The 115,343-nt window shown below is 67.8% G+C and carries 98 protein-coding genes and 1 tRNA gene; 47 read left to right on the top strand and 52 right to left on the bottom strand.

Annotated elements, in window-relative coordinates:
• Window positions 1-65: 65 nt before the first annotated feature.
• Window positions 66-641, top strand: a complete 576-nt coding sequence (locus tag HUW53_RS09500) for an HdeD family acid-resistance protein (RefSeq protein WP_237345508.1) — start codon at window positions 66-68, stop codon at window positions 639-641.
• 189 nt (window positions 642-830) lie between these two features.
• On the opposite strand, the gene HUW53_RS09495 is transcribed toward HUW53_RS09500, so the two are convergent.
• The 7 genes from HUW53_RS09495 to HUW53_RS09465 form a co-directional block, all read right to left on the bottom strand.
• The gene (locus HUW53_RS09495; RefSeq protein WP_237345554.1) at window positions 831-3,887 is read right to left on the bottom strand and encodes an efflux RND transporter permease subunit; all 3,057 of its coding nucleotides are present in this window, start codon (window positions 3,885-3,887) and stop codon (window positions 831-833) included.
• A gap of 110 nt (window positions 3,888-3,997) precedes the next feature.
• Window positions 3,998-5,197: an efflux RND transporter periplasmic adaptor subunit gene (locus tag HUW53_RS09490; RefSeq protein ID WP_237345507.1), complete on the bottom strand. Its 1,200-nt coding sequence runs from the start codon at window positions 5,195-5,197 to the stop codon at window positions 3,998-4,000.
• Window positions 5,198-5,296: 99 nt separating this feature from the next.
• Window positions 5,297-5,911 carry a TetR/AcrR family transcriptional regulator gene (locus tag HUW53_RS09485; RefSeq protein WP_237345506.1) on the bottom strand — a complete coding sequence of 205 codons (615 nt, stop codon included), beginning with the start codon at window positions 5,909-5,911 and terminating at the stop codon, window positions 5,297-5,299.
• A gap of 113 nt (window positions 5,912-6,024) precedes the next feature.
• Entirely contained in the window at window positions 6,025-7,533 is a 1,509-nt protein-coding gene (locus HUW53_RS09480) for an ABC transporter substrate-binding protein/permease (RefSeq protein WP_237345505.1), read from the bottom strand.
• A gap of 170 nt (window positions 7,534-7,703) precedes the next feature.
• On the bottom strand, window positions 7,704-8,474 hold the full coding sequence (locus tag HUW53_RS09475) for an amino acid ABC transporter ATP-binding protein (RefSeq protein WP_272904160.1): 771 nt from the start codon (window positions 8,472-8,474) through the stop codon (window positions 7,704-7,706).
• A 146-nt stretch (window positions 8,475-8,620) separates the two neighbouring features.
• On the bottom strand, window positions 8,621-9,607 hold the full coding sequence (locus tag HUW53_RS09470) for a phosphoglycerate dehydrogenase (RefSeq protein WP_237345504.1): 987 nt from the start codon (window positions 9,605-9,607) through the stop codon (window positions 8,621-8,623).
• Between the two features lie 157 nt (window positions 9,608-9,764).
• Window positions 9,765-10,244, bottom strand: a complete 480-nt coding sequence (locus tag HUW53_RS09465; protein ID WP_237345503.1) for an Hsp20 family protein — start codon at window positions 10,242-10,244, stop codon at window positions 9,765-9,767.
• Between the two features lie 281 nt (window positions 10,245-10,525).
• Here HUW53_RS09465 and HUW53_RS09460 point away from each other — a divergent pair, with 281 nt between their 5' ends.
• Window positions 10,526-11,470 carry an alpha/beta fold hydrolase gene (locus HUW53_RS09460; protein ID WP_237345502.1) on the top strand — a complete coding sequence of 315 codons (945 nt, stop codon included), beginning with the start codon at window positions 10,526-10,528 and terminating at the stop codon, window positions 11,468-11,470.
• A gap of 15 nt (window positions 11,471-11,485) precedes the next feature.
• Here HUW53_RS09460 and hisN read toward each other — a convergent pair whose 3' ends face one another.
• Together hisN and HUW53_RS09450 are read right to left on the bottom strand one after the other, a co-directional pair.
• Complete coding sequence (gene hisN, locus HUW53_RS09455) at window positions 11,486-12,268, bottom strand: histidinol-phosphatase (protein ID WP_237345501.1); 783 nt, start codon at window positions 12,266-12,268, stop codon at window positions 11,486-11,488.
• A gap of 1,299 nt (window positions 12,269-13,567) precedes the next feature.
• Window positions 13,568-14,455: an N-formylglutamate amidohydrolase gene (locus HUW53_RS09450; protein WP_237345500.1), complete on the bottom strand. Its 888-nt coding sequence runs from the start codon at window positions 14,453-14,455 to the stop codon at window positions 13,568-13,570.
• 186 nt (window positions 14,456-14,641) lie between these two features.
• Here HUW53_RS09450 and cpdR point away from each other — a divergent pair, with 186 nt between their 5' ends.
• The 3 genes from cpdR (at window position 14,642) to hemH (ending at window position 16,462) form a co-directional block, all read left to right on the top strand.
• The gene (cpdR, locus tag HUW53_RS09445; protein WP_336885712.1) at window positions 14,642-15,004 is read left to right on the top strand and encodes a cell cycle two-component system response regulator CpdR; all 363 of its coding nucleotides are present in this window, start codon (window positions 14,642-14,644) and stop codon (window positions 15,002-15,004) included.
• Between the two features lie 164 nt (window positions 15,005-15,168).
• Window positions 15,169-15,243: transfer RNA gene (locus tag HUW53_RS09440), tRNA-Val, on the top strand.
• A gap of 166 nt (window positions 15,244-15,409) precedes the next feature.
• Complete coding sequence (hemH, locus tag HUW53_RS09435; protein WP_237345499.1) at window positions 15,410-16,462, top strand: ferrochelatase; 1,053 nt, start codon at window positions 15,410-15,412, stop codon at window positions 16,460-16,462.
• A 24-nt stretch (window positions 16,463-16,486) separates the two neighbouring features.
• Here hemH and HUW53_RS09430 read toward each other — a convergent pair whose 3' ends face one another.
• The 7 genes from HUW53_RS09430 to HUW53_RS09400 form a co-directional block, all read right to left on the bottom strand.
• Window positions 16,487-17,731 carry a phenylacetate--CoA ligase family protein gene (locus HUW53_RS09430; RefSeq protein WP_237345498.1) on the bottom strand — a complete coding sequence of 415 codons (1,245 nt, stop codon included), beginning with the start codon at window positions 17,729-17,731 and terminating at the stop codon, window positions 16,487-16,489.
• A 40-nt stretch (window positions 17,732-17,771) separates the two neighbouring features.
• Complete coding sequence (locus HUW53_RS09425; protein WP_237345497.1) at window positions 17,772-18,611, bottom strand: ABC transporter ATP-binding protein; 840 nt, start codon at window positions 18,609-18,611, stop codon at window positions 17,772-17,774.
• Between the two features lie 64 nt (window positions 18,612-18,675).
• On the bottom strand, window positions 18,676-19,965 hold the full coding sequence (locus tag HUW53_RS09420) for an ABC transporter substrate-binding protein (protein WP_237345496.1): 1,290 nt from the start codon (window positions 19,963-19,965) through the stop codon (window positions 18,676-18,678).
• A 60-nt stretch (window positions 19,966-20,025) separates the two neighbouring features.
• Window positions 20,026-21,096, bottom strand: coding sequence for a branched-chain amino acid ABC transporter permease (locus HUW53_RS09415; protein ID WP_237345495.1), 1,071 nt, complete (start codon window positions 21,094-21,096; stop codon window positions 20,026-20,028).
• Between the two features lie 4 nt (window positions 21,097-21,100).
• Window positions 21,101-21,994 (bottom strand): branched-chain amino acid ABC transporter permease, encoded by an 894-nt coding sequence (locus HUW53_RS09410; protein ID WP_237345494.1) that lies wholly within the window; start codon window positions 21,992-21,994, stop codon window positions 21,101-21,103.
• A gap of 217 nt (window positions 21,995-22,211) precedes the next feature.
• A complete protein-coding gene (locus HUW53_RS09405; RefSeq protein ID WP_237345493.1) occupies window positions 22,212-24,167 on the bottom strand; it encodes a long-chain fatty acid--CoA ligase in 1,956 nt (651 codons plus the stop codon).
• A gap of 56 nt (window positions 24,168-24,223) precedes the next feature.
• Window positions 24,224-25,036 carry an ABC transporter ATP-binding protein gene (locus HUW53_RS09400; protein ID WP_370877815.1) on the bottom strand — a complete coding sequence of 271 codons (813 nt, stop codon included), beginning with the start codon at window positions 25,034-25,036 and terminating at the stop codon, window positions 24,224-24,226.
• Window positions 25,037-25,393: 357 nt separating this feature from the next.
• Between HUW53_RS09400 and HUW53_RS09395 the strand changes: the two genes are divergently transcribed.
• The 5 genes from HUW53_RS09395 (at window position 25,394) to HUW53_RS09375 (ending at window position 31,926) form a co-directional block, all read left to right on the top strand.
• Window positions 25,394-26,248, top strand: a complete 855-nt coding sequence (locus HUW53_RS09395; RefSeq protein ID WP_237345492.1) for a TetR/AcrR family transcriptional regulator — start codon at window positions 25,394-25,396, stop codon at window positions 26,246-26,248.
• A gap of 330 nt (window positions 26,249-26,578) precedes the next feature.
• Window positions 26,579-28,186 carry a carboxyl transferase domain-containing protein gene (locus HUW53_RS09390; RefSeq protein WP_237345491.1) on the top strand — a complete coding sequence of 536 codons (1,608 nt, stop codon included), beginning with the start codon at window positions 26,579-26,581 and terminating at the stop codon, window positions 28,184-28,186.
• A 31-nt stretch (window positions 28,187-28,217) separates the two neighbouring features.
• Window positions 28,218-29,003 carry an enoyl-CoA hydratase-related protein gene (locus HUW53_RS09385; protein ID WP_237345490.1) on the top strand — a complete coding sequence of 262 codons (786 nt, stop codon included), beginning with the start codon at window positions 28,218-28,220 and terminating at the stop codon, window positions 29,001-29,003.
• Entirely contained in the window at window positions 29,000-31,006 is a 2,007-nt protein-coding gene (locus HUW53_RS09380; protein ID WP_237345489.1) for an acetyl/propionyl/methylcrotonyl-CoA carboxylase subunit alpha, read from the top strand. The genes HUW53_RS09385 and HUW53_RS09380 overlap by 4 nt, the downstream gene beginning before the upstream one ends.
• Complete coding sequence (locus HUW53_RS09375; protein ID WP_237345488.1) at window positions 31,006-31,926, top strand: hydroxymethylglutaryl-CoA lyase; 921 nt, start codon at window positions 31,006-31,008, stop codon at window positions 31,924-31,926. The genes HUW53_RS09380 and HUW53_RS09375 overlap by 1 nt, the downstream gene beginning before the upstream one ends.
• 95 nt (window positions 31,927-32,021) lie before the next feature.
• Here the strand turns inward: HUW53_RS09375 and HUW53_RS09370 are convergent, their stop codons facing one another.
• Together HUW53_RS09370 and arsC are read right to left on the bottom strand one after the other, a co-directional pair.
• Window positions 32,022-34,310, bottom strand: a complete 2,289-nt coding sequence (locus tag HUW53_RS09370; protein ID WP_237345487.1) for a capsular polysaccharide export protein, LipB/KpsS family — start codon at window positions 34,308-34,310, stop codon at window positions 32,022-32,024.
• A gap of 167 nt (window positions 34,311-34,477) precedes the next feature.
• Window positions 34,478-34,840, bottom strand: a complete 363-nt coding sequence (gene arsC / locus HUW53_RS09365; protein WP_237345486.1) for an arsenate reductase (glutaredoxin) — start codon at window positions 34,838-34,840, stop codon at window positions 34,478-34,480.
• A 282-nt stretch (window positions 34,841-35,122) separates the two neighbouring features.
• Between arsC and atpD the strand changes: the two genes are divergently transcribed.
• From atpD to HUW53_RS09320, 9 genes are read left to right on the top strand one after another with little or no spacing between them, the layout of a single operon-like run.
• On the top strand, window positions 35,123-36,568 hold the full coding sequence (gene atpD, locus HUW53_RS09360; protein WP_237345485.1) for a F0F1 ATP synthase subunit beta: 1,446 nt from the start codon (window positions 35,123-35,125) through the stop codon (window positions 36,566-36,568).
• Window positions 36,565-37,035 (top strand): F0F1 ATP synthase subunit epsilon, encoded by a 471-nt coding sequence (locus HUW53_RS09355; protein WP_237345484.1) that lies wholly within the window; start codon window positions 36,565-36,567, stop codon window positions 37,033-37,035. Before atpD ends, HUW53_RS09355 begins: the two co-directional genes overlap by 4 nt.
• Window positions 37,035-37,361, top strand: a complete 327-nt coding sequence (locus HUW53_RS09350) for an AtpZ/AtpI family protein (RefSeq protein WP_237345483.1) — start codon at window positions 37,035-37,037, stop codon at window positions 37,359-37,361. The genes HUW53_RS09355 and HUW53_RS09350 overlap by 1 nt, the downstream gene beginning before the upstream one ends.
• Before the next feature lie 2 nt (window positions 37,362-37,363).
• The gene (locus HUW53_RS09345; protein ID WP_237345482.1) at window positions 37,364-37,681 is read left to right on the top strand and encodes an N-ATPase subunit AtpR; all 318 of its coding nucleotides are present in this window, start codon (window positions 37,364-37,366) and stop codon (window positions 37,679-37,681) included.
• Window positions 37,681-38,382: a F0F1 ATP synthase subunit A gene (locus HUW53_RS09340; RefSeq protein ID WP_237345481.1), complete on the top strand. Its 702-nt coding sequence runs from the start codon at window positions 37,681-37,683 to the stop codon at window positions 38,380-38,382. The genes HUW53_RS09345 and HUW53_RS09340 overlap by 1 nt, the downstream gene beginning before the upstream one ends.
• Window positions 38,383-38,387: 5 nt before the next feature.
• Window positions 38,388-38,636: a F0F1 ATP synthase subunit C gene (locus HUW53_RS09335; protein WP_237345480.1), complete on the top strand. Its 249-nt coding sequence runs from the start codon at window positions 38,388-38,390 to the stop codon at window positions 38,634-38,636.
• 6 nt (window positions 38,637-38,642) lie between these two features.
• On the top strand, window positions 38,643-39,395 hold the full coding sequence (locus tag HUW53_RS09330; RefSeq protein ID WP_237345479.1) for a F0F1 ATP synthase subunit B family protein: 753 nt from the start codon (window positions 38,643-38,645) through the stop codon (window positions 39,393-39,395).
• On the top strand, window positions 39,385-40,953 hold the full coding sequence (locus tag HUW53_RS09325) for a F0F1 ATP synthase subunit alpha (RefSeq protein WP_237345478.1): 1,569 nt from the start codon (window positions 39,385-39,387) through the stop codon (window positions 40,951-40,953). Before HUW53_RS09330 ends, HUW53_RS09325 begins: the two co-directional genes overlap by 11 nt.
• On the top strand, window positions 40,950-41,810 hold the full coding sequence (locus HUW53_RS09320) for a F0F1 ATP synthase subunit gamma (RefSeq protein WP_237345477.1): 861 nt from the start codon (window positions 40,950-40,952) through the stop codon (window positions 41,808-41,810). Before HUW53_RS09325 ends, HUW53_RS09320 begins: the two co-directional genes overlap by 4 nt.
• A gap of 100 nt (window positions 41,811-41,910) precedes the next feature.
• On the opposite strand, the gene HUW53_RS09315 is transcribed toward HUW53_RS09320, so the two are convergent.
• Window positions 41,911-43,149 (bottom strand): MFS transporter, encoded by a 1,239-nt coding sequence (locus HUW53_RS09315; protein WP_237345476.1) that lies wholly within the window; start codon window positions 43,147-43,149, stop codon window positions 41,911-41,913.
• 342 nt (window positions 43,150-43,491) lie between these two features.
• On the opposite strand from HUW53_RS09315, the gene lptM reads away from it, so the two are divergent.
• Together lptM and lysA are read left to right on the top strand one after the other, a co-directional pair.
• The gene (lptM, locus tag HUW53_RS09310; protein WP_237345475.1) at window positions 43,492-43,803 is read left to right on the top strand and encodes an LPS translocon maturation chaperone LptM; all 312 of its coding nucleotides are present in this window, start codon (window positions 43,492-43,494) and stop codon (window positions 43,801-43,803) included.
• Between the two features lie 54 nt (window positions 43,804-43,857).
• Window positions 43,858-45,126, top strand: coding sequence for a diaminopimelate decarboxylase (lysA, locus tag HUW53_RS09305; RefSeq protein WP_237345550.1), 1,269 nt, complete (start codon window positions 43,858-43,860; stop codon window positions 45,124-45,126).
• 63 nt (window positions 45,127-45,189) lie between these two features.
• On the opposite strand, the gene HUW53_RS09300 is transcribed toward lysA, so the two are convergent.
• The 5 genes from HUW53_RS09300 to HUW53_RS09280 form a co-directional block, all read right to left on the bottom strand.
• Window positions 45,190-46,530, bottom strand: coding sequence for a putative bifunctional diguanylate cyclase/phosphodiesterase (locus HUW53_RS09300; protein ID WP_237345474.1), 1,341 nt, complete (start codon window positions 46,528-46,530; stop codon window positions 45,190-45,192).
• Between the two features lie 205 nt (window positions 46,531-46,735).
• On the bottom strand, window positions 46,736-49,402 hold the full coding sequence (locus HUW53_RS09295; protein ID WP_237345473.1) for a bifunctional acetate--CoA ligase family protein/GNAT family N-acetyltransferase: 2,667 nt from the start codon (window positions 49,400-49,402) through the stop codon (window positions 46,736-46,738).
• Window positions 49,403-49,711: 309 nt separating this feature from the next.
• Window positions 49,712-50,278, bottom strand: coding sequence for a response regulator transcription factor (locus tag HUW53_RS09290; protein WP_237345472.1), 567 nt, complete (start codon window positions 50,276-50,278; stop codon window positions 49,712-49,714).
• 97 nt (window positions 50,279-50,375) lie between these two features.
• Window positions 50,376-51,008 carry a response regulator FixJ gene (gene fixJ / locus HUW53_RS09285; protein WP_237345471.1) on the bottom strand — a complete coding sequence of 211 codons (633 nt, stop codon included), beginning with the start codon at window positions 51,006-51,008 and terminating at the stop codon, window positions 50,376-50,378.
• A complete protein-coding gene (locus HUW53_RS09280) occupies window positions 51,001-52,506 on the bottom strand; it encodes a PAS domain-containing sensor histidine kinase (protein ID WP_419836124.1) in 1,506 nt (501 codons plus the stop codon). Before HUW53_RS09280 ends, fixJ begins: the two co-directional genes overlap by 8 nt.
• A 276-nt stretch (window positions 52,507-52,782) precedes the next feature.
• On the opposite strand from HUW53_RS09280, the gene HUW53_RS09275 reads away from it, so the two are divergent.
• The gene (locus HUW53_RS09275) at window positions 52,783-53,460 is read left to right on the top strand and encodes a helix-turn-helix domain-containing protein (protein ID WP_237345470.1); all 678 of its coding nucleotides are present in this window, start codon (window positions 52,783-52,785) and stop codon (window positions 53,458-53,460) included.
• 82 nt (window positions 53,461-53,542) lie between these two features.
• Here HUW53_RS09275 and hemN read toward each other — a convergent pair whose 3' ends face one another.
• From hemN to HUW53_RS09245, 6 genes are all read right to left on the bottom strand, one after another.
• The gene (gene hemN / locus HUW53_RS09270) at window positions 53,543-54,973 is read right to left on the bottom strand and encodes an oxygen-independent coproporphyrinogen III oxidase (RefSeq protein ID WP_237345469.1); all 1,431 of its coding nucleotides are present in this window, start codon (window positions 54,971-54,973) and stop codon (window positions 53,543-53,545) included.
• Window positions 54,974-55,252: 279 nt separating this feature from the next.
• Complete coding sequence (locus tag HUW53_RS09265; RefSeq protein ID WP_237345468.1) at window positions 55,253-58,882, bottom strand: bacteriophage N4 adsorption protein A; 3,630 nt, start codon at window positions 58,880-58,882, stop codon at window positions 55,253-55,255.
• Between the two features lie 296 nt (window positions 58,883-59,178).
• Window positions 59,179-60,192 (bottom strand): alginate O-acetyltransferase AlgX-related protein, encoded by a 1,014-nt coding sequence (locus tag HUW53_RS09260; protein WP_237345467.1) that lies wholly within the window; start codon window positions 60,190-60,192, stop codon window positions 59,179-59,181.
• Window positions 60,189-61,265, bottom strand: coding sequence for an alginate O-acetyltransferase AlgX-related protein (locus tag HUW53_RS09255; RefSeq protein ID WP_237345466.1), 1,077 nt, complete (start codon window positions 61,263-61,265; stop codon window positions 60,189-60,191). Before HUW53_RS09255 ends, HUW53_RS09260 begins: the two co-directional genes overlap by 4 nt.
• An 8-nt stretch (window positions 61,266-61,273) precedes the next feature.
• Window positions 61,274-62,659 (bottom strand): MBOAT family O-acyltransferase, encoded by a 1,386-nt coding sequence (locus HUW53_RS09250; RefSeq protein ID WP_237345465.1) that lies wholly within the window; start codon window positions 62,657-62,659, stop codon window positions 61,274-61,276.
• 9 nt (window positions 62,660-62,668) lie between these two features.
• Window positions 62,669-63,346: an alginate O-acetyltransferase AlgF gene (locus tag HUW53_RS09245; protein ID WP_237345464.1), complete on the bottom strand. Its 678-nt coding sequence runs from the start codon at window positions 63,344-63,346 to the stop codon at window positions 62,669-62,671.
• Between the two features lie 262 nt (window positions 63,347-63,608).
• Between HUW53_RS09245 and HUW53_RS09240 the strand changes: the two genes are divergently transcribed.
• The 10 genes from HUW53_RS09240 to HUW53_RS09195 all read left to right on the top strand — a co-directional run bounded on the left by HUW53_RS09240 (window position 63,609) and on the right by HUW53_RS09195 (window position 77,658).
• Window positions 63,609-67,205 carry a response regulator gene (locus HUW53_RS09240; protein WP_237345463.1) on the top strand — a complete coding sequence of 1,199 codons (3,597 nt, stop codon included), beginning with the start codon at window positions 63,609-63,611 and terminating at the stop codon, window positions 67,203-67,205.
• Window positions 67,202-68,044 carry a CheR family methyltransferase gene (locus HUW53_RS09235; RefSeq protein WP_237345462.1) on the top strand — a complete coding sequence of 281 codons (843 nt, stop codon included), beginning with the start codon at window positions 67,202-67,204 and terminating at the stop codon, window positions 68,042-68,044. The genes HUW53_RS09240 and HUW53_RS09235 overlap by 4 nt, the downstream gene beginning before the upstream one ends.
• An 83-nt stretch (window positions 68,045-68,127) precedes the next feature.
• The gene (locus HUW53_RS09230; RefSeq protein ID WP_237345461.1) at window positions 68,128-68,679 is read left to right on the top strand and encodes a chemotaxis protein CheB; all 552 of its coding nucleotides are present in this window, start codon (window positions 68,128-68,130) and stop codon (window positions 68,677-68,679) included.
• Entirely contained in the window at window positions 68,676-69,728 is a 1,053-nt protein-coding gene (locus HUW53_RS09225) for a two-component system response regulator (RefSeq protein WP_237345460.1), read from the top strand. Before HUW53_RS09230 ends, HUW53_RS09225 begins: the two co-directional genes overlap by 4 nt.
• Before the next feature lie 81 nt (window positions 69,729-69,809).
• Window positions 69,810-70,763 (top strand): NUDIX hydrolase, encoded by a 954-nt coding sequence (locus tag HUW53_RS09220; protein WP_237345459.1) that lies wholly within the window; start codon window positions 69,810-69,812, stop codon window positions 70,761-70,763.
• Between the two features lie 83 nt (window positions 70,764-70,846).
• Window positions 70,847-71,830 (top strand): quinolinate synthase NadA, encoded by a 984-nt coding sequence (gene nadA / locus HUW53_RS09215; protein ID WP_370877816.1) that lies wholly within the window; start codon window positions 70,847-70,849, stop codon window positions 71,828-71,830.
• Complete coding sequence (locus HUW53_RS09210) at window positions 71,827-73,374, top strand: L-aspartate oxidase (protein ID WP_237345457.1); 1,548 nt, start codon at window positions 71,827-71,829, stop codon at window positions 73,372-73,374. The genes nadA and HUW53_RS09210 overlap by 4 nt, the downstream gene beginning before the upstream one ends.
• Window positions 73,375-73,890: 516 nt before the next feature.
• Entirely contained in the window at window positions 73,891-75,033 is a 1,143-nt protein-coding gene (locus tag HUW53_RS09205) for a cytochrome-c peroxidase (RefSeq protein WP_237345456.1), read from the top strand.
• A gap of 166 nt (window positions 75,034-75,199) precedes the next feature.
• Window positions 75,200-75,685, top strand: coding sequence for a MarR family winged helix-turn-helix transcriptional regulator (locus tag HUW53_RS09200; RefSeq protein WP_237345455.1), 486 nt, complete (start codon window positions 75,200-75,202; stop codon window positions 75,683-75,685).
• Window positions 75,685-77,658 (top strand): FUSC family protein, encoded by a 1,974-nt coding sequence (locus tag HUW53_RS09195; RefSeq protein ID WP_237345454.1) that lies wholly within the window; start codon window positions 75,685-75,687, stop codon window positions 77,656-77,658. The genes HUW53_RS09200 and HUW53_RS09195 overlap by 1 nt, the downstream gene beginning before the upstream one ends.
• A gap of 19 nt (window positions 77,659-77,677) precedes the next feature.
• Here HUW53_RS09195 and recR read toward each other — a convergent pair whose 3' ends face one another.
• Window positions 77,678-78,283, bottom strand: a complete 606-nt coding sequence (gene recR, locus HUW53_RS09190; RefSeq protein WP_237345453.1) for a recombination mediator RecR — start codon at window positions 78,281-78,283, stop codon at window positions 77,678-77,680.
• A 673-nt stretch (window positions 78,284-78,956) separates the two neighbouring features.
• Here recR and HUW53_RS09185 point away from each other — a divergent pair.
• Window positions 78,957-79,424, top strand: a complete 468-nt coding sequence (locus HUW53_RS09185) for a Ros/MucR family transcriptional regulator (RefSeq protein WP_237345452.1) — start codon at window positions 78,957-78,959, stop codon at window positions 79,422-79,424.
• A gap of 267 nt (window positions 79,425-79,691) precedes the next feature.
• Here HUW53_RS09185 and HUW53_RS09180 read toward each other — a convergent pair whose 3' ends face one another.
• From HUW53_RS09180 to HUW53_RS09135, 10 genes are all read right to left on the bottom strand, one after another.
• On the bottom strand, window positions 79,692-80,585 hold the full coding sequence (locus HUW53_RS09180) for a ParB/RepB/Spo0J family partition protein (RefSeq protein WP_237345451.1): 894 nt from the start codon (window positions 80,583-80,585) through the stop codon (window positions 79,692-79,694).
• 33 nt (window positions 80,586-80,618) lie between these two features.
• On the bottom strand, window positions 80,619-81,464 hold the full coding sequence (locus tag HUW53_RS09175) for a ParA family protein (RefSeq protein ID WP_237345450.1): 846 nt from the start codon (window positions 81,462-81,464) through the stop codon (window positions 80,619-80,621).
• Window positions 81,465-81,519: 55 nt separating this feature from the next.
• Window positions 81,520-82,230: a 16S rRNA (guanine(527)-N(7))-methyltransferase RsmG gene (gene rsmG, locus HUW53_RS09170; protein WP_237345449.1), complete on the bottom strand. Its 711-nt coding sequence runs from the start codon at window positions 82,228-82,230 to the stop codon at window positions 81,520-81,522.
• 52 nt (window positions 82,231-82,282) lie between these two features.
• A complete protein-coding gene (gene mnmG, locus HUW53_RS09165) occupies window positions 82,283-84,202 on the bottom strand; it encodes a tRNA uridine-5-carboxymethylaminomethyl(34) synthesis enzyme MnmG (RefSeq protein ID WP_237345448.1) in 1,920 nt (639 codons plus the stop codon).
• Window positions 84,203-84,304: 102 nt separating this feature from the next.
• Window positions 84,305-85,603, bottom strand: coding sequence for a tRNA uridine-5-carboxymethylaminomethyl(34) synthesis GTPase MnmE (gene mnmE, locus HUW53_RS09160; RefSeq protein ID WP_237345447.1), 1,299 nt, complete (start codon window positions 85,601-85,603; stop codon window positions 84,305-84,307).
• A gap of 379 nt (window positions 85,604-85,982) precedes the next feature.
• A complete protein-coding gene (dnaQ, locus tag HUW53_RS09155) occupies window positions 85,983-86,705 on the bottom strand; it encodes a DNA polymerase III subunit epsilon (protein WP_237345446.1) in 723 nt (240 codons plus the stop codon).
• Window positions 86,705-87,325, bottom strand: a complete 621-nt coding sequence (coaE, locus tag HUW53_RS09150) for a dephospho-CoA kinase (protein WP_237345445.1) — start codon at window positions 87,323-87,325, stop codon at window positions 86,705-86,707. The genes dnaQ and coaE overlap by 1 nt, the downstream gene beginning before the upstream one ends.
• Before the next feature lie 4 nt (window positions 87,326-87,329).
• Entirely contained in the window at window positions 87,330-88,178 is an 849-nt protein-coding gene (locus HUW53_RS09145; protein WP_237345444.1) for a shikimate dehydrogenase, read from the bottom strand.
• Complete coding sequence (locus tag HUW53_RS09140) at window positions 88,175-88,789, bottom strand: Maf family protein (RefSeq protein ID WP_237345443.1); 615 nt, start codon at window positions 88,787-88,789, stop codon at window positions 88,175-88,177. The genes HUW53_RS09145 and HUW53_RS09140 overlap by 4 nt, the downstream gene beginning before the upstream one ends.
• A 4-nt stretch (window positions 88,790-88,793) precedes the next feature.
• Window positions 88,794-89,648, bottom strand: a complete 855-nt coding sequence (locus HUW53_RS09135) for a pyruvate, water dikinase regulatory protein (protein WP_237345442.1) — start codon at window positions 89,646-89,648, stop codon at window positions 88,794-88,796.
• Between the two features lie 335 nt (window positions 89,649-89,983).
• Here HUW53_RS09135 and hemE point away from each other — a divergent pair, with 335 nt between their 5' ends.
• The 9 genes from hemE (at window position 89,984) to HUW53_RS09090 (ending at window position 97,450) form a co-directional block, all read left to right on the top strand.
• Window positions 89,984-91,030 (top strand): uroporphyrinogen decarboxylase, encoded by a 1,047-nt coding sequence (gene hemE / locus HUW53_RS09130; protein ID WP_272904156.1) that lies wholly within the window; start codon window positions 89,984-89,986, stop codon window positions 91,028-91,030.
• 26 nt (window positions 91,031-91,056) lie between these two features.
• Complete coding sequence (gene hemJ, locus HUW53_RS09125) at window positions 91,057-91,482, top strand: protoporphyrinogen oxidase HemJ (RefSeq protein ID WP_307500325.1); 426 nt, start codon at window positions 91,057-91,059, stop codon at window positions 91,480-91,482.
• A gap of 258 nt (window positions 91,483-91,740) precedes the next feature.
• Window positions 91,741-93,012 carry a transcription termination factor Rho gene (rho, locus tag HUW53_RS09120; protein WP_237345441.1) on the top strand — a complete coding sequence of 424 codons (1,272 nt, stop codon included), beginning with the start codon at window positions 91,741-91,743 and terminating at the stop codon, window positions 93,010-93,012.
• Between the two features lie 156 nt (window positions 93,013-93,168).
• The gene (locus HUW53_RS09115) at window positions 93,169-93,732 is read left to right on the top strand and encodes a NifU family protein (protein ID WP_237345440.1); all 564 of its coding nucleotides are present in this window, start codon (window positions 93,169-93,171) and stop codon (window positions 93,730-93,732) included.
• A gap of 164 nt (window positions 93,733-93,896) precedes the next feature.
• The gene (tsaB, locus tag HUW53_RS09110) at window positions 93,897-94,580 is read left to right on the top strand and encodes a tRNA (adenosine(37)-N6)-threonylcarbamoyltransferase complex dimerization subunit type 1 TsaB (RefSeq protein WP_237345546.1); all 684 of its coding nucleotides are present in this window, start codon (window positions 93,897-93,899) and stop codon (window positions 94,578-94,580) included.
• On the top strand, window positions 94,580-95,050 hold the full coding sequence (gene rimI / locus HUW53_RS09105) for a ribosomal protein S18-alanine N-acetyltransferase (RefSeq protein ID WP_237345439.1): 471 nt from the start codon (window positions 94,580-94,582) through the stop codon (window positions 95,048-95,050). The genes tsaB and rimI overlap by 1 nt, the downstream gene beginning before the upstream one ends.
• A 114-nt stretch (window positions 95,051-95,164) precedes the next feature.
• Complete coding sequence (locus HUW53_RS09100) at window positions 95,165-95,581, top strand: Fur family transcriptional regulator (RefSeq protein ID WP_237345438.1); 417 nt, start codon at window positions 95,165-95,167, stop codon at window positions 95,579-95,581.
• Between the two features lie 58 nt (window positions 95,582-95,639).
• Window positions 95,640-96,533, top strand: coding sequence for a lyso-ornithine lipid O-acyltransferase (olsA, locus tag HUW53_RS09095; protein WP_237345437.1), 894 nt, complete (start codon window positions 95,640-95,642; stop codon window positions 96,531-96,533).
• A 44-nt stretch (window positions 96,534-96,577) separates the two neighbouring features.
• A complete protein-coding gene (locus tag HUW53_RS09090) occupies window positions 96,578-97,450 on the top strand; it encodes a Rossmann-fold NAD(P)-binding domain-containing protein (RefSeq protein ID WP_237345436.1) in 873 nt (290 codons plus the stop codon).
• Window positions 97,451-97,487: 37 nt separating this feature from the next.
• Here the strand turns inward: HUW53_RS09090 and trmB are convergent, their stop codons facing one another.
• From trmB to HUW53_RS09035, 11 genes are all read right to left on the bottom strand, one after another.
• On the bottom strand, window positions 97,488-98,198 hold the full coding sequence (trmB, locus tag HUW53_RS09085; RefSeq protein ID WP_370877817.1) for a tRNA (guanine(46)-N(7))-methyltransferase TrmB: 711 nt from the start codon (window positions 98,196-98,198) through the stop codon (window positions 97,488-97,490).
• 343 nt (window positions 98,199-98,541) lie between these two features.
• Window positions 98,542-99,735 carry a methionine adenosyltransferase gene (metK, locus tag HUW53_RS09080; protein ID WP_237345435.1) on the bottom strand — a complete coding sequence of 398 codons (1,194 nt, stop codon included), beginning with the start codon at window positions 99,733-99,735 and terminating at the stop codon, window positions 98,542-98,544.
• Window positions 99,736-99,840: 105 nt separating this feature from the next.
• A complete protein-coding gene (locus HUW53_RS09075) occupies window positions 99,841-100,254 on the bottom strand; it encodes a helix-turn-helix domain-containing protein (protein WP_237345434.1) in 414 nt (137 codons plus the stop codon).
• A gap of 98 nt (window positions 100,255-100,352) precedes the next feature.
• The gene (lnt, locus tag HUW53_RS09070) at window positions 100,353-102,011 is read right to left on the bottom strand and encodes an apolipoprotein N-acyltransferase (protein ID WP_237345433.1); all 1,659 of its coding nucleotides are present in this window, start codon (window positions 102,009-102,011) and stop codon (window positions 100,353-100,355) included.
• 100 nt (window positions 102,012-102,111) lie between these two features.
• Window positions 102,112-103,086 (bottom strand): hemolysin family protein, encoded by a 975-nt coding sequence (locus tag HUW53_RS09065; RefSeq protein ID WP_237345432.1) that lies wholly within the window; start codon window positions 103,084-103,086, stop codon window positions 102,112-102,114.
• A 15-nt stretch (window positions 103,087-103,101) separates the two neighbouring features.
• The gene (ybeY, locus tag HUW53_RS09060; protein WP_237345431.1) at window positions 103,102-103,623 is read right to left on the bottom strand and encodes an rRNA maturation RNase YbeY; all 522 of its coding nucleotides are present in this window, start codon (window positions 103,621-103,623) and stop codon (window positions 103,102-103,104) included.
• Window positions 103,624-103,626: 3 nt separating this feature from the next.
• Window positions 103,627-104,646 (bottom strand): PhoH family protein, encoded by a 1,020-nt coding sequence (locus HUW53_RS09055; protein WP_237345544.1) that lies wholly within the window; start codon window positions 104,644-104,646, stop codon window positions 103,627-103,629.
• Window positions 104,647-104,709: 63 nt separating this feature from the next.
• The gene (gene miaB, locus HUW53_RS09050; RefSeq protein WP_237345430.1) at window positions 104,710-106,113 is read right to left on the bottom strand and encodes a tRNA (N6-isopentenyl adenosine(37)-C2)-methylthiotransferase MiaB; all 1,404 of its coding nucleotides are present in this window, start codon (window positions 106,111-106,113) and stop codon (window positions 104,710-104,712) included.
• Between the two features lie 167 nt (window positions 106,114-106,280).
• On the bottom strand, window positions 106,281-107,306 hold the full coding sequence (gene cobT, locus HUW53_RS09045) for a nicotinate-nucleotide--dimethylbenzimidazole phosphoribosyltransferase (RefSeq protein WP_237345429.1): 1,026 nt from the start codon (window positions 107,304-107,306) through the stop codon (window positions 106,281-106,283).
• A 151-nt stretch (window positions 107,307-107,457) separates the two neighbouring features.
• Window positions 107,458-108,012: a PadR family transcriptional regulator gene (locus HUW53_RS09040; protein WP_237345428.1), complete on the bottom strand. Its 555-nt coding sequence runs from the start codon at window positions 108,010-108,012 to the stop codon at window positions 107,458-107,460.
• A 387-nt stretch (window positions 108,013-108,399) separates the two neighbouring features.
• Window positions 108,400-109,464: a DUF2778 domain-containing protein gene (locus tag HUW53_RS09035; RefSeq protein ID WP_237345427.1), complete on the bottom strand. Its 1,065-nt coding sequence runs from the start codon at window positions 109,462-109,464 to the stop codon at window positions 108,400-108,402.
• A 959-nt stretch (window positions 109,465-110,423) separates the two neighbouring features.
• On the opposite strand from HUW53_RS09035, the gene HUW53_RS09030 reads away from it, so the two are divergent.
• The 5 genes from HUW53_RS09030 to HUW53_RS09010 all read left to right on the top strand — a co-directional run.
• Entirely contained in the window at window positions 110,424-111,344 is a 921-nt protein-coding gene (locus tag HUW53_RS09030) for an AAA family ATPase (protein WP_237345543.1), read from the top strand.
• A gap of 10 nt (window positions 111,345-111,354) precedes the next feature.
• Window positions 111,355-112,317 carry a DUF58 domain-containing protein gene (locus HUW53_RS09025; RefSeq protein ID WP_237345426.1) on the top strand — a complete coding sequence of 321 codons (963 nt, stop codon included), beginning with the start codon at window positions 111,355-111,357 and terminating at the stop codon, window positions 112,315-112,317.
• Window positions 112,317-112,826, top strand: coding sequence for a DUF4381 domain-containing protein (locus HUW53_RS09020; protein WP_237345425.1), 510 nt, complete (start codon window positions 112,317-112,319; stop codon window positions 112,824-112,826). The genes HUW53_RS09025 and HUW53_RS09020 overlap by 1 nt, the downstream gene beginning before the upstream one ends.
• Window positions 112,823-113,848, top strand: a complete 1,026-nt coding sequence (locus HUW53_RS09015) for a vWA domain-containing protein (protein WP_237345424.1) — start codon at window positions 112,823-112,825, stop codon at window positions 113,846-113,848. The genes HUW53_RS09020 and HUW53_RS09015 overlap by 4 nt, the downstream gene beginning before the upstream one ends.
• Window positions 113,845-115,343: VWA domain-containing protein (locus HUW53_RS09010; protein ID WP_237345423.1), on the top strand; the 1,499-nt coding region annotated here is incomplete at its 3' end. The genes HUW53_RS09015 and HUW53_RS09010, both read left to right, overlap by 4 nt.

Below are 115,343 nucleotides of genomic sequence, written 5' to 3'. Positions count from 1 at the left end.
AGGGCGTCCCCGCGGCTTCGGTAGCCCGGCGCGCCGCGCCGATCTTCAACGTCGGAGACGACACCATGACATTCCCCGCCGCGGCATCCCCTTCCATTCTCAGCGACAAGCTCAATGCCATTCGCGCCAATTGGGGGTGGTTCGTCGCCCTCGGCATCGCCTTCGTGGTGCTGGGCCTCATCGCCCTCGCTCATGTGCTGATCTCCACCATCGCCACCGCGCTGTATGTGGGCGCGCTGATCGTGGTGGGCGGCGTGGTGCAGGTCATCCACGCCTTCCGGGTCCAGGGCTGGGGTCATTTCTTCTATTGGCTGCTGGCCGGCGTGCTCTATGTCGTCGCCGGCGCGCTCATCATGTACAACCCGTTGCTGGGCGCTGGCGTCATCACCCTGCTCATCGGCGTGGCGCTGGCGGTCGAAGGCATCTTCCGCATCGCCGCCGGCATCGGCTCGCGTCCGGGCAGCGGCTGGGGCTGGATCGTCTTTTCCGGCTTCATCACCCTTCTGCTCGGCGCCATCATCATCGCCCAATGGCCGGTGAACTCGGTCTACATCCTCGGCCTGTTCCTGGGCATCGACCTCATCGTCAACGGGGTCGGCACCTTCTTCTTCGGCCTTGCCCTGCGCCAGAAGGCGGTCTGACACCATCGGTCGCGGTCTTTGACCCGCGACGAGTGGTGCGCAGGCTTGGCCAACGGCCCCTGAGTCAAACTCTTGGGCCTTTGGCATGGGCCGCAAGACACTCCGAAAAGCTCACGGCCCCGGTCTTCCGACCGGGGCCGCTTCGCAGAGGAACCTGGCGCCCGCGGGGGCGATGCAGGCGCGGGTCCCTCATTCCGCCGGATGCGGCAACCCGGCGGCTGCAACACCGCCCGTCACCTTCACCCGGAACCAGGTGGCATAGAGCGCCGGCACCACCAGAAGCGTGAGCGCGGTCGCCACCAGCAGGCCGCCCATGATGGTGATGGCCATGGGCCCCCAGAACACGCTCTCCGCCAGCGGGATCATGCCCAGCACCGCCGCCAGCGCGGTCAGCACCACCGGCCGCGCCCGGCGCAGGGTGGCCTCGACGATGGCCTGATGGGGCGTCGCCCCGGCGGCGATGTCGTGATCGATCTGGTCCACCAGGATCACCGTGTTGCGCATGATCATGCCGGCCAGGGCAATGAGGCCGAGCAGCGCCACGAAGCCGAATGGCTGGTGCGTCACCAGCAGCGCCACCGACGCCCCGATGAGGCCGAGCGGCGCCGTCGCCATCACCAACGCGAGGCGCGAGAAGCTCTGCAACTGGATCATCAGGATGGTGAGCATCACGATGGCCATGACCGGAAACACCGCCGCCAGGGACGCATTGGCCTTGGCGCTCTCCTCGATCGAGCCGCCGGTCTCGATGCGGTAGCCCGCCGGCAGCGCCGCCTTGAGCGCGGCAAGCTTCGGCAGCAGGCGCAGGGTGACATCCGGCGGCTGGACCCCGTCGGTCACGTCGCCGCGCACGGTGAGCACCAGGTCCCGGTCGCGCCGCCACAGGATCGGCTCCTCGCTGGCATAGGCGATGCGCGCCACCTGCCCCAGCGGCACTGCCACGCCATTGCGGTTGGTGACGGTGAGGGCGCCGAGCCGCTCCAGGTCCACCCGCTCCTCGGGCACGGCGCGGGCCACCACGCCGATCAGCAGGTTGCCGTCGCGATACTGGGTCACGGTGTAGCCGGACAGCAGGGTCTGGAGCGTTTCCGCCAGATCGCGCGGCGTGGTGCCGAGCGCCCGCGCCCGATCCTGGTCCACCGAGAGGGTGATGGACTTGACCTGCTCGCCCCAGTTCAGGTGCGGCTCGATGATGGCGGGATCGGATGCCATCACCCGGCGCACCTTTTCCGCGATGTCGCGCACCATGAGCGGGTCCGGCCCCACCACGCGGAACTGCACCGGGAAGCCCACCGGCGGACCGAACACAAACCGGTCCACGCGCACCCGCGCGGCGGCGAGGCCGCCATCGGCCACCGCCTTCTCCAGCCGCGCCTTGATCCGCTCGCGCGCCGCGAGATCCTTGGTCACAATCACGATCTGCGCGAAATTGGGATTGGGCAGCACGGGATTGAGGCCGAGCCAGAAGCGCGGCGCGCCTTGCCCGATGTAGGTGGTGGCGGACAGAATGCCCTCATCCTCGCCCACCAGGGCCTCGGCCGTCTTCGCGGTCGCCTGGGTCGCCTCGATGGAGGTGCCCTCCGGCAGACGCATTTCCAGGAACAGTTCGGTCCGGGTGGAGGTGGGGAAGAATTGCTGCGACACGAAGCCGAAGCCCACCACCGCCAGGACGAACAGCGAGACCGTGGTGCCGATCACCATGAGGCGATGTCGGAGGCAGCCTTCCAGCATCACCCGCAGCAGGCGATAGAGACGCCCGTCGCGCAGCTCGTCGCCGGTGTGCTTGCCCTTCATTTCCGGCAGAAGAGCTGTACCCAGATAAGGCGTGAACAGCACCGCCACGAACCAGGACGCCACCAGCGCGAACCCCACCACCCAGAAGATGCCGCCGGCATACTCGCCGGACGAGGAGCGCGCGAACCCTACCGGCAGGAAGCCGGCCGCCGTCACCAGGGTGCCGGTGAGCATGGGAAAAGCGGTTGAGGTCCAGGCAAAGCTGGCGGCGGACAGGCGGTCCCAGCCCTCTTCCATCTTCACCACCATCATCTCGATGGCGATGATGGCGTCGTCCACCAGGAGACCCAGAGCGATGATGAGGGCGCCGAGCGTGATGCGGTGCAGGTCCATGCCGGTGGCGAACATCACCAGGAACACGATGGCCAGCACCAGCGGCACCGACAGCGCCACCACGATGCCCGAGCGGAAGCCCAGCGACAGGAAGCTCACCACCAGCACGATCACGAGCGCTTCCGCGAAGGTCTTCAGGAACTCGCCCACGGATTCGCCCACGATGTGGGGCTGATCGGCCACCTGCACCACATCGATGCCCACCGGCAGCTCGCTCACGGCGTCCGCCATGGCGGCCTTGAGATCCGCGCCGAGGTGCAAGATGTTGGCGCCCTGAGCCATGGACACGCCGATGCCCAGAGCCGGCCGCCCATGCTGGCGGATAAGATAGGTGGGCGGGTCCTCATAGCCGCGCTTCACGGTGGCGATGTCGCCGAGCCGCACCAAGGCGCCGCCGGCGTTGATCGGCACCTCGGCGATGGCCTCGGCCCCCATGAAGGCGCCGGTGAGGCGCAGGTTGATGCGATCGGCCTTGGTGTCCACCGCGCCGCCGGCCACCACCGCGTTCTGCCGCGCCACGCTGTCGAAGATCTGGGTCGGGGTGATGCCGAGGGTGGCGAGCCGGGCATGGGAGAACTCGATATAGATGCGCTCCGGCCGCTCGCCGATGAGGTCCACCTTCTCCACATCGGGCACGCGCAGCAGACGTTGGCGGATCAGCTCCGCCTGCCGCTTCAGCTCGGCCGGGGTGGCGCCATCCCCGCTCAGCATGTAGAGGGCGGAATAGACGTCGCCATATTCGTCGTCGAAGCCGGGACCGACGACGCCCTGGGGCAGATCGCCCTTGATGTCCCCCACCTTCTTGCGCACCTGATACCACAGGTCCTTCACGGCCGAAGCCGGCGTGGAATCGGCCAGATACACTTGCACGAAGCTGACGCCGGGACGCGAATAGCTCTCCACCCGGTCGAGATGCGGCAGGGTCTGCAGCTTTTTCTCGATGGGATCAGCCACCTGGGACTGCATCTCCGAGGCGGTGGCGCCAGGCCAGGCGGCGGAAATCACCATCACCTTGATGGTGAAGGAAGGGTCCTCCGCCCGCCCGAGGTTCAGGTAGGAATAGAAGCCCGCCGCGCCGAGCAGGATGATGGCGAACAGGGTCAAGGCCCGGTGGGTGATGGCGAAGCGCGAGAGATTGAAGGGGCTTTCGAGCGCCTTCTGCTCCTCCGGCGTGGGGCCGTGGGGGTTGGCGCCGTCGGGAGCGCGGTGTTCGTTGGCGGAACCTGCGCTCACGGCTTCACCTCCCCGCTGATGGAGGCGGTGGCGGTCGCGGTCGCGCCCTTGGCCGGCACGGTGCGCACGCTCTGACCCGGCTCCAGGGTCTGGACGCCCAGGGTGACGACCTTGTCGCCCTCGCTCACGCCCTTGGCGATCAAGGCGGAATCGTCGGTGAAGCCGGCCAGCTCCACGGGCTTGGCGACCAGCGTATGGGTTGCCTCCTCCACCACGAACACATGAGGGCCATGGCCCTTGTCGAACACCGCGGACAGCGGCAGCCGCGCCACGGCGGCGCCGTCCTTCGGCGTCAGCACCACCGTGGCGGTCATGCCCAGGGCGACGGTTTCGTCGGCCCCGTCCAGGGTGAAGCGCGCGGCGTAGGTGCGCGAGGCCGGATCGGCTTGTGGCGACAATTCCCGAAGATGCGCGGCGATCCGCCGGTTGGGATCGGCCCACAAGGTCACGCCGGCCGCGGCGCTGCGGGCGGCGGCAAGGGCCGTCTCCGGCAGGGCGACCAGGGCCTCCTTCTCGTCGAGGCGCGCCACCCGCACGATGGTCTGGCCGGACGAGACCACCTGCCCCGGCTCGGCGGACGTGGATACCACCACGCCGGCCGTGTCCGACATGAGGTCGGCATAGGAGAGGCGATTTTCAGCCAGCTCAAGGGCGCGCTTCGCCCGCTCCAGGCGGCCAATGGCCTCGTCCTTGGCGAGCGACTTGCGGTCCAGCTCCGCGTTGGAGGCCGCCCCCTTGGCGGTCAGCGAGCGATAGCGGCCGTCCTCGGCCGAGGTCTGGGCCAGGTTGGCGGTGGCGGCGGCCAGTTCCGCGCGAGCGCTTTCCAGCTCCAGCTTCAGGTCTTCGGGATCGATGCGGGCGATGAGGTCGCCCGGCACCACCCGGTCGCCCACCTCGACCTTGCGCTGCACCACCTTGCCGCCGACGCGGAAGGCAAGGTCGATCTCGCGCCGCGCCCGCACCACGCCCACGAAAGTCTTTTCCGGCTCCCGCGGACGCAGGTGCGCGCTGGTGACCTGCACCGGACGGGCCGGAGCCGCCGAGGTTTGCGCCGGCGCCTGCTCGCCGCAGCCGCTCAGCGCGAGCGCCGCACCCAGCGCCAGCGCCGCGGCCGGCCATGTCCGGCGCAGGCCGCGCGCGGCGGATCTGCCCCCCGAAGGGCCCGGCGCCGACGGACGGGGAAGAAAGATGGCCATGGCACCGATCCTGTTGAATGAGGAACTACGGTTCAACACTGATAATTTTTAATAGTCATCACAAAACGGGCGCGAAGCCCCCGCCAGCGGCCCTTACACCTACCCCAGCGGCGTGCGCGTCACCTCGATGCTGCGCAGAAGAAAGGCGATCGTGGCTTCGACTCCGGCTTCCAGATCGTCATCGATATGCTGGGCCACCAGCACCGGATGACAATAAAGCACCATGGCGCCCAGGATGAGCCGGCTGACCACCTGGGGATCATGGGGCACGAACACGCCGTCTTTCAAACCGTCCTTCAGCACCCCCGCCACCAGAACACGAATGTGCTCCTTGTGACCTTCGATGGTGTCCCAATTGTTCTCGATAGCCACCTGCACCATGTCGTGCACGCGCCGCTCGGCGAGGAAATTGGCCTTGTGATAGCGCAGGATCGCCAGATAGATGCCGGCGATGCGCTGTTGCGGCGTGCCGGGGGCGCCCGCGATCTGCGCCGCCTGCTGGCCCATCTCGCCGAGGCTGCGCTGGCAGATGGTGGCGACGATGGCGGTCTTGGACGGGAAGAAGCGGTAGACATTGGCCGGTGACATGCCGAGCTCGGCGGCGATATCCGCCACCGCCGTCTTGGCGAAGCCCATGCGGCGGAAGAGGTCTTCCGCCACCCGCGCGATGCGCTCGCGGGTCTCTTCCGCTGTTTCACGAACCCTGACGTTCACACTCGCCTCCGAAACTCTGACGATTTTCATAATTCATCAGGCATCAGGATGCAAGTCTTTCCATCAGCTCAGCCGCCGGGGCGGGGCGCCCCCACGGTGAAACCCAATGGCGATCAATGGGCCGAGCGGTTCATACCCCGGCTCACATGCTTCTCCGCCCAGTGGGCGAGGCGCACGAACGGCAGGCCGAGCAGCAGATAGATGGCCGCCACCAGGATGCCGGTGCCGAAATAATCGTAATAGGTGGTGGAAATCTGCTCATAGGTCTTGGTGAGCTCCACCAGGGAGATCACCGAGACCAGGGACGAATCCTTGATGAGCGAGATGAAGTCGTTGGTGGTAGGCGGCAGCACCATGCGCGCCGCCTGGGGGATAATGACGTTCTTCAGCGCCTGCCGCTCCGTCATGTTGAGAGCTACGGCCGCCTCCATCTGGTGGCGGGGCACGGCCAGCAGGCCGGCGCGGTAGTTCTCGGCCTCATAGGCCGCATAGTTCAGCCCCAGCGCCAGCACGCCGGCCACGAACGGATCGAGCTGCACACCGATCTTCGGCAGGCCGTAATAGATGAACAGCACTTGGATCAGCAGCGGGGTGCCGCGCACCACCTCGATATAGACCTGAGCCAGACGGTCGAGCAGAGTGCCGCCATAGACCCGCGCCAGCGCCAGCGCCGCGCCCAGGCCCACCGCCAGCACCATGGAAAGGATCGAGATTTCCATGGTCATCAGCGCCGCCCAGCCGAGCTGCGGCAGGAAGCGCAGATAGCGGTCGAGCTGGGCCCGCCAGCCGGAAGGCTGGGTCGCCTCCACGAAGCGCACGTAATTCACGGGCTGCGCGGTCATGGGCGTAGCATCACCGGTCACCTGCGCCATCACCGGCGACCATAGGGCCCAGGAATCCAGGATGGCATGCAGGCTGCCATCTGCCGACATCTGCGAGAGCGCGGTGTTGATCTGCGCCAGCAGCTCGGGATGAGCCCCCTTCTTCAGGGCGATGCCATAGGCGATGCGACCGATGGGCGGGCCGGTGAACTGCAACGCGCGATCGGGCTGGGCGTAATAAACCGCGATCGGGAAATCCATCACCGTCGCGTCGATGCGCTTCAGCTTGAGGTCGGAATAGGCGTCGATCTCCTCGTCATAGGAGCGCACGTCGATGCCGCCGGCCTGCTTCAGCACATATTCCATCTGGCTGGATTTCAGGGTGCCGACGCTCTTGCCCTTGAGGTCGGCGAGCCCGTCCACCGGCGTGTCGCCGCGGCGGATCACGATCTGCCCGAAGGTGGTGTAGTAGGGAATCGAGAAGTCCGCCGCCGCCTGGTGCGCGGGCGAGATCTCCAGCCCGCTCACCGCCGCCTCGTAGAGGCCGTTGTCGAGGCCGGGGATCAGGTTGCTCCAGTCGTTCTGGACGAACACCACCGGCCGGCCGAGATGACGGCCGATCCCGTCCATGATGTCCACTTCGAAGCCGATGATGTGCTTGGGATCGGCAGGATCGGCAAAGACATAGGGCGCGCCCGAGGTACCGTCGCCGCCATAGCGCAAGGGCGGTCCGGAGGGCTTGGCGGGGACCGCCGGTGCGGCGGATGCCGAGGGCGCGGCCGGCGTTTCGGCGCGCGCCACGGCCGCGCTGAGGCCCAAGACCCACAGGGTGAGGACGAGCGCGGCCGCAAGGCCGGCGACACGCGAGACACACGGGCGCGAAGACTGAGGGCGCGAAGACTGAGGACGCATGGCGAACCCCGGACGGGAGCAAAGGGCAAGAGCGGCGGGGAGGGCAAAAGCGGCGCGCATCACAGGAACCGGTGCAGGAACTGCCGGGTGCGCGGGTCCTTGGGGTTCGTGAACATCTCGTCTTCATCCGAGATTTCGACGATTTCCCCCTTCTCCATGTAGATGATGTAATCGGAGGCATCGCGGGCGAAGCGCATCTCGTGGGTCACCACGATCTGGGTCATGCCTTCGCGGTCCAGCTCCTTCATCACGTCCAGCACCTCGTCCACAAGGCCGGGGTCGAGCGCTGATGTCGGCTCGTCGTAGAGCATCACCTTCGGAGCCATGGCGAGGGCGCGGGCGATGGCGCCGCGCTGCTGCTGGCCGCCGGAGAGGTCGATGGGATAGTGCTCCAGCCTCTCGCCAAGGCCCACCTTGTTGAGCAGGCGCTCGGCATTGGCCTCGGCTTCCGCCTTGGACGTGCCCTTCACCACCATGGGCGCGAGCATCACGTTTTCCAGCAACGTCTTGTGCGGGAACAGGTTGAAGCTCTGGAACACCATCCCGACATTCTTGCGCAGCAGATGGGCGGCATGGGCAAGGTCGGTCGGCCCGTTCGCGGCCGGCTTGGCGCCGGGCGTGCGCTTGAGCGCCACGCCACAGATGTCGATCACCCCCGAATCGAGGCTTTCCAGGCCGTTCAGGCACCGCAGCAGGGTCGATTTCCCGCAGCCGGACGGGCCGATGATGGAGACAAGGTCCCCTTCCTCGATCTGGAAGCTCACCCCCTTGAGGATATCTATGGCGCCATAGGACTTCCGCACGTCGTCGACGCGCACGATCGGCTCCATCCCTGCCCCCCACCGGCTTTTGCCCCTGAAGTCACCGGGGTAAAGACGGTCGGTGACATGGCCATGACCGCGGGCGCCCCACACCTTCGGAGCGCGGCAACCAACGGATCAGCCCGCCATCACATGCACGCCGCGGCGCGACCGCTTCAGCGCCCGTCCACCACCAGGCAGCCGGCGGGCATCTCCTCCCCCAGCAGGGCCGCGATCACGCAATGGGCCGAGATCATGTTGCCCCGGGCCAGGGCCTCGCGGCTGGAGCCGGCCGCGTGGGCGCTCGCCACCACGTCGGGGCGGGCGACGAGCGCTTCCGCCACCGGGCGCAGGGCGGGGTCGGTCTCGGCCTCGAACACGTCGAGCCCGGCGCCGCCGAGCCGGCCCGCCGCCAGCGCCACGAGCAGCGCGGCATCGTCGATGAGCCCGCCGCGCGCGGTGTTCACCACCACCGCGCCGGGCTTCATCCGGCCCAGGGTCTCGCCGTTGAGCAGATGCAGGGTGGTCGGGCCGAGGGGGGCATGCAGGCTCACCACGTCGCTGCTGGCGAGCAGTTCCGGCAGGGTGACATAAGTCACGCCCGCCGCCGCGAAATCCGGCCGCGGCGTTTCCACCAGCACCCGCACGTCGAAGCCGTGCAGCCGGCGCGCCACCTGCCGCGCGATGCGGCCGAAGCCCACCAGCCCCACGGTCTTGCCGTAGAGGTCGCTGCCGCTGACGACCCGCCAGTCGCCGGCGGCAAGGGCGGCCGCGCTCTCGCGCAGGCGCCGCAACACCGCCAGCATCAGCGCCAGGGTGTGGTCGGCCACCGCCGCATCGTTGGCGCCGGCGGCGATGGTCACCACTCGGCCCAGATCCTCGGCCGCCGCCACATCGACCCGATCATAGCCGACTCCGCGCCGGGCGATGACCTTCAGACCCGGATGGCGGGCGAGCACCGCGCGCGTGACGGCGCGCTGCCCCACGATCCAGCCGGCGGCGCCATCGAGGAGCCGGTCGAGGTCGGCGTCGGAAATGTCGGTGTCGAGGGCGTCGGGCGCGAGGCCGGACGGCACCACCGTGCATCCGCGCGCGACGAGGTGGTGCGTGGCGGCGTCATCGAACAGGCGAGTGGTGACGAGAACCTTGGGCGAAGGGGCCACGGTGACAGATCCTTGCGGCGGCGGACGGATGCCCCTTCCTCGGCTCTTCCGCCGCGCCAATCAAGAGGGCGTAGCGCGCGCGTTCACATCCGCCTCGCACCAACGAAAACGGCGGCGCAGGGTGCGCCGCCGTGAGCTGGAACCGGTCAGGCCGCGATCACGCCGCCTTGGAGGTCTCCACCGCGCCCTCAAGGGTCTTCGGGGCCGCGGCGTCGGTGTTAATGGGGATGATGCGGGGCTTCTTGGCCTCGGGAATGGCGCGCACCAGATCGACGTGCAGCAGCCCATTCTCCAGCACCGCGCCCTTCACCTCCACATGGTCGGCGAGCTGGAAGCGACGCTCGAAGGCGCGCGCGGCAATGCCGCGATAGAGCACCTTGGCGCTGTCGGCCTCGGTGCAGGCTTTCTTTTCGCCCTTCAGGGTCAGCGTGTTTTCCTTCACCTCGATGCCGAGTTCGTCACCGGTGAAACCCGCCACGGCAACCGTGATGCGATAGGCATTTTCGCCTGTGCGCTCAATGTTGTAGGGGGGATAGGTCGGGGTCGCATCAACGCCGCCCACCGAATCGAGCAGCGAGAACAGACGGTCAAAGCCGACAGTATTGCGATACAGCGGAGACAGATCAAACGTACGCATGGCATATCCTCCTTTGAAGCGACATGCAGGGTCCGCCGAAGCCGGACCCGAGTTGCGGCGCCGTCATCATGACCAGCGCCATCCTGGATGTGGGAAGGCCGCCCCGAGCCGTCAAGGCCCCCTTCACGGGCCGCCGAGCCCCGCCGGAAGGGCGGCGGGACCGGGCCGACGACGGCACCGTCGCGGTCTTCGGATGCGGGTGATTGTCGCGACGCGGGCCAGCGTGTAACCCTGATGGGCCGCCGCGCCGGGGCGCGACCGGCCCAGCCGATCGAGAGCCGATGAGCCTGTTCGCCATTCCGAGCAACCCCGTCCCCGAGGGCGCCGTCAGCGGCGAGATCACCACCGCCGATGGGGTGCGCCTGCGCTATGCGCGCTGGATGCCCGACACCGGCCTGAAGGGCACCGTCGCCCTGTTTCAGGGGCGTGCGGAATTCATCGAGAAATATTTCGAGGTGATCGGGGAATTGCGCGCGCGGGGGTTCGCGGTGGCTATCCTCGACTGGCGGGGCCAAGGCGGATCGCAGCGCCTGTTGCGCAACCCGCGCAAGGGCCATGTGCGCCGCTTCCAGGATTATCAGCTCGATCTGGAGGCGTTCGCCCGCGAGGTGCTGCTGCCGGATTGCCCGGCTCCCCACTTCGCCCTCGGCCATTCCATGGGCGGCACCGTCCTGCTCCAATCGGTGCTGGCGGGGCGGCGATGGTTCGACCGCATGGTGCTGGTGGCGCCCATGCTGCACCTCGACGTGATCCCGGCGCTGCCGCTGGTGCGCGCCCTCGTTACCGTGCTCGCCTATTCCGGCTTCGCCCGAACCCTGGTGCCGGGCGGGCGCAGCCGCCCCATCACGGAGGTGCCGTTTGCCCGCAACCCGGTCAATTCTGATCCCGAGCGCTATGCGCGGGCGGCGGAAGTGGTGCGGGCGTTCCCCGAGCTCGGCATCGGCGCGCCGACCAACGGCTGGCTTTATGCGGCCTTCCGCGCCATGGACATGCTGGCCGATCCCGAACAGGTGCGCGAGATCCGCCAGCCGCTGCTGATGGTGGCCGCCGGCGGCGAGCGGCTGGTGTCCAATGCCGCCATCGAGCATCTGGCGTCGCGGCTTATTGCCGGCGCCCAGGTGGTGGTGCCGGCGGCGCAGCACGAGATCCTGATGGAGCGCGATTTCTTCCGCGCCCAGTTCTGGGCCGCCTTCGACGCCTTCATCCCCGGCACGCCGCCGGTGTGACGGCCCGCTGAGGGGTCAGCCGTTCAGGATTTCAAGAGCCTGCGCATGCACGGCGCGGCTACCGGCCGCCACCACGCGGCCCCCCTTGGCCGGCGAGCCGCCGTCCCAGGTGGTGACGATGCCGCCGGCCCCCTCGATGATGGGAATCAGCGCCACGATGTCATGGTCCTTGAGCTCGGTCTCGATGACGAGATCCACCAGCCCCGCCGCCAGCATGCAATAGACGTAGCAATCCCCGCCATAGCGGGACAGGCGCGCCTTGTCCTCCACCTTGGCGAAGGCGGCCCGGTCGTCCGCATTCATGAGTCGCGGGCTGGTGGTGAAGAGAATGGCTTCCTCCACCCCCTTGCAGTCACGCACGGCCAACGCCCGCTCGCCCGCCGGCCCGCGATAACGGGCGCTGGCGCCGTCGCCATAGAAGCGCTCCTTGATGAAGGGCTGGTGCATCAGGCCATAGACCGGGTCGCCCTCCTTCAGAAGGCCGATGAGGGTGCCCCAGGCGGGCAGGCCGGCGATGAAGGATTTGGTGCCGTCGATGGGATCGAGCGCCCACACATAGGGAGCGTCGGTGGCCACATTACCGAATTCCTCGCCGATGATGCCGTGGCCGGGAAAGGTCTCGCGGATCAGGCTGCGCATCACCTGCTCGGCGGCGCGGTCGGCCTCGGTCACAGGGTCGAACGCCTTGCCGCGGCTCTTGTCCTCGACCCCGAGCGAGGTGCGGAAGAAGGGCAGGATCGCCTCCCCCGACACGGTCGCGAGCTTGTGGACAAAGTCGTCGATGGCCACCGCGGTCATGGGTTCCACACTCCGAAGGCGCGCGCATCCGCCAAGGATGCGCCGAAACAAGGGCCGCCATGCCCAACGCACCGTGACCCCGCCTCAGGACATGCAGCGGAACACGAGCGGGATCAAGCCCGTTCGGACCGCGACCGCTTCCGCGCCACTGGCTTGTTTGCGTGCACACAGGCGCGCCCGTCGGATCAAGGAATAGGCAGCGCTGTCAAAGGGGTGCGGCAACAGTATTTTTCGAGCCCGTAGGTGCCTAAACAATCTGCGATCGCATGGCTTGATGGAAATGCCCGATACTCGCATATTGATGCAGCGCGGCATTGCCTATCGCGATGCCGCTGCCCTCCTTGGGCGTTTCCTCCCTAGACTTGGGCCGCTCCCTTCGGGTGAGCGGCCCCTTTCCTTTTTGGCGACCCCATTGGGCGGGCTCGCATTTTGGGCGGCCCTTTGAGACGCCGCCGCACCGATCCATCATCCACTTCCGCCCACGGTCCGCGACGCCCCGCAGCACACAGCTGCCGCCTGGGCGACCATCCCATGCGGCCACGGCATCCCACACCATAGAGGCCTCAACGCGAGAACAGGGCGCAGAGAACGGGGCGCACCACCGCGCGACGTTCGCCGCGCCGGCTACGCCCGCCATGATTTGCGATTCGGATGTGGATGCCCTCAGCTCCCGCCCGAACCTGGGTGGGCACCGCGTCCAGCGGTCCGCAAACGATCAAAAAACTCCAATATTTTCAATATGATACACAAAATTACGCAGATGCGACAAACGGGCACTTGATTTTTGGCGCCGCACTCGGCTATTTGTGCAGTGCGACATGGCGATTGGCGTCGCTGTGTCGCTGCCCTCCTTGGGCGTTTCCTCCCTAGACTTGGGCCGTTCGCCTACGCGGACGGCCCCTTTCTTTTTTGGTGCCCAGAACATTTTGTCTGGTCACAGGCGGCGGAAACATCCGCGCCAAAACTCCTCCGCACAAGGCCGTTGACGTTGCCCGCGCCGGGTTCTCCGCCCTTCGCGCCGAGCCTTCGACCCCCCGACCCATCCTCGCCACCCAGGTGCGCGACGGATCACGCGCAGTCCGCATGGCAGACCCGTCACGCCATCGCTGTCGGGATTCTTCTGTACACCGAGATGGCAGCGAACGATCGTCCGTGCAACCGAACGTCTTGGCCGCGTCAAATTCGTATATCTGCCATTCAAAAAACGCAAGGCACGTTTTGCGGATTTGCGCAGCTTGTCACGCGGACGTCGCCAATAGGGACCTGGGCAGGACCTGGGCGGAGCTTTCCGCGCGCGGCCTATTCCGCCGCGGCGCGCGGTGCATCCAGCGCCCCGAGCACATGCGCGACCATGCGGGACATGGCTTCGCGGACATCGGCCCGCAACCGATCGAAGCCCGCGCCCCGCAGATAGAGGGCCTCTTCCATGTAGAGACCGCGGTTCACTTCGATCTGCACCGCATGCAGACCGGCGGCGGGGTTGCCATAATGCTCAGTGATGTAGCCGCCGGCATAGGGCTTGTTGCGCAGCACCCGATAGCCGGCCGCCGACAGCTCCCGCTCCAGGGCCGCCGTGATGATGCCCGAGCAACTTGTGCCGTACCGGTCGCCGAGCACGAAATCCGCCCGCATGCTCTCATCGCGGGTGGAGGTCGAAGGCATGGAATGACAGTCCACCAGCACCGCCAGGCCGAACCGCCGCTGGGTGCTGGCGATCAGCCGCCGCAGCGCCTGATGATACGGCTTGTAATAGGTCTCGATGCGCTCCAACCCCTCGGCCACGGTGAGCCGGCGCGGATAGATCTCCTGCGCGTCGCCCACCACGCGGGCGATGGTGCCAAGCCCGCCCGCCACCCGCACCGAGCGGGTGTTGGCATAGGGCGGCAGCCGTCCCTCGAACATGCGCGGGTCGAGCTCATAGGGCTCGCGGTTGAGGTCAAGGAAGGAGCGCGGGAACAGGGCCCGCATCAGCGGCGCCCCGGCGTTCACCACGTCCTCGAATAATTCATCCACGAAGCTGTCTTCCGACCGGCGTAACGTGGCAAAGTCCAATCGCGTCTGCGCAACGAAGCTCGTGGGGTAGACGCGGCCCGAATGGGGGGAGTTGAAGATGAACGGCCCGGTGGCGGCCTCGAGCCCCAGGATCTCAAAAGCGGGATCTATGGTTTCGGCGAGGCAGGCGGTCATCGGGCGCGGTGAAACTCCGGAAGGATTCTAAATGCTTGTTCCGTCTTCATGATGCCCGCCGGAGGGGGGGCTTGTGAAGGGGGCGCGGCACTTTCACTCCGAATTTACCCGATTGGGCGAGACACTCGCATGGGTTCCGGCCGTGACGGCGGGACTTCCGGCCTACGATTGATCAGGGGAAACGGCGTGTCCAAGATCCTGCTCGCCGAAGACGACAATGACATGCGGCGCTTCCTCGTGAAGGCGCTGCAGAATGCCGGCTATTCGGTAGCTTCCTACGACAATGGCAAATCCGCCTATGAGCGGATGCGCGAGGAGCCGTTCGAGCTCCTCCTTACCGACATCGTCATGCCGGAGATGGACGGCATCGAGCTGGCGCGCCGCGCCACCGAGCTCGATCCCGACCTCAAGGTGATGTTCATCACCGGCTTCGCCGCCGTCGCGCTGAATGCCGACGGCGACGCGCCGGCCGAGGCCAAGGTGCTCTCCAAGCCCTTCCACCTGCGCGACCTGGTGTCCGAGGTGGGCAAGATGCTGGCCGCCGCATGACCCCAGCTTCGGCATTCCCGCGCCCGCAAAAAGGCAGGAATCCCGAGATATATCAGTGCGATAATTTGATTTTGAGCGGACCACCCCCAAGCTTCGCTCAAAAACCGCCGTCAGCGCCTTGCCTCCGCCGCGCGGAGCCGATATAGAGGCGCCTCCTGCAGGTGGGGCGCGTAGCTCAGCGGGAGAGCACTACGTTGACATCGTAGGGGTCACAGGTTCGATCCCTGTCGCGCCCACCATCCCTTTTCCAATGATTTTCCGGTCGATCCCCAAGCGTCCGGGTCAGTGTCCTGGCGGCGGGCGGCGCTTCGCGGCGGGCACGCGGTGGCATCCCGGTCCATTTTCAAGCGGCGGTGATTGACGCTCGGACGGCAGGGCGCCATCTGCGCGGTGGAGGTGAGCCGAATGACGATTTCGCCAGACATGCCGCCGCCCGCCCCGGCGGACCATCCCCCCGTCGCCTACGGACGGATCGGGGTGCTGATCGTCAATCTCGGCACGCCGTCGGGCACGGACTATTGGTCCATGCGGCGCTATCTGAAGGAATTCCTCTCCGATCGGCGGGTGATCGAGGTGAATCCCCTGGTCTGGGCGTTCGTGCTCAACGCCATCATCCTCACCACCCGGCCCAAGGCCAAGGGCCGAGACTACGCCAAGATCTGGAATACGGCGCGCGACGAGGGGCCTTTGCTCACCATCACCCGCGCCCAGGCCGAGGCGCTGTCGGCGCGCCTCGCCACGCGCGATTCGCGGCTGGTGGTGGATTTCGCCATGCGCTATGGCGCACCCTCCATCGCGGACCGGCTCGCGGCGCTCCAGGGCGCGGGATGTGAACGCATCCTGATCGTGCCGCTCTATCCCCAATATGCCGCCGCCACCACCGCCACCGTCGCCGACAAGGCCTTCGACGCGCTGAAGACCATGCGTTGGCAACCGGCCGCCCGCATCGCCCCGCCGTGGCATGACGACGGGGTCTATATCGACGCCCTGGCCGAGGATCTCGAACGGCATCTGGCGGCGCTCGATTTCGAGCCGCAGGTGATTCTCGCCTCCTTCCACGGCATCCCCAAGTCCTACCACCTGAAGGGTGATCCCTATGCCTGCCAGTGCGCCAAGACCGCGCGGCTGCTGCGGGCGCGGCTCGGCATGGGAGAGGACAAGCTGCGGCTCACCTTCCAGTCGCGATTCGGGCGGGAAGAGTGGCTCCAGCCCTACACCGACGCCACGGTGAAGGCCCTGGCCGAAAGCGGGGTGAAGCGCATCGCCGTGTTCAATCCCGGCTTCGTGGCCGACTGCCTGGAGACCCTGGAGGAGATCGGCGTCGAGAATCGCGACATTTTCCTCGCCCATGGCGGCGAAAAGTTCGCCGCCATCCCCTGCCTCAATGCGGGCGAGGCGGGCCTGCGCGTGCTGGAGCATGTGGTCGTCCGCGAATTGTCCGGCTGGATCGCCGGCTGAGCACCGACCGGAGGGGAACCGCCCTCACACCGGGCGGCGGTCGTCGATGGTCTTGGCGTCGGCCGGCAGGCTCCCGGGCGCGATGAGGGCAAGGCGCCCGCGCAGCTTGGTGGTGGCGCGCAGATCCTCCAGCAGCGCCTCCTGCGCGAGGGCCGCGGCATCCGCCACCTCCACTTCCAACAGCATGTCGTCGGCATCGCCGATCCGTTCCACCACCAGGCGCGCCCGCGTGACGGCGGCGTGCTTCTTCACCGCCGCGCTCACCTGCACCGGATGCACGAACATGCCGCGGATCTTGGTGACCTGATCGGCGCGTCCCATCCAGCCTTTCAGCCGCACATTGGTGCGTCCGCACGGGCTCAGGCCCGGCAGCACCGCGGACAGATCGCCGGTGGCGAAGCGCACCAGGGGATAATCGGCATCGAACAGGGTCACGACCACCTCGCCGACCTCGCCGACGCCTTCCACCGGATCGCCGGTGCCCGGACGCAGGATCTCCACGAGGCACCCCTCGTCCACGATCATCCCCTCCTCCGCCTCGCTCTCATAGGCCACGAGACCAAGGTCGGCGGTGCCGTAGCATTGGCGCGCGGTGATGCCGGCCGCCTTCAGCTCGGCCCGATGGGCCGGGAGGAAGGCCTCGCCCGTCACCAGCGCCTTCTTGAGGGAGGAAATGTCGGTGCCGCTCTCGCGCGCCTTGTCCACCAGGATCTTCAGGAACGAGGGCGTGCCGCCATAGCCGTCGGGGCGGATATCGGCGATGGCGCGCAATTGCAGGTCGGTCTGGCCCACCCCCGCCGGCACCACGGCGCAGCCGAGCGCATGGGCGCCGCCCTCGATCATCGAGCCGGCCGGGGTGAGGTGGTAGGAAAAGGAATTGTGCACGATCTCGCCGGCACGAAAGCCCGCGGCATGGAGCGCGCGAGCAAACCGCCAGAAGTCAGGGCCATGGCCTTCCGGGTCATAGATCGGCCCCGGCGACATGAAGATGCGGGAGAGCTTGCCCGGCGCCACCGCGTTGAGCCCGCCGAACGGCAAGCTCCGGGGCTGGATCTCCAACAGGTCCGACTTGCGGGTGACGGGGAGCCGCGCCAGCGCCGCCCGGCTGGTCACCGCGCCCGGCTCCACATCCTTGAACAGCGCCGCGAAATAGGCCGACTTCGCCTTGGCATGGGCCACCTGGGCGGCAAGGGCGGCCAGCAGCGCCGTCTCGCGGGCTTCCGGGGCGCGGGTTTCGCGGGCGTCGTAATAGCGGTTCGGATCGGTCATCGCTCGGCCTGTAGGATCGGGTTGGAGCCTTCAATGTGTCTTAGAGCCACCTTTTGCGGCGCTTGAAGCTCTTCAGGTTCTTGAACGACTTGCGCTCCGCGCCACCGCCCTGGCCAAGATAGAATTCCTTCACGTCCTCATTGGTCTGGAGCATCTGCGCGGTGCCATCAAGCACGATCTTGCCCTGCTCCATGATGTAGCCATAGTCGGCCACCGAAAGCGCCAGCCGCGCGTTCTGCTCCACCAGCAAGATGGTCACGCCCAATTCCACGTTGAGCTTCTTGATGATGGCGAACACCTCCTTCACCATCAAGGGCGAGAGGCCCATGGAGGGCTCGTCCATGAGGATGAGCTTGGGCCGCGCCATCATGGCGCGGCCGATGGCCAGCATCTGCTGCTCGCCGCCGGAGAGATAGCCGGCAAGTCCGGTCCGCTCCCTCAGGCGCGGGAAGAACTCATAGACCCGCTCGATGTCGCTCTTCACCTCGTTGTCGTGGCGGGTGAAGGCCCCGAGGCGCAGGTTTTCCAGCACCGTCATGTCGGCGATGATGCGCCGGCCCTCCATGACCTGGAAGATGCCGCGCCGCACGATCTTGTCCGGCTCGATGCCGTTGATCTTCTCGCCCAGGAAGGTCACCGCGCCGCGGGTGATCTCGCCGTCCTCGGTCTTGAGCAGGCCGGAGATGGCCTTCAGCGTGGTGGACTTGCCGGCGCCGTTGGAGCCCAGCAGCGCCACGATCTGGCCTTTCGGGACCTTCAGCGACAGACCGCGCAACACCAGGATGACGTCGTTATAGACCACTTCGATATTGTCCACCGCCAGCAGCGGGGCGGCCCCGGTCTCGGCAACGGGTTCGAGCTTCAATGCGGCGTCGGCCATGGGGGTCTCCGGAATCTGCGCCTTCGGCGAAGGGGCGCCGCCGGGTGCGGCGGCGCCCACAGGCTCACCAGCCCTGCAATTCGGTCTTGCGGGGCAGATCGACGGTGGCGACCTTCTCCAGCTTGATGGTGCCGGTCTTGATGAGCTCGGTCACCGAGGCGTCGGTGGGGCCGGTCACCACGGCGCGATAGAGATCGACGCTGGTGGTGGGGCGATGATCGGTGGCGGTCCAGGTGGAGGGCTTGCACACGCCCTCCATGCCCTTCGGCACCCAATCCTTCTTCTGGTACATGCCATCACGGATCTTGACGCCGGTCACGCCGCCGTTCTTGTCCGCCCACTCCATGGCTTCCTTCATGTAGAGGGCGGTGCAGATGGCGGTGAGGTAGTGCACCGGGCGATAGGTGGTGCCGGACGGGTCGGACATCTTGGAGATGGCGCGCGCGGTGGCGAGCCCCGGCGCGTCACCGGCCCAGGTGGTGGCGGTGCGCACCGGGAACACGACCCCGTTCGCCGCCTCGCCCGCCGCCTTCATGGCATTTTCGTCCATGCCCCACACATTGCCGAGGAACTGCACGTCCACGCCGGCGGTCTTGCAGGCCTTCAGCACCGAGATGTTGGAGCCGGCGGTGTTGCCGAGATAGGCGTAGTTCGCCCCCGACTGTTTCAGCGTCAGGCATTGGGGCGTGTAGTCGCCGGGCGTGAGGGCGAAGGTGATGGGGTCGAGCACCTCGAAGCCCAGTTCCTTGGCATAGGCTTCCTCCGCCGCCTTGGGTGAGTTGGGATAGGGATGATTGGCGCCCATGTGCACCCACTTGGGCTTGCCGGGCTTGCCCTTGGCCTTCCAGTCGTCGGCCGCCCATTGCACCATGGCCCGCGCGGCATCGGAATAGGACGGGCCGTAGAAGAAGTTGAAGGGCGCGGCACGCTCGCTCTTCTCGTTCACCTTGCCCTTCGGATCGGTCAGGGAGGCCGAGTAGGACGCCGAGAAATAGGGGATCTGCTCCTTGGTCACCATGCCGACCAGGGCTTCGGTATCCGCCGTGCCCCAGCCCTGGATGGCCACCACCTTGTCGGTGCCCACCCACTTCTTGAAGGCGGCAAGCGCGCGCGGCACCTGGTATCCGTACTCGTTGAAGTCCGAATTGATGGTCTTGCCGTCCACGCCGCCATTGGCGTCGATGAAGGCGATGGTGTCCTGGGTGCCCTGGCCGTAGGGCTGGCCCACGTCCGAGGTGCCGCCCGAATAATCGGCGAGATGGCCGATGTTGATGGTCTGGGCGAGGGCCGGTGCCGCGCCCGCGAGCGCCAGCGTCGAGACCAGCGAGAGTGCGGCGACTTTGGTTGTCTTCATCTTTGTCTCCTTGGCGTTTCCTCGTCAGCGGCGGTTGCTGCCGTCTTGTCTTTGGAAAAATCAGAACGAGAAGGGGTAGAGCTTCCAATAGGTCTTGATCTGGCGCCAGCGGTGGGCGAGCCCGTCGGGCTCGAAGATCAGGAACATGATGATGGCGGCGCCGATCAGCATCTCGCGCATGTAAGTGATGCCGCTCTTCAGATGCAGCGCCTGATCGATGATCGAGCCGGACAGGGCCGAGGCGAGCCAGCCGGTCGCCTCCGGCAGCAGCACCATGAAGACGGTGCCCATGAGCGAGCCCATGATGGAGCCGAGCCCGCCGATGATGATCATGCCGAGGAACTGGATCGAAAAGAGAATATCCAACCCCTCCACCGACATGAACCCCACGTAGTGGGCGTAAAGCGCGCCGCCGATGCCGGCGTAGAAGGACGAGATGCCGAACGCCATGGTGCGATACTTGGCGAGGTTCACGCCCATCATTTCGGCCGACAGATAATGGTCGCGCACCGCGATCAGGGCGCGCCCGTCGCGGGACCGCATCAGGTTGGTCGCACCGAGATACATCACCACCACGAAGAACAGCACCACATAGAAATACTTGTCGTCCCCCGACAGGTCGTAGCCGAACAAAGTGAAGGGCGCGGCAAGAGCGCCATGGGTGCCGCCGGTGAACCATTCGGCGCGCACGAAGAAGTCCTGCAGGATGAACTGGGCGGCGAGGGTGGCGATGGCGAGGTAGAGCCCCTTCACCCGCGCCGCCGGCAGGCCGAAGATGAGACCCACCACCGTGGTCCACAGCCCCGCCAGCACGATGGCGATGGGCACCGGAACGCCCTTGTCCGCGAGATACGCGGAGGCAAACCCACCGAAGCCGAAGAACACCGCGTGACCGATGGAGATCTGCCCCGAGAACCCCACCAATATGTTGAGCCCCAGAGCGGCGATGCCGAGGTATCCGATCTGGATGAACAGGCTCAGCACATAGCGAGAGAAGAAGAAGGGCGCGAAGCACAGGGCCACCACCGCCGCCACGCAGATGAGCATGGTTAAGCGGGTCTGGAAGATGGTCTGATCGGCCTTGTAACTGGTGCGGTAATCGCCGCACGGGCGCATGGTGTTCATGGCCATGGGATCAAACCCTCTCGATGTCGCGGGTGCCGAACAGGCCGTAAGGCTTGATCATGAGAATGATGATGAGGACATAGAAGGGGATGATCTCGTAGAGATTGCCCCATTTGAGGTACTGGCTGTCCACGTATTGGCCGAGATTTTCGAGCAGGCCGACGATGAGCCCGCCCACCACCGCGCCGAAGATGCTGTCGAGGCCGCCGAGAATGACCGCCGGAAACACCTTGATGCCGAAGTAGGACAGCGCCGACGACACGCCGTTCACCATGCCCACCACGACACCCGCCACCGCCGACACCGCCGCCGAAATGCCCCAGGACAGGGCGAACACCTGCCGCACCGAGATGCCGAGCGATTGCGCCACCTGTTGGGAAAAGGCGGTGGCTCGCATGGCGAGGCCCATCTTTGAATACTTAAAGAACCAGGCAAAACCGGCCATGATGGCGAGGCTGACGCCGGTGGACATGAGATAGGCCGTCTGCACCTGGAGGCCCAGGACATTCACCTTGTCCACCGGGAAGATCGGCGGGAACGGCTGGGCGAAGGTGCCGAACATCCACTTCATCAGCGCCTGGAAGAAGATGGACATGCCGATGGTCACCATGATGACCGAGATGATCGGCTCGCCGATGAGCGGGCGCAGAATGACCATCTGCACCGCCATGCCGAAGGCCATCATGAAAACGACGGCGATGAGGAAGCCCCAGAAGAAGGGGATGTTCCAGGCGGTGAGCAGCCACCAGCAGACCCAGGCGCCGATGAGCAGAAATTCGCCCTGGGCGAAGTTCACCACCTGCGACGCCTTGTAGATGAGCACGAAGCACATGCCCACCACGCCGTACAGCGTGCCGATGATGAGCCCGTTGATGATGAGCTGAAGCAGAAGCTGGGATTGCATCAGAATATTTCCGCGATCGCCCTCTCCCGCAGGCGGGGGAGGGTTGGGAGGGGGCGGGAGCGGCGCGGTGGGGCGTCGGCTGCGGGACTGTCGGGGAGGGGCACTTGCCCCCTCAAGAAGGGCACTTGCCCCCTCAAGAAGGGCACTTTCCCCCTCCCTATCCCTCCCCCGCAGGCGGGAGAGGGGGCATCAACGTGCGGGTGGATGGCACCGCGGATCATGCCGCCCTCCGCGATCCGCCGGGCGCGGGCGCGCCGAGGTCGATCACGTCGAGCGTGGTCCGCACCCGCTGCTTGGAGCCGTCCTGGAAGGTGATGGTGGTGTCCACGTCGATCACCGCGTCGCCGGCATACATGGCATCGATGATCGTGCCGTAGCGCTCGTTGACGACGCCGCGGCGCACCTTGCGGGTGCGCGTCAGCTCGCCGTCGTCGGCGTCCAGTTCCTTGTAAAGCAACAGGAAGCGGCCGATGCGCTGCTTTTCCGCCAGGGTCTTGTTCACCTCCTCCACCTCGCGTCGCAGCAGCGCGATGACCTCGGGCTTGGCCGACAGGTCGGTGTAGGTGGTGAAGGCAATGCGGTTCTTCTCCGCCCATTTGGAGACGATGGAGAAGCGGATGCAGAGGAGCGCGGCAAGACCCTCCCGCCCATCGCCCAGCACCACCGCTTCCGCCACATAGGGCGAGAACTTCAGCTTGTTTTCGATGTATTGCGGCGAGAAACGATCTCCATGGGCGGTCTTGGCCATGTCGCGCACGCGGTCGATGACCACGAGATGGCCTTTATCGTTGAAATAGCCGGCGTCGCCAGTGCGCATCCAGCCGGCTTCCGCGAACGACTTCCGCGTCTCGTCATCGTTGCGGAAATAGCCGGTGAAGCAATTGGCGTGGCGCGTCACCACCTCGCCCAGGCCGTTGGGATCGGGATCGTCGATGCGGATCTCCACCCCGTCGAACGGCACGCCGACCGTGTCGAAATCCACGTCTCCGGCCTTGTGCAGCGTATAGGCGCCGAGCAGTTCCGTCTGGCCGTAGAGCTGGCGCATGGGCACGCCGAGGGCCAGGAAGAACCGGAAGGTGTCGGGGCCCAGCGCCGCGCCTCCGGTCGCCGCCGACTTGAGGTGCGTGAAGCCGAGCCGGTCGCGCAGGGCGCGGAACAAGATGAAATCCGCCAGCGCCGAGCGCTTGCCCTGGTCCAGCGCCTTCAGCCCCAGCTTCATCCCAAGCTCGAACATGGCCCGTTTCAGCGCCGAGGAATCCATCATGCGCGAGCGCACGTCGGCGGCGATCTGCTCCCACACCCGCGGGGCAAACAGCACGAACGAGGGGCCGATCTCCCGCATGTCGGCCATCAGCGTCTCCGGCTCCTCCACGAAGTTCACCTTCATGCGGGAAATGAGGGCCTGACCGAAGGCGTAGATCTGCTCCATGATCCACGGCATCTGCAGCACGCTGACGTATTCGTCCGCGGGCCCGCGCGGGTCCATGTCGAGATAGGCGCGGCAATGCTTCAGCACCGCGCCGGCTGTGAGCATGGCGAGCTTGGGATGGGAGGTGGTGCCCGACGTGGTGCACAAGATCGCCACGTCCGCCCCCTGCCCGAGGCTGACGAACCGGGCGTAGCGGTTGGGGTCCTTGGCGGCGACGGCGCGGCCGCGCTCCTCCAGGGCCTTCAGGCCGATGAGGCGCGGGTCGTCATATTTGCGGATGCCGCGCGGGTCCGAATAGACGATGTGGCGGACGGTGGGAATCTTGTCGTCCAGCGACAACAGCTTGTCCACCTGCTCCTCGTCCTCGGCGAACACCACCGCCACGTCCGCATAGGTGACGAGATAGGCCACTTCGTCCGCCAGCGCGTCACGGTAGACGCCGAGGCTCATGCCGCCGAGCGCGTGGGCCGCGATCTCGCCCATGAGCCATTCGGGACGGTTGTCGCCCAGGAGGGCGACCACGTCGCCCCGCCGGACGCCCAGGCTTTCAAGGCCGAGGGTGATCGCCTCCACCCGGTCGGCCACGTCCTTCCAGGTGTAGGAGATCCAGATCCCGAGATCCTTTTCCCGCAGCCAGATGTCGTCGGGATGCTTGGCGGCGTTGCGCGCCAGGAGCTTTGGAAACGTGTCGTGCTGGGTCACGTCCGGCCAATCGTGGACGCGATCGCCGGTGGAGCGAGTCATGGAGCGAGTCATGGAGCGAGTCATGGCGGGGGTCATGGCCGTGGTCATGGCATCTCTCACGCGGACAGGGCGGCGGGGGTCGGCTCGTCTTCCAGCAGAGGATCTTCCTCGCCGAGATAGGCCTTGCGCACATGGGGGTCGGCGAGCACGGCGGCGGGTTCGCCCTCCACCAGCTTCTTGCCGAAATCGAGCACCATCACGCGGTGCGAGATGTCCATCACCACCCCCATGTCGTGCTCGATCATGATGATGGTCATGCCCCACTCTTCGTTCAGATCGACGATGTAGCGGGCCATGTCCTCCTTCTCCTCGAGGTTCATGCCCGCCATGGGCTCGTCGAGCAGAATGAGCTTGGGTTCCAGCGCCACCGCGCGGGCCAGCTCCACCCGCTTGCGCAGGCCGTAGGACAAGGTGCCGGCGGTGGCCTTGCGCACATGCTGGATGTCGAGGAAGTCGATCACCTCCTCCACCTTGCGCCGGTGCTCCAGTTCTTCCTTCTGCGCGCCGCCGAACCAGTAGAGCGCGCCGGAGAAGAGGTTGTTCTTCAACAGATGGTGGCGACCCACCATGATGTTGTCGAGCACGCTCATGTGGCTGAACAGAGCAAGATTCTGGAAGGTGCGGCCGATGCCGATGGCGGCGCGCCGGTTCGGCTTCAGGCGGGTGACGTCCGCGCCGTCGAACACCACCCGGCCGTCGCTCGGGGTGTAGCGACCGGAGATGCAGTTCAGCATGGAGGTCTTGCCGGCCCCGTTGGGACCGATGATGGAGAACAGCTCCCCGCGCCCCACATGGAAGCTCACGTCGGTCAGGGCCTTGAGGCCGCCGAAGCGCAAGGAGATATTCTCGACGCTCAGAAGCGCGCGCACGTCCGCAACCGCTTGCGGAACCACCGATGTGGTGCTCAAGCTCGGTCCTCCCTATGTGGCGGGAGAATCGGGCTTTTGCCCCCTCCCCCGTTGTGTGCGCCCCGCTTGGCTGTCCGCTCTTGGCGTTCGGCTTGGCGGCTGGCTCGGCGCATGTGCCCGATCGTTGCGTCAGGCTTAGTGGAAACAATCAAGCGTTCTTTTTTATTCTGGTCAAGCGCCATTTCATGTCGCAGGATGAACTTGCATCGCTGCGATGGTCCGCTCAGTTTAGCGGCCTTGATCGGAGCGGGGCTCACGCCGCCGCGTGATTCGCTTTTCCGGGCCGGGGCACCCCGGCCGTTCAACGTCTTGAAGGCCATGGCGCGCACCATCGGTTCCAATGGCACCCGCACCGCCGAGGCGATCCGCCAGGCCGGGGTGCACCTCATCTACAAGCATGGCTACGAGGCCATGAGCCTGCGCCAGCTCGCGGCGGAGGTGGGCCTGCAATCCGGCTCGCTCTACAAATATTTCGAGAACAAGCAGAACCTCCTGTTCGACATCGTGCGCGAGCATATGGAGGACCTGATCGCCAAGGCCGAGGCGGATCTCGACGGCGTCACCGATCCCCTCGCCCGGCTGAAGGCCTTCACCGCCTTCCATCTGCGCTATCACATGACGCGCATGGCCCACGTCTTCATCGCCAACATGGAGATCCGGTCCCTGGAGGACGAGCACCGCGCCGTCATCATCGCCCAGCGGCACCGCTACGAAGGCCTGCTGGAAGACATCCTGCGCCGCGGCGCGGCGGCCGGAGCGTTCGAGGTGAACGAGCCGAAGGTGGCCACCTATGCCATCATCTCCATGCTGACCGGCATCTGCATGTGGTACCGGCCGGAAGGGCGGCTCTCCCAAGATGACCTCGTCGATATCTATACGGGGCTGGTGGTGGGCGGCGTGACCGGAGCCGGACACACCCGCGCCGCGCCTTCCGCGCATGGCCTTCGGACCCCCCTTGCCACGATGCCCATTGCCACGATGCCCATTGCCACGATGCCCATTGCCGCGTTGCCCCTTCCCGCGTTGCCCCTGGAGGCACCGGTCGACGATGCGGCCATCGCCAAGCCGGTGAAGGGTGGGCGCAAGGGCCCAGCCAAGGATGCCGCCAAGGGAACGACCAAGGACAAGACGCCGGGCGGACCACGGGCCGCCCCGGCACGGGCCAGAAGCTGACCCAGCCCTGCGCCGCGGCCTCAGGCGAGAACGCTGCCGCGCCGTGCAATGAGCTGCAAGACAAAGGGAAACTCTGCTGCCGGGAGGTGACGCCCTGGACGGGCATCCCCCAGCGGAAGGCTGAAACGCCCCTTCCAAAACCACTTGCATGCCTCGGAAAAAAACGTACGATCGTTTCCAAGCCGACGACGATCGGCATGGAGGACGCGCCCGACCGCCCCGGCAGGTCTTTGCCGGCAGAGGCTTTTCGCCTGCTGCGCAGGGGCGTTGCGGCGTGCCGTCCTCCCGAACCCCCGGCCGCGCTCACGCGCGCTTAGGACGAGGCCGCTCATGGCGATCATCGAGGACGCGGTGGACCGCCGCTCCGACGCATTCCGCCGCAATAGTCAGGCGCTGGAGCAATCCGTCGCCGACCTCCGTGCGAAGGTCGAACACGTCTCCGAAGGCGGCGGCGAGGTGGCGCGCGAGCGGCACCTGAAGCGGGGCAAGCTGCTCCCGCGCGATCGCATCCGCACCCTGCTCGACACCGGCTCGCCGTTTCTGGAGCTCAGCCAGCTCGCGGCCTTCGGCATGTATGACGACGAGGTTCCGGCGGCGGGCATCATCACCGGCATCGGCCGCGTGTCGGGCCGCGAATGCGTCATCGTCGCCAACGACGCCACGGTGAAGGGCGGCACCTATTACCCGATGACCGTCAAGAAGCACCTGCGCGCCCAGACCATCGCGCGGGAAAACCATTTGCCCTGCATCTATCTGGTGGATTCCGGCGGCGCCAATCTGCCGAACCAGGACGAGGTCTTTCCCGACCGCGAACATTTCGGCCGCATCTTCTTCAATCAGGCCCACATGTCGGCGGACGGCATCGCACAGATCGCGGTGGTCATGGGCTCGTGCACGGCGGGCGGGGCCTATGTCCCGGCCATGGCGGATCAGTCCATCATGGTGAAGAATCAGGCCACCATTTTCCTGGGCGGCCCGCCTTTGGTGAAGGCCGCCACCGGCGAGGTGGTGACGGCCGAGGAGCTGGGCGGCGCGGATGTCCACACCCGCACCTCCGGCGTCGCCGACCACATGGCGGAAAACGACGCCCATGCCCTCGGCATCGCCCGGTCCATCGTGGCGGACCTCAACCACACCAAGGTCCACAGTCTCGACCTGCGCGAGCCGCGCCCGCCACTCTACGACGCGCGGGACATTTACGGCATCGTCTCGGCGGACCCCAAGCAGCCGTTCGATGTCCGCCAGATCATCGCCCGCGTCGTCGATGGCTCCGAGTTCGACGAATTCAAGCCGCTGTACGGGCCGACCCTGGTCACCGGATTTGCCCGCATCTTCGGCTATCCGGTCGGCATCGTCGCCAACAACGGCATCCTGTTCTCGGAAAGCGCGCTGAAGGGCGCCCACTTCGTGGAATTGTGCGCCCAGCGCAACATTCCTCTCGTGTTCCTGCAGAACATCACCGGCTTCATGGTGGGGCGCAAATATGAATCCGGCGGCATCGCCAAGGATGGCGCCAAATTCGTCACCGCGGTGTCGTGCGCGGCGGTGCCCAAATTCACCGTGGTCATCGGCAATTCGTTCGGCGCCGGCAATTACGGCATGTGCGGGCGCGCCTTCGACCCGCGCTTCCTGTGGATGTGGCCCAATGCCCGCATCTCGGTGATGGGCGGCGAGCAGGCGGCCGGCGTGCTCGCCCAAGTGAAGCGCGACGGGCTCGAGGCCCGCGGCGGCAAATGGACCGGCGCGGAGGAAGAGGCGTTCAAGGCGCCGATCCGCGCCCAATATGAGCGGCAGGGCCATCCCTATTACTCCTCGGCCCGCCTGTGGGACGACGGCGTGATCGACCCGGCCGACACCCGCATGGTGCTGGCGCTCGCCCTCTCCGCATCCCTCAACGCCCCCGAGCAGGAGACGCGCTTCGGCGTGTTCCGCATGTGATGGCGGCCGCGAACCCCATCGGGAGGCGCCCGTGAGCCTCATCGCCACCACCGAAGACGGCGTCCGCGTCCTCACCCTCAACCGGCCGGAGGTGCGCAACGCCTTCGACGACGCGCTCATCGCCGCACTCACCGCCGCCTATGCGGCGGCCATCGCCGACCCCGCCGTGTGGGCCATCCTGCTCAAGGCCGAGGGCAAGAGCTTCTGCGCCGGCGGCGACCTCAACTGGATGCGCCGCATGGGCGCCTACACCCACGCCGAGAATCTCCAGGACGCGGAGAAGCTCGCCGCCCTCATGCGCACCATCGACCTCTGCCCCAAGCCCACCTTGGCGCGGGTGCACGCCTCCGCCTTTGCCGGGGCGACCGGGCTCATCGCCGCCAGCGACATCGTGGTGGCGGTGCCGGAGGCCGAGTTCGCGGTGACCGAGGTGCGCATCGGCCTCATCCCGGCGGTCATCAGCCCCTATCTGGTCAGGGCCATGGGGGCGCGGCAGGCCCGCCGCTATTTCCTCACCGCCGAGCGGTTTTCTGCGGCGACCGCGCAGGCCCTGGGCCTGGTGCACGAGGTGGTGCCGGCGGACGCGCTCGACGCCGCCATCGCCCGCCACCTCTCCGCCCTCAAGGCGGCGAGCCCGGCCGCGCTCGCCGCCACCAAGGACCTCATCCGCGCCGTGGATCGCCCGCTGGACGATGCGGTGGTTGCCGATACCGCCCGCCGCATCGCCGACATCCGCGCCAGCGCCGACGGCAAGGAAGGTGTCTCGGCCTTCCTCGAAAAACGAAAAGCCCAATGGGGAAAAGGGGAAACCGCATGAGCCGCCCGATCCGCACCCTGCTCGTCGCCAACCGGGGCGAGATCGCGGTGCGCGTCATGCGCACCGCCAAGGCCCTCGGCATCACCACCGTCGCCGTGTATTCGCAGGCCGACGCCCATGCCCTGCATGTGGCCGAGGCGGACGAGGCCTATCCCATCGGCCCGGCCCCGGCGCGCGAAAGCTACCTGAGGATCGACGCCATCCTGGAGGCCGCGCGGCTGGCGGGGGCGGATGCCATCCACCCCGGCTATGGCTTCCTGTCGGAGAATGCCGATTTCGCGGAAGCGTGCGAAAAGGCCGGCATCGTCTTCGTCGGCCCGCCCGCCGCCGCCATCCGCGCCATGGGCTCCAAGAGCGCGGCCAAGGCACTGATGGAAAAGGCCGGCGTGCCACTGGTGCCGGGCTATCACGGCGCCGACCAGGACCCCGCCCTGCTCGCCCGCGAAGCGGCGCGCATCGGCTTCCCGGTGCTCATCAAGGCCTCCGCCGGGGGCGGCGGCAAGGGCATGAAGGTGGTGCGGTCGGCGGAAGAGTTTCCGGACGCCCTCGCCTCCGCCCAGCGCGAGGCGAAAAGCGCCTTTGGCGACGACCGGGTTCTGGTGGAAAAATACCTCACCACGCCGCGCCACATCGAGGTGCAGGTGTTCGCCGACAGCCACGGCAACGCCGTCTATCTGCACGAGCGCGACTGCTCCATCCAGCGCCGTCACCAGAAGGTGGTCGAGGAGGCCCCCGCCCCCGGCCTGACGCCCGAGCGCCGCACCGCCATGGGCCAGGCCGCGGTGGAGGCGGCCAAGGCGGTGAACTATGTGGGCGCCGGCACGGTGGAATTCATCGCCGAGGGCGACGCCTTCTATTTCATGGAGATGAACACCCGGCTGCAGGTGGAACACCCGGTCACCGAGGCCATCACCGGGCAGGATCTGGTGGAGTGGCAATTGCGGGTGGCGGAAGGCGCGCCGCTGCCGCTGCGGCAGGAGGAAATCCCCCTGAAGGGCCACGCCATCGAGGTGCGCCTTTACGCGGAGGATCCGGCGCGGGACTTCCTGCCCCAGGTGGGTACCCTCGACCATCTGGTGCTGCCGGTGCATGTGCCCGGCACCCGCGTCGATACCGGCGTGCGGGCGGGAGACACGGTGTCCATCCATTACGACCCGATGATCGCCAAGATCATCGTCGCCGGCGCCGACCGTTCGGAGGCGGTGGGCCGCCTGCAGGCCGCGCTCGCCGCCACCGAGGTGGTGGGGCTCGCCACCAACCGGGTGTTTCTGAAGGCCATCGCCGCCCATCCGGCCTTCGCCGCGGCGGAGCTCGACACCAATTTCATCGCCCGCCACCATGGGGACCTGCTGCCGGCCCCGCGGCCGGCCGGCAACCCGGTGCTGGCCCTCGCCACCCTCGCCGTGCTGATGGAGGAAGCCCGCCAGTCGGCCGAGGCGGTGGATGCGGCGGACCGGTTCTCCCCCTGGGGCCGGGCGCCGGGCTGGCGGCTCAACCGCGACGCCCATGTGGACCTCACCTTCCAGGATCCCCATCTGGAGGGCCGCACCGTGGTGCGCGCCCACTTCAAGCCCCACGGCTTCGTGCTGGACCTGCCCGGCGGCCGCATGACGGTGGAGGGGGAAAGCGACGCGGATGGCCATCTCTCGGCCCGGCTCGACGGGGTGAAGCTGTCGGCCCGCGTCATCCACTCCGGCAATCTGCTCACGGTGTTCGTGCGGGGCGGGGAGTTCCAGGTGGAGTTCATCGACCCGCGCCTCGCTTCGCTGGCTGCCACTGGCACCGCCGGGCGGCTGGTGGCGCCCATGCCGGGCACCATCATCCGCATCGCGGTGGAAGCCGGGCAGGAGGTGATGAAGGGCGCGCCCTTGGTGGTGGTGGAGGCCATGAAGATGGAGCACACGGTGGCCGCCCCCCGCGACGGGCGCATCAAGGCGCTCAACTTCGCCGTGGGCGACCTGGTGGACGAGGGCGCGGAACTGCTCGTTCTGGAGGACGCGTGATGGGCCGGGCCTCTTACGTCCGCATTGTCGATGTGGGGCCGCGCGACGGGCTCCAGAACGAGCCGGGCCTCGTGCCGGTGGAGGCCAAGGTGGCGCTCATCGACGCCCTCGGCGCGGCCGGGCTCCCAGCGATCGAGAGCGGCTCCTTCGTCTCGCCCAAATGGGTGCCGCAGATGGCCGACACCGCCGCCGTGCTCGCGCGCATCCAGCGGCGCGAGGGGGTGCGCTATCCGGTGCTCACGCCCAACCTGAAGGGGCTGGAACTGGCGATCACCGCCGGGGTGAGCGAGGTGGCGGTGTTCGCCGCCGCCTCGGAGGCGTTCAGCCTGAAGAACATCAACTGCACCATCGCCCAAAGCCTCCAACGGTTCGCGCCGGTGATGGATCTGGCGCGGGCCAACGGCATCGCCGTGCGCGGCTATGTGAGCTGCGTGCTCGGCTGCCCCTACCAGGGCGCGGTGCCGGTGGCCAAGGTGGTGGAGGTGTCCGAGGCGCTCGTCGCCATGGGCAGCTACGAAGTCTCCCTCGGCGACACCATCGGCGTCGGCACGCCCGACAAGGCGAAAGCCATGGCGCGGGCGGTGGCCGACCAGATCGGCACCGATCGCACCGCCCTGCATTTCCACGACACCTATGGGCAGGCGCTGGCCAATGTGCTCGCCGGCCTGGAGCTGGGCATCGCGACGGTGGATGCCTCGGTGGCGGGGCTCGGCGGCTGTCCCTATGCCAAGGGCGCCTCGGGCAATCTCGCCACCGAGGACCTCGTCTACATGCTGGACGGCCTGGGGGTGGAGACCGGCATCGACCTCGACCGGCTCGCCGCCGCCGGGCGCGCCATCACCGCCGCCCTCGGCCGGGCGCCCACCTCCCGCGTGGCCCAGGCGCTGGCGGCCAAGGCTCCCGCAGCCACGCCCGGATAGCCCCAAGCGGACCGGCGGCGCGCCGGCTCTCTCCGTTCGCGGGGAGACCCACGGCCGCCCCCGGTGCACGAGGTCCGCAAGGCCCGCCGCCGGGATCAGCCGCGTGCGCCCAAGGCGTCCAGGACATCCTCCAGCTCCACGGCCGCCCCGCGCCGCGGGTCGTAATAGCGCGACTGGAGGATGTAGGCGGCGTGGAAGACCTCCGCGACCGTGCGCCGCCGCGTCCGGCGCGGGATGTCCGCATGGTCCTGCGTGAAGCCCCAGCCCGCATAGAAGGGCACGCCGTGGCAATGCACCTTCTTGCCGGCGAGGCACGCCTCGAAACCCAGATGCGCGCTCACCACGAACACCTCGTCCACCCCCTCCAGCAGGGCATAGGAATTGGCATCGATGGTGACGACGTGGACGTTGGCCGCGCCCTGCAGGGCGGCGAGCCGGTCCGGCGCCAGATGACCCGCCTCCGGAGCGCCCCCGGCACCGGCACACGCCTTGACGATGATGTCGCACCCTTCGCCACGCGCCAGGGCATCGTCCAGCATCCGCGCGAAGGCGGCTTTGTCCGCGAGACCCAGGGTCACGGCCGGATCGCCAAGCGGCTGGTCCACCACCAGGATCTTGCGCACGCCCGGACGGCCGACCGGCGACAGGGCATCGCCGCCGCCGGTCTTGGTGAGCCGCCCGGTGACGATCCGGTCCATGGCGGCCTGCGCCCGCGCGCGCTCCGGCGCGCTCAGCTCCGGCCCGTCGGCCAGCCACCGCTCCAGCCGCGAGGCGTCGGTGGCATCGTAATAGGCGGTGGTGTCGTCGAGGATGAGGGACACCGGGCCGATGAACCCCTCCTCCACCACCGCCACCGGCCGGCCGATGGCGCGGGCGGCCTCCCGCTGGCGATCGGCGACCGCGCTCGCATCGGCGCCCCACTGGAGGAACAGATCCACCGAGGCGATGGCGCGCAGCCGGTTCACCCCCGCCCCGCTGTCCACCCGCGTGCGCGCATGGAGCAGCCCCAGAAGATGGGGCTGGCGTTCCGGGGACAGGGCCGCCACCGGCGGCACGCCGACCACGTCGATGGTGTCGCGCGCGAACAGCCGCGCGATGGCGTTGGGCCGCAAGGTCAACACCGTCTCATCGGCGGCAAGGGCCGCAAGATAGGCGCTGATGCGGGCCGATGCGCGCCCGTCGAAGCTGCCGATGCCGAACATGTCGGCGGCCCAGGCCAGCCCCTCCGGCGGATAGTCCCAGCCCCGCGCCAGCATCACATCGAGCTTCGCCGCCATCCCCGCGGCATCGGTGACGGCGGGAATGCCCACCTTCTCCCAGACCTGGTCGAATTCCAGATATTTCATGGAAAGGGCCGGCCGGCCCAACAGCACCGCCTCGAACAGCATGGTGCTGTTGATGGACGCCACCGCATCGGCATGGCACACGGCCTCTTCCGGCGGCACCAGATAGCACATGGCATCATCGAAGGCGCCCACCGGCGAACGGGCGAGCCGCGCCCGCAGCTCCGGCCCGAGGACATCGTCCTTGGAGGGCGGCAGCCGCACCAGCAATTGGCACCCGTGCCCCTCCGCATAGGTGAGCAGATCCGCCATGGCCCGGCGCTGCACCTCCAAGGCGACCTCCCGGTCGAGCTGGGAATCGAGCGGCTGCGAGGCGAACACGATCAGCTTGCGCTCGGGCCGCAGACCGAACAGGCGGCAGAACTGCGCCCGCGTCAGCGCCGGCCTGGCATTCACATAAGGATCGAACTTGGGCGCGCCGACAGCGCGGAAGCGATCGGCGGAATAGCCGCGCTCCAGAAAGATGTCCTGCTGGAGGCGGCCCCAGCCCAGCACCACATCCGCCATGGGCAGCGAGGCCTTGGCGGCCGGGTCCCAATAATATTTGTCCCGGTTGATGAACACCGATTCATGGGGAATGAGGATCTTCGGAATCTCCAGATCCTCGCAGACATTGGCGATGATGCGGGTCACCGGCGCCCAATCGAAAGTGAAGATGATGCCGCGAATGTGCCGGCGCACCTGCACCAGCCGCCGCGCCACCAGCCTGCGATAAACATCGGTCTCTTCCAGCGCCACCCGGAAAATCTCCCGCCGGGTGGCATTGTCCTCGACGCCCGTGAACATGTCGAAGGGCGCGAGGGCGTAGCCGGCATGGGTGCCGAGCCGGGCGACCAGGGCATCCGTGTGCTCCGCGATCCACGGTAGATAGAGGAAGACCGGCGTGGGGCCGGAAAGAACCCGCTGCGTCTCCGCCGACACATGCGGGCGATACCAGCCCGGCACGGCGCCCGCCGCCTCGGCCGCGGGCCGCGGCCGCGTCCCGAGCAGGCGCTTCAGGGCCGGAGAGGCATCGGACAGCAGCTTGGCAAGAATGTTCATCTCCGGTCCCTCTCGGCGTCACCGCCCTTTGCCCATTCGGGGCTCACGCCGCCGGCGACCCATCCCCGGCGCCCCATGAAGAAAGGCGCGCGCGCCCAAGCGGCCTTCGCTTCTGGCCCAGGGCGCGGCGCTTGCGCAATCCTCGTCCGGCGCGATCCCCCGCCGGCTCAGGGCAGGATTTCGCGCACACGCTCCATGGGCCGGCAGAGCCGCACGCCCTTCCCGGTGAACACGAACGGCCGCTCGATGAGCGCGGGGTGGGCCACCAGGGCGTCGAGCAAGGCGTCGTCGGAGAGGTCCGGCTTGTCGAGGCCGAGCTCGGTATAGAGCGCGCCCTTGCGACGCACCGCGTCACGCACGGTAATGCCGGCCGCCGCGATGGCCGCCGCCAGCTCCGCGCGGGAGGGCGGGGTTTTCAGATACTGGACAATCTCCGGCTCCAGGCCCGCCTCGCGCAGCACGGCAAGGGTGTTGCGCGAGGTGCCGCAGGACGGGTTGTGCCAGATGGTGACGCGCGACGAGCCGCTCATGAAAGGGTTTCCGGACGACAAATAGAGAGGCGCCGCCGCCAGCGCGGCCCGCGGCCATCAAGCGGCCGCGGGCCGGTCCTGTCAATCGGCGCGCCCGACACGGAACCGCCGCCGCGCGGGTGGCCTGCGGCGGGGAACGCGCCATTGCGTCGCGGCCGTTGCCGAGGCTGCCGCCTCAACCGCTTGCGCCCGGCACCGCGGCCTCGCACCGCTGGCGCCGACGCGCCGGGTCTGGCATGCTCACCCCAGGCAGCGGCAAACCCTTTGCCCAGAGGCCGAGCCATGGCACCTGACGCCGGGAATCAGACGGATAATGACGGGCGCATCGTCGCCCTGCGCGGCGCGGTCATTGACGTCCGCTTCACCGCCGGCGCGCTGCCGCCGGTGGAGGAAGCGCTGTGGGTGGAGGACGCCGCGCGCGGGCGGGTGCTGGCGGAGGTGCAGAGCCATCTCGACCTCCAGACCGTGCGCGCCATCGCGCTCCAGCCCACCTCCGGCCTGAAGCGCGGCGACCTGGTGAAGCGCAGCGGCGGGCCGCTCGCGGTGCCGGTGGGGGAGCATGTGCTGGGCCGCCTCCTGGATGTGGCCGGCAACCTCGGGGACAAGGGGGCCGCCCTGCCCGACGACGTGCCACGCCGCCCCATTCATGCCGCGCCCCCCGCCTTCGCCGACCAGAGCGGGGCCACCGAGATCTTCACCACCGGCATCAAGGTGCTGGACCTCCTGGCGCCGCTTGCCCAGGGCGGCAAGGCGGCCATGTTCGGCGGCGCGGGCGTCGGCAAGACCGTGCTGGTGATGGAGCTGATCCACGCCATGGTCGCGACCTACCAGGGCATCTCCGTGTTCGCCGGCATCGGCGAGCGCTCCCGCGAGGGCCATGAAATGCTGCTCGACATGACCCAATCGGGCGTGCTGGAGCGCACCGTTCTCGTCTACGGCCAGATGAACGAGCCCCCCGGCGCCCGCTGGCGGGTACCGCTGACGGCCCTCACCATCGCCGAATACTTCCGCGACGAGAAACACCAGAACGTCCTGCTATTGATGGACAACATCTTCCGCTTCGTGCAGGCGGGGGCGGAAGTGTCGGGCCTTCTGGGGCGCATGCCGTCGCGGGTGGGCTACCAGCCGACACTCGCCAGCGAGGTGGCGGCGCTGGAGGAGCGCATCGCCTCGGTTGGCGGCGCCGCCGTCACCGCCATCGAAGCCGTGTATGTGCCGGCGGACGATTTCACCGACCCGGCGGTGACCACCATTGCCGCCCATGTGGACTCCACGGTCGTGCTCTCCCGCGCCATGGCGGCGGAGGGCATGTATCCGGCGGTGGACCCCATCGCCTCCTCCTCCATCCTGCTCGACCCGCTGATCGTGGGCGAGACGCACGCCAAGGTGGCCACCGAGGTGCGCCGCATCATCGAGCATTATCGCGAGCTGCAAGACGTCATCTCCCTGCTCGGCATGGACGAATTGGGGGCGGATGACCGCCGCGTCGTGGAGCGGGCGAGAAAGCTTCAGCGCTTCCTCACCCAGCCGTTCGCCGTCACGGAAGCCTTCACCGGCGTGCCCGGCCGCTCGGTGCCGGTGGAAGCGACGGTGGCCGGCTGCAAGGCCATCCTGGAGGGGGTCTGCGACGACTGGCGGGAAAGCTCCCTCTACATGGTCGGCGATCTCGCGGAAGCCCGCGCCAAGGAGGAAGCCGCCCGCAACGCCGCGCCGGGCAGCGCGTCATGAGCCGCGCGCTGACCCTCACCATCACCACCCCCACCAGGGTTCTGGTGGCGGGCCTTGAGGTCCGTGCCGTGCGGGCCGAGGACGAGAGCGGCAGCTTCGGCCTCCTGCCCGGCCACACGGATTTCCTCACCGTGCTGCCGGCCTCGGTTCTGCGCTGGCGCACCGCCGATGACGTGACCCATTATTGCGCCCAGGGTGGCGGCCTGCTGACGGTCGAGGGCGGGACCCGCGTGGCGGTCGCCTGTCGTCAGGGCACGCTGGGCGACGACCTCGCCCGCCTGGAAGAAGAAGTGGAGCGCCTGCGCGCCGCCGAAACCGACATCGCCCGCAAGGCCCGCGTGGAACAGATGCGCCTGCACGCCAATGCGGTGCGCCAGCTCATGCGTTTCCTGCGCCCCGCGCGGCCCGGAACATTCGGCGCGGTCGGCGCCGAGGCGGCCACCACCGATGCGGACGAGGTAGCGTGATGGCGGGGCTCGACCCCCTCGACGCGCCGGAGGACGGCCGCGGTGCCGAGGACCGGATGGCCGCCGCCGCCCGGCAGGCCGCGGATCGGGCCCGGCGCGGGCGGGAGAACCCCGAGCCCTCCCTCGGCGCGCGGCTGGGGCAGATGGGCATCCTGGGCTGGACCATCGTGGTGCCCACCCTCGCCGGCCTGGTGGTGGGGCGCTGGCTGGACGGCGCGTTTCACACCGGCATCATGTTCGCGGCGGCGCTGCTCATGCTCGGGGCGGCGTTCGGCCTGTGGTCGGCGTGGCGCTGGATGCACGGCGCCGTGGGAAAGGATGAGTGACCATGGCGCTGGGCAACCTGATGGCCTCCCTTCTGCCCGCCATGCCCGAGCTGTCGCCACTCGCGGGCGCAGCCCTCGGCCTTGGCGTCGGACTGGTGGCGGGTGGCGCCTATTTCACCGCCCTGTGGTGGAACACGCAGCTTTATCTCGCCGGCGGCCGCGCGCTGCTCGCCATCGCGCTCCAGGCGGCGCGGTTCGCGCTGTTGCTGGGCGCAATGGCCGCGCTCGCCCTCCTCGGCGCGCTGCCGCTGCTGATGGGCGCGGTCGGCCTGCTGATCGCCCGCACGCTGGTGGTGCGGCGGCTGGGAAGGGTGGCCTGATGCAGTCGCCCCTCGTCACCGAAGCCCTGTTCCATCTCGGTCCGGTGCCGATCACCGCGCCGGTCGCGGTCACCTGGGGCATCCTCGCGGTGCTCGGCGGGGGAGCCTTTGTCGCCACCCGTCGCCTGAAGCTCGTGCCCGGCCGGGGGCAGGCCCTGCTCGAGACCATCGTCGCCACCATCGACGCCCAGATCCGCGACACCATGCAGGCGGACCCGGCGCCCTATCGCGCCCTCATCGGCGGCATCTTCCTGTTCGTGCTCACCGCCAACTGGGTGTCGCTCATTCCCGGCCTGGAACCGCCCACGGCCCATATCGAGACCGACGCGGCGCTCGCGCTCATCGTGTTCGCCGCCACCATCGGCTACGGCATCAAGGCACGCGGGCTCGTGGGCTACCTGAAGACCTTCGCGGAACCCACCTGGGTGATGATCCCGCTCAATGTGGTGGAGCAGATCACCCGGACCTTCTCGCTGGTGGTGCGCCTGTTCGGCAACATCATGAGCGGGGTGTTCGTCATCGGCATCATCCTGTCGCTGGCGGGGCTGCTGGTGCCGATCCCGCTGATGGCGCTCGATCTGCTCACCGGAGCGGTGCAGGCCTACATCTTCGCGGTGCTCGCCACCGTCTTCATCGGCGCCGCCGTGAGCGAGGGCGAGGCCCCCGCCCCACGCCGGGACTCTCTTCAGAAGGAGCGCTAGACGCCATGGACAATCTCATCCAAGTGGTCTCCATCGCCTCCGCGGCCCTTGCCGTGTCGTTCGGCGCCATCGGGCCGGCGCTGGGCGAAGGGCGCGCGGTGGCGGCGGCCATGGACGCCATCGCCCGCCAGCCGGAATCCGCCGGCACCCTCTCGCGCACCCTGTTCGTGGGCCTCGCCATGATCGAGACCATGGCCATCTATTGCCTGGTCATCGCGCTCCTGGTGCTGTTCGCCAATCCGTTCGTGAAGTAGCGGCCCATGACGATCGACTGGTGGACGCTCGCGCTGCAGGCGATCAACGTCCTGGTCCTGCTGTATATCCTCTCGCGCTTCCTGTTCCGCCCGGTGGTGGCCATGATGGCGGAGCGGCAGGCGGCGGCCACCCGCGATCTGGATGCCGCCCGTGCCGCGCGCGCGGCTGCGGAGGCCGAGCAGGCGAAGGCCACGGCCGAGACCGCGGTCATTTCCGCCGCCCGCAAGGACCGGCTCGACGCCGCCACCGCCGAGGCGCAGGCGCAAAAGGACGCGCTGCTGGCCACCGCCCGCGCCGAGGCCGAGGCCCTGCGCGCGGCGGCCGCGACCGACATCGCGCGCGCCCGCGCCACCGCCGCGCGGGAGGATGCGGACCGCGCCAGCCGCCTGGCAGTGGACATCGCCGCCCGCCTGCTCGCCCGCGTGCCGGCGGCGCTCCAGGTGTCCGCCTTCATCGACGATCTCGCGGCCGGCGTCGCGGCGCTGCCGGAGGCCTCGCGGGCGGCCTTGGTGGCCGCCGAAGGGCCGCTGCGCCTCAAGGCGCCCCGCCCCCTCACCGATCCGGAGGTGCGTGCCTGCCGGGACCAGCTCGCCGCCGCCCTGGGGCGGGACGTGACCCTTACCCTGGAGGTGGAGCCGGCGCTGATCGCGGGCCTTCAGCTCGACGCGCCCCACGCGGTGGTGCGCAATACCTTCCGGGCCGATCTCGACCGCATCCTCAAGGAGCTGACGCGCCATGGAACACGCCATGGAACATGATGCCGATCAGCCCGCGGCCGTTGAGGAGGCCGATTGGCTCACCCGCGGCCGCGCCGCCGTCGCCCGCGCCGACCTGTCGGTGGAAGCGGAGGCGATCGGCCGGGTGGAACAGGTGGCCGACGGCATCGCCCGCGTCTCCGGCCTGCCCGACGTGCGGCTCGACGAGATCCTGAAATTCGAGGGCGGCCGCATGGGCTTCGCTTTGACCCTCGATATCGACACCATCGGCGCGGTGCTGCTGGACGATGCCGCCGCCATCGCCGCCGGCTCCAAGGTGACCGGCTCGGGCGAGGTGGTGCGGGTGCCGGTGGGCGAAGACCTGCTGGGCCGGGTGGTGGACCCCCTCGGCCGCCCGCTGGACGGCGGCGCACCGATCGCGGCCACCACGCTCCACCCCATCGAGCGGCCGGCGCCGGCCATCATCGCCCGCGATCTCGTGAGCGCGCCGGTGGAAACCGGCGTTCTGGTGGTGGATGCCCTGTTCGCCCTGGGGCGCGGACAGCGCGAGCTCATCATCGGCGACCGGGCCACCGGCAAGACGGCGATGGCGGTGGACGCCATCATCAACCAGAAGCACTCGGACATCATCTGCGTCTATGTGGCGGTGGGTCAGAGGGCGAGCGCCGTGGAGCGGGTGATCGAGGCGGTGAAGGCCCATGGTGCGCCGGAACGCTGCATCTTCGTGGTGGCCTCGGCCGCCGCCGCGCCCGGACTGCAATGGATCGCGCCCTTTGCCGGCTTCACCATGGCCGAATATTTCCGCGACACCGGCCGCCATGCGCTGATCGTGGTGGACGATCTCAGCCGCCATGCCGCCACCCATCGCGAGCTGGCCTTGCTCACCCACGAATCGCCGGGGCGCGAGGCCTATCCCGGCGACATCTTCTATGTGCATGCCCGCATGCTGGAGCGGGCGGCCAAGCTCTCGGCGGAGCTGGGCGGCGGCTCGCTCACGGCGCTGCCGGTGGCCGAGACCGACGCCGGCAACCTTTCCGCCTACATCCCCACCAACCTCATCTCCATCACCGATGGGCAGATCGTGCTCGATTCCCGCCTGTTCGCGGCCAATCAGCGCCCGGCGGTGGATGTGGGCCTGTCGGTGTCGCGGGTCGGCGGCAAGGCGCAGAAGAAGGCCCTGCGCGACGTCTCCGGCCGGCTGCGGCTCGACTATTCCCAATTCCTGGAGCTGGAGATGTTCACCCGCTTCGGCGGCATCTCCGACACGCGGGTGAAGGCGCAGATCACCCGCGGCGAGCGCATTCGTGCCCTCCTCACCCAACCGCGCTTCGCCAATTTGCGCTTTATCGACCAAGTGGCGCTGCTCGCCGCCCTCGCGGACGGGGTATTCGATGCCCTGCCGGCGGAGCTCATCCCCGGCCTGCGGGCGCGCCTGCCCGCAGCGCTCGACCTGAACGGCGGAGCCGAGGCGAGCACGCTCGCGGAAACCGGGCAGCTCGACGCCGCGACCCGGCGGAAGCTCGTCGCCCTGGTGCGCGAACTGGCCCAGGAGATGAGCCAGGAGATGAGCCAGCACCTCATGCGGGAGGTCAAACCGTGACCGAGCGGCTGGTCGACGTCACCCAGCGCATCCGCACGGTGCATCAATTATCGGCGGTCATCAGCGCCATGCGCGGCATCGCCGCCGCCCGCGCGCGGGAAGCGCGGGCCCAGCTCGACGGCATCCGCGCCTATGCCCGCACCATTGCCGGCGGCATCGGCCACGCCCTCGCCTTCCTGCCGCAACCCCTCCCGCCGGAGCCGCCGCACGCTCCGCATCCCGCGCACGCGGGCCATGTCGTCATCGCCCTGTGTGCCGAGCAGGGGTTCGCCGGGGCGTTCAGCGCCCATGTACTGGAGGCCGCGGAGCGGGTGCGGCTGCGGGCACCGGAGCGGCCGTTCACCCTGTTCATCATCGGCGATCGGGGCCTGCTGGTGGCGGAGGAAAAATCCATCCCCTACGCCTGGTCGGCGGCCATGATCAGCCACCCCGATCAGGCGCCCGAGCTGGCGAGCCGCATTGTCGATGCCCTCTATGCGCGCCTCGACGGCGGGCCGCAGGTGAGCCTGCTGCACGCGGTTCCCGGAGACGGGGCCGCCCAGGTGACGGAAAAGCGCTTGGTGCCGTTCGATTTCGCCCGCTTCCCGCTGGCCCGGCACGCGGTGCCGCCGCTCACCACCCTGCCGCCCGACGTGCTGCTGGCGCGGCTCGTGGAGGAATACGTCTTCACCGAGCTGGCAGAAGCCATCATGCTCTCGTTCGCCGCCGAGAACGAGGCGCGCATGCGGGCCATGATCGCGGCCCACGCCAATGTGGACAAGACCCTGGATTCCCTGGTCGCCCGCTCGCGCCAACTGCGCCAGGAGGAGATCACCAACGAGATCGTGGAACTGGCCGCCGCCGCCAGCCGCCCGTAATACCATCGGCCCCGGTCTTTGACCGGTGCCAAGTGGGCACGCTCAAACGCCGCGTGGGCTTGACCGGCGGCTCATGAGCGAGGCTCACGGGGCCTTCGGATCACGCCACCGGTGTAAGCGGCCCGGCTTCCTCGCGGTCCGCGACGGCGTGCCCCACCTGGTCGAGACGGTGGGACACAATGGCGAGCAGCATCGCGATACCGGCCAGGATCGCCCCGATCCACGGCAGGTCCAGGTAGCCGAGGCCCATGGTGAGCCCAACGCCGCCGATGCCGGCGCCGATGGCATTGCCCAGGTTGAACGCACCCTGATTGATGGTGGAAGCGAGGTTCGGCGCCTCCGCCGCCTGCTGCACCACCTGCATCTGCAGCGGCGCCACCAGGGCGAAGGCCAGCGCCCCCCACACGAACAAGGTGATGGCCGCCGGCAAAGGATGGGCGCTGGTGAGCGGGAACACGGCCAGCAGCACCACTTCCACCGCCGTGATGCCGATGACCGTGGGCATCAGGCTGCGGTCCGCGAGCCAGCCGCCGCCGAAATTGCCGACCGTGAGCCCCACGCCGAACACCAGCAGCATGAGCGTCACCCCGTGGGTCGAAACGCCGGTGTGGCTGGTCAGGATCGGCGCGATATAGGTGAACACGCTGAACAGGCTGGAGGAAGCGACGATGGAGATGAGCATCGCCAGTATCACCTGGACCGAGCCGATGGCGCGCGCCTCCCGCTTCAGCTCCACGCGCGGCGCCGGCAGGCTTCGCGGCAGCCACCGCGCCAAGGCGAGCGCGGCGACGATGCCGATGACCACCACCGCGAGGAAGGTATCGCGCCAGGACAACCATTCGCCCATGGCGGTGCCCAGCGGCACGCCCAGCACATTGGCGATGGTGAGGCCGGCGAACATCATGGCGATCGCCTGAGCCTTGCGGCTCGGCGGGGAAAGCTCGGCCGCCACCACCGCGCCAAGACCGAAGAAGGCGCCGTGGCACAAAGCGGTGACGACCCGCGCGCCCATCAGCAGCCAGAAACCCGGGGCGATGGCGCACAAAAGATTGCCGGCGATGAACACGCCCATGAGCAACATCAGCGCATGGCGACGGTTCATGCGCGCGGTGGCGATGGCGAGGAACGGCGAGCCAAAGGTGACGCTCAGCGCATAGCCGGTCACCAGGAAGCCCGCCTGGGGAATGGTCACGCCGAGGTCGGCCGCCACATTTGGCAGCAGGCCGACGATGACAAATTCGGTGGTGCCGATGCCGAAGGAGGCCAGGGCCAGGGCAAGCAGGGCGAGGCGCACGGCTTTCGGCCCGGCGCCAGCGGCGGGGGAGGACGCAACATTCATGAAGAAACACCGGGATTCGGGGCGGACGCCTGGCGATTTCGGCCCCCGCGACCGCCAAAGTGCCGGCATGCCGCGCGCCATCTCAGAACGCGGCGCGAATGTATGCTGGGCCGCAGCGGCACGAAAATGAAATCTGCGACTGGTTTCAAGGCGCCGGAAGAATGCTGGCGCCGGTGTGAACATGAGGTGACGAAGGGATGGCGCACCGTGGCCGCCGCGACACGGCTCGCGAGCCCAAGGGGCCGGCGGGGCAGCTGTTCCGCCGCGACGCTCGAAGAGGGCTCGCCTTTGGCGTGGCGCAGGCTATATTGGCCGCGAATTGACCGGATGGCTTAGAGCTCCATGTTTCGCCTCACCTTGCCTTTGGCGCTCGTCGCCGCGTTCGCCCTCGCGGCGTGCGGCGTGAAGGGGCCGCTTGAGCCCCCGCCGGGCGCGCCCCAGCCGCCCGCGCCCCAGGCGCAGGTGGTGGTGCCGCCTCCCTCCACGAGCGCCGCCGGCTTCCATTCGGCGACCTCCGCCAGCGACATGGCCAGCAGCGCCACGCCCCACGCCGATTGGGAAAAGAGCCAGCAAAGCACCAGTGGCGCCAAGAGCGACCCGCTGAAGGGCGTTGCCCGGCCGAATCAACCCTTCATTCTCGACGGCCTGCTCTAAGGCCGCCGGCGCCCCGCTCCCATGAGCGGCGCGCAATGCGAAGACCTGCGCTCCATGCACCATTTCGACTATCGCAACGGGCGGCTCCACGCCGAGGGCGTGGACCTTGTGACCCTCGCCTCCGAGGTTCGCACGCCCTTCTACTGCTATTCCTCCGCCACCCTGGAGCGGCATTATCGCGTGTTCACGGAGGCATTCGCCGATCGCGAGGCGCTCTTGTGCTACGCGCTGAAGGCCAATTCCAACCAGTCCGTGATCGCCACCCTCGCCCGGCTCGGCGCCGGGGCGGACATCGTCTCGGTCGGCGAGCTGCGCCGGGCGCTGGCGGCCGGCGTGCCGGGCAACCGCATCGTCTTCTCCGGCGTCGGCAAGACCCGCGAGGAAATGGCCGAGGCCATCGCCGCCGGCATCCTCTGCTTCAACGTGGAGAGCGAGCCGGAACTGCATGTGCTGTCCGAGGTCGCCACCGCGCTGGGGCGCACCGCGCCGGTGTCGATCCGCGTCAATCCGGATGTGGACGCGAAGACCCACAAGAAGATCTCCACCGGCCGCTCGGCCACCAAGTTCGGCATTCCCATCTCCCGCGCCCGCGAGGTGTACGATCTCGTGGCGCGCCTGCCGGGTCTCGTCGTGACCGGGGTGGACATGCACATCGGCAGCCAGATCACCGACATGGGGCCGGTGGAAAATGCCGTGGCGCTGCTGGCCGAACTCGCCCGCGACCTGATCGGCGCCGGCCATCGGCTGCACCACCTCGATCTCGGCGGCGGCCTCGGCGTGCCCTATGCGGCGAGCGATCCGGTGCCCCCGCCCCCGTCCGAATACGCGGCCGTGGTGCGCCGGGCCCTCGGCGCGCTCAACCTGCCGCTGGTGTTCGAGATGGGCCGCATGATCGTGGCCAATGCCGGCATCCTCGTCACCCGCGTGATCTATGTGAAGCACGGCGAGGGCAAGACCTTCGTGATCGTGGATGCGGCCATGAACGACCTCATCCGCCCCACCCTTTACGAGGCCCACCACGACATCTTCCCCGTGGCGGAGCCGGCCGCTGACACCCCGGTCATGGTCGCCGACGTGGTCGGCCCGGTGTGCGAGACCGGGGATTTCCTCGCCCTCGACCGCGAGATGCCCGAGGTGAAGCCCGGCGACCTCCTGGCGGTGATGACCGCCGGCGCCTACGGGGCGGTGCAGGCCTCCACCTACAACACCCGGGCCCTGGTGCCGGAGGTGCTGGTGAACGGACCGGTGGCCGCCGTGGTGCGCCCGCGCGTGGATGTCGACGCCTTGATCGCGCTCGACGCCATGGCGCCCTGGCTCGGTTGAGCCCGGGCATGCTCGCCCGCAGCCGCGGGACTCAAGGGGATGTGCGGTTGAGGACGATCGCGCTCAGGCGATGCCGAGGCCACGCGTGGCAATGAAGTCCACCAGTGCTTCCTCGGTCATGGGCCGGCCGAGGTAAAAGCCCTGGACCTCGTCGCAGCGGTCCGCCTTCAGGCAGGCGAGCTGGCTCTCGGTCTCCACCCCCTCCGCCACCACCTGCATCCCCAGCGCGCGGCCAAGGCCCAATATGGCCTGCACGATGGCGAGCGCGCCCTTGCTCTGGTCGAGGTCGCCGACAAAGCTGCGATCGATCTTCAGGGCATCGAAGGGGAAGCTGCGCAGGTAGCCCAGCGACGAATAGCCGGTGCCGAAATCGTCCATGGAGAGGCGCACGCCCAGATCCTTGAGCTGCACCAGCATTTCGAGCGCCTTTTCAGCGTTCTCGATGAGCACGCTCTCGGTGATCTCCAGCTCCAACCGATGGGGCGCGAGGTCCGTGGCCTTGAGCACGGATCCCACCGTCTCCACCAGCTCGCCGCCCCGGAACTGAACCACCGAGACATTGACCGAGACATTGAGCCCCGGCAGCCTGGCGATGGTATCGCACGCCTTGCGCAGCACCCATTCGCCGAGGGGCACCACCAGCCCGCTTTTCTCGGCGAGCGGCACAAACTCATCCGGCACCAGCCGGCCGCGCTGGGGATGATCCCAGCGGATCAGCGCCTCGACCCCGATGATGCGCAGCGTGTCCGTGCTCCAGCGCGGCTGGAACAGCAGCACGAACTGATCGGACACGATCGCCCGCCGCAGGTCACCCTCCAGGGAGGGCAGGCCCTGCGCCTCGGCGTTCATCTCGGTGGTGAAGAAGCAGAAGACGCCAGGGCCAATGCTCTTGGCCCGGTCGAGGGCGAGGCAGGCGCGGCAGACCAGATTCTCCGCCTCCTCCCCATCCAGCGGGGCGAGGGCGATGCCCAAGGTCGCCTGCGGATACACGGTGGAGGTCTTCGACAGCACCACCGGCGCGCTGAGGGCGCTCTGCAGGCGCCCACAGAGGCGCTCCGCGGTCTTGGCATCGTTGAGACCGGTCAAGACAAGCACGAACTCATCGGCGCCCACCCGCGCCACCAGGTCATTATCCCGCACGCAGCGGCGCAAGCGCTGGGCCATCTCCGCCAGGATCTGGTCGCCGGCCGCGCTGCCGAAGCTCTCGTTGAGTTGCCGGAAATTGTCGATGTCGAGGGCGATCACCGCGACCATGCGCGATCCGTCCCGCGCCGCGCCGAGGGCGCCGGTCAGGAATTCCAGCATCAACAGGCGGTTGGGCAGATTGGTCAGGGGATCGTGCAAGGCCAGATACTCCGACCGCCACGGCCCCTCCATGACCTCGTCCGTGCAGTGAGTCGCCATCTTGTGAAAGCCGGTGGATGAACCGCTGTGCGCCCCGGGGATCGGGAGGCCTGCGGCGGATGCCCCAAATTCGTTTCCATCACGTCGAGACAGGCCCCATGCGGAGGTCCTGTCCCGTCATCGTGATCCGAGCCCGCTTCATGTGCAAGGCTGGATAGTGGGCTGGCCTTGGGCAATCGTCAAGTTCGCGCCGGTAGCCGAATCCTCACAGCGCAATGACCACGCGCATCACGGACGGGTCTTCGCTGCTGGGCGCGACCTTGAAGCCAAGGTCTTCCGCCATGTGCAGCATGGGCCCATTCTCGCGCATCACGTCACCGAACACCCGCTTGAGACCGCGGCTTCGGGCATGGTCGAGGATCTCCGTCATCAGGCGATAGCCGAGGCCTTTGCCCTTCATGTCGGAGCGCACCATGATGGCGTATTCCGCCTCGTCATTGTCCGGATCGGCGATGATGCGCACCACGCCGCAGATGTCGCCCGACGTCTCCTCGGCCACGAACGCCATCTCGCGATCATAGTCGATCTGAGACAGGCGGGCCGCCATCAGATGCGGGAAGTCCTTCACCGAGCCCAGGAAGCGCATCCGCACATCCTGCGGGTCGGAGCGGCGCACCACGTCCACCAGACCGGGCTCGTCCTCGGGCCGGATCGGTCGCAGGGTCACGAAGGCCCCGTCGCTCAGCGGGATTTGCTTCACATGCTCCGGCGGGTAGGGCCTGATGGCGAAGCGCTTCGTCCCGTCCTGCGACGCCTCGTTGACGACGATGCGGGCGTCGAGGACGATCACGCCATTCTCGTCCGCCAACAGCGGGTTGATGTCGAGTTCGGCGATCTGCGGCAGATCGGCGAGCAGTTCGGCGATCTTGATGAGGGTGGAGGCGACCGCCTCCATGTCCGCCGGCGGGTGGTCGCGATAGCCGGCCAGCAGCTTCGCCACCCGAGTGCGGGAAATCATCTCCCGGGCGAGCACGCCATTGAGCGGCGGCAGCGCCACCGCGCGGTCGCCGATGACCTCCACCGCCGTGCCGCCCTGGCCGAACAGCACCACCGGGCCAAAGGTGGGATCATTGGCGATGCCGGCGATCAGCTCCTGGGCATTGGGCCGGCGCACCATCTGCTGCACGGTGAAGCCGTCCACCCGGGCGGTGGGCCGCTTCTGCGCCACCGAGGCGATGATGTCGCGGCAGGCCGCCTCCACCGCGGCGGCGGTGTGGAGGTCGAGCCGCACGCCGCCTACATCCGACTTGTGGGTGATGTCGTGGGACAGCACCTTCACCACCACCGGCAGGCCCATTTCGGCGGCGATGCGACCCGCGTCCTCGGGGGTCGCCGCGATGCGGGTCTCCACCACCGGAATGTCGTAGGCGGCCAGCACCGCCTTGGCCTCGAACTCGCCCAGGGCCTTGCGGCCGGCGGCCAGCACGCCCTGCACGATCCGCAGCGCCTCGGCGCGGTCCGGCTCCTCGAAGGTACGGGCCGGCGGGGTCTCCATCAGCAGCGTCTGGTTGCGCTGATAGGCCACCAGATGGCCGAAGGCGCGCACCGCCTCATCAGGCGTTTCGTAGGTGGGCACCCGGCGGGCGGCGAACTTGCGGCGCACCTCGCCGGCCGCGCTTTCGCCCAGCCAGCAGGTGAGCACCGGCGCGCGGGGCCGGGTTTCCAGCACTTCCAGCACCGCGTCGGCGGCACCCTTGGCATCGGTGACGGCGGTCGGGCAGTTCAATACCAGGACACCGTCCGATCCCTTGTCGGCGAGCAGCGCCTTGAGCGCCTCGGCATAGCGCTTGGGTGGGGCGTTGGCGTGAATGTTGACCGGGTTGGCGCGCGACCAGTTCGCGGGGAGCGCCGCATCGAGGGTGGACAGGGTGGCGGCGTCGAGGGTGCCGAGCCGGCCGTCTGCGACCTCCAGCGCATCCACCGCCAGCACGCCGGCGCCACCGCCATTGGTGAGGATGGCCAGCCGGTCGCCATGGAGGCGGATGCCCGACGACAGGGTGGTGATGGCCTCGAACACCTCGCGCAGCTCCGGCACGCGCAGCATGCCGGCGCGGCGGAAGGCGGCGTCATAGACGAGGTCGGCGCCGGCGAGCGCGCCGGTATGGGAGCGCGCCGCCTGCGCGCCGGCGGCGCTGCGTCCGGCCTTGATGACAACCACCGGCTTGGTGCGCGCCGCGATGCGGCCCGCCGACATGAATTTGCGCGCGTCGGTGATGCTCTCCACGTAGAGCAGAATGGCGCGGGTGGTGTTGTCGAGGGCGAGATAGTCCAGCAGGTCGCCGAAATCGATGTCGCCCTTGTCGCCCAGGGAAATCACATGGGAAAAGCCGATGCCGCGCGCGCTGGCCCAGTCAAGCACGGCATTGGCCATGGTGCGCGACTGGGTGACGAAGGCCACGTCGCCCTTGGCCGGCATGAGATGGGCCACGCTGGCGTTGATGCGCGCGCCGGTGGAGATGAAGCCGATGCAGTTCGGCCCCAGGATGCGCAACAGATGGGGCTTGGCCGCATCGAGCATCCGCTGCAACACTTCCGTGCCTTCGAGCTTAGCCCCTTCCCCGAACGCCGAGGCGGTCACCACCGCCGCGCGGCAGCCCTTGGCACCAAGGTCGGCGATGATCTGCGGCACTTGATCGGGCTCCGCCGTCACCACGGCGAGGTCCACCGGAATCGGCAGATCGTTCACATGCGCATGGTTGAGAGAGGAGCGCAGCACCCGCTCCTTGGCGTTCACGGTGAGGATCGGCCCCGGAAAGCCGGCCTCGAACAGGTTTTCGGCGATCACCGCGCCGATGGATCCGGGCTTGTTGCTGGCCCCCACCAAGGCGATGGCCGAGGGGTGGAACAACGCGTCGAGATTGCGGGTGGTCATGGCTGGCCTTCCGGTCGTCTGCGGCGCACGGGGGCGATCCCGCGTCCATCGTCGCGTGTAGGATGTTTTCGGGCGAAGGGGCACCCGTTGGCGCGAAGAAAACCGGTGAACCGGCCATTCGGGCCGCGGGCGCAAGCCGCGCGGGCCAACGCCGTCGGCACCATCATGCCGGCGGGAGGCGCCGAGGTGTCGACCAGGGCGGGGCTGGCGCCTTCTGCCAAAGCCCGCCGCAGGGATGGAGACGCGCTTCGGAAAATGATCCGCGAGGAAAACGGTGCCGGCAATGGCAGATGCGCGAGGCCAGAGGCCTCAGCAGGGCAAGGCCTGCGTGAAGCTGTCACGCACAGCTTCGCTGAGCTGGTTGCTGAGCAGCGGCTTTTCGATGATGGACACGCCCTGCGCGCTCGCCCGCTGCCGCACGGTCGAGCTCGGATTGGTGGTGATGAGGAAGGAGGGCAAGTGCACATTGCGCCGGTCAAGCTCGCGCAGCAGCTCCAGGCCGTTGATCTCCGGTAGGTTGTAGTCCACGATCATGCAGCCGCGGCACGGCAGGTCGGCGGCCATCAACTCCTGAAAGCCGCCGTAGGTGCGCACGTCGAATCCATCAAGCTCGAAGGCGAACTTCAGGGAATTGCACACCGCCGCGTCGTCGTCCACGATGTGGACCACCCACGGCATGCTCGTCACCCGCGTCGGATCGCTGCCCAGTTGCGGCGCCGCGACGGCGAAGGACGGCGCGCCGCCGCTCGCGCCCGCCAGCGGCGCAAGGTCGGCCACCGCGGCATGAATTGGGGGCGCAAAAGCATTGCGCCCGGCTTCGGCATAGACCTTGGCCTCGCGTCCCAACGCCGCTTCCACCTTAAACCCCACGTTCATCGGCAAGCTTCCCATGACCCGCTCATGGGTCCACATGGTCGGTTGACCGAGATTAGCCCTTCCGCCGGCGCCCTGGCCTTGAGTTAGATCAAGCCGATCAGGCCGCGCCGGGCGTGATGCCCGCCAAAAGCGCCATGCGCACCAGTTCCGACAGGCTCTGCGCCTTCATCTTGGTCATCACGTTGGCGCGATAGACCTCCACCGTGCGCGGGCTGATGCCGAGATCATAGGCGATCATCTTGTTGGCCTGTCCCGCCACCAGGCATTCCAGCACCTGCCGTTCGCGCTGCGAGAGGCCGGCGATGCGCTCGTTGACCTCCTCCCGCATCGCGTCGTGCTGATACACCTTGCGCATGCGCGCCAGGGCGGCCTTCACCGTATCGAGGATGGCCACGTCGTCGAACGGCTTTTCCAAGAAATCGGCGGCGCCGAGCTTCATGGCCTCCACCGCCAGCGGCACGTCGCCATGGCCGGTCACCACGATCACCGGCACCCCGGAGCCCTTTTCCTTCAGGTGCTGGAGCAGCTCGATGCCGGTCATGTCCGGCATCCGCACGTCGGTGATGATGCACGAGACGGTGGGATCGGAGGCCGGAAGCCCCGCCTCCACGAACGCCCGCGCCGAGGCGTGCTCATGCACCTGGTGGCCGGCGGTGGCGAGCAGAAAGGCGAGCGATTCCCGCACCGCCTCGTCGTCGTCGATGACGTGGATGATGGCGATCTCAGACATCGGCCGGCGCCCCCTCGCTGACCAGGCGCAGGGTGAAGCGGAAGATGGAGCCGCCCAGCGGGTTGGGCTCGGCCCAGATGCGGCCGCCATGGGCCTCGATGATGGTGCGCGAAATGGACAGTCCAACCCCCATGCCGTGCCGCTTGGTGGTGACGAAGGGCGTGAAAAGCTGATGGCTGATCTCCGGAGAGATGCCAGAGCCCGTGTCTATGACGCTCACCATCACCATGTCGTCCTCTGCCGGCTCGGACTGCACCAGAAGCTGCCGCCGGGGTGCTCCCATCATTGCTTCCAGCGCGTTGCGCATCAAGTTCAGAAGGACCTGCTGAACCTGCACCTTGTCCGCCAGCACCACGTCGCATTTCGGATCGTAGTGGAATCGGACCTGGATACCATGTTCCTTGGCCCCCACAAGGGCGAGCGCGCTCGCCTCCTCCACCATCTTGGACAGGCTTTCCAGGCGCCGCTCGCTTTCCCCGCGGGAGACGAAGTCCCGCAGCCGGCGGATGATCTGTCCCGCGCGCAGGGCCTGCTCGCCCGCTTTCTCCAAGGCCCCCTGGAGCATCTCGGTGCGCACCGCGCCGCCATCCAACAGGCGCCGCGAGCCCTTGATGTAATTGGCGATGGCCGACAGCGGCTGGTTCAGCTCATGGGCCAGGGTGGACGCCATCTCGCCCATGGCGGTGAGGCGCGAGATGTGCACCAGCTCCGCCTGCAGCTCCTGCAGCCGCGCCTCGGTCTCCTGCCGTTCCGTCAGGTCGCGGATGAAGCCGGTGAAAAACCGCCGGGAGGCCGAGCGCATCTCGCCCACCGACAGCTCCATGGGAAAGGTCGAGCCGTCCTTGCGCTCGCCCACCACCACCCGGCCGATGCCGATGATCCGCTGTTCGCCAGTCTTTAGATACCGGCCGATATAGCCGTCGTGCCCCTCCCGGTGGGGCGAAGGCATGAGGATGGAGACATTCTGCCCCAGGGCCTCCTCGGCGCTGTAGCCGAACAGGCGCTCGGCGGTGGCGGAAAAGGATTGCATCACGCCGCGCTCGTCGATCACCACCATGGCGTCGGGCACGGTGCTGAGAATGGAGGACAGGTGCGCTTCCCGCGCCAGGAGATCGCGGGTGCGGGCGGCGGCATCGAGCCGGGTGCGGCGCAGCCGCTCGCCGAGCACCACGATGCCACAGCCCACGATCGGGAACAAAGTCGCGCCTGGCCAGTTCAGTGGCCCGAAATCCGGCAGCAGGGCCGCCATCAGCACGCCGCCGCCCAATCCGACGACCAGCGCCGCGAGCGCGGCCGCGAGGCCCAAGCCGCTGACCGCCACGATGCCGAGCAGCAGCAGCAACAGACCGGGCGCGTCCAGCGGCGGCAGATCGAGAACCGCGCACAGGCCCAGCATCACCGCGGCCGCGGCCCCGCCCCGCCCCAGGTCCAGCCAAAGGCCGCGCGGCAGCTTCGGCGCCCGCGCAGCCGGCGGAACCGCCGTCTTCCCATCCGTCAAGGCCGTGACCTCACCCTTTTCCGTCCCGAAACGCGGACGTTCCGGCACGCGCCGCCCACCTCTTGCCGCAGCACGCCCTCCGGCACCCGCGGGCCGCCGATCCGCCACCCGCGCGCTGAACGCGTCCATGCCTTGTTACGCAATCGCTGGGCCTCCGTAAACATACCTAAGGGGCGCGACTTAAGTGTTCGTTCCGAATTTCTCGCAACGCAGCCGGAGCGTATCGCTGATAGGGATTTCAGGAGGGTTTTTCCGATGCCGAGCCCCGCTGCCGCAATGACCCAGAAGGCATATGTCCAGTCGTTGCCGCCCGTCCAGTGGAGCGAGGAGCCCGCCCCGCGCACGCCACGCGACGTCCTGGCGAGCCTCGGCGTGGTCACGTCCTTCGACCGCAATTCCGAGATCTTCGCCGAGGATGCCGCGGCTGAACACATTTTCATCGTGCTGACCGGCGCGGTGCGCATCTGCAAGCTGCTGGGCGATGGCCGCCGCCAGATCGAGACCTTCTGCCTGGCCGGCGACGTGTTCGGCTGGGAGACCGCCGCCCGCCACCGCTTCTCCGCCGAGGCGGTGAGCGAGTGCAAGGTGGTGCGGGTGAAGCGCGCCATTCTGTTCGCCCGGGCCAGCGACGATCCGGAGCTCGCCCATGCCCTGTGGGCGTTGACCGCAGCCGAGCTGACGCGGACGCAGAACCACCTGCTGGTGCTCGGCCGCAAGACCGCCCAGGAGCGGGTCGCGACCTTCCTCCTGGACATGGCCCAGCGCTCCACCACCGGCGGCACCGAGGTGACCTTGCCCATGTCGCGCCAGGACATCGCCGATTATCTCGGCCTGACCATCGAGACTGTGTCGCGCACGCTCACTCATCTGGAAGAAACCGCCGCCATCGCCCTGCCCTCCTCGCGCCGGGTGCTCCTGAAAGACAGCAGCGCGTTGCGCGGCCTGAACGCCTGAAGCTTCGGTTCCGGGTCCCACTTCCCGGATTATGCGGCGGAGACGCAATCGACCGCCGCATCTTGCCTTGGCACGCCCTGCCCTAAACCGCAGCGGCGTGCCTTTTCTTTTCCGGCTCCTGCACGCGGGCAGCCTGAAGACGCGGGTCGAACGCCGCGCACACCACGCGGGTGAAGGCGCGCGCCGCTTCCGGCACCTCCACCACCCGGCCCCGGCGCAGCGCGAGCCCATCGGCCACCAGGGGATCAAGCGCCGCAAGCTCGGCATCGAACAGATCCGCCCGCACCCCGTGAGCGGCGGCCAACGCGTCAAGATCCACCTTAAGGTCACACATGAGCCGCTCGATGACGGCCCGGCGCAGCCGATCCTCATGGGTCAAGGCGATGCCGCGGGCGATGGGCAGGCCACCCCGCTCCATGGCCTGGTGCCATTGCGCGGTCGAAGCCACGTTCTGCACATAGCCTTGCGGCAGCGCGCCGATGGAGGAGGCGCCGAACCCCAGCAGCACCGGCGCGTCGTCGGTGGTGTAGCCCTGGAAATTGCGCTTCAGGGTACCGGCCTCGGCCCGCAGCGCCATGGGATCGGACGCGCGGGCGAAATGGTCGAGCCCCACCGCCCGATAGCCATGCCCGGTCAACAGATCGGACACCAGCTCGGCCTGGGTCAGGCGCTCCAGCAGCCCCGGCAGGTCGGCCTCGGGGATCAGGGTCTGGTGCTTCTTCATCCACGGCACATGGGCATAGCCGAACACGGCGATGCGGTCCGGATCGAGGCCCAGCGCCTGTTCCACCGTATGAGTGACGGTTTCGGCGGTCTGGTGAGGCAGGCCGTACATGAGGTCGAGATTGATGGCGGTGATGCCGGCGGCCCGCAACGCGTCGGCCACCGCCTTGGTATCGGCATAGGATTGCCGCCGGCCGATGGCCGCCTGTACCTTCTCCTCGAAGTCCTGCACGCCGAGGCTGGCCCGGTTGAAACCCTCGCGCGCCAGCACCGCCACCTTGTCGGCATCCATGGTACGCGGGTCGATCTCGATGGCGATCTCGGCGTCCGGCGCGAAGTCGAAGGCGCGTCGCAGCGCCCCCATCACCCGGGCGAAATCCGCTTCGGCCAGCATGGTGGGGGTGCCGCCACCGAAATGCAGATGCGTCAGGGTGAGCTGTGCCGGCAGGTGCGCGCGCACCCGCGCGATTTCTTCTTCCAGACGCTCGGCATAAGCCGTGACGGGCTTGGCGTTGTGCACCACCGCGGTCTGACAGCCGCAATACAGGCAGAGCTCCGCGCAGAACGGCACATGCACATAGACCGAAACCGCGCTCCCGGCCGGCACGGCGGCGAGCCAGCTGGCATAGGTTTCGCCGCTCACCTCCGGCGTGAAATGCGGCGCAGTGGGATAAGAGGTGTAGCGCGGCACCGGGCGCCCATAGCGGGCAAGCAGGCCGGCGGTGTCGAGCGGCGCCGGGGCGGGCGTGTCCGGTCGCAGGGTGGCCGAAGGGGAAGTGGCCGTATTCATGGCCGTATTCATGGCCGTATTCATCATGGCATCGTCTCGGGGCTGACGGGGCTGTGTCATGTCACCCATGTGCCACACGATGCGCAACCGCTTTGACATGTCGCAAGAAACCGCCACGCGGGGCCCCGATGCCGCAAAAATGAAGCGGCGCCCCTTGATGCCATCGGCCCCGGTCTTTGGCCGGGGCCGCGCGGACCTTGCCAAAGGCCCGCGCGTGACGCTCATGGCCTTTGGCATAAGGTTCTCGCCGCGCAGATCCGTTCGCTGTGGCCGCCCCGCTCAATAGGAGAGGAAGGCGCCGGCGAACAGGCCCTCGGCGCGCTCGTCGCCGGCGAGCTTGAAGCGGTACTGGGCCATGAGGTCCAGGTAGGAATGGGGTGCCTGGTATTCGTCCTCGTTGAACCAGTAGCGCAGGCTCACGCCGGGGCCGACGCCCATGGCGAACGGGGTCGCATAGCCGTTGTCATAGGCACCGCCGAGGGCCACGAACGGCCACAGCACCAGATGGTCGCTGATGGGATCGAGCCGGAAGGCGTGACCGTAACGCACCTCGAAGCTCGCCACCGTCTCCGGCAGCATGGTGTAGTAATTATAGTCGGCATAGACCTGCCAAGCCCGCCAATTGGGCTCGTCCACCCGCAGGTCGGTGCCCTCGCCCTTGGAATAGGCCGCCCGCAACAGCACATCCTCGCGCGAGGTGCCGCCGGTGGGGAAGAGATAGGACACTTCCAGCACCAGGTTCTCGGTCTTGATGGGCTTCCAGCGCGCGCCGACGCTGCCTTGGAAGGTCTCGATGCCGGTGGTGCCGCCGTTCTCGTCATAGAGTGTGGTGTAACCGCGCACGAACAGCTCGAAGATGGCCCCGTCGCGATAGCCAATGCCCGGCGGACGCCAATAGAGTTCGCCGCCGGCGCCGATGGTGTGATAGGCGCCGGGGGTGGTCGTGGCGAGGTAGGAGCCGGGAGCGATGCCCACCGCGCCGTAGCTGATGGAGGCATAGGCGCCCCAGGTGCGGCTCAGTTCCGCCACCTCGCGCCGGAGGCCGAAGACGTATTGCGGATCAAGCGGCAGCTCGCCCTTGCGATTCTCGTCGATGGCGCGCTTGAAGTAATCCACCGCCACCGCATTGTTGTAGGTGCGCCGCGCATTGTAGCCGGCATTGATGAGATTGGTGCCCCGCAGCTGCCATTTGTCGTTGGCCTGCTGGAACAGCTGGAAGGCGAGATCATCCTCGCCCGCCTGCCCCGCCAGCACCGCGAGATCCACCATCCGCATGTTCCTGAGGTCGCCACTCTCGTACGCGGCGGCGAACAGGGCCCGCGCCTCGTCCTTGCGGTTGAGCTGCACCAGCACGTTGACGCGGGCGGTGAGCATGGCGTTGCGCTGCTCGCGGCCCTGGGCGCGGCGCGCCGCCACCTCGAATGCCGCAAGCGCCTGCGCCTTGTCGCCAAGGGCCAAGTAGGTGTAGCCGAGGCGCGCCTGCACCTCATAGCTCTGCTCGTTCGCCAGCGGCTGGAGCACCGACATGGCAAGCTCCGGATCCTTCGCCTGCAAGGCGGCATCCACCAAGGAGAAGCGCACCGTGCGCGCCTCCGAGGGCGAGAGCCGCCCCGAGGCCAGGGCGGCGCGGAAGTCGCGAATGGCGCCCGCATATTGGTGGGCCTGCATGCGCAGGTTGCCCCGCTGCATCAGCAGCGCCGCGTCGCGCGGGCTCGCCGCCAACAGCTGGTCGAGCAGGCCCTCGGCTTCGGCATAGCGGCCCGCGGCCATCAATGCGTTCATGAGCAGCATGCGGTAGCTGGCATTGCCGGGCTCGGCGTCGATGGCCCTGCGGATCTCGCGGATGGCGGTGGCATAGTCGCGCCGGCCGAAGGCGGTATAAGCGGCGCTGGCGGCGGCATAGCCGGGGCTTGCCGGGTTGAGCCCGGCCCCGCCCGGCCCGCCGGGCGCGCCGAAGAACACCGAGCAGATCACCCCATATTTGGTGGGCTGGCACAGCACCGTGGGCGGCACCAGCGCCGGGCGCTTCATGTTGGGCGTCTTCACCAGCGCTTCGGCCGTGCGGCGATAGGCGGCCACATCCTTGTTCTTGGCGTCGGTGAGGGATTGCAGGATCTTCAGCGCGTCCTCGCCCTGCCCGGCCACCAGGGCGGCATTGGCGGCGATGAGGCGATAGTTCACCTCTTCCGCGTCGGTGAGCAGATTGGAGCCCAGCACCTTGTCGAACTCGGCCGCCGCCGCCTCGCGCCGGCCGAGCCTGTCCAGCAGCCAGGCGTCGAGCACACGCGGCAGGGGGTCGTTCTCGTCCTCCTTGACGGCAGCGGCCGCCTCGGCCTCGGCGTCCTCGGTCTGGCCGGAGGCCATCAGGGCATTGATGAGGATGAGGCGGAACGGCATCACATTCGGCGCGCGCTCCACCGCCTTGCGCGCGAGGGCGACGGCGTTCTTGGGCCGCCCGGCGGACAGCTCCTTGATGGCCTGGTTGGCATCGGGCTCGGCGATGCGCTTGTCGGTGACGGCGCGCAGGGCCTGAAGGGCCGGATCGTCGCCGGCCTTGGCGGCGGCGTCGTTGATGGCCGCCTCCAGTTCCTTCAGCTTGCCGGCCCGTTCCAGCGTGTCGATGAGCAGGCGATGCCAGGCCCCGTTCTTGGGGTTGAACTGAAGCGCTTCGCGAATGCGCTTTTCCGCCACCACGTCGTCGCCCTTGCGATAGGCCTCGAATGCGTCCTGGGCGGCGTAGAAGCCGGGGGTGTCGGTGACGCCGCTGCCGGGCGGCGCATCGGCCGGCACCAGCGCGCACGAGGGTCCATAGGGGGTGTCAACGCACTTCTGGAAGGGCACCGGCAGGGTTTGGTTGGCCTTCTCGGGAATGATCCGCGGGTTTTTCTGCGCCGCCCGCGCCACCGACAGGCGGGAGAGCACCGCCTTGTTGTCGCTGTGGGCCAGGGGCTCCAGGATCTTGAGGGCGCGGTCAATGTGGCCGACCGACAGCGCCGCGTCGGCCGCGACCAGGCGCGCGTCGCGCTCGGTGTCGCCGGACAGGACTTCGTCCTTGAGGGCTTCGTCGAAATCGCGCTCGCCCCCCGCCACCTGTCCGAGCCGCACACGCAGGAATCCCCGCAGGCTCCGTGGCAGGAACGAATGGGGATCGACCTCGGTGGCATCCCCGGCCGCCTTCTCCGCCGCCTCATAATTCTTCTGGGCGATCAGCGCATAGACCAGCAGCATGCGGTAGCTGAGATCGTCCGGCACCAGCATGATGGCCCGGCGCGCCTCATCCACCGCCTTCGCGGGGTCGTTCGCCTCCAGCGCCTTGTTGGCGGCGAGCGACGGCGCCTGGGCCAGCACCTTGCTCTGCGCCACCAGCCGCGCCCGGAGCGAGGGATCCTTCACGCCCGCGGCAATGGCCTCGTTGCCAGCCGCCACTGATTCGGAAAGCTTGCCCTCGGCATCGAGGGAATCCATCAGCAAAATCCACATCGCCGCCGCATCCGGCCGCAGCCGCAGCACCTCGCGCGCCAGATAGGCCGACCGGGCGAAATTCTTCTGCTGGAAGGCCTGATAGCCCTGGTTTGCCGTGTTCCATGCCGCGCCCGTGAGAGCCGCGGGCACCGGCTCCATCCCCCCCGACGCACCACCCGGGGCCGGGGTGGAGGAAACGGGGTCCGGAACCGGGTTCACCGCGCCCGGCGCCGCGTGGCTGGGAGCCGGTGTCGGATTGGCGGGCGTGGGCGCGCCCAGCACCGGTTGCCCGGACGGCTGCGCACCCGCGCTGCCCGCCGCGCCAAGGCTCAGGACGCTGACCGAAGCGGCCAGCATCAGGCTCAAGGCAAGATGCCGCGGAAGCCGCGCGCTCTCCCGGTCGAGGACGGGAAGCGCGGCAGAGGGGAGATGGATGGCGGTGCTCATGGCCTCACCATCGCCGACATTACTTAAATAGCAGTTAACCTTAATAAGTATTCGAATGTTAATCCAAAGTAAACATTACCCAGTCTTCTTAACCCTCCATTAACGCCATGGCTACTGGAGAAGCCGCGCGCTGACGTGAAATTTTGTTTTTAAACAATCCATTGCGCGTCGGCGCAGCAAAAAGGGGAGGCCCGCGGACCTCCCCTTCAGGGTTTTTGAAATCTTTGAAAGCCAGCAAGGTTAAGAAGAGGTTGCGATCCGCGCGCCGGAACCCCGGACGATCGGGGCCGATGGCATTACTTGCCCACCGCCGCCTGCATCCGGTCACGGAACTGCTGCGCGGTCATGATCGAAGAGGCATCCCATTGGTCGGTCGCCTCCGGCGCGGAATGGAACGGTCCCTCGTTGAACTGCCACACCACCACCTGCGGCGGATTGCGGGCAAAGTCCGGCGCGCTCGTAAACTGGAGAAAGGTCACCCAGGGCCCCACGTTGCCGGGGTTCCAGGTGAGCGCCACCGGGCGGTCGAGGGCGCTGGAAAGCTTCTGCGGGAAGCCGAGATAGGGCTGTACGAAGCTGTTGCCCACCACATGCACCGGAGCCGACGCCGTATCCACGAGGCCGCCCTTCGCCTCCGGCTGCATACGCACGGTGTAGAGGTCCGGCCCCACCTGTTTTTGCTGGTCGGGGGTGAGAAAGCGCTCGGCGAGATCGCCGAGATGGCGCTGCGTGACCCAGGACCCCAGCTTGTCGCCGCTGCCCGCCGCGCCCGCAAGCTTGACGCCGCTCGCCTTGATCGCCTGGGCGACGGCATCGGCGGCGGCTTCCGCCGACCACACGCTCCAATGGTAGTCGGCCCGATAAAAGATGACCTGCTTGCCCGTCTGCACCGATTTCAGCGCCGGGCGCAGGTCCACGGTGTCGAGCCTGGCCTTCTTCAATTCGGCAAGGATATAATCGTACTGCCCGGCGATCTCGGCGGAGATCTTCGTGCCGTCCGGCAATTTGTCCGTGTAGAAGCTCGCCTTCAGCGGCACGACGACAGGCAGAAGCTTGATGTTCTTGGCCGCAAGGGCGGTCTGGGTGTCCTTCAGCAGGCCGATGGTGCGGGCAATGCCGGCCTTGTCGAGCACGCTCAGGCTCTCCCAGCCGGGAAACAGCCATCCGCCCTGGCCCTGAATGATGCCGCTCTGCGCCAAGGCCGGCGCGACGCCGGCCGCAAGGCTCGCCGCGCCAAGGCCAACGGCGAGTGCGGCGCCCCGCAGCAGCTTCCCGGCGGTTCCGAAAGGTCGCGAGAAAGGGTGCGTCATCTGTCGTCTCCGAGAAAGTTGCGTTCGGCGGCCGTCAGGGGCTGGGTCAGGACGCGCATGGGGAATTCCCAGACCACGAGGCGGGTCTGGCTCAAGGAATCGGGGGCGGTGGCAAGCAGGTCGAGCAGCGGGCCGGCAAAGCCGCCGCCGTCCTGGCTTTTCTGCGCCACCTCCCGGTCGAGGGCATCCTGAAGATAATCGAGAAAGCCGGAGTTGCGCGAATAGGACGATCCGGCAAGCAGCACGGTGGGGGCGGGCACATCGTCCAGCAGTCCGCCCGTGCGCGTGAACGCGGTGCCCACCTCCGGCTGCCGGTCCGGCTGAGGACCGGACCAGGGCCAGGTGCGCGCAAGGCCCGCAAGGCGCATCAGGTCGCCGATCCGGTCCTTCGGCACGCCCACCACCACCCGCGCCGGCAGAGTGCCGGGGCCGAGGCGGGCAATGACATGGTCCGCCACCCGGTGCGCGGCGAAGGCGGCGCCATCGTCGTTCCAATGCGTATCGGTGCGCAGGAACGCGCCGGCCGGCCAATCGGTGGCGATATCCACCTGATCGAGCCCCGCGCCGGCGCTCTGGCGCCGCCAGGCCTCCGCCCGGCCGCGTGCCTGGGCCGACACGGCGAGGCCGCAGAGGGTGGCGCGGGACAGATCCGCCTTGTCCGGCACCGGCAGCACCACCAGCGCCGCGCCCTTCGCCTCGACCGCTGCCTTGAGCTTTGCCGCGAGTTTCACCCGATCGGCGAGGTGGGCGGCACCGTCGCGGGTCTCCACCAGCTCCTCGGCCAGGAACAGCCAGCCGGGACAGCCGGCGCGCACCTGCGGACCGGCATCGCCCAGCATGCGGTAGGAGAGGCCGGCGACGATGTCCTGAAGCCCTTCGAAGGCCGGCAGCGCCGCCACCACCGCCTTGTCGACGGCGCCGGTGAGGGCACCGTCGAGCACCCCCGGCAGATTCGCCTGCGTCGCGATGCGCCCGCCCGCCGGCCCCGCCAGATGAACCGCGACGAAGCCCAGGCCGGTGAACATGAGGGCCAGAAAGCCAAGGGTCGCAAGAATGCGGGCAAGTCTGGCCATGCTGCCCCCTAGAACTGGAAGTAAAGGAAGGGCACCACGGTGCGCCCTTGCAGGACCAGCACGGCGAACAGGAACAGCGGCAGCGCCAGCCAAGCGCGCAGGGCATGGCCCGGCTCCGGGGCCGCCGGGTCGATGCGCAGCACCTTGGGCAGATAGACGAAGCCGATGCCCACCGCCAGCGCCAGGATCTCCACCGGCCGCACGGCGGCGCCCATGGCCGGGGAGAGCGCGACCCCATTGGCCCCCGCCAGCCCGGTGAATATGGTCGCCGCTTCCCCCCAGCTCTGGGCGCGGAACAGGGCCCAGCCCGCCATGACGAACACCAGCGTCAGCCCATGGCCGAGGAGCGGACCGATGGCGGGCAGGCCGCGCGCCGTCCACACCCGGCCCGCCATGAGGCCCAAGCCGTGCCACAGGCCCCAGGCCAGGAAGGTCCAGCTCGCCCCATGCCACAGCCCGCCAAGGCCCATGGTGAGGATGAGATTGGCCGAGGTGCGTCCGGTGGAGCCGCGATTACCGCCCAACGGGATGTAAAGATAGTCGCGCAGCCAGCTCGACAGCGAAATGTGCCAGCGCCGCCAGAATTCCGACAGTGAGGCGGACAGGTACGGATTGTCGAAATTCTCGGGAAACTTCAGGCCGACCATGAGGCCGAGGCCGATGGCCATGGCGCTGTAACCGCAGAAGTCGAAATAAAGCTGGAGCGTGTAGCCGGTCACCGCCAGCGCGACATCCGCGGTGGTGGGGTGGGCAAGGGCATATCCAGCGTCCACCAGCGGGGCCAGGGTATCGGCGATCAGCACCTTCTGGGCAAAGCCGAGCATGAAGCGCTCGACCCCGAACATGAATTCCTGGCGCTGGAAGGTCCGGGCCTTCAGCCGTTCCGCCACCCATTTGTACCGCACCACCGGTCCCGCCACGAGGTGGCCGAACATGGACTGATAGGTGGCATAGTTCACGAAGGACGGCTCGGCGGGCACCGTCCGGCGAAACACGTCCACCGAATAGGAGATGGCGCCGAACACGAAGAAGCTGAGGCCGATGGGCAGCAGCACGTCCTCCCAGCCCCAGACGCTGGCAGTGACCGCCTGCCCGGTGGCCACCAGCATGTTCGCGTATTTGAACCAGATCAGCGACACCAGCGGCCAGGCGATGCCCACAAGCAGCGCGGTGTGTCGCGCCGGTCCGGCGGCGCGGGCGATCCACAGGCCGGTGGCCCAGGACCAGAGCGCGATCGAGACGATGAGGGGCAGGAAATCCGCCCGCCACCAGGCATAGAACAGCCAGGAGAAGGCGAGGATGGCGAGATTGCGCGCCGCCCCCGGCGTCAGCGCGTAGGCGATGAGAAAGACCGGTAGGAACAGGAACAGGAAGCTGTCGGAGGCGAAGACCATGGCGCGCGGTCAGTTGGGGCCGCGATAAGGTTCGGTCTCGTCGCGCTGGCCGGCCAGCACCACGCCATCGGGACCGGGCACCAGGAACAGGCTGTAATGGTCTCCGGCTTTCAGCGGCGGCAGCTTCAGGGGGGCGGTGGAAGCCGCGCCGCAGCGGCCCACCAGCGTGGCCTCGATGGGGTTGATGGCGCGTTGGCGGGTCTCATTGGTGGCGACGGCGTCGAACACGGTGGGCCCCTCCGCCACGGCCACGGCTCCGGCGCAGCCGGGCACCAGATTATAAACCCGCAGCTGCGCCTTCAGGTCGTTCCGCCCCTCGGTGGAATCGGGGATGAGCACCGCATTGCCGCCGGCGCCGATCACGATGGTGGAAAAGGCATCCGCCGGCGGCGTCACCGCCCCTTTCACCGGCTTGCCCGCCAGGGTCAGGCTGAGCGGCGCCCCGCCCTTCACGATGCGGTAGAGCGTGGCCGGCTCGCCCTGGGCCGCGGCCACGCCGGAACCGGCGTCGAAGCCGATGAGCGCGCCGGAGCGCGAGAGGTCCACCACGCGCACATAGGCCGAGCCGGCGGGCGGCTTGGGTGCATAGAGCCGGGTCAGCTCCTGCGCTCCGCCCGGCCCGGCGGAGCCGACAAGCGCTGCGGCAAAGACAGCCCCACATGCGGCGAGGCGACCTGATCTCCACATGGCACGACCTGCGAAATAGCCGGAAACGGAAACGAACGATCCATGACTGTTAGGAGGCCCGATCGCGCAAGGCAACCGCTGGCGGTGTCCCGATCATTCCTATGGTTACGGCGGCCGAGGTCAAGTCGCCCGTCGAGGCGAAGCCGGCAAGGCCGGAGGCGACCTTGATGTGTCCTGGATGCGCCTTGGGACTTCAGGACTTTTTTCTGATTGCGTGATTCAATGCGCGGCCTGTTCGGGCCGCAGCAGAATGGGAGCGCGCATGGCCACAAAAGAATCGGAGACGACGTCGCAGCCAGGAGCGCGATTCCTCTCCACCTGGCTCGCGAACCTGCCCCTGCAATGGAAGCTCGCCGGCATCATCCTGGTGCTGCTGCTGTTCTTTCTGATCCTGCTCGGCGCCAACAGCCTCACGCTGCGTCGCTCCACCGCCCTCCAGGAGGAGGCGAACGCGCTCGTGCACCATGTGGAACTCGCCAACGCGGTGGTCCATGCCCTCAGCGAGCGGCAGGCGGTCCTGGTGCAGGGGCTCCTGCTTCAGCCGGCCGGGATGCACCAGCGGGTCGACACCGCGGACGACGACGTCGGCGACGCGTTCGAGGCGCTTCAGGTGGCCGCGGCCCGCAATCCGGTGCTGCGCACCCTCGCCGACCGCGCCGCAAAAATCAACGATCGCTGGTCGCAAGCGGTGGCCGCCCCCATGCTCGTGGTCGGCGAACGCGCCGAGCGCGGCGAGGCCACCCCGGAGATGATCGCCGGGGCTGTGCGCGGCTTCGTGACGGCGGAGGTGGGCGAGAACGGCAGCCGGGCCGTGGCGGGCCTCCTGGAGCAGCTCGTCGGCCACGCCCAGGCGGAACTCCAGGTGTCCCTGACCGAGCTTCAGCAGACCAAGGACCTGCTGAAGCTCGTGGACGTGGTCGCCCTCGTCGCGACCCTGGCCGTCGGCCTCGCGGCGCTGTTGCTGGCGGCGCGGTTCATCACGCGGCCGCTGCGGTTGTTGGCAAGCCGCATGGAGCAGCTCGCGGCCCACGACCACGGCGTCGAAGTCCCCTACACCCACCGCCACGACGAGGTCGGCACCATCGCCCGTGCGCTCTCGGTGTTCAAGACGATGGCCATCGAGACCTACGACCGGGACTGGGTGAAGACCGGCGTCGGAGCGGTCTCGGCGAAACTCCAGCGGGCCGAGGATGTCGCCACCTTCGCCGACGACCTGCTGGCCGAGCTGGCGCCCCGCCTCGAAGCCGGGGTCGGTGTGTTCTACGCGTTCGACGCGGCCAGCAACGCGCTGGTCCTCACCGGCAGCTATGCCTTCACCGAACGACGCCACGTTTCGACCCGCTACAAGCTGGGCGAGGGCCTGGTGGGCCAGGCTGCGCGCGAGCGCAAGCCGATCATGCTGACCCCGGTACCAGACGATTACGTCCGCATTCACTCCGGCACCGGGGAAGCGGTGCCGCGGGCGGTGGTGGCCTTGCCCATCGTCAGCAAGAACAGCCTGCTCGGGGTGCTGGAACTGGCCAGCTTCACGCCCTTCACCGGTCCCCGCGAGCTCCTGCTCCGCGACGTGGTGCCGGTGGTGGCGCTGTCGCTCGAGAATCTGAATCGCGCCGTCCGCACCCTGGAGCTTCTGGAACAGACCCAGCGCCAGACCTCCGATCTCAGGGTGGCGGAAGAAGAGCTGCGCACCCAGCAGGAGGAATTGCGCGCCACCAACGAGCAGCTTCAGGGGCAATCGCAGAGGCTCGCCGCTTCCGAGGAGGAACTCCGCGTGCAGGCCGACGAACTGCAACGCTCCAATGCGGACCTGCGCCGCAATTCCGAGGAGCTGACCGCCCAGAAAGCGCAGCTCGAAGCGGTCAACCAAGACGCGGAAGCCCGCGCCGACGAGCTCGCCCGCGCCAACCAGTACAAGTCACAATTCCTCGCCAACATGTCCCACGAGCTGCGCACGCCGCTCAACAGCCTGCTCATTCTCGCCCACGACCTCGCCGAGAACCACAACGGCCACCTCGATACCGACGAGGTGGAGGCCGCCGGCATCATCCACGCCTCGGGCACCAACCTGTTGCGGCTCATCAACGACATCCTCGACCTGTCCAAGGTGGAGGCGGGCAAGATGGAGATCGTGCACGAGCCGGTGTCCATCCCCGCCCTCGCCACCCGCATGGAGCGCAATTTCCGCCATGTGGCGCAGGAGAAGGGCGTCTGCTTCACCGTCATCGTCCAGCCCGACGCGCCGACGCGGATCATGACCGACGACGGCAAGCTGGAGCAGATCACCAACAACCTGCTCGGCAACGCCTTCAAGTTCACGAGCGAGGGTACCGTCACCGTCACCTTCTCCCAGGGGGCGGCCGAGACCCTGACGATCAGCGTCACCGACACCGGCATCGGCATTCCCGATGACAAGACGGAAGCCATCTTCCTGGCGTTCGAGCAGGTGGATTCCTCCACCCGCCGACAGTTCGGCGGCACCGGCCTCGGCCTCGCCATCACCCAGCGCCTTGCCCGCCTGCTGGGGGGCGACGTGACCGTGGAGAGCCGCCTCGACGCCGGCTCCACCTTCCGGCTCACGTTGCCCATCGGCGCGCCGGAGGACGAGGACGCGCCGGCCCCCGCCCGCGCCGCCCCGCCCGAAACGCCCCGCGCGCCCTATCCGCGCCCGGCGCTGGTGATCGAGGACGACCGGGCCTCGCTCCAGGAGGGGCTGACCACCATCCTCGTGGTGGAGGACGACCCCGCGTTCGCGCGCACCCTCGTCACCCTGGTGCGGCGCAAGGGCTATCAGGTGCTTGCCGCGGCCGATGGCGAAAGCGGGCTGGAGCTCGCCCGCCGCTACAAGCCCACCGGCATCCTGCTCGACGTGATGCTGCCCGGCATGGACGGCTGGACCGTCATCGCGCGCCTGAAGGCCGATGCCGCCACGCGGCACATCCCGGTGCACTTCGTTTCCGCCCTCGACGAGGCCAAGCGCGGCCGCGACCTCGGCGCCGTGGGCTTTCTCACCAAGCCGGTGAGCGCCGAGGACCTCAATGGCGCGCTCGCGACCCTGACCCATTTTTCCGCCGGCGAGCCGCGCCGCGTGCTGGTGGTGGACGACGACCCCGCCGCCCGTGTCGCGGCGCGCAAGCTCATCGGCGGGGAGCAGGTGCAGGTGCTGGAGGCCGGCAGCGGCGAGGAGGCGCTCGACCTGATCGGCCGGGAAGAGGTGGATTGCGTGGTGCTCGACCTGGGCCTGCCGGGCATGTCGGGCTTCGAGCTGCTGGAACGGATCGCGGCCGGCACCCGGCCGGTGCCGGTGGTGGTCTATTCCGGCCGCGACCTGACCCCCGAGGAAAGCCTCAAGCTGCGCGCCTTCACCGACAGCATCGTCATCAAGGGCGCCCGCTCGCCGGAGCGGCTCATGGACGAGGTCAGCCTCTTCCTGCACTCGGTCCGGCACGAGGCGAAGGCCCTCTCCGACCACCCCGACGGCGACCTGAAAGGCCGCCGCCTGCTGCTGGTCGATGACGACATGCGCAACATCTACGCCCTCGCCAAGGTGTTGCGCGGCAAGGGCATCGACGTCACCCTGGCACCGGACGGCGCCAAGGCCCTGAGCCAGCTCGAGGCCCATCCCGATCTCGAGATCGTGCTCATGGACATCATGATGCCGGTGATGGACGGCTACGAGGCCATGACCGAAATCCGCAAAAGGCATCAGTTCGCCAAGCTGCCCATCATCGCCCTCACCGCCAAGGCCATGAAGGACGACCGGGAGAAGTGCCTCGCCGCCGGCGCCAGCGACTATCTCTCCAAGCCCATCGACGTGCCGAAGCTGCTCTCCATGATCCGCGCCTGGTTGCCGCCCCGATGACCGATCCCCATGATCTCGCCGCGCTGGAGGATCTGGAGCTGGACCTGTTCGTGACCGCCCTCGACCGGCGCTACGGTTACGACTTCTCCGGCTACAGCCGGGCCTCGCTCACGCGGCGGGTGCGCAATCTGAACATGCAGTTCGGCACCCCCACCATCACCGCCCTCACCGACCTTTTGCTGCACAGCCCGGAGCGCATCACCGAGGCCATCTCGAGCCTGTCGGTGCCGGTCTCGGAACTGTTCCGCGATCCCCACACCTTTCGCGCCCTGAAGGAAAAGGTGTTCCCGCTCCTCTCCTCCTACCCGTCCATCAACATCTGGCAGGCGGGCTGCGCCCATGGGCAGGAGGTCTATTCGCTCGCCATCCTGCTCGTGGAAGCCGGGCTGTACGAGCGGGCGCGCATCTATGCCACCGACATTTCGGCCAAAGCGCTGGCGCGGGCGCGGGAGGGCATCTTTCCGCTGCAGGATGCCCGCGACGCGGCGCGGCGCTATCTCGACAGCGGCGGCACCAAAAGCCTCTCCGATTACTACCACGCGCGCTACGACTTCCTGAAGCTGGACGAGCGCCTCATCTCCCGCGTGACCTTCGCGGAGCACAATCTGGTCACCGACACGGTGTTCTGTGAGGCCCACCTCATCTTGTGCCGCAACGTGCTGATTTATTTCACGACGCCGCTGCAGGACCGGGTCCTGGGCATGTTCGCCGAAAGTCTCGTGCGCGGGGGCTTCCTGTGCATCGGCACCCGCGAGAACATGCAGTTCGCCAGCGCCCGCGAGAAGTTCCAACTGATCGACGGGGATGCGCAGATCTACCGACGCAAGAGCGGCACCTGAACAAGAGCGGATCGGGACGACATGACATGGGCCGAGACGCGGGCCAAAACGTGGGCCGAGAACTGGGCCGAAACACATGGGCCGTGGTCATCGGTGCATCGGCGGGCGGGCCGGGGGCCCTCCAAAGGCTGCTGCGACGGCTCGATCCCGCATTGCCCGCCGCCGTCGTGGTGGTAAACCATGTGGGTGCCGATGGACCCGACCTGCTGGCCGACGTGCTTGCCCGCCGCTCCGCCTTGCCGGTGGTCCTGGCGCGGGAACGGATGCCGGTGACCGCCGGCCGGGTGCACGTCGCGCCCAGCGGCTACCACCTGCAGATCGAGCCCGGCCGATACTTTTCTCTTTCCGTGGATCCGAAAGTGTGTTTCTCCCGCCCGTCGATCGACGTCCTGTTCGAGACCGCGGCCCGCGCGTACCAGAAAAGCCTTATTGGTGTCGTTCTCACCGGAGCCAGCAGCGACGGCGCGGAAGGTCTTGCGCACATCCGTCAGTGGGGAGGTCAGGCCTTGGTTCAAGCTCCGGACGATGCCGAAGTTCCGACCATGCCGCGCGCCGCCCTTGAGCGCGCCGGAGCCGACCTGTGCGCGCCCATCGAAGCCCTCGCCGACCACATCAACAAGGCCAGCCGGTCATGACCGAGCCCTCCGGCACCGAACCCCGTCCCAAGATCCTGGTGGTGGACGACGTCTCCGCCAATCTCGCCGGCATGCGCCGCCTGCTGGCGCCGGTGGATGCGGACATCTACGAGGCGAAATCGGGCAACGAGGCGCTGGCGCTGTGCCTCGACCACCGCTTCGCGCTGATCCTGCTCGACGTGCAGATGCCGGACATGGACGGCTTCGAGGTGGCCTCGCTGCTCAACAACGACCCGGCCACCTGCGACATCCCCATCGTGTTCGTAACCGCGGCCTATCTCGACGACATCAATCGCCTGAAGGGTTATACTTTCGGCGCAGTCGATTACATCGCCAAGCCCATCAATGATGCGGTGCTGCTGTCCAAGGTCACAGTATTCCTGGAGTTGCACATCTCCAAGATGCGGCTCAAGGCGGCAATGGAAGAATTGGAGAAGCGCAACCGGCAGCTCGAGGTGGAGATCGAGGAACGCCGGCGGGTGGAAAAGCAGGTGCGCCACATGGCCACCCACGATTCCCTGACCGGCCTCGGCAACCGCATCCTGTTCATGGAGCACCTCACCCGCGCCTTCGCCCAGGCGCGGCAGAATTCCACCGCCTTCGCTTTGCTCTACATCGACATCGACGGCTTCAAGCAGGTGAACGACCGCCACGGCCACGCGGCCGGCGACGAGCTCCTGTGCGCCATCGCCCAAAGGCTTCGGGCCAACCTCCGGTGCGAGGATTTCGCGGTGCGCCTGTCCGGCGACGAGTTCGCCATCATCATGCTGGACGTGGCCGACACGCAGGTGGCCCTTGCCCAGGGCCAGCGGCTGTGCGACTCGCTGCGCAACCCTTACGTCCTGCGCCAAGCCTCGCCGCCGGCCACCGTCAGCGTGGGGGCCAGCATCGGCATCGCCCTCTATCCCCTCCATGCCGCCAGCGACGCCACCCTCATGCGCCTGGCCGACGCCGCCATGTACGCGGTGAAGAAAAGCGGCAAAGGCAATGTGCGCCTCGCCTCGCTGGACGATCTGCAGCCGAGCGAGGATCAGGCCGCCGATGCCTGAACCCCGCAATCCTCGCGGTTGCAGCGCGGGCCGGAGCGGACCACGGCGCGCGGACAGCCGTTCGGCGACGACGGCATCCCCATGATCGCACCCATAATCGCACCCGACGAACAGCCGGAACCGCCGCCGCTCCATGCCCTCCAGGCGGACCTTATCGCCGTGCTCGTCGCGGTGTCCTCAGGCGCGCCGCGGGTGATGACCCTGGAGGGGGGCCGCGCCTTGCCGTCCGGGCCGTTCGAGCTTGGCCACCGGTCGCTGCAATCGGGCCTTCGGGCCTGGGTGGAGCGGCAGACGCACCATCCGCTGGGCTATGTGGAGCAACTCTACACCTTCGCCGACAAGGATCGGGGCGGGGAGGGCGGAGCCCGCACCATCTCCATCAGCTATCTCGGCCTCACCCGCGAGATGAGCGGCGGCGAAGGCGGCTGGCGGAGCTGGTACGAGTATTTCCCGTGGGAGGATCATCGCGCCGGCGTGCCGCCCGTGATCGGCGGACTGGTGGCGCCGGCCCTCGCCGGCTGGAGCGCGGCCGCGCCAAGCCGCGCTGAGCGCGACCATCGGCGACAGCGGGCGATCACCGCCTTCGGCCTCGACGACCAGCCCTGGAACGAGGAAATGACGCTCCAGCGCTATGAGCTGCTGTACGAGGCCGGGCTGGTGCCGGAAGCGCACCGGACGGCGACCGCGGCGGACAAGACCGTGCCAGGCACGACCATGATGGGCGACCACCGCCGCATTCTCGCCACCGGCGTCGCGCGGCTTCGCGCCAAGATCAAATATCGCCCGGTGGTGTTCGAGCTGATGCCCGACACCTTCACCCTGCTGCAATTGCAACGGTGCGTTGAGGCACTGGCCGGGCGCACCGTGCACAAGCAGAATTTTCGCCGGCTCATGGAACAGCAGGAGCTGGTGGAGGAAACCGGCGAACTGACCTCCGAAGGCATTGGACGGCCGGCAAAACTCTTCCGCTTCCGTCACGCCGTGCTGGCCGAGCGCGCCTTCGCCGGAACCAAGCTGCCTCTCGCCCGCCCTTGACAGGGGATATGCTCAAGGTAAGCATATGATCGAAATATGCTCAAACTGAGTATAGCGACATGTCCAGCGTCACGCCTGTGGAAATGCCTGCCGTCGGTTCGGCCACCGCCCGCACCTCCCATCTCTATGAGCGCGTGAAGCGCGTCATCCCGCCCGCCGAATGGGGGGTGCTGGCCAATGATGTGGAGGCGATCCAGCATCTGAAGATCGAGCGCAACGCGGTCATCCTGGCCCACAACTACCAGACGCCGGAGATCTACCATTGCGTGGCGGACATCGTCGGCGACAGCCTGACGCTGGCCCGCGAGGCCGCCACCACCGATGCCGACGTGATCGTGCTCGCCGGGGTCTATTTCATGGCCGAGACGGCCAAGCTGCTGAACCCGCAGAAAACGGTGCTGATGCCCGATCCGGAGGCCGGCTGCTCGCTCGCCGATTCCATCACGCCCGCCGATGTGCGGCAGCTGCGGCGGCTCCATCCCGGCCTACCGGTGATCGCCTATGTGAACACCTCGGCGGCGGTGAAGGCCGAGGTGGACGTGTGCTGCACCTCCGGCAACGCGGCGCGGGTGGTGAAATCCTTCGGCCTGCCCAAGGTCATCATGCTGCCGGACCAGTATCTGGCGCAGAACGTCGCCGCCGAGACCGGGGTGGAGATCCTCTCCTGGGCCGGGCAATGCGAGGTCCACGAGCGCTTCACCGCCTCCGATATCGCCGAGCTGCGGGAGGCGCATCCGGGCATTACCGTGCTGGTCCATCCCGAATGCCCGCCGGAGGTGGTCCGTGCCGCCGACTTCGCCGGCTCCACCGGAGCCATGGCCGATTATGTGGGCGTGAACCGGCCGAGCAGCGTGGTGCTGCTCACCGAATGCTCCATGAGCGACAACATCTCCGTTCAATATCCCGATCTCGAGTTCGTGCGGCCCTGCAATCTCTGCCCGCACATGAAGAAGATCACCGTCGCCAACATCCGCCAGGCGCTGGAGGAGAACCGGCATGTGGTGGAGATCGACCCCGAGACGGCGGCCCGCGCCCGCGTCTCGGTGGAGCGGATGCTGGCGCTGTGACCGCCGCCCTCGCCGGATGCGACGCGCGGCCGGTGATCGTCGGCGGCGGGGTGGCGGGCCTTGCCGCGGCCCTGTTCCTGGCCCCCCGGCCGGTGGTGCTCATCACCCGCGCGCCGCTGGGCGCGGACGGGTCGAGCCCGCTCGCCCAGGGCGGCATGGCCGCCAGCGTCGGCGATGATGACGATGCCGACCTCCACCTCGCCGATACCCTCGCCGCCGGCGACGGCCTGTGCGACCCCATCATGGCGCGCCGCATCCTCACCGCCGCGCCCGACGCCATCACCGAGCTGGCGCGCATCGGCACCCGCTTCGATCGCGACGCAGCCGGGCGCCTTGCCCTGGGCCTGGAGGCGGCCCACAGCCGCCGCCGCATCGTCCATGCCGATGGCGACGCCACCGGGCGCGAGCTGGTGCGGGCCCTCGCGGCCGCGGTGCGCGCCTGCCCGTCCGTGACGGTGGTGGAGGGGGTCGAGGCGCGCCGGCTGGTGATGGCGCAGGGCGCCGTCGCCGGCCTGCTGGTCGCCGGAGACGGCGGCGGAACAGTGCTGCGCACCGCTCAGGTGGCGCTGGCCACGGGCGGGGTGGGGGCCCTGTTCGCGCATACCACCAATCCCGATTCCGCTTTCGGCCTGGGGCTCGCCCTCGCCGCCCGCGCCGGGGCGGCGCTCATGGACCTGGAGTTCGTGCAGTTCCACCCGACCGCGCTTGCCGGGACGGCGCGCCCCCTCTCGCTGGTGAGCGAAGCGGTGCGCGGGGAGGGGGCGACCCTCATCACCGCCGACGGCACCCGTTTCCTCGCCCAGGTGCCCGGCGCCGAGCTGGCCCCCCGCGATGTGGTGGCGCGCGCGGTGTGGGCCGAGCTTTCGGCCGGACGCACCGTCTTTCTCGATGCCCGAAGCGCGCTGGGGCAGGGGTTCGCGCGCCGCTTTCCGGCCATCGCCGGCCTGTGCGCGAGCGCCGGCATCGACCCGGCGACCCAGCCCATTCCCATTCGGCCGGCGGCCCATTACCACATGGGCGGCATTGCCGTGGATGGGGAAGGGCGCAGCACCGTCGCCGGGCTCTGGGCCTGCGGCGAGGTAGCGTCCACCGGCCTGCACGGCGCCAACCGGCTGGCCAGCAATTCCCTGGTGGAAGGCGTGGTCTGCGGTCGCTGGGTGGCCGAGAGCATCGCCGGCACGCGCGCCACGCCACCGGCCCGCCGTCTGCCGGCGGAGATGCCACCGCCGCCCGATCCGGCCGCCGCGCGGGCCATCGTCTCCCGGCACCTGGGCGTGCTGCGGGATGGGGACGGCCTGAAGGCAGCCATCACCGCTCTGGCGCCCCTTGCCCGCTCCGGCGGCGCGGACGCCGATCCGGCCCTGGTCGGCCTCATGATGGCCGTGTCGGCCCTGGGACGGCAGGAGAGCCGGGGCGCCCACACCCGCACCGATTGTCCGCAAACGGCGCACCACGCGCGGCGCTCGCGCCTCACACTGGACGATGCCTGGAGCCTCGCGGAGGGCTTTGCAGCGCCGCCCGCCGCCCGCGTGCGCTCCCAATAAGGCCGAGGCCCCTGGGCATGATACCGGGTCTTCGGTGTCGCCCCTCGGACACTGAGCGCTGAAAGGCACAAAATCCACGCCCGGTGGTTCGAGCAGCCGGACCACCGGGGCAATGTGCTTCATCGCCGGGGTGTCCACAGGGTCCTTGGTCGGCACCGCGAGCGGTGGGGCGGGCGGATGGGCAGTAAGACCCCGCCGCCTCCGGTCCGCCCTGGCGCGCCCGCCTTCCCTGAAGACACGCCGCGATTGCGTTTCACGTGAAACGGCCTCGACTGAGGCCACTGTTTAGAATGTCTATAAATCTTTGATTTGCCAGCTATTTCGTAAATTCCCGGATTGTCGTGGCACGGCCGACGGCGCTTCATGGCGGAAAATACATCGAGGCGCTGGCCGGTTCCGGACCGGCGGGGAGCGAAGGTGGTGATGTCTTCTTTTGCCATACTGTCGGGCCGCGATCGTCCACGTCGCGCTTCAACGCGGACGCGGACCCGGCGGGCGCGTGTTCTCGCCCTGGTCATGACAGGCCTTGCGCTGCTGACCGCACCCGGCGCCCGCGCCGAGGATGCAAACGACCTGTCCAACCCGGAAAAGCTGGGCGAAGCCCTGTTCTTCGACACCAACCTTTCCAAGAACCGCACCCAGTCGTGTTCCTCCTGCCACGCGCCGGACCACGCCTTCACCGACCCACGGGAAACCCCGGCGGCGGGGGGCGCGGTCTCCCTGGGCGACAACGGGACGTCGCTGGGCGACCGCAACGCGCCCACAGCCGCCTATGCCCGGTTCAGTCCCGCGTTCGGCAAATCGACGAAGCCGGGCCTCTATCACGGCGGCCAGTTTCTGGACGGGCGCGCCGCCGATCTTGCGGCCCAGGCCGGCGGCCCGCCGCTCAATCCGCTGGAAATGGGCATGCCCGACAAGGCGAGCGTGGTCGCCCGCCTGAAGGAAAACCCGGCCTATGTGCGCGCCTTCGACACGCTTTACGGCAACGGCGTGCTGCGATCGCCCGACACCGGCTATGCCGCCATGACCAAGGCCATCGCCGCCTTTGAAGCGACGCCGGTGTTCGCGCCGTTCGATTCGAAATATGACCGCTATCTGCGCGGCGAGGAAAAGCTGACAGAGCAGGAAGAACTGGGGCGCGTGCTGTTCTTCTCCCAGCAATTCACCAATTGCAGCCTGTGCCACCAACTGAATGCGCAGGGCGGCACACCGGGTGAAACCTTCAGCAATTACGAGTTCCACAATATCGGCGTGCCGAAGAATGAAGTGGCGCGGGCCGCCGCCGGCCTCAAGCCTGACAGCCGCGACCTGGGCCTCGCCCAGAATCCCGCGCTGAAAGGCAAGGACAAGAAAGTCCAGGCCGGCCGCTTCAAGGTGCCGACCCTGCGCAACGTGGCGGTCACCGGGCCTTACATGCACAACGGTGTGTTCAAGGACCTGCGGACGGTGATCTTGTTCTACAACACCTACAACACCCAGAACCCGGCGCGGCACATCAATCCGGAGACCGGAAAGCCCTTCGCCCCGCCGGAGGTGGCCGAAAACATCTCCATCAAGGAGCTGGAGACCGGTCCGGCGCTCGACGACAAGCGCATCGACGCCCTGGTGGCGTTCCTGAAGACTCTGAGCGATCGGCGCTACGAAAACCTGCAAAACTGAACCCGTCTCCCCCCAAATGGGGCCCGACGGGGCAGGGGGACATGGCACCTCGGCAGTCGCCTGAATCCCGGCGGCGGGCGTCGAGCGGGGAACCCTGGCATGAGCCATGCGATCAGTGCATGGCATTGTGGTTGCCATCCCATTGGTTTTAATCCAAATCAATTGGATGCAAATCGATAGCTCCAATCGCCGCCGCTTGGGCATCCAGCTCGTCGGTCTCGCGCGCCGGTGGCGGCGCGCCCTGGACCATCGCCTCGCCGCCATCGGCCTCAGCGACGCGAGCTGGGCGCCTCTCGTGCACTTGGCGGAGCAGGGCGATGGCCTGTGCCAGAAAGAGCTCGCCCTCGCGGTGGGCATCGACGATTCCACCCTGGTGCGGCTGCTCGACCTGCTTGCCGAGCGCGGGCTGGTGGAGCGCCGCACCGCCACCCACGACCGCCGGCTGAAGCAGCTCTACCTGACAGCGGAAGGCCGCACGGCGGTCACCGACATCCGCGCCAAGCTGGCCCGCATCGAGGACCTGCTGCTTGAAGACCTCTCGGACGCGCAGATCGACGCCCTGATGGCGGCTTTCGCCAGCATCGACGGCCGGATCCAGGCGGCAGCGGCACCGACCGCCGCCACCGCCCCCCTTGCCGCGACCACACGCTGATGCCCGCCGCCTCGCTCTTGACCCGGCTCGGCTTCGACGGGCCGCGCCTCGCCTTCACCCTGCGCACGGCGATGGCCGCCGCCCTGGCGCTGGCCATCGCCGCAGCCCTCCACATCGACAACCCCCAATGGGCGGCCATGACGGTGTGGGTGGTGGCCCAGCCCACCCGCGGCCAGCTTCTCGAAAAGGGCGCATTCCGCATCCTCGGCACCTTCGCCGGCGCGCTGGTCGGTGTCGCCCTCATCCTGTGCTGCGCCGGCACCCCGGCGCTGCTGGTCGCAGGGCTTGCGCTCTGGATCGGCCTGTGCGCTGGGGCGGGCAATCTCATCGGCGGCTTCACCGGCTACGGCACCATCCTCGCCGGCTATTCCGCGGCCATGGTGGCGCTGGTGGATTTCGGCCATCCTGACCACATCTACGGCCTCGCCCTCGACCGGGTGCTCACCATCTGCGTGGGCGTCGCCACATCGTTCGCGGTGGGCTGGCTGTTCACGCCCTTAAGCGCGGAATCCGATCTGCTCGGCCGCGTGCGGCGGCTCACCGCCCGCGTACTGCGCCATCTCGCCGCCGCCCTCGACACCGCGGACAGCGCCCGCGTCTTTGCCGAGGAACGGGCGATCATGTCCGAGATGGCGGCCATCGACGACATGCTCGATCCCCACGGGGCCGGCTCCGCCCGCAGCCGGCACACCGTCCGGCGCGTGCGCACCCTGATGGCCGCCCTGCTCAATGGACTGGTGTTCGCCCGCGGCCGGATCGGCACCGTGCCCACGGCCCGCCAGAGGGCCGGGGGCCTTGCCGCCCTGCGGAACGCCGCCGACGGCCTCGACGCGCCGGCTCCCGACCCCATGCCCCTGGCTCATCTGCCGCGATACCTTTCCGGCGACAGAGACGATCCCGGCATCGTGTCCGTGGTGGAGACCCTGGCCCGCGCCGTTCAGGAGCTCCAGGCCCCGGCCGCCCCGGCGCGCGACGACGCCGATGCGCTGACGCCCCCGTTCCTGCTGCATCGGGATGTGGTGGGCGCCCGCGCCGCCACCCTGCGTGCCACCGGCGCCGTGCTCGTGGTCGGCGCCATCTGGCTCGCCACCGGCTGGACCTATGGCCCCTTCATGCTGATGGGGGCCGCCATCATGACCTCCCTTTTCTCGACCTTCGACAACCCGGCGCTCACCATGCGCTTCGTGCTCGGCGGCTCGGCCGCCGGCGCGGCGGCGGCGCTGGCCGCCCGCTGGCTGGTGCTGCCCCACGCGGCGGATCTCACCCAGGTGATCGTGCTGACCATGCCGTTCATCCTCGTAGGCGCCTTCGTGATGGCGCATCGCCTCACCCTGCTGGCCGGCATGGACTACAACATGTCGCTGCTGCTCCTGCTGCAGCCCGCCTTCCCCCTGCATGGCACACCGGCCGGCATGGTGCAGATGGTGCTCGCCATGCTGCTCGGGCCGCTGATCGCGCTGATCGCCTTCCGCCTGGCCTTCCCCATGGATGCGCGACGGCGACGGGCGATGCTGGTCGGCATGATGGTACATGAGCTGAAGGCCATGGCCCGCGCGCCGTTCGGTCCGGCTGAAGCCGCGCGCTGGCGGGCGCGGCTCTATCATCGCCTGCTGCGCCTCGTGCGCTGGGGCGAAAAATCCGGCGACCGCGACTTCGCCGCCGTCGATGGCGGACTGGCCGCCCTTGCCCTCGGCACCGCCATCCGCGTCCTGCACGGCCGCCTTGCGGAGAGCGGCTTGCCGGACAGCCGCCGCCGCGCCGTTGCCGCCGCGCTTGCCAGCGTCGCCGTGCTGTCGGAGCAACCCGAGCGGGTCGCCGGCGCCCTGGAGCGCGCCGCCACACGGCTTGCCGCGACTGGCCACGACGATCCCGATGTCCTGCGCCGCGCCGCCGCCGCCGTGCGCGCCAATCCCGGCTTCTTCCGCGATCACAAGGGCGCCGAGGCCCATCACGCGGCGCCCGCCGCCGCCTGAGCGGGGAGGCCGGTGGAGGTCACATCTGGGTGCGCGCGCGGATCGCCGCGGACAAGGTGCCTTCGTCGAGATAGTCCAGCTCGCCACCCACCGGCACCCCCTGGGCGAGGCGTGTCACCCGCACGGGAAGATCTCGCAAGAGATCGGTGATGTAATGGGCCGTGGTCTGGCCATCCACCGTGGCCCCGAGGGCAAGAATGACTTCGACGACGTTCTGGTCCACCACGCGCGCCACCAGCTTCGACAAATTGAGATCATCCGGCCCCACCCCGTCGAGGGGGGACAATACGCCGCCCAGCACATGGTAGCGCGCGTTCAGCACACCCGCCCGCTCCAGCGCCCAAAGATCACCCACATCCGACACCACCACCAGCAGGCGCCCATCTCGCACCGGGTCGGTGCAGACGGTGCAGGGATCGCACACATCCACGTTCCCGCAGACCTTGCACTCCACCACCTTGTCCAGAACGTCGGTCAGCGCCCGCGCCAGCGGCGCCATCAGCCCCTCGCGCTTCTTGATGAGCTGCAGCACTGCGCGGCGCGCCGAACGCGGCCCAAGGCCCGGCAGGCGCGCCAGCAGCTGAATAAGTCGTTCGATTTCCGGTCCGGCGACTGCGCGCGGCATGATACTTCCCAATCTCCTGCGGCGACGGCGATCGCCGCATGTAAACCTTCGGCGCGCCAACGCCAATGGCCGACACCTGCAGCTCCCGCTGGGAAGACGCATGGCCCGACCACCTGTTCTCAACCGCGCCGGCACCCACGAACCTCAAGACCCGCATTTCTGGATCACGCAGTTTCATTTCACCCGCACATCACATGCTATCGCCACCGTTTCTACGCAAAGCCAGAATATTGCGTCGTCGAGGCAATGTCGGTTCATTCCGCGCCCCCTTGGGACAGCCGCATCCTCGGCGAAATCTTGACCGTGACCGCAGCGTCCGCGGGAGCCAAGCAGTATGTCGCAATTCATTGGACACTGGCCCCAGATGGCAGCAATTCCTACACCCATCGGTTGCCAAATGGACTTCGCCGGACGGAGGGATCGCGTCTTTTCGAAAGCGAATCAGTGCCATTTCCGGCACCCTCCACCTTTCATTTTCCCTGCGGCACGGTGCTGCTGCTTTCGCATCAAACCCGCATAGATGCTCAATTTCAAAGTTTTTTAGAAGACCCGATTGTAACTGGTTTAACGTCTGCTATAGAATATTTGCGAAGCTTCGACTTTACGTATATTTCTATAAATGCAGTGCTGCCCACGCGGACAGCCGCAGCGTGCAAGCAGAAAGGGATGCCCTGTGAGCGATTCCTCAACCAATCCGCAATCGCAAAGCCATATCGACTTCACCGCGGACATCGTCGCCGCCTATGTGAGCAACAACAGCGTGGCGGCCGCTGATCTTCCGGCGCTGATCGAATCCGTGCACCGCGCGCTCGGTCAGCTCGGGACCCCGGTTGCTCCGCCGGTCGAAGAGCAGAAGCCGGCCGTGCCCGTCAAGAAGTCGGTCACGCCCGAATACATCATCTGTCTTGAAGACGGTAAGAAGTTCAAATCCCTGAAGCGCCACCTGCGGACCAGCTATGGCATGACGCCTGATGCTTACCGCGAGAAGTGGGGCCTGCCGAAGGATTACCCCATGGTCGCCCCGGCCTATGCTGCCGCGCGCTCTGAACTCGCCAAGAACATGGGTCTTGGTCAGAGCCGCAAGAAGGCCCCGGTCGCCCCGGTCAAGAAGCCGAGCCGCCGCAAGGCCGCTCCGGTCTGAAATCCGGCCGCGTCGACCGAACACTCAACCCCCGCAACTCAATCTCTCTTGGTGCGGGGGTTTGTGTTTCCAGGCGTTTTGAACCAAGCGCCGGTGAAAAGCGCGGAACACAGCCAAAAGAACGGACGAACTGGCCGCCTCCTGTTCTTTGATGATGCGGCAGATTTCCGCCCACCGACGACGCCATTTCGGTTCGCGGCAACCGCGCCAAACTCTCGAATGGCGCGTGATCCGAAACGAAGCGGAAACGCCTCACCGCGGATTGCTTCAGTCCACGCCGAGCCGCCGGCACAGATCGTCCAATTGATCGAGGCTCGCATAACGGATGCGCAGCTCGCCCGCTTCGCCCCGGCTGTCCAGCGATACGCTCAATCCCAGCGCCTCGCCCAGGCGCCGTTCCAGAGCCCGGACATCCGCCGATTTGGCGCTCTCCGGCGCCGGCTTGCGCTTCAGCGGTTCGCCGGCGCCCGCCCCATGGGCCTTGACCAGCGCCTCCACGTCACGGACGTTGAGACCCTTCTCCACCACTTGCCGGGCGATCTGCTCGGGGTGCTCATGGCCAATCAGCGCCCGCGCATGACCAGCGGTGAGGCGGCCGTCTTCCAGATAGATCTTCACCTCCGCCGGCAGCTTCAGCAGCCGGAGCGTATTGGCGATATGGCTCCGGCTCTTGCCAATCACCTTTGCTAAATCGCTTTGTGAATAATCGAACTGCGCCATCAAGGCCTCGTATCCCTGAGCCTCTTCGACCGGATTGAGATCCGCCCGCTGCACGTTCTCGATGATCGCGATCTCCAGCGCCTCGCGATCGGAGAGCTCCAGCACGATCACCGGCACTTCGTGCAAGGCCGCCCGCTGCGCCGCGCGCCAGCGCCGCTCGCCGGCGACGATCTCAAAGGCATTGATCCCGGGCAGCGGCCGCACGACGATGGGCTGGATGATCCCCTTTTCCCGGATAGAAGCCGTGAGATCCTCCAGCCCTTCCTCAAGAAAGGCCCGGCGCGGATTGCGCGGATTGGCACGGACGTGCTCGATGGGCAGACGGCGCTGCACCCCCGCGCGCGCCCCGGCGGGCGCGGCAGCCTCGGGCTGCGGATCGTTCATCTCGCCGATCAACGCGGCAAGCCCCCGGCCGAGCCGGGAGCGCGGTTCATCCGCCATGGACATGGCTTTCCTTTACTGCAAACATCGATCTCAAGCGGCGGCCCGTGCGGCCCGCTCGCGCTGAATGACCTCGGACGCCAGCTTCAAATAGGCCTGCGAGCCCGCGCACTTCAGGTCATAGAGTAACGCCGGCTTGCCGTAGGATGGCGCCTCGGAAATGCGCACGTTCCGCGGAATGATGGTGTCGTACACCTTGTCCCCCATGAACGCGCGCACGTCCTGCACCACCTGTTCCGACAGGTTGTTCCGCCCGTCATACATGGTGAGGACGATGCCGTGAATCACCAGGTTCGGGTTCAGCCCCGTGCGCACCTGGTCCACCGTCTTCATGAGCTGGGACAAGCCCTCGAGCGCGAAAAACTCGCACTGAAGCGGCACCAAGATGGCGTCGGAGGCCGCCATGGCGTTGACGGTGAGCAAGGAGAGCGCCGGCGGGCAGTCCACCAGAACATAGCTGTAGCGCGCCGCGGCGTCGTCCTCCGCCAGCCCCTGCAACGCATTGCGCAGGCGAAACGCGCGATCGCGAGCCGATGCGATCTCCAGCTCCAGCCCCGACAGGTCGAGGGTCGCCGGCGCCACATGCAGCCCGGGAACCGCCGTTTCCATGATGGTTTCGCGAAAGCTCGCATCTCCCACCAAGATGTCATAGGTGGAGCGCTGGCGCGCCCGCCGGTCGATCCCGAGCCCGGTGGAGGCATTGCCCTGCGGATCAAGATCGACCACCAGAACCTTTTCACCGATAGCGGCGAGCGCCGTTCCGAGGTTGATGGCGGTCGTGGTCTTGCCCACGCCCCCCTTCTGGTTGGCCAGCGCCAGCACGCGCGGCCGGGCGGGGGCGGGGGCGGGCGGGGGAGCGGACATATTGAGATCGCTCATGGGTCGACGATCCTCGATCAAATCGGATGAAATAGGGTCGCAACACGGCGGGTCATCATCCCGCCGCATCCGGCCGCTCGCGAGCGGATGAACGCGCATGGGCGGCAGCTGCAAGGGGTCTGGCGCTCTTTACAACCACGATCCGGCCATCGGGGTCGGTGTGGCTGGGCGCGAGCTCGACGTCGAGTGTCCAGCCTTTACGCGCCTCGGTCAATTCGCCTGTGGCATCCTTCCCCTTCAGAAACAGCCCCACTGCACCTGCGGCGAGAAAAGGCGCCGCGAGATCGAGCAATTTAGGCAAAGGCGCAAGCGCGCGGGCGGAAACCACATGGGTTCCACCCGCCAGCTCCGCCCCCACCTTCTCGATCCGCGCGACATGTACCCGTCCCGGCAAGCCGATGACGCGAATCGCTTCGCGCAGGAAAGCGGCCTTACGGCTATCGCTTTCCACCAGATCAACCGCGGCGCCGGACCGCTCGGCGAGCACGGCGGCCACCACGAGGCCTGGAAATCCTCCGCCGGACCCCAGATCCACCCAGCGGGTCGCATCGGTGGGTGCAAGCGCCACCAGCTGAAGCGAATCAGCCACATGCCGCGCCCAGACCTGCGGGAGCGTCGCCGGCGCCACGAGATTGATCGTCCGTTGCCACTTCAGCAGCAAGCCGACAAGCGCGTCCAGGCGCTGGAATGTTTCACGTGAAACACTCGCTTCGACACCGCGCCGCTGGCTCACCACTTCCGTGTCGTCCGCAACATCCCGTGCCACCTGCGCCCGCCTTTCCAAAATCGCGCCATCCACGCCCGGCCGAGCCCGCACCCTAAGCCGCATCTCCGTCAGCCGCCGCCGTGGACCCGCGTCGCGCATAGGTCGCGAGCAAGGTCAACGCCGCCGGTGTCATCCCCTCAATGCGCCCGGCCTGACCGACGGTCTGCGGGCGCACCCGCGCCAATTTCTGCTTCAGCTCATTCGATAGGCCCGGCAACGTGTCATACGCAAGCTGGCTCGGCAGCATCAGGCCCTCGTCGCGCCGCAACACGGCGATGTCGGCCGCCTGCCGCCCGAGATAGACCGCGTATTTCGCGTCCACCTCGATCTGATCCCCCAGCTTCGGATCGATCGCGGCCAGCTCCGGCCAGATCCCGCACAGCCGTTTGAGATCGATATCGGGGTAGGCGAGAAGATCGAAGGCCGACCGGCGCAAGCCGTCCTTGTTCAGATTTAGCCCGTGGCGCGCACCCATGTTGGGCGTCAGGGTGAGGCGCTCCACCAGCGCTCGAACCTCGCCCAGCGCCTTCATCTTGCCGGCAAACACCTGCGCCCGCCGCCTGCCGACCAGGCCCAGCTGCTCCCCGAGCGCCGTCAAACGCTGATCCGCATTATCGGTGCGCAGCGTCAGCCGATATTCCGCCCTTGAGGTGAACATGCGGTAGGGCTCGCTCACACCCCGCGTCACCAGGTCATCCACCATCACGCCGAGATAGGACGTGGCCCGATCAAGCACCATCCCGTCAGCCCCGGCCGCCCGGCGCGCCGCGTTGAGGCCCGCGAGCAGCCCCTGCGCCGCAGCTTCCTCATAGCCTGTGGTCCCGTTGATCTGCCCGGCGAAAAAAAGCCCCCGCACCTGCCTTGCTTCCAGCGTGGTCGAAAGCTGGCGAGGGTCCACATGATCATATTCGATGGCATAACCGGGCCGCAGCACGGCCACCCGCTCCAGGCCCGGTATGGTCCGCAGGAAGAGCTGCTGCACCTCCTCGGGAAGGGAGGTCGACAGGCCGTTGGGATAGACCGTGTGGTCCTCCAGCCCCTCCGGCTCCAGGAAGATCTGATGTCCGTCCCGATCCCCGAAGCGAACAATCTTGTCCTCGATCGAGGGGCAGTAGCGCGGCCCGGTGCTCTCGATCCGCCCAGAATACATGGCCGAGCGATGCAGGTTGGCGCGGATCACGTCGTGAGTCGCAGTGGTGGTGCGGGTGATGCCGCACTCCACCTGGGGATTTGAAAGGACCGTGGTCAGCTCGGAGAAGGGCTCGGGCGGATCATCCCCCGCCTGCATCTCCAGCCCGGCCCAATCGATGGTCCGCCCGTCCAGCCGCGCCGGCGTTCCGGTTTTCAGGCGGCCCAGCCCTAGCCCCAGCCGGCGCAACGCCGGCGACAGGCGCAACGCTGGCTTCTCGCCCATCCGCCCGGCGGGAAAGGACACCTCGCCCATATGAATGAGGCCATTCAGAAACGTGCCGGTCGTCAACACCACCGCCCCGGTCCGCAGCCTGCGGCCGTCCGAGAGGCGAACCGCCGCGATCCGCCCGTCGCGCACATCCAGGTCATCCGCCTCGCCACCGATGACGAAGAGGCCTTCCGTCTGCGCGAGAGCAGCCTGCATGGCACGCGCGTAGAGCTTGCGGTCGGCCTGCGCGCGCGGACCACGGACGGCCGGGCCCTTGCGCCGGTTGAGCACGCGGAACTGGATGCCGCCCGCGTCGGCCACCCGGCCCATGAGACCATCCAGGGCATCAATCTCCCGCACCAGATGACCCTTGCCCAAGCCCCCGATGGCCGGATTGCACGACATGGCGCCGATGGTCCCGGCATCATGGGTCACAAGCGCGGTGCGCGCACCGGTTCGCGCCGCAGCGGCAGCGGCTTCGCAGCCCGCGTGGCCGCCACCCACGACCACCACGTCGAAGGCCAGTTCCGCCGGGCCGGCCGGGGAGGGGGAGAGGTCCAAAAGATTGGTCATCGCTCTTGAAAACGCCGTCGCGTCCGCGCCGTCAAGGCCACAGCGAGCTAAAACCGTGTCGCGTGTGCGATGAATGTTTCACGTGAAACAAAAAGTCGGCGCTCACTTCCCGATGCAGAAGGTGGAAAACACCCGATCCAGGACATCCTCCACATCGATCCGTCCGACAATGCGATCCAGCGCCCGCGCCGCAAGCCGCAATTCCTCCGCGCGCAATTCCCCGCTGATCCCTTCATTTTCCACCACCGCGCGCAGATAACCCAGCGCCAGATCCAACGCCCGGCGTTGCCGCTCACGGGTGATCAGCGCCGGCTCGCCCCCGACCAGCTCATCCAGGAGCCCGCCGACCACCCGCAGCAGTTCCTCCAGCCCCTCGGTCCGCGCCGTCGAAAGCGGGATCCAGCCGGAGGGCGCCACGCCTCCAAGGTCCATCTTGGTGCGCACCAAAAGCGCATGGCCCAAGGCCTGAGGTGGCCGCTCCGCCGTATCGGACAGCCACAAGACGAGATGCGCCTCTTCCGCCCGCGCCAGGGCGCGCCGCACACCCTCGATCTCCACCACGTCGGTGGCCTCCCGCAGGCCCGCCGTGTCCAGCACCGTCACCGATTGGCCCGCCAATTCCAGGTGCACTTCCAGCACGTCCCGCGTGGTCCCGGCCACCGGCGAGACGATGGCCACATCCCGCCCGGCCAGCCGGTTCAGCAGGCTCGACTTGCCCACGTTGGGCGGGCCGGCGATGGCCACCACCAATCCGTCACGCACGCGCTCGCCGCGCTGGGAATCCCGCAGAGCCGCCTCCATATCGGCGACCACCGGCGCCAGCGCCTGACCCACATCGTCATTCAGGCGCTCCTCCACATCTCCCTCATCGGCAAAGTCGAGACTCGTCTCGGTCACCGCCAGCGACCACAGCAAAGCCTCACGCCAGGTATCAACCCGGCGCGAGAGCGTGCCACCCGCCTGCGCCAGAGCCTGCCGCCGCTGAGCTTCGCTTTCGGCCGCGATAAGATCCGCCAGACCTTCCACCTCGGAGAGATCCAACTTGCCATTGCCATGGGCGCGACGGGTGAACTCTCCAGGCTCCGCAGGGCGCAGGCCGGGCATTGCGGCGAGCGCCGAAAAGACCGCTGCCACCACCGCCCGCCCACCATGCAGGTGCAGTTCCGCCACATTCTCCCCCGTGGCACTCGCCGGGCCGGGAAAGAAAAGCTGCAACCCACGATCGAGGATTTCGCCGCTCGAGGCGCGTCGCAGCGCCCCATAGCGCGCCTGCCGGGGCAGCGGAATAACCCCGGTCAAAGATTGCAGCGCATCCCCCGCAGCCGGACCCGAGACCCGCACTACGGCAACGCCCGCAGGCAGGCGGCCCGAGGAGAGCGCGAAAATGGTATCGGCAGCCATGGAAAAATTCCGTTTGTTGTTTCGGGCATCGGCGCGCGCCGCCAGGGCTCCGTTTTGCCCCCCTCTGCGATCTGCGCGGAAACCGAAGACGCCATCGTTGATCGCAATTGCACGGTGGCGCCGTGATATGCGTCGCGAAAGCCCAAATCACCATATGGCGGCTTCGAAAGCCGCCGGATCCACCCGCTTCACCGCCAAAATCCGACGACCCCTGCAAGAATCGATTTTAGAAGCTATGGAGCCACGTTTCACCGTTTCCGACCACGACATCGGAACACACTCGATTTCGCCGTCAGCGCGCTTCTCAGGCGATCACGTTTTTCGCGAATAATCTAAAAAATGCATCTTTGAATATATGATACGGTTGCACATGGCGAAATCAGACGCCGCCCTCGCTCTCTGGCGCCGGCGCGGCGTATTTCAGCCAAAGCGCCTTTTCTCCCAGCGCCGCCACGAACGCCGCGTGGGCCTCCGCTTCCTCCGCCGTCACGCGCGAAGGCAGGACCCCCGGTCTCTGGCGCGCGGCCTTAGCCTCGATCACCAGACGAGGCGCCTCGCTCTCGTCCTCCACCAGACCGATCAGGCTGGCCTGACGCCCACCGAGCAGCTCGCTATAGACTTCCGCCAGAAGCTCGGCATCAAGCAACGCCCCATGCTTCACGCGACGCGAACTATCGATGCCGTAGCGGTTCATCAAGTCGTCGAGACGATTGCCGCCGCCCGGATGCTTGCGGCGGGCGAGCGCCAGCGTATCCACCACGCGATCACGGGCAATCAGCGGGCGTCCGGTACGGCCAAGCTCCGCGTTCAGGAAGCCCACGTCGAAGGCCGCGTTATGGATGACCAGCGTATCTTCGGCGATGAACTCCAGAAATTCATCCGCGATCGTCGAAAACACCGGCTTGTCGGAAAGAAATTCCGTCGAGAGTCCGTGCACGTTGAATGCCTCGATCGGCATGTCCCGCTCGGGATTGATGTAAACATGGTAGACATTTCCGGTGAGAATCCGGTTTACCATCTCTACGCAGCCGATTTCCACCAGCCGGTCGCCGCCATTGGCTTCAAGTCCGGTGGTTTCAGTGTCGAGCACCAGCTCACGCATCACGCCACATCCTGTTTCTCAGCCGGTCGGCGCCGGCCCGGACCGGACAGCGCCCGCAGGAGACCCGCCACCTGATGGCGCGCAGCCTCAAAGCCACGCCCGGTCTCAATGATGAAATGGGCGCGCCGGCGCTTTTCCATATCCGGCATCTGCTTGGCCAATATGGCCTCCAGCTTCTCTTCCGTCATGCCCGGCCGATCCAGCACGCGCTGACGCTGGATCTCCGGCGGCGCGCTCACCACAACCACCGCATGAGCGCGTTGCGCCGCACCGGTTTCGAACAATAGCGGAATATCAAGCACGCAAAGGCGCGTGCCCATGCCCCGCGCCCGGTCCAGAAACGCCTTTTCCTCCGCCCAGACCAGCGGATGGACGATGGCTTCCAGCCGCGCCATGGCCTCCGGATCGCCCAGGACCTGAGCCGCGAGGGCAGGGCGGTCAACCACATCGCCGCGCACCACTCCGCGAAAGGCCGCGCCCACCGGCGCCACCGCCGCGCCGCGATACAGCCGGTGCACGGCGGCATCAGCATCATGCACCGGTACGCCAAAGCCGCGGAACATGGACGCAGTCGCGGATTTGCCCATGCCGATGGACCCGGTAAGGCCGACAATCCACATGGCGTCACGCCTCCAGCTGACCCTTCGCACTCAGATCCGCAACTACCCTCTCGCGCAGACCCACCGTCACCTCCGGGCGGACGCCGAACCAGCGCTCGAAACCAGGCACACCCTGATGCAACAGCATGCCAAGCCCATCCACCGTCCTCAAGCCCCGCGCCTGGGCCGCCTTCAGAAAAGGCGTCAGCAGTGGCACATAGACGATGTCCGTCACCACCGCCTCGGCCGGAACCGGTGACAGATCGAAATCCAGCGGCTCAGACCCCTTCATGCCAAGCGACGTGCAATTGACCAGCACATCGGCGGCCCCCAGCACCTTGGACACATCACCCAGCGGCAAGGGTTGGACCTTCCGCCCATAGGGCGCGGCCACCGCCTCGGCGCGGGACAAAGTGCGATTGGCCAGCACGATCCGCGTGAAGCCGCGACCGGCCAGGGCATGCACCACCGCACGGGACGCACCGCCGGCACCGAGCACCACCGCCACCTCACGGCGGCTGTCCCACCCCGGCGCGCCTGCATCGAGATTGGCCAAAAAGCCATAGCCGTCTGTGTTGGCGCCGTGCAGGCGTCCATCCGCCAGCCACAGCGTATTGGCCGCCCCCAGCGCCGCGGCACTGTCGTCGGCCTCATCGAGCACCGAAAACGCGATTTCCTTATTGGGCAAGGTGACATTGCAGCCCACATAGCCGCGCGCCGCCAAGCTGCGATAGAAGGCGGCCGCTTCCGCCGGCGGCACCTCCTCGCGACCATACTCGCCATCGATGCCGTAATGCTGCAGCCAATAGCCATGCAGCAGCGGCGAACGGGAATGGGCGATCGGCGATCCGGTGACGCAGGCCCGGATGGTCACGGCAGCATGCCCTGATCGCGGAAGAAGGGCAGCAATTGCAGCAGCGGCAGGCCGAGGATGGTGAAATGATCCCCCTCCACCTTGCTGAACAGATGCACCCCCACCGATTCGAGCTGGTAGGCCCCGACCGAGGTCAACACCCGCTGCCCGGCGGCACCGAGATAGGTATCCAATATGTCCTGCGTCAAAGGCCGCATGGTCAGATAGGCGCTCGCCACGGTCTCGAACGCGATCTCGCCGTCCATCACCACCGTCGCCGCGGAATGCAGCGCATGGGTCTTGCCCGAAAGGGTCTCGAGCTGGGCGCGGGCCGCCTCCACCGTCCGTGGCTTGTGGAAGATCTCAGTGCCAAGGGCGAGGGTCTGGTCGGCCCCCAGGACGATGCGCCCCGGCGCCGCCACCGCTCCGGCCGCCGCCTTGGCCCGGGCCAGCATCAAGGCGATCCGGCTCGGATCGAGATCCCCGGCCTCGGCCTGAAGGCCCCGCTCGTTGACATCGGTGGACACGGTTTCCACCGGCATGCCGGCATGCACGAGAAGGCTCAAGCGGGTGGCACTCTTGGAGGCGAGAACCAACGGCTGCTCGCCGCGCCACAACGTCTTGCTTTCCATAGTCTCAGGTCTCGGCCAACTGTTGGCGGCGACGCTCGTTGAACAGCGCCAGGATGGTGGCTGCCGTCTCCTCGATGGAGCGGCGGGTCACGTCGATAAGGGGCCAGCCGTTGCGCGCGCATAGGCGGCGGGAAAAGGCGATCTCCTCCGACACCGCCTGCCGGTCGGTGTAGGAGGTCCCAGTGTCGGCGGCGTTCAGACCCAGCAGGCGGTTCTGGCGGATCTCCACGATCCGCTCCGGACTTGCCACCAGGCCCACCACCAACGGCTTCCTCAGCGTCTCGATGTTGGACGGCAGAGGCACATTGGGCACCAAGGGAATGTTGGCGGTCTTGATGCCACGGTTGGCCAGATAGATGGAGGTCGGCGTCTTGGAGGTCCGCGAGACCCCGAGGAGCACCACGTCGGCGTTCTCCAGATCTTCGGTCATCTGCCCGTCGTCATGCATCACGGTGAAGTTCAGCGCATCGATGCGCTTGAAATAGACCGCGTCAAGGGAATGCTGGCCGCCGATACGCGGCGTCGGCTCACCCCCGAGATAGGATTGAAACAGCCGCACGATGGGCGCCATCACCGACAGATAGGGCACGCCGAGATCCCGGCAGCGCTCCTTGAGCCGGCCGCGGATCTCATTGTCCACCAGCGTGTAAAGCACGATGCCCGGATTGGACTCGATCTCGCTCAGCACCCGGTCGAGCTGCTTCATGGTGCGAACCAGCGGATACACATGCTCGATGGCGAGCACATTCGCATATTGGGCGCACGCGGCGCGGCCCACGGTGATGAGGGTCTCGCCCGTCGCATCCGACACCAGATGCAGGTGAAAATAGCTGTCGGTCGGGGCTTTCGTCGGCGTCACTTTATCCACCAGGGCTGTGGAAGGCTGTTGAAGAAGGCACGCTCCTTTCGCCGACGCAAGATCGGCCTGGGGAAAGAGGGCATAGCCGTCCACATTTCGACTCGAAGGGACCCGTTTCCGGGGGGGCCTGTGGGCCGATGTGCATATCTGATGGCACCGACCCGTTAATCCTTTATTAACCGGCACCCGCCGGGGCTCGCACCTGCGGCAAATGCGGTATCTGAATCGGGTTGGCGTGTGGATTGGTTGTCGATGGCGTTGCGACTGGTTAATCAACCGTAAAGACTCTGAAGACTCTCTCTTTAAATAAGACTCTCATTTATTAAAGGCATGGGATGAGCCTCTCTCCGGCACCGCGTTCGCCCTTCCTCGCCGTCCTGGACGGAACGCCCCTTGATCCGCCTCCGCTCTGGATGATGCGCCAAGCCGGCCGCTACCTTCCCGAATACCGGGAGGTGCGCGCCATCGCCGGCGATTTCCTCACCCTGTGCTACACGCCGAAGCTCGCCGCCGAGGTGACGCTCCAGCCCATCCGCCGCTTCGGTTTCGATGCGGCCATCATCTTTTCCGATATCCTGGTGGTGCCCCACGCCTTGGGCGTGGACCTCACGTTCACCGCCGGCGAGGGGCCGCGCCTGGAGCGGGTCGATCATGCAACGCGCATCGCCGCGCTGCCCGACCATCTCGATCCGGCCCGTACCGAGCCGGTGTATGAGGCCATCGCCGCGGTGCGGGCTGACCTGCCGCCGGAGGTCGCGCTGATCGGCTTCTGCGGCGCGCCCTGGACGGTGGCAACCTACATGGTGGCGGGGCAGGGCACTGACGACCAGGCGCCCGCGCGCCTGCTGGCGCTGCGCGATCCGGCGGTGTTCCAGGCGCTGATCGATCGTCTGGTGGAGGCGTCCATCGTCCATCTGTCGGCCCAGGTGCGGGCAGGCGCGGATGCGGTGCAGATTTTCGATACCTGGGCCGGCGTGCTCGATCCGCTCTCGTTCGAAATGTGGTGCGTGGAACCGTTGAAGCGCATCGTTTCCGGCCTGAAGGCATTGCATCCCGGCGTCCGGGTCATCGCCTTTCCCAAGGGCGCGAACCTTGAAGCCCTGGAGCGGCTGGCGGCGGCGGGCATCACCGCGATCGGCCTTGATTGGACGGCGGATCGCCACGCCGCCCGTGCCCGCCTTGGGGACAAAGTGGCGCTGCAAGGCAATCTCGACCCGTTGCGGTTGATCGCCGGAGGGGCGGCGCTGGAGGACGAGATCCGGCGCATCCGCGCGGATTTCGCCGGCTGCCGCCACATTTTCAATCTCGGCCACGGCATCCGCCCGGAAACTCCGCTCGCTTATGTGGAGGCGTTGGTGGAGGGGGTGCGGGCCGCGTCGTGACCAGACAAAAAATATGAGGAGAGGCCGTGCTTTATCTCTGGATCAAGGCGCTGCACGTCATGGCGGTGATTGCCTGGATGGCGGCGCTGCTCTATATGCCCCGGCTCTTCGTGTACCATACCATGGCACCGAAAGGATCGGCCCAGTCCGAGACCTTCAAGGTCATGGAGCGGCGCCTATTGAAGGCCATTTCCACGCCCGCCATGATTGTGACATGGCTCGCCGGTCTGTTCCTGGCCTATGATGGGAACTGGTACATGGACGGTTGGTTTCACGCCAAGCTTGCCCTGGTGCTGGCCATGTCCGCGGTGCACGGCTTCCAGGCCCGGTGGGTGCGCGATTTTGCCTCTGACAGGAATGTCCGGCCGGCAAAATTCTATCGCATTGCCAATGAAGTACCGACACTCCTGATGATCGGCATCGTGATCCTGGTGGTGGTCAAGCCGTTTTGATGGGGCTTGGCGCCGACGAAGGGCTTGCGTCAGGCGCGGGGTGTGCCTATCCTGCATCCGCTTTCCTCAACGCAGGCGAACGCGCTGGCTGAGGCTTGAGCCCACGGGAAGATCCGCTGTGGCTCGGGCGCGCGCGTCAGGCGGAAGCTGTCGCCCCGGCTGCTCCTGAAGACCTGCGATCCCCGTCCCTCCTCTCATGTGCGTTCCGACCAATCCGCGCGGATCCGCTCATTCATTTCCTAATCGAGGCTTTCCCATATGCGGGAAGTAAAACTTCAAGACCTGAAATCCAAAACGCCTGTCGAGCTGCTCGCCTTTGCCGAGGAGAACGAGGTGGAGAATGCGAGCACCCTGCGCAAGCAGGAGCTGCTGTTCGCCATTCTGAAGCAGCTGGCCCTCAGCGAGACCGAGATCATCGGTGAAGGCGTTGTGGAGGTGCTGCAGGACGGTTTCGGGTTCCTCCGGTCGCCGGAAGCCAATTATCTGCCCGGTCCCGACGACATTTATGTCTCTCCCTCCCAGATCCGCCGTTTCGGCCTGCGCACCGGTGACACGGTGGAAGGCCAGATCAGAGGCCCCAAGGAAGGCGAGCGCTATTTCGCCCTGCTCAAGGTCAACACGATCAATTTCGAGGATCCGGAAAAAACCCGGCACAAGATCAATTTCGACAATCTGACGCCGCTTTATCCCGATGAGCGGCTGAAGCTTGAGCATGAGGAAGTGCCCGGCGGCAAAAAGGATTTTTCGCCCCGGATCATCGATATCGTGGCGCCCATCGGCAAAGGCCAGCGCGGCCTGATCGTGGCGCCGCCGCGCACCGGCAAGACGGTGCTGCTCCAGAACATCGCCAAGTCCATCACCGCGAATCACCCCGAGTGCTACCTCATCGTGCTGCTCATCGACGAGCGGCCGGAGGAAGTGACCGACATGCAGCGCTCGGTGAAGGGTGAAGTGATCTCCTCCACCTTTGATGAACCCGCCGCCCGGCACGTCCAGGTGGCCGAAATGGTCATCGAGAAGGCGAAGCGCCTGGTGGAACACGGCCGCGACGTAGTGATCCTGCTCGATTCCATCACCCGGCTCGGCCGCGCCTACAATACGGTCGTACCGTCCTCGGGCAAGGTGCTCACCGGCGGCGTGGACGCCAACGCTTTGCAGCGGCCCAAGCGCTTCTTCGGCGCGGCGCGCAACATCGAGGAAGGTGGCTCGCTCACCATCATCGCCACCGCGCTCATCGAGACCGGCTCGCGCATGGACGAGGTGATCTTCGAGGAGTTCAAGGGCACCGGCAATTCGGAAGTCATTCTCGACCGCAAGGTCTCCGACAAGCGCGTGTTCCCGGCTATCGACATCACGCGCTCCGGCACCCGCAAGGAGGAACTGCTGGTTCCCTCCGATACGCTCAAGAAGATGTATGTGCTGCGCCGCATCCTGAACCCCATGGGTACGGTGGACGGTATCGAGTTCCTTTTGGACAAGCTGCGGCAGACGAAGACCAACCAGGACTTCTTCGATTCCATGAACACCTGATTGCGCGCCTGCGCGGATGGTGGGCGATCAAGGCCGGCCACGGGATTGTCAACTCCGGACATTCCCTAGGGTCGGCCTTTCGCATTTTATGGCGAGGACCTATCTTCTGTGACAGATGCCGGCGGGTCCGGCCTTTCATATTTTGAGGATTAGGCCATGTTCATTCAGACTGAAGCGACGCCCAATCCGGCGACCCTCAAGTTTCTGCCCGGCCGCCCGGTGCTTGGCGAAGGCGTGCTCGACGTGCGGAGCGCGGACGATGCGGGCCTGTCGCCCCTGGCGCAGCGCCTGTTCGAGGTGCGCGGGGTGGATGGGGTCATGCTGGGGCCGGATTTTGTCACCGTGACCAAGGCTCAAGGCGACTGGCGGCAGATGAAGCCCGCCATCCTTGGCGCCATCATGGAGCATTTCATGTCGGGCGCGCCGATCATCGCCGAGGGCGTGGCCCTGGCGGCGGACGAGGCCGCTGATGAATTCTATGACCGGGCCGACGCCGAGATCGTCGCCACCATCAAGGAGCTGCTGGACACCCGGGTGCGCCCGGCGGTGGCCAATGACGGCGGCGACATCACCTTCCGCGGCTTCAAGGACGGCGTGGTCTATCTGAATATGAAGGGCTCTTGCTCCGGCTGCCCGTCATCCACGGCCACGCTGAAGAACGGCGTGGAAAATCTGCTGAAGCACTTCGTGCCGGAAATCCGCGAAGTGCAGGCCGCCTGAGCGGCCGTGGCCCGAGCGGCTATGCCAGTCTTGCGTTCACTGCGGGCGGGCCGGGTGCCGCCATCCGGCCCGCATATTAACCCTTTGGCAAGGTGAGCGGGGCGGGTCCCCTTCCGTTTGCGCCCGTTTCGGGCAATCGTGGCGGGAAGAGGGGCTTTGTGTTCATGTTCGTCCTGGCCATAGATACCGCGCTTTCAGCGTGCTCGGCGGCGGTGCTCGATGCGGAGAGCGACAGCATCGTGGCCGGCGACTCGCTGCTCATGGACCGCGGCCATGCCGAGGCCCTGATCCCGTTGGTGCAACGGGTGATGGAAGACGCCGGGCTCGATTTTGAGCATATCGGCCGGGTCGCCGTCACCGTTGGCCCGGGCAGCTTCACCGGGCTTCGGGTCGGGCTTTCGGCGGCGCGCGGCTTTGCGCTCGCCGCAAACCGGCCGGTGGTGGGTGTGACGACGCTGGCGGCGCTGGCCGCGCCCTTCCTGGCGCTCGACGATGCCGTGCCGGTGGTGGCGGCCATCGATGCCAAGCACGGGCATGTTTTCCTGCAAATGTTCGGGGTTGGCGGGCGCACCCTGATCGCGCCGAAGGTGACCTCGGTGCGGGAGGCCGCGCGCGCGGTGGCCATCGGCCCGGCGCGGCTGGTGGGCTCTGGTGCCCGTCTCCTGGCCGAGGCATGGCCGAGCGGCGAGGCGCCGCCGCTCCATGTGGACGACGTGCCGGCGCCTGACGTGGCCTGGGTCGCTCGCCTGGGTGTCGCGGCGGATCCGGAGGCGGCGCTGCCCAAGCCCCTGTATCTGCGGCCGCCGGACGCCAAGCCGCAGGACAAGGCGCGCATCGCGCGGCGATAATGTCCCTGATCGATTATCTCTTCCCAGCGGCGCCGCCGCTGTTCCGCACCGCCCAGGGCGACGACGCGCCGGCGCTGGCGGCGCTGCACGGGGCATCGTTCGCGCAAGGATGGCCGGCGGAGGAATTCGAACGGATGCTGGCCGAGCGGGCCGCGCGCGGGCATGTGGCGGCCGCGGGGCGCAAAGGGGCGTTGCTCGGCTTCGTCCTGTCCCATGTGGTGGTGCCGGAAGCAGAGATTTTGTCGATCGCGGTGGCGGAAAGCGCGCGGGGCCGGGGTATCGGCGGCGTACTTCTCACCCATCACCTGTCACGTCTTGCGGCTGAAGGCGTGTCCATATCCTTCCTCGAGGTTGAGGAGGGCAATGTGGCGGCGTTGAAATTGTATGCACGGATCGGCTATCAGCAGGTGGGTCGTCGCAAGGGCTATTATCGGGGCACCGACGCGCTGCTTTTCCGGCGGGACTTCTAAAGTCCGCGGCCGAGTTGCGCGGGACCCACGGGAACCCCTTGCGGCAGAATGCCGGCAGGGCGATAAGGCGGTCATGTCGCGCCGTCATTGCGGAGGTGCCGCTTGAGCGGAAAGATGAGTGTCATCGAGCAGGCGTGCCTGGCCAAGGGCATGCGGATGACCGAGCAGCGGCGCGTGATCGCGCGGGTTCTCTCCGGTGCGGATGACCATCCGGACGTGGAGGAACTGCACCGCCGCGCGGCCGCCATAGACGACAACATTTCCATTTCCACCGTCTACCGCACGGTGAAGATGCTGGAGGATGCCGGCATCATCGAGCGGCATGACTTCGGCGACGGTCGCGCCCGGTATGAGCAGATGCCGGACGAGCACCACGATCACCTGATCGACCTCAGGTCCGGCACCGTCATCGAGTTTCAGTCCGAGGAAATCGAGAAGCTGCAGGAAGAGATTGCGCGCCGGCTGGGGTTCAAGCTGCGCGGGCACCGCCTGGAGCTTTATGCGGTGCCGCTTGATGATGACGATAAATAGGCGGTCACGGGCCACGCGTGACGCGACGACCTCACGCCGGCAGGTGCGCTCTGTTGCCTTGCCTGAAGCCGGTCCGCCCCCGGTGACGGACGTGGCGGCCGACGGCCGGCGCAAGCGGGAAGAGGTGCAGGCGCTCGGATTGGACTGTCCGCGCGCGAGTGCAGTGCTCGACGGGGTGCGGATCGGCCTCGTGCTGGCCGGGGTCGGGCTTGCCACCGCCATCGGCATTCCGCTGCAATGGCTTTCCCTGAAGCTGCGCCTGCCGACACGCCGGCTCATTCCGGCCGTCTATCATCGCATCGTGCTGAAGGCGCTCGGCGTGCGGGTCACGGTGAAGGGCGCGCCGGATCCGCATCGGCCCCTGCTGATTCTCGCCAACCATGCGTCTTGGCTTGATATTCCGGTGATCGGGTCGCTGACGCCGCTGTTCTTCGTGGCCAAGAGCGAGGTTGCGTCCTGGCCGCTCATCGGCCTTCTGGCGAAGTTCCAGCGCACGGTGTTCGTGGACCGCCAGAAGCGGCAGGCGACCGGGTCCGTCAACCGCGAGATCGCCGAACGGCTGGTGGATGGTGATCCGGTGGTGGTGTTCGCGGAAGGCACGTCGGGCGACGGCAATCGCCTGCTGCCGTTCCGCACGGCCCTGGTGGGGGCGGTGCGGGACGTCTTCGCCAGTCATGATGAAGTGGTGGTGCAACCGCTGACGGTGGCCTACACCGGGCTGCAGGGCCTGCCCATGGGCCGCAGTCACCGGCCGCTGGCGGCGTGGTATGGCGACATGGCGCTCGCGCCGCACCTGTTGGCGGTGCTGCGCCAGGGCGCGCTCGATGTGGAAGTGATCTTCGGACCGCCGTTGCGCATCGACGCCACCCACGACCGCAAGGATGTGACCCGCGCGGCCGAGACCGTGGTGCGCCGGCAGCTTGCCGCCTGCCTCGCGGGCCGCGCTGAGTAAGTCGGCTAATAATATTAGTTTCCAGTGGAAACATGGAGCGTGGCATGACCGTTCTCGCGGCGGTGGGCTTCGGCTATTGCGCCCGGCATCTGGTGGCGACCCGGCCCGACGCCTTCAAGAGGGTGATTGCCACCGCCCGCTCCCCGGCGGGCGTCGCCGCCCTGCCGGCGGAGGTGGAGGGCTTTCAGTTCGACGGCGAACGCCTGTCGGTGCCGCTCGCGACCGCTCTCGCCGAGGCTGAGGTGCTGATCGTCTCCGCGCCCCCGGACGCGGCCGGAGACCCGGTGCTGCGCCATGCCGGCGCGGCACTGGCCACCGGCCGGCTGCGGCAGGTGATCTATCTGACGACTCTTGGCGTCTACGGCGATCATCAAGGAGGGTGGGTGGACGAGGCAAGCCCCGCCCGCGCCGGCACCGAGCGTCTGGACCGGCGGCTGGCGGCGGAGGCGGCGTGGTTCGCGTTTGGCCGGCGCCACGGCGTGGCGGTGGCGGCGTTGCGCCTCGCGGGGATCTACGGTCCGGGCCGCAACGTGCTGGTCCAGCTCCAGGCGGGGGAAGCCCGGATCATCGATCGGCCGGGGCAGGTGTTCAACCGGATCCATGTGGAGGACATCAGCCGGGCGATCGGCGCCGTCGTGGCCCGGCGGTTCGACGGGGTGCTGAACGTGGCGGATGATCTGCCCACCGCCCCGGGCGAACCGGTGAGCTATGGGGCGGGACTTCTGGGCCTGGCGCCGCCGCCGGCGATCCCGTTCGCCGAGGCTGCGCGCACCATGACGCCGATGGCGCTCAGCTTCTGGGGCGCCAGCAAGCGCGTGTCCAACCATCGCCTGAAGGCGGCGCTGGGCGTGCAACTCGCCTACCCCACCTATCGCGAGGGGCTCGACGCGTTGGCCGCGGCCGGCGAGGGGCGCTGACGGGCGCCCTTTCGGAGCCGGGCAACCGGGGACAAGGTCACGCCCGCACGAAGGTGAGATAGGTGGGAATGCGCCCGTCCTGCAGGGCTTTCGCCTCATAGCGGGTGCCGGGCCAGTCCGGATAGGGCGTGGTCCAATGGGCGGCGGTGCCGGCGGTCCAGCGGAAGGCACCGTGGGCGCGCACGGTGGCGAGGGTCCAGCCCACATAATCGGGCACGTCCGACGCTACGCGGAAGAGGCCGCCGGGGGTGATGACCCGTGCGAGGCGGTCCAGATTGTCCGGACGCACGAACCGGCGCTTCCAATGGCGGGTCTTCGGCCAGGGGTCGGGATAGAACAGATCGGTGCCCGCAAGGCTCGCCGCCGGGAGCCGATCGAGCAGCAAGGCGGCGTCCGCATCGAACAGGCGGATGTTGTCGCGCCCGCTCTTTTCGAGATCCACCAGCATGCGCGCCATGCCGTTCAGGAACGGCTCGACGCCCAGGAAGCCGGTGTGGGGCCGGCGCGCGGCGTGGTCGAGCAGATGCTCACCGCCGCCGAACCCGATCTCCAGCCAGAGCGTTTCCGGCGGGGCGGAAAACAGGCGCTCGGGTGCCTGCGCGTCTTCCAGGGTGAAGCGGTACCGGGGCAGCAGGCGCGTGATGGCGTCCTGCTGGGTGGCGCGCAGCGCCTTGCCGACCCGCCGCCCGTAGAAGGCGCCGGGGCTCAGCGGATCAGATGCGGACGGGCGAATATCGGGATTGGCCAAGCTGGAACTCTCGTCGTGCGGCCGCTGCGGCACGGAAGGGATCGGTGGGGATGCCTGGACCCGGTGCCTTCGGCGCGCCGGATCCCGCGGGCGAGGCGATAGCATGGGCGTGCCGGGTGGGCGAGGGCAAGGCGGGCGTCCCCGGACCGGTCGATGCCACGGTTCACGCCACCTGTCTTCGCACCCAAACGTCGGGGCGCGGATGTGGATCGCTCTCAGACCATCGGCCCCGGTCCTTGACCGGCGCCGAAAGGGTCGGCCAAGGATGTTTGGCATAAACGCACATGGCCGGGACGCGGCCCGGCCATGGTTGCCCCAGGGGTGGAGCTGACGTCGCGCCGGCTCAGGCGAAGGCGGACTTCAGCGCATCCACGATGTCGGTCTTTTCCCAGGAGAAGCCGCCATCGGCCTCCGGGGGGCGGCCGAAATGGCCGTAGGAGGCGGTGCGGGCATAGATGGGCTTGCACAGGCCGAAATGCTCGCGGATGCCGCGCGGCCGCAGATTGACCGCTTCCCGCAGCACCACTTCGAGCTTGGCCTCGTCCACCTGGCCGGTGCCGTGCAGGTCCACATAGACCGCGAGCGGGTCGGAGACGCCGATGGCATAGGCGAGCTGAATGGTGGCGCGATCGGCAAGGCCGGCGGCGACCACATTCTTGGCGAGGTAGCGGGCAGCATAGGCGGCGGAGCGGTCCACCTTGGTGGGATCCTTGCCGGAAAAGGCGCCGCCGCCGTGGGGCGCCGCGCCGCCGTAAGTGTCCACGATGATCTTGCGGCCGGTGAGGCCGGTGTCGCCGTCGGGTCCGCCGATCACGAACTTGCCGGTGGGATTGACGTGCCAGACCGTCTCCTTGGAGATCCAGCCATCGGGCAGGGTGGAGCGGATGTAGGGTTCGACGATGGCGCGCACGTCCTGGGACGACAGGTGCTCATCCAGGTGCTGGGTGGAGAGCACGATCTGCGTCACGCCGGCCGGCTTGCCGTTCTCGTAGCGCACGGTCACCTGGCTCTTGGCATCCGGGCCGAGCGCGGTGGTGGCGCCGGAATGGCGGGCTTCGGCCAGGGTCTTCAGGATCTTGTGGGCGTAATAGATGGGGGCGGGCATCAGCTCCGGGGTTTCGCGGACCGCGTAGCCGAACATGATTCCCTGGTCGCCGGCGCCTTCATCCTTGTTGCCGGCGATGTCCACGCCCTGGGCGATATCCGCCGACTGGGAATGCACCACCACGTCGATGTCGGCGGTCTGCCAGTGGAAGCCGGCCTGCTCGTAGCCGATGTCCCTGATGGCGAGCCGCGCGACATGGGCGATCAGGTCGCGGGTGATGGTCGAGGGACCGCGAGTCTCGCCCGCGATCACGACTTTGTTCGTGGTCGCAAGGGTTTCGCAGGCGACGCGGACCTGAGTGGGGTCCCAGCCCTCGGACTCTGCGGTTCGGAAGAACGTATCCACCACCTCGTCGGAGATGCGGTCGCACACCTTGTCCGGATGCCCTTCGGACACGGATTCACTCGTGAAAAGGTAGGATTGACGCGCCATGTTTTGACCCTTCTTGCGCCCGCACCGCGTTGCGGTTGTTGCTTTTCGCAACGCGGCGGGGTGCGGTCAAGATCACCGAGGCAACGGCGTTCGTCAAATCGAACGTCAGGTGGTCGGTTCGGCCTCGCCGGCGATGGCGATGACGAGATCTACGATGCGCCGACGGACGCGTGCGTCCGAGATGCGCATGAAGTTACGGGTGAGAGCGAGCCCGTCCGATGTGGCCAGAAAATCCGACACGTATGCGGGGGACTGCGCCTCCGCGACACCGTCGCTTTCAGGCCCCACGGTGGGGGCTCCTTCAAAAAAGAACGCCACGGGCACGCCCAGCGTGATGGAGATCTGCTGCAATCGGCTCGCCCCGATGCGGTTGGTCCCCTTCTCGTACTTCTGGATCTGCTGAAACGTGATGCCGAGGTGCTCACCCAGTTTCTCTTGGCTCATGCTGATCATCATTCGACGCATCCGCACGCGCGAGCCAACATGTTTATCGATAGGGTTCGGCGCCTTCTTGGCCATGGTCTCTCCGGCTATGTCGGAAAAGAGTATTTTGACTTCGCAATGCGAAGGCTGCCCTGATTGACGGCGAACATAGGCACACAACGGGAAAGCGTCGATCAACTTTTGCGTGCAATACGCCCTGCGAGAGGTAACAGCGCAAGGAGAAGACTGGAAAATTGCACCCACAATAGGACCAGTTTGGCATGCACCGCAGCAAGGGGAAGTGTTTCCAGGGCTTGGGGAAGGGGCCCGTCCACCAGGGTGCGCGCACCGAGTTGTCCCATTGCGACGATTCGCCCCATGGGGTCGATGATTGCAGAGATGCCGGTGTTCGCGGCACGCACCAGCGGCAGGCCCTCCTCGACCGCCCGCAAGCGTGCCTGAACAAAGTGCTGGTAGGGTCCAGGGGTCAATCCGAACCATCCGTCATTCGTCAGATTGAGAAGCACTTGCGGCCTTTCCCCTTGGGGAATCACATTGCCCGGAAAGATAATTTCGTAACATACCAATGGCGCGACGCGGGGCAGGCCGGGCACCTCCAGGGCGCGCAGCGCGCCCGCCGCTGAAAATCCTCCACGCACACGCGTGAGTTGTTCCACACCGAGCTGTTCGAGAACATCCTGCAAGGGCAAGTATTCGCCGAACGGAACAAGGTGGGACTTGTCGGTGCTGCGCAGCACGTTTCCATCGTGGTCGATCACCCGGACGGAATTGAAGAACGGGGAATGCTGGCCTTTCGGCGGCGCCCCGTAGCGCACCGCGCCGGTCACCAGGGTGACGTTGGCCGGAAGGGTGGCGGCGATCGCCGCGGCGGCCCACGGCTCGCGCTCATAGATGAAGGGCAGGGCGCTTTCGGGCCAGATCAGGACGGTGACGTCCTGAAGGCCGTTGGGATAGGTCGCTGACGCCTCCGCGCTCTGGGTCAGATAGCTGGCCAGGACGTCCTGCCGCCGGCTGTAATTGAACTTCTGGTCCTGCGGCAGGTCGGGCTGCATGATCCGCAACCGCACGTCGGGCACGAACCGGGGCGTCTCCGCGTTCAGGCGGGTGGCGCCCCAGGCGGCCGCGGTGGCGATCAGCAGCGCCGCCGCCAAGATGCCCGCGCGTTCCCACCGGCGCCGGCTGAGGGTAAGCACCGGTGTTGCCAGCAGCAGCAGCGCGAAGAAGGTCAGACCATAGGCGCCTACCAGCGCCGCGCTCTGCGTCAGCGGCAGCCATTGGGCGAACGCATAGCCGAAGGTGTTCCACGGAAAGCCGGTGAGCACATGCCCGCGCAGCCATTCGGCGGTGGTGAAGGCGAAGGCGAAGGCGAACAGCCGCAACGGCCCCTCGGACCACAGCAGCCGGGCCAGAACCGCGCCGAAGGCGGTGAACAGGCCGAGCCCGGCGGGCATGGCGAGAACGGCGAACGGCAGGAGCCAGGCGAAGACATCGGCTTCCACCAGGAAGGCGGCGCCGATCCACCACAGGGAGGCCAGGAAATAGCCGAAGCCGAAGGCCCAGCCGATGCCGGCGGCCGCCTTGAGCCCCGGCCAGAGGCGACCGCGGGTCCCGTCCAGCAGCAGCACCAGCACCGGAAAGCTGACCGCGAGAGCCGGCCACACGCCGAACGGGGGCATGGCGAGCGCGCCGAACGCGCCCGCGACCATGGCGGCAGCGGCGCGCCGCCAGCCGGACAGGTCGCGCAGGCCCCGCAGCCGTGAAGCGAGCCGCCGGACCGGTCCGGTCATCGGGGCGCCGGTAGCGGCGGGCGACAGCGGCGGCGCAATGGTCATGCGGGCGCCCCTCGGTACATGGCGCACGTTTTCGCGGCGGCCCAAGGCGCCACCTCATCCGGGCGGCCGGTCCCCGCGCCCGCCGGGAGCAACCGCTGTGTCATGCGTCGCCGGCGGCCACCGCGTCTTCCCGGACACCGGGCCGCGCCGGCGGAATGATGCGCAGCTTCTTCACCCGGCGAGGATCGGCCTCCACAACCTCAAGTTGGTATTGACCCGGCAAAGTGATGACCTCCCCTTCCTGGGGCACGCGCGCGGCGAGCCGAACCACCAGGCCGCCGAGGCTGTCCACCTCCTCCAGCTCCTCTTCCGAGGCGAAGCCGGGGCCCAGCACCTCCACCACCGATTCGAGCGGGGCCCGGGCGTCCACCATGAAGCTGCCGTCGGGCTGCACCTCGAGCCGGCTCTCGGCGGTGTCGTCATGCTCGTCCTCGATCTCGCCGACGATCTCCTCCACCACATCCTCGATGGAGACGAGGCCATCGGTGCCGCCGTATTCGTCGATCACCAGCGCAAGGTGCGTGCGCGCCGCCTGCATGGACACGAGCAGGTCCACCGCCGGCATGGAGGGCGGCACATAGAGCAGGCGGCGGGTGAGGCCGGCGTCTTCCAGGGTGCGGTCGAGATCGACCGCCGAGAGATCGAGCTTGGCGCCGGGCGCGCTCGACGCGATGCCGCTGGCGACGAAGGCGATGAGGTCGCGCAGATGCACCATGCCCACCGGGTCGTCGAGGGTCTCGTCATAGACCACGAGCCGCGAATGGGCGTCGGACACGAAGACCTTGAGCAACTCGCCCAGGGAGATGTCCTTGCGCACGGCAACAATCTCGGCGCGGGGCACCATGATGTCGCCGATGCCCACCTCCTTCAGATGCAGGATGTTGCGCAACATCTTGCGTTCGGCGGGCGTGAACTCGCTGTCCTCCCCGGGCGCGCTCGCCGCGTCCAGCACCTCCGTCAGATCTGTGCGGAGTGAGCCGTGCGGTCGGAACGTGCCGAGGAGGGCACGCAATCGATCGAGAAAACTTTGCGGCTCCGCGGAGCTGGTCTCGGTCGGTTGGTCGGTGTTGGCCATGGCCTCTCTTCAGCTTTAGCCACCGTCCTGCGGCAGGCGGTAGGGATCATCGATCCCGAGCCCGTCGAGGATCTGGCGCTCCAAGCCCTCCATTTCTTCTGCTTCGTCGTCGTCGAGATGGTCGTACCCTAGCAGGTGCAGGGTTCCATGCACCACCAGATGGGTGAGATGGTGTGCCACCACCTTGCCTTCCAGCTCGGCCTCCCGCGTCAGCGTCTCATAGGCGACGATGACGTCGCCGAGGGGCTGGGGGGCGTCGTCCACATCGTCCGGCAGGTCCGGGGCCGGGAAGGACAGGACGTTGGTGGGCTTGTCGATGTCGCGCCACTCGCGGTTCAGCACCTGGATGTGGGCATCGTCGGTGAGGGTGATGCTCATTTCCGCGGGGGCGGGCACCTCCTCGCTCACCGCGGCGAGCGCCGCCAGCGCGGCCCCCACCGCGATGCCCTCGGCATCGGGGAGGGCGGACCACAGGGGGACTTCCACCAGCACGTCGATCTCGACGGCGTCGGGCGGCAGGGCGTCGGTATCCGGCATGGCTCAGCCCTCGATCCTGAGATTGCGCGGGGCGCTCGCCTGCTCATAAGCGGCGACGATGCGTCCGACCAGCTCATGGCGCACCACGTCCTCGGCCTTGAAGGTGCACACGCCAATGCCCTCCACGCCACCGAGCAGGCCCACCGCTTCCGCAAGGCCCGAAACCTGGGCGCCGGGCAGGTCGGTCTGGCTCGGATCGCCGGTGACGATCATGTGCGAGTTTTCGCCGAGGCGGGTCAAAAACATCTTCATCTGCATGGAGGTGGCGTTCTGCGCCTCGTCCAGGATCACGGCGGCGTTGGAGAGCGTGCGCCCACGCATGAACGCGAGCGGCGCGATCTCGATCTCGCCCGATTGCAGCGCCCGTTCCACGAACGCGCGGTCCATCAGGTCGTTCAGGGCGTCGTAGATCGGTCGCAGGTACGGATCGACCTTTTCCTTCATGTCGCCGGGCAGGAAGCCGAGCCGCTCGCCGGCTTCCACCGCTGGCCGGGACAGGATGATGCGGTCCACCATGCGCCGCTCCAGCAGGTGCACCGCATAGGCCACCGCCAGCCAGGTCTTGCCGGTGCCGGCGGGACCCACCCCGAACACCAGGGTATGCCGTTTGAGGGCGCGGATATAGGCATCCTGCGCCGGGGTGCGCGCACGCACCGGGCGGCGCCGGAGCTGGATCTCGTCGAAGGACTGGCGCTGGGCCGCCGGATCGAAGTCGAACAGGGAGCCTTGCGAGGTCACTTCTCGAATCGCCCCGTCCACATCCCCTTGGGCAATGTCGCGGCCCTTTCTGAGCGCCTCATAGAGGTGCTCCAACACCGCACGCGCCTGCTCGCAGCCCTCGCGGCCGCCTTCGAGGGTGACGTGATTGCCGCGCGAATCGGCCTTCACGCCCAGCTTGCGCTCGATCAGGGCGAGGTTGCGCCCGTAATGACCGAAGAGCTGGGTGGCGAGGCGGTTGTCGTCGAAGGCGAGCACCACATGGGTGGGGACTTCGTCTTCCGCTGCGGCCCAGGGGGCCTTCACCGCCGCGGGGGTGGGGCCGGTCGCGGGACGATCGGGGCGGTCGCTGCCGGGTCTGCGCAAGCTCTAAGCCTCCAAAGGCGCCGGTTGGGCCGCCGAACCACGGGAAGGGGCGATGTCCGAGGCGGCGCGCGCGTCGCAGCGGCCGGCGAGGCTGTTGGGGCCCACGTCGGTGATGGTGACGGTGATGATGTCGCCGATCGGGGCGGGCGGGTTGTTCACGACCACGCTCTGAAGGTAGGGTGAACGGCCGATGAGCTGGCCCGGCTGCCGACCCGGTTTCTCCAGCAGGATGTCGAAGGTGCGACCGCGGCAGGCGGCGTCGAAGGCGGCCTTGGAGGCTTCCAGCTCCTTTTGCAGGAGCGCGAGGCGTTCCGCCTTCAGCTCTTCCGGCACCTGGGCGGCGTGGTCGGCGGCGGGCGTGCCCGGCCGCGGGCTATATTTGAAGGAATAGGCGCTGGCGAAGCGGGCTTGGTGCACCAAGTCCATGGTGTCCGCGAAATCGGCGTCGGTCTCGCCGGGGAAGCCGACGATGAAGTCGGAGGACAGGGCCAGATCCGGCCGCGCGGCGCGCATTTTCGCGACGATGGCGAAGAAGTCCTCGCGCCCGTGCTTGCGGTTCATGGCGGCCAGGATCCGGTCGGAGCCGGACTGCACCGGCAGATGCAGATAGGGCATGAGCTGCGGCAGGTCGCGATGGGCGGCAATCAGCGCATCGTCCATGTCGCGCGGATGGGAGGTGGTGTAGCGCAGCCGGGCGAGGCCCTCGATCCGGGCGAGCCGCTCCAGCAGCCGGGCCAAGCCCCAGGTGGCGCCGTCTTCGCCCGTCCCGTGGAAGGCGTTGACGTTCTGGCCGATGAGGGTGATCTCGCGCACGCCCTGGTCCACCAGCCGGGTGGCTTCATCGACGATCTTGGCCACCGGGCGCGACATCTCGGCGCCACGCGTGTAGGGCACCACGCAGAACGTGCAGAACTTGTCGCAGCCTTCCTGCACGGTGACGAAGGCGGCCGGCCCGCGGGAGCGGGTGGCGGCGCGGCTCGGCGCGGGCAGGTGGTCGAATTTGTCGTCCACCGGAAAATCGGTGTCGACCATGCGCTTGCCAGTCTTCGCCTCGGCCAGCAGCTCGGGCAGGCGATGGTAGCTCTGGGGGCCGACCACGAGGTCCACCACCGGGGCGCGGCGCATGATCTCGGCGCCCTCGGCCTGGGCGACGCAGCCGGCTACCGCGATCATGGTGTCGGAACCCGCCTCCTGCTTTGCTTTGCGCAGGCGCCCCAGCTCCGAATAGACCTTTTCGGCGGCCTTCTCGCGGATGTGGCATGTGTTGAGAATGACGAGGTCGGCGTCGGCCGGCTCCTGCGTCTCCACATAGCCCTCGCGCGCCAGGGTGTCCGCCATACGCTGGGAATCGTAGACGTTCATCTGGCATCCGAAGGATTTTACGTAAAGCTTGCGGGGCTTCTGCATGGATCGCGTGTTCTACCGGCTCACACCATCGCGCGCGGGCACGACGGGCTCGTGACGCCGGATCGGTTCGCCCCCTCGTTGGCTGTCAGAAGCTTTAATCCTACCGGCAAATGCGGGGTTTGGAAACTGTGGACATGGGGCGCCGGTGGGTTCCGGCGCCGCCGTGGTCAACCGTCCTGAGACACGCCGGCCTCGGCGAAGGTGGCCATGCCCCGGTGGCAGGCCACCGCCGCCTTCACCACGCCGATGGCGAGCGCGGCGCCCGAGCCTTCTCCGAGCCGCATGCCGAGGTCGAGGATGGGCTTCAACCCCAGCCGCTCCAGAACCGCCCCGTGGGCCTTCTCGGCGGAGACGTGGCCGGCGAGGCAATGGTCGAGGGCGGTGGAATCGAGCGCGTGCAGCACCGCCGCCGCGGCGGTGACCACATAGCCGTCGAGGATCACCGGAACCTTTTCGTGCCGGGCCGCCAGGATGGCGCCGGCCATGGCGGCGAGCTCGCGCCCGCCGAGCCGGCGCAGCAGCTCCAGCGGGTCGTCGAGGTGGTCCTTGTGCAGGGCGACCGCGGCGCGCACCACCTCGATCTTGCGGGCGAGCACATCGCCGGTGGAGCCGGTGCCGGCGCCGACCCATTCCTCGGCCGTGCCGCCATACAGGCCATGGCAGATGGCGGCGGCGATGGTGGTGTTGCCGATGCCCATCTCGCCCAGGCACAGGAGATCGGAGCCCCCGGCGATGGCTTCCATGCCGAACGCCATGGTGGCGGCGCAGGCCTTCTCGTCCAGTGCCGGTTCGCGGCTGATGTCGGGGGTCGGGTAGTCGAGGGCGAGGTCGAACACCCGCAGCCCCGCGTCGAAGGTCGCGCAGATCTGGTTCACGGCTGCCTTGCCGGTGCCGAAGGCGTCCAGCATCTGGCGCGTCACCGCACCCGGATAGGGCGAGACCCCGCGATCGGCCACGCCATGGGTGGCGGCAAACACCGCCACCATGGGCCGGTTGACGGTGGGCATGGAATTGCCCTGCCAAGTGGCGACATGGACCGCGATCTCTTCCAGTCGGCCGAGGGCGCCCGGCGGCTTCACCAGCTCGCCCTGGCGCTTCAGGGCCGCGCCGCGAGCGCCCTCGTCGGGGCCGGGCATGGTGGCGATGAGGGCGCGGATGTCGTCGAAGGGAAGGCCGGTGTCGGGAGGAAGCATGGAAAAGCCCAGGGCAGCGCGCGGGAGGGCGCGCTCGTGCGCGCTCAATAAAGCGCCGGGCGCCACATCGCAAATGTGGCGCCCGGAATGGGGTTCCGAGAGGGGCCGGGGACGGACCCGCGCGCCCCGGCCCAGGACGATCAGGCCGCGATCAGGCCTCGCGGATGTCGCTGGCGGCGCGGGCGAGGATCTCCACGATGCGGGTTTCGGCCGAGCGGCTCTGATCCAGCTTCTGCCGGGCCACATCGCGCAGGTTCTCGATGGCGGCTTCCACCAGCCGGGGCAGGTCGGCGCCCGCGTTGGGGCCGCTCTCGCTCCAACCCATCCATTTGCGCACGCGGCTCATCTTGTCGCCGATCTGCGACAGGCGGCCCATGATGGCCTCCGCGAAATCGCGGTTCTGCTCCAGATAGGCGCGGCCCTCCTGGGTGATCGCATAGAGCTTTTTGGCGCCGTCCGGCTCGGCGGTCACATAGCCCGCCTCCTCCAGGAAGGTGAGGGTGGGATAGACCACGCCTGGGCTCGGCGAATACCAGCCGGTGGTCTTCTCCTCGATCACCTTGATGAGTTCGTAGCCGTGGCGCGGCTGCTCGGCGATGAGCGCGAGGGCCAGCAGCTTCAGGTCGCCATGGGCCAGCATGCGGCCGATGCGGAACATGTCGCCGCCACCACCACCCCGCCCACGCCCGCCGCGCGGGCCGCGCATGTCACCCGGCCCACCTTCTCCGGCGCACCGGGCCTCGGGACGAAAGGGTCTGCATCCAAACATTTTTAGACTCCTAAGATATGTCTTTAGATATGATCTGGCGCAGATGTATCTTTAGATATATCGAAAGTCAAGCGCTGAGGAATCGGCAGGCCCGGCGACGCGGGGTGCGGTGGCGGGCGCGCAGGTCATGCCCGCCGCGCCGCGCGTCGTCCGGCGCTGCCGACCGCCGCCCGGCCGAAAAGGCGTGTGAATAAAAGGATTAAGCGAAAGTAAGGCGGGCCTGCGCGCGGCCAGATCGTTCCCGGTTGGCGATCGCCCCGTCGGCCCAGGGCTTGTGCGTCGCGGCGCGCAGGTCCGATCAGCGGGCCAAGTTGCGGGCCGAGTTTAGGGCGCGGGCGTTTCCGGCTGCTGCTTCGGCAGCAGCCACGACAGCAGAGAGGGTGCGGGCTTTTGGCTGTTGGGCAGGCGGGAGACCACCACCAGCTTCTTCAATTCCCCCCGGCGATAGGCGGCCAGCACCTTGTCGTGCTCCTTCACGGAGACGCAACCGTTGGAATCGCCGCGCGGACCCATCATGAAGGGATGGATCAGGAAGCCGTCGCGGCCATACATCTTGTTGCTGCCCATGGGTGTCAGGCGCAGGGTTTCCACGCCGTGGAACAGCGCCTCGCGCGTGCGCAGGGTATAGACGTTGGGCGGGGTCGGCCCGCGCATCTTCAGCGCCACCTGACGGATGTCGTCCATGGCCTCGCCATAGCCGGAATGGGCTTCCAGCTTCTCGCCGTTCGGCATGTACAGGGCCCGCCCCTCGATATCATAGAGGGCGAAGCCGCTGCCCGGCGTGGGTAGGGGGATGTCCTGGGCGGCGGAGTCCGGTGTCTTCGGCGCCGGCGGCGGCTCCGTGGGACGGTTCGCGGGCGGCGGCGCCACCTCGGGCACGTCCATGGGTGTCAGGGAGGCGAGCTGCCGGCGGCCGCGCAGCAGCGGATTGCCGAGCGGCAGCGGCACCGCGCGCGGCTCCACTTCCGGGATCCGTCCAGCCATCAGCGGATTGCGGGAAGGTACCGGCACGCTTTCGACAATGATGGCGGCGATGCGGGCATCGCGCTCAGGATCAGGCGAATCCGAAAGGCGCACCAGCACGAAGGTGGTGGGCGGCGCGGCCAGCTCGGGTCCGAGGATCCAATAGGAATTGATGGCCAGGGTGCCGGAGGCCGGCAGGCCGTCGGTGCGGCTCAGGGGATCGGCGGCGCTGGCGAGGGTGAAGCTGCGTGGACCGGACCGGATCATGGATTGGATGGCGGCGCCATCGATGCGGGGCTCCGGATCGATGCGGGCAAAGCCGGTCGTGGCGGCCACGACGCCCGCGGCCACCACCGACAGGCCCAGCAGGCCCGCCGCCACCACATGCGACGTGCGCCACCGGCGCTGCGGTGCCGCATCATCCATGTCCGGGTCCGTTGTCCAATCCGGTTCCGCCATGACCCCCGTCGCTTGAAATGCGGCCTCGTTATCCCCTGGGCTCCGATGCGCCGGAGCCCGTGCCACCGCGATGTCGCCGCGCCGCGCCGAACTCTCGGTGCCGATCTTGTCCGGGTCCTCCTGAAGATGAGACCCGCTTCCCTGACGCCAGTCCACGATCACCACACGCGTCCGACCCGAAATTCGTCTCGCAATGCTCCTCCCTCGGGCGAGGAAAAGCGGTGGAGCCAAATCCTGTACCGCGCTGCGGCACCCCCCTCGGCACCCGCTTGGCACCCCCTTGGCGCACTCGCCGGGACCCTATGCCGGTTTCGTAACCAATCTCTTTACGGCGACCGGAACAGATTGAAAAGGCAAGAATAAGGAGCGACGCGGGCGAAACCTGTCCACAGCCGCCGGAGCCGGCGGGAGTGGATTACCGACCGTGATGCACCGCGCCTTCGCACTGCGGCGAACGGCCGTCATGACGTAAGGTGATGTTTCTCCCGCTCCCCCAATCATGCCCGATGCCGATGCCTGGTCATACACACCTGTTCGACGCCTGCACCGGCCTTCGCCTTCACAACTGGGTGTGGACCGCGGTCACGACAAGCCGGGGCCATCCCGTGGCATCGTCACGGCGGCCCGGGGAGTTTGGCGTCATAATCCTGCAGCGGTGCGACTTCGCACCCGTACCGGGACGATCTGCGTATTCTTGCCGCAGTCTGTTTCCGGTTCGCTCCCGCGCGCGCGAGAAGGTAAAGCTGGCGTGTAAAGAATGGGGTTCGGAACACTGCGTATTGCGCCGCGGTGGCGTTATAAGGTTCCCATTCGACGGCCCGAACTGGACAGACCCCGCAATGCCCTCGACCTCCGAAGCTGCCTTTGACCCCGGTGCGCACGCCGCGGCGGACCTTGCCGGCGCTTTCGCGCGCCTCGCCGATCACATGAATGCCAGCATTCTCGGTCAGCCGGCGTTCGTGGATCTGCTGCTGGTGGCGGTGCTGGCGGACGGGCATCTGTTGGTGGAGGGCGCGCCGGGCCTTGCCAAGACCAAGGCCATCAAGGCGCTCGCCAAGGCCATCGACTGCGACGACCAGCGCATCCAGTTCACGCCGGACCTCCTGCCCTCCGACCTGACCGGCACTGACATCTTCCGGCCGGAGGACGGCAGCTTCCGCTTCCAGCCGGGTCCGGTGTTCCACAATTTCATCCTCGCCGACGAGATCAACCGCGCCCCGGCCAAGGTGCAGGCGGCGCTGCTGGAGGCCATGGCCGAGCGTCAGGTGACGGTGGGCGGCGTCACCTATGTCCTGCCCAAGCTGTTCCTGGTGATGGCCACCCAGAACCCGATCGAGCAGGAGGGCACCTATCCGTTGCCCGAGGCGCAGCTCGACCGCTTCCTGCTGCATGTGAAGATCGACTATCCGGACCTCGACGCCGAGCGCCGCATCCTGCGCCTGGTGCGCGGGGAGGCGCAGGGCGAGGTCTTGAAGTTCGGGGCGCCCTTGTCCCAGGGCACCATCTTCGCCGCCCGCCGGGCCGCGCTCTCGACCTATATGTCGGAGGCGGTGGAGGAGTATCTGCTGCAATTCGTGTTCGCGACCCGCAATCCCAACCTCTACGGGGACGACCTTGACGGGCTGGTGTCGTTCGGGGCGAGCCCGCGCGGCTCCATCGCCCTCGACCGGTGCGCGCGCGCCCATGCCTGGCTGCGCGGCCGCGATTTCGTGACCCCGGAAGACGTGCAGGTGGTGGCCAAGCCGGTGCTGCGGCACCGCGTTCTGATGACCTTCGAGGCCGAGGCCGACGGTATGAGCGCCGACGACTTCCTGGATGCCCTCATCGCCCGCGTCCCGGTGAGCTGACGTCCCGCCCATGCCGCCCGAGACAACAACCGATCCCCTGTATGGTCTGGTCGCCAGCCTCGAGGAGCTGGTGGCGGTCCGGCCCGGCGACGGGGTGGGTGGATTTGCGCCCGGAGGCAAGGTGCGCACCCACCAGTTCGGCGGCCACCGCTCCTCCTTCCGCGGCCGCGGCATGGAGTTCGACGAGGTGCGCGCCTACCAGCCGGGCGACGACATCCGCACCATCGATTGGCGGGTGACCGCCCGCACCGGCAAGGCCCACACCAAATTGTTCCAGGAGGAGCGCGAGCGGCCGGTGCTGCTGCTGGTGGACGCGCGCCGCTCCATGCGCTTCGGCACCCGCGATTGCTTCAAGTCGGTGCTGGCGGCGCGCGCCGCGGCGGTGCTCACCTGGGTGGCGATCGCCGGGGGCGACCGGGTGGGCGGCGTGGTCCTGACGCCGTTCGGGTTATCCGCCTTCCGGCCCGAGCGCAGCCGGCGGCGCATCCTGCATTTCGTCAAGGCGGTGGCGCAGGCCACTGCCGAGGGCTTCGGTCAGGAGGGGGAGGGCGCCGAGCCAACCCTCGCCGAGGCGCTGGCCCGCCTGCGGGGCGCGGCGCGGCCGGGCACGCTGGTGTTCCTCGCCAGCGACTTCGCCGATTTCAACGCCGCCGCCGCCCGCGAGCTGAACCGGCTGTCCCACGCCAGCCAGGTCACCGCCATCTTCACCTATGATCCGCTGGAGGCGCGCCTGCCGCCGCGTGGCAGCTATCGCATCAGCGACGGTGCCGCCGTGGCGCGGCTCGACATGGGGCGCGGCGATGTGGCGGCCGCCTATGCCGAGCGGTTCGCCGCCCGCCGGGCGCGCATCGAGCTGTTCTGCCGGCCCCATGGCATGGCTTTTGTGCCCCTGGAGACGGGGCAGGACGCGGCCGATCTCCTCCATCCCGAGCGGCTGGGACCCGGTCGCGCGTCGCGCCGGGGGGTGGCCTGATGGCACAGGATCTTCTTCTGCCTCAGAGCCCGAAGGTCTCGCTCGATCCCGGCGCCGATCCACTCGCAACGCTGCATGACATCCATCTACCGGAGGCGGTGCCGTTCTGGCCGCCGGCGCCGGGCTGGTTCGCGGTGGCCGGGCTGGTGCTGGTGGCGGTGCTGATCGGCCTCTTTCTGGAATGGCGGCGGCGGCAGACCCTGTCCTATCGCGCGCTCCAGGCCTTCAAGGTGGTGGCCCGCGACGGCGACACCCGCGCCGTGGGCGCGGCGGCGGCGGTGCTGGTCCGGCGGGTATTGTTGAGCCGCGATCCCCACTCCCCCGCCGCCGCCTTCACCGGCGCGGCTTTCGCCCGCTTCGTGGGCGCCGGACCGAAGGGGGTGCCCGCCGACATCGCCCGCTTTCTCGCCCTGGCGCCCTATCTGCCGCCGGGCGCGCCGGAGGCGGCGGAGATCGACCGCGCGGCCCTGGTGGCGGCGGTGCGGCGCTGGATCCGGGGCCACGCATGATCACCTTTCAATGGCTCTGGGCGTTCTTCCTGCTGCCGTTGCCGCTTCTTGCCTGGCTGGCGCTTCCGGCGGCGCCGACCCCGAAGGCGGGTGCGCTCAAGGTGCCCTTCTTCCGGGAGCTGCGGGCGGCGGGCCTCGTCGGCGGCCGGGGCGGCGCCGGGCACCTGTGGCGGGGGCTGCTGCTCACCCTCATCTGGCTGCTGCTGGTGACGGCGGCGGCGCGGCCGACCTATGTGGGGCCGCCGATCGCAGTGCCGGTGGAGGGACGCGACCTGATGCTGGCGGTGGACCTCTCCGGCTCGATGGCACGGCAGGATTTCTCCGTGGGCGGCGTTCCCATGGACCGGTTGTCGGTGGTGAAGGCGGTGGCCGACGACTTCATCGCACGCCGCGTCGGTGACCGGGTGGGGCTGATCCTGTTCGGCACCCGCGCCTATGTGCAGGCGCCCCTGACATTCGACCGCAACGTGGTGCGCGAGCTGCTCGCGGCCTCCAGCATCGGCATGACCGGGCAGGAAACCGCCATCGGCGATGCCATCGGCCTAGCCATCAAGACCTTGCGCAACCGGCCCGACGACCAGCGGGTGCTGATCCTGCTCACCGACGGCGCCAACACCGCCGGCATGCTCAATCCGCTTCAGGCGGCCGAGCTGGCGGCGCGGGAGCATGTGAAGATCTACACCATCGGCGTGGGCGCCGACCCGCGAGCCATGAACCCTTGGATGGTGAACATGCCGAGCGACCTCGACGAGGATGCCCTGCGCAAGATTGCCGCCATCACCGGCGGCCGCTATTTCCGCGCCCGCGACGTGCAGGGTCTCGCCGGCATCTATGCCGATATCGACCGGCTGGAGCCGGTGGCGGGTGATCCGCTCTATCTGAATGCCACCCAGGCCCTGTTCCAATGGCCGCTCGGTGCGGCCCTGGTGCTGTCCTTCCTTTTGGGGGCCGGGGTGTTGCGACCGCAGGGCGTGCCGCGTGGCGGGACCCTGGCCGCGCCGATCGAGGAGGCGCGGCGGTGACCCCGGCGGATTTCCATTTCCTGCGGCCGTTCTGGCTGCTGGCCCTGGCGCCGGCGCTGGTGTTCGCGCTCCTCGGCTGGCGGGCGCTGCGGGCGGGGCGGGAGGATTGGCGCGGCCTGGTGGATGCCCACCTTCTGCGCCATCTGGCCATGAAGGGCGAGGGCGGAGACCGGCGCTGGCCGCTGGGGCTGCTCCTTTTCGGCTGGGTCCTGGCCGCTCTCGCCATGGCGGGACCCACCTGGCAGAAGCTGCCCGCGCCCGCCCTCGACCGGCTCGACCCCACGGTGATGGTGCTCAGCCTCGGCCGTTCCATGGACGCGACCGACCAGTCGCCGAGCCGCCTCACCGCCGCCCGCCACAAGCTGGACGACGTGCTGTCGCGCATGCGCGGCGGGCAGGTGGGGCTGATTGTCTATGCCGACGTGCCGTTCGTGGCCGCCCCGCTCACCGAGGACGGGCGCATCATCGGCCAGATGCTGCCGGAACTGGCCACCGACCTGATGCCGGTGGCCGCCAACCGGCCGGATCTCGCCATCGCCAAGGCGGTGGAGCTTTTGCAGGGGGCGAACGCCCGCGCCGGGCGCATCGTGCTTGTCACCGACGGCATGGGGGATGACCCTGACAAGACCCGCGCGGCGGCCGAGGCGGCGGCCAAGGCGGGTTATCGGCTGAGCGTCATCGGCGTCGGCACCGTCACCGGCAGCCCGCTGAAGGAGCCGGACGGGAGCGTCATGCGCGGGGCTGCCGGCGATCCGGTGCTGACCCGCATGGACAAGGCCCGCCTGACCCAGCTCGCGGCCGATGGCAGCGGCACCTTCACGCTCCTGACCGTGGATGGCCGCGACCTCGACGCGGTCCTGTCCTCAGCGTTCGACCCGCGCGCGGGCAACCCGTTGCAGGACAGCGGCATGACCGCCGACCAATGGGCCGATGCCGGCCCCTATCTGGTGGTGGTGCTGCTGGTGCTGGCGCCGCTGGCGTTCCGGCGCGGCTTCATCCTGGTGCTGCTGCTTGGCCTCCTGGCGCTGCCACAGGGGCGGGTGATGGCGCAGGGATTCGATCCGCCGCCCGCCCCCTCCGCGCCTCCGGTGCCAGCCGAGGACACGCGCTGGGCCGACCTGTGGTGGCGACCCGACCAGCAGGGCGCGGAGGCTTATGCCAAGGGCGATTATGCGGGTGCCGCCCGCCGCTTCGACAATCCGGAATGGCGCGCGAGCGCGCTCTACAAGGATGGCGGCTATGAGGAGGCCGCCGCCGCCTTCGCCGGCGTGCCGGGCGGCGACTACAATCGCGGCAACGCCCTCGCCCGCGCCGGCAAGCTGGAGCAGGCCATCTCCGCCTATGACGCGGCGTTGAAGGCCGATTCCACCCATGCCGACGCCCTCTTCAACCGCGATCTCGTGCAGCAGATCTTGAAGCGTCAGAAGGACGAGGCGCAGAAGAACCAGTCCGGCGGTGGCGGTGGCGGTGGCGGTGGCGGTGGCGGGCAAGGGGG

The organism is Xanthobacter agilis, from assembly GCF_021730435.1.
Taxonomy (GTDB): Bacteria; Pseudomonadota; Alphaproteobacteria; order Rhizobiales; family Xanthobacteraceae; genus Xanthobacter; species Xanthobacter agilis.
Note: the sequence above shows the minus strand (reverse complement) of the source record. Positions and strands in the feature narration are given on the sequence as shown.

Bases quoted from the DNA above. Each gene is read 5' to 3' on its own strand.
- HUW53_RS09500 (WP_237345508.1), top strand. From the start codon at position 66: ATGACATTCCCCGCCGCGGCATCCCCTTCCATTCTCAGCGACAAGCTC.
- HUW53_RS09490 (WP_237345507.1), bottom strand. From the start codon at position 5,197: ATGGCCATCTTTCTTCCCCGTCCGTCGGCGCCGGGCCCTTCGGGGGGC.
- HUW53_RS09475 (WP_272904160.1), bottom strand. From the start codon at position 8,474: ATGGAGCCGATCGTGCGCGTCGACGACGTGCGGAAGTCCTATGGCGCC.
- HUW53_RS09465 (WP_237345503.1), bottom strand. From the start codon at position 10,244: ATGCGTACGTTTGATCTGTCTCCGCTGTATCGCAATACTGTCGGCTTT.
- HUW53_RS09460 (WP_237345502.1), top strand. From the start codon at position 10,526: ATGAGCCTGTTCGCCATTCCGAGCAACCCCGTCCCCGAGGGCGCCGTC.
- hisN (WP_237345501.1), bottom strand. From the start codon at position 12,268: ATGACCGCGGTGGCCATCGACGACTTTGTCCACAAGCTCGCGACCGTG.
- HUW53_RS09450 (WP_237345500.1), bottom strand. From the start codon at position 14,455: ATGACCGCCTGCCTCGCCGAAACCATAGATCCCGCTTTTGAGATCCTG.
- hemH (WP_237345499.1), top strand. From the start codon at position 15,410: ATGACGATTTCGCCAGACATGCCGCCGCCCGCCCCGGCGGACCATCCC.
- HUW53_RS09430 (WP_237345498.1), bottom strand. From the start codon at position 17,731: ATGACCGATCCGAACCGCTATTACGACGCCCGCGAAACCCGCGCCCCG.
- HUW53_RS09425 (WP_237345497.1), bottom strand. From the start codon at position 18,611: ATGGCCGACGCCGCATTGAAGCTCGAACCCGTTGCCGAGACCGGGGCC.
- HUW53_RS09420 (WP_237345496.1), bottom strand. From the start codon at position 19,965: ATGAAGACAACCAAAGTCGCCGCACTCTCGCTGGTCTCGACGCTGGCG.
- HUW53_RS09415 (WP_237345495.1), bottom strand. From the start codon at position 21,096: ATGGCCATGAACACCATGCGCCCGTGCGGCGATTACCGCACCAGTTAC.
- HUW53_RS09410 (WP_237345494.1), bottom strand. From the start codon at position 21,994: ATGCAATCCCAGCTTCTGCTTCAGCTCATCATCAACGGGCTCATCATC.
- HUW53_RS09405 (WP_237345493.1), bottom strand. From the start codon at position 24,167: ATGACTCGCTCCACCGGCGATCGCGTCCACGATTGGCCGGACGTGACC.
- HUW53_RS09395 (WP_237345492.1), top strand. From the start codon at position 25,394: ATGGCGCGCACCATCGGTTCCAATGGCACCCGCACCGCCGAGGCGATC.
- HUW53_RS09390 (WP_237345491.1), top strand. From the start codon at position 26,579: ATGGCGATCATCGAGGACGCGGTGGACCGCCGCTCCGACGCATTCCGC.
- HUW53_RS09380 (WP_237345489.1), top strand. From the start codon at position 29,000: ATGAGCCGCCCGATCCGCACCCTGCTCGTCGCCAACCGGGGCGAGATC.
- HUW53_RS09375 (WP_237345488.1), top strand. From the start codon at position 31,006: ATGGGCCGGGCCTCTTACGTCCGCATTGTCGATGTGGGGCCGCGCGAC.
- HUW53_RS09370 (WP_237345487.1), bottom strand. From the start codon at position 34,310: ATGAACATTCTTGCCAAGCTGCTGTCCGATGCCTCTCCGGCCCTGAAG.
- arsC (WP_237345486.1), bottom strand. From the start codon at position 34,840: ATGAGCGGCTCGTCGCGCGTCACCATCTGGCACAACCCGTCCTGCGGC.
- atpD (WP_237345485.1), top strand. From the start codon at position 35,123: ATGGCACCTGACGCCGGGAATCAGACGGATAATGACGGGCGCATCGTC.
- HUW53_RS09355 (WP_237345484.1), top strand. From the start codon at position 36,565: ATGAGCCGCGCGCTGACCCTCACCATCACCACCCCCACCAGGGTTCTG.
- HUW53_RS09350 (WP_237345483.1), top strand. From the start codon at position 37,035: ATGGCGGGGCTCGACCCCCTCGACGCGCCGGAGGACGGCCGCGGTGCC.
- HUW53_RS09345 (WP_237345482.1), top strand. From the start codon at position 37,364: ATGGCGCTGGGCAACCTGATGGCCTCCCTTCTGCCCGCCATGCCCGAG.
- HUW53_RS09340 (WP_237345481.1), top strand. From the start codon at position 37,681: ATGCAGTCGCCCCTCGTCACCGAAGCCCTGTTCCATCTCGGTCCGGTG.
- HUW53_RS09335 (WP_237345480.1), top strand. From the start codon at position 38,388: ATGGACAATCTCATCCAAGTGGTCTCCATCGCCTCCGCGGCCCTTGCC.
- HUW53_RS09330 (WP_237345479.1), top strand. From the start codon at position 38,643: ATGACGATCGACTGGTGGACGCTCGCGCTGCAGGCGATCAACGTCCTG.
- HUW53_RS09325 (WP_237345478.1), top strand. From the start codon at position 39,385: ATGGAACATGATGCCGATCAGCCCGCGGCCGTTGAGGAGGCCGATTGG.
- HUW53_RS09315 (WP_237345476.1), bottom strand. From the start codon at position 43,149: ATGAATGTTGCGTCCTCCCCCGCCGCTGGCGCCGGGCCGAAAGCCGTG.
- lptM (WP_237345475.1), top strand. From the start codon at position 43,492: ATGTTTCGCCTCACCTTGCCTTTGGCGCTCGTCGCCGCGTTCGCCCTC.
- lysA (WP_237345550.1), top strand. From the start codon at position 43,858: ATGCACCATTTCGACTATCGCAACGGGCGGCTCCACGCCGAGGGCGTG.
- HUW53_RS09300 (WP_237345474.1), bottom strand. From the start codon at position 46,530: ATGGCGACTCACTGCACGGACGAGGTCATGGAGGGGCCGTGGCGGTCG.
- HUW53_RS09295 (WP_237345473.1), bottom strand. From the start codon at position 49,402: ATGACCACCCGCAATCTCGACGCGTTGTTCCACCCCTCGGCCATCGCC.
- HUW53_RS09290 (WP_237345472.1), bottom strand. From the start codon at position 50,278: ATGAACGTGGGGTTTAAGGTGGAAGCGGCGTTGGGACGCGAGGCCAAG.
- fixJ (WP_237345471.1), bottom strand. From the start codon at position 51,008: ATGTCTGAGATCGCCATCATCCACGTCATCGACGACGACGAGGCGGTG.
- HUW53_RS09275 (WP_237345470.1), top strand. From the start codon at position 52,783: ATGACCCAGAAGGCATATGTCCAGTCGTTGCCGCCCGTCCAGTGGAGC.
- hemN (WP_237345469.1), bottom strand. From the start codon at position 54,973: ATGAATACGGCCACTTCCCCTTCGGCCACCCTGCGACCGGACACGCCC.
- HUW53_RS09265 (WP_237345468.1), bottom strand. From the start codon at position 58,882: ATGAGCACCGCCATCCATCTCCCCTCTGCCGCGCTTCCCGTCCTCGAC.
- HUW53_RS09260 (WP_237345467.1), bottom strand. From the start codon at position 60,192: ATGACGCACCCTTTCTCGCGACCTTTCGGAACCGCCGGGAAGCTGCTG.
- HUW53_RS09255 (WP_237345466.1), bottom strand. From the start codon at position 61,265: ATGGCCAGACTTGCCCGCATTCTTGCGACCCTTGGCTTTCTGGCCCTC.
- HUW53_RS09250 (WP_237345465.1), bottom strand. From the start codon at position 62,659: ATGGTCTTCGCCTCCGACAGCTTCCTGTTCCTGTTCCTACCGGTCTTT.
- HUW53_RS09245 (WP_237345464.1), bottom strand. From the start codon at position 63,346: ATGTGGAGATCAGGTCGCCTCGCCGCATGTGGGGCTGTCTTTGCCGCA.
- HUW53_RS09240 (WP_237345463.1), top strand. From the start codon at position 63,609: ATGGCCACAAAAGAATCGGAGACGACGTCGCAGCCAGGAGCGCGATTC.
- HUW53_RS09235 (WP_237345462.1), top strand. From the start codon at position 67,202: ATGACCGATCCCCATGATCTCGCCGCGCTGGAGGATCTGGAGCTGGAC.
- HUW53_RS09225 (WP_237345460.1), top strand. From the start codon at position 68,676: ATGACCGAGCCCTCCGGCACCGAACCCCGTCCCAAGATCCTGGTGGTG.
- HUW53_RS09220 (WP_237345459.1), top strand. From the start codon at position 69,810: ATGATCGCACCCATAATCGCACCCGACGAACAGCCGGAACCGCCGCCG.
- nadA (WP_370877816.1), top strand. From the start codon at position 70,847: ATGCCTGCCGTCGGTTCGGCCACCGCCCGCACCTCCCATCTCTATGAG.
- HUW53_RS09205 (WP_237345456.1), top strand. From the start codon at position 73,891: ATGACAGGCCTTGCGCTGCTGACCGCACCCGGCGCCCGCGCCGAGGAT.
- HUW53_RS09200 (WP_237345455.1), top strand. From the start codon at position 75,200: ATGCAAATCGATAGCTCCAATCGCCGCCGCTTGGGCATCCAGCTCGTC.
- HUW53_RS09195 (WP_237345454.1), top strand. From the start codon at position 75,685: ATGCCCGCCGCCTCGCTCTTGACCCGGCTCGGCTTCGACGGGCCGCGC.
- recR (WP_237345453.1), bottom strand. From the start codon at position 78,283: ATGCCGCGCGCAGTCGCCGGACCGGAAATCGAACGACTTATTCAGCTG.
- HUW53_RS09180 (WP_237345451.1), bottom strand. From the start codon at position 80,585: ATGGCGGATGAACCGCGCTCCCGGCTCGGCCGGGGGCTTGCCGCGTTG.
- HUW53_RS09175 (WP_237345450.1), bottom strand. From the start codon at position 81,464: ATGAGCGATCTCAATATGTCCGCTCCCCCGCCCGCCCCCGCCCCCGCC.
- mnmG (WP_237345448.1), bottom strand. From the start codon at position 84,202: ATGACCAATCTTTTGGACCTCTCCCCCTCCCCGGCCGGCCCGGCGGAA.
- mnmE (WP_237345447.1), bottom strand. From the start codon at position 85,603: ATGGCTGCCGATACCATTTTCGCGCTCTCCTCGGGCCGCCTGCCTGCG.
- dnaQ (WP_237345446.1), bottom strand. From the start codon at position 86,705: ATGCGTGAGCTGGTGCTCGACACTGAAACCACCGGACTTGAAGCCAAT.
- coaE (WP_237345445.1), bottom strand. From the start codon at position 87,325: ATGTGGATTGTCGGCCTTACCGGGTCCATCGGCATGGGCAAATCCGCG.
- HUW53_RS09140 (WP_237345443.1), bottom strand. From the start codon at position 88,789: ATGGAAAGCAAGACGTTGTGGCGCGGCGAGCAGCCGTTGGTTCTCGCC.
- hemE (WP_272904156.1), top strand. From the start codon at position 89,984: ATGAGCCTCTCTCCGGCACCGCGTTCGCCCTTCCTCGCCGTCCTGGAC.
- rho (WP_237345441.1), top strand. From the start codon at position 91,741: ATGCGGGAAGTAAAACTTCAAGACCTGAAATCCAAAACGCCTGTCGAG.
- HUW53_RS09115 (WP_237345440.1), top strand. From the start codon at position 93,169: ATGTTCATTCAGACTGAAGCGACGCCCAATCCGGCGACCCTCAAGTTT.
- tsaB (WP_237345546.1), top strand. From the start codon at position 93,897: ATGTTCGTCCTGGCCATAGATACCGCGCTTTCAGCGTGCTCGGCGGCG.
- rimI (WP_237345439.1), top strand. From the start codon at position 94,580: ATGTCCCTGATCGATTATCTCTTCCCAGCGGCGCCGCCGCTGTTCCGC.
- HUW53_RS09100 (WP_237345438.1), top strand. From the start codon at position 95,165: ATGAGTGTCATCGAGCAGGCGTGCCTGGCCAAGGGCATGCGGATGACC.
- HUW53_RS09090 (WP_237345436.1), top strand. From the start codon at position 96,578: ATGACCGTTCTCGCGGCGGTGGGCTTCGGCTATTGCGCCCGGCATCTG.
- metK (WP_237345435.1), bottom strand. From the start codon at position 99,735: ATGGCGCGTCAATCCTACCTTTTCACGAGTGAATCCGTGTCCGAAGGG.
- HUW53_RS09075 (WP_237345434.1), bottom strand. From the start codon at position 100,254: ATGGCCAAGAAGGCGCCGAACCCTATCGATAAACATGTTGGCTCGCGC.
- lnt (WP_237345433.1), bottom strand. From the start codon at position 102,011: ATGACCATTGCGCCGCCGCTGTCGCCCGCCGCTACCGGCGCCCCGATG.
- HUW53_RS09065 (WP_237345432.1), bottom strand. From the start codon at position 103,086: ATGGCCAACACCGACCAACCGACCGAGACCAGCTCCGCGGAGCCGCAA.
- ybeY (WP_237345431.1), bottom strand. From the start codon at position 103,623: ATGCCGGATACCGACGCCCTGCCGCCCGACGCCGTCGAGATCGACGTG.
- miaB (WP_237345430.1), bottom strand. From the start codon at position 106,113: ATGCAGAAGCCCCGCAAGCTTTACGTAAAATCCTTCGGATGCCAGATG.
- cobT (WP_237345429.1), bottom strand. From the start codon at position 107,306: ATGCTTCCTCCCGACACCGGCCTTCCCTTCGACGACATCCGCGCCCTC.
- HUW53_RS09040 (WP_237345428.1), bottom strand. From the start codon at position 108,012: ATGCGCGGCCCGCGCGGCGGGCGTGGGCGGGGTGGTGGTGGCGGCGAC.
- HUW53_RS09035 (WP_237345427.1), bottom strand. From the start codon at position 109,464: ATGGATGATGCGGCACCGCAGCGCCGGTGGCGCACGTCGCATGTGGTG.
- HUW53_RS09030 (WP_237345543.1), top strand. From the start codon at position 110,424: ATGAATGCCAGCATTCTCGGTCAGCCGGCGTTCGTGGATCTGCTGCTG.
- HUW53_RS09025 (WP_237345426.1), top strand. From the start codon at position 111,355: ATGCCGCCCGAGACAACAACCGATCCCCTGTATGGTCTGGTCGCCAGC.
- HUW53_RS09020 (WP_237345425.1), top strand. From the start codon at position 112,317: ATGGCACAGGATCTTCTTCTGCCTCAGAGCCCGAAGGTCTCGCTCGAT.
- HUW53_RS09015 (WP_237345424.1), top strand. From the start codon at position 112,823: ATGATCACCTTTCAATGGCTCTGGGCGTTCTTCCTGCTGCCGTTGCCG.